Source organism: Deinococcus grandis (genome assembly GCF_001485435.1).
GTDB lineage: Bacteria > Deinococcota > Deinococci > Deinococcales > Deinococcaceae > Deinococcus > Deinococcus grandis.
In genome coordinates this window covers 2,369,625-2,481,711 of the sequence record NZ_BCMS01000001.1, presented here as the reverse complement: position 1 = coordinate 2,481,711, position 112,087 = coordinate 2,369,625, and the positions used below count along the sequence as shown (strand labels likewise).

At 71.4% G+C, this 112,087-nt stretch carries 105 protein-coding genes, 1 tRNA gene and 1 pseudogene (2 of these 107 only partly in view); 64 read left to right on the top strand and 43 right to left on the bottom strand.

The genetic code is table 11. The features are described 5' to 3' along the window. The 5 genes from DEIGR_RS12065 to DEIGR_RS12045 form a co-directional block, all read right to left on the bottom strand. On the bottom strand, positions 1-277 hold the 5' end (the start) of the coding sequence (locus tag DEIGR_RS12065; protein ID WP_058977580.1) for an alpha-amylase family glycosyl hydrolase. It extends 1,178 nt beyond the left edge of the window; 277 of the gene's 1,455 nt are visible here — the first part of the coding sequence; it begins with the start codon at positions 275-277; its stop codon lies beyond the left edge, outside the window. Positions 278-409: 132 nt separating this feature from the next. Then, positions 410-2,905 carry a phosphoenolpyruvate carboxylase gene (locus DEIGR_RS12060; protein ID WP_058977578.1) on the bottom strand — a complete coding sequence of 832 codons (2,496 nt, stop codon included), beginning with the start codon at positions 2,903-2,905 and terminating at the stop codon, positions 410-412. Positions 2,906-3,059: 154 nt separating this feature from the next. Continuing rightward, complete coding sequence (locus DEIGR_RS12055; protein WP_058977576.1) at positions 3,060-3,869, bottom strand: TIGR00282 family metallophosphoesterase; 810 nt, start codon at positions 3,867-3,869, stop codon at positions 3,060-3,062. A 518-nt stretch (positions 3,870-4,387) separates the two neighbouring features. Then, positions 4,388-4,846: a hypothetical protein gene (locus DEIGR_RS12050; protein WP_153013727.1), complete on the bottom strand. Its 459-nt coding sequence runs from the start codon at positions 4,844-4,846 to the stop codon at positions 4,388-4,390. Between the two features lie 2 nt (positions 4,847-4,848). Then, entirely contained in the window at positions 4,849-8,163 is a 3,315-nt protein-coding gene (locus DEIGR_RS12045) for an eCIS core domain-containing protein (protein ID WP_083524042.1), read from the bottom strand. 111 nt (positions 8,164-8,274) lie between these two features. On the opposite strand from DEIGR_RS12045, the gene DEIGR_RS12040 reads away from it, so the two are divergent. The 5 genes from DEIGR_RS12040 (at position 8,275) to DEIGR_RS12020 (ending at position 14,331) form a co-directional block, all read left to right on the top strand. Further along, the gene (locus DEIGR_RS12040) at positions 8,275-8,772 is read left to right on the top strand and encodes a universal stress protein (protein WP_058977572.1); all 498 of its coding nucleotides are present in this window, start codon (positions 8,275-8,277) and stop codon (positions 8,770-8,772) included. 78 nt (positions 8,773-8,850) lie between these two features. Next, positions 8,851-11,424 (top strand): DUF3656 domain-containing U32 family peptidase, encoded by a 2,574-nt coding sequence (locus DEIGR_RS12035; protein ID WP_456151374.1) that lies wholly within the window; start codon positions 8,851-8,853, stop codon positions 11,422-11,424. A 253-nt stretch (positions 11,425-11,677) separates the two neighbouring features. Beyond that, positions 11,678-12,202 (top strand): DUF402 domain-containing protein, encoded by a 525-nt coding sequence (locus DEIGR_RS12030; protein WP_058977570.1) that lies wholly within the window; start codon positions 11,678-11,680, stop codon positions 12,200-12,202. A gap of 43 nt (positions 12,203-12,245) precedes the next feature. Beyond that, a complete protein-coding gene (locus tag DEIGR_RS21325; RefSeq protein WP_236704740.1) occupies positions 12,246-12,965 on the top strand; it encodes a hypothetical protein in 720 nt (239 codons plus the stop codon). A 97-nt stretch (positions 12,966-13,062) separates the two neighbouring features. Continuing rightward, positions 13,063-14,331: a glucose-1-phosphate adenylyltransferase family protein gene (locus DEIGR_RS12020; RefSeq protein ID WP_058977568.1), complete on the top strand. Its 1,269-nt coding sequence runs from the start codon at positions 13,063-13,065 to the stop codon at positions 14,329-14,331. Positions 14,332-14,382: 51 nt separating this feature from the next. On the opposite strand, the gene DEIGR_RS12015 is transcribed toward DEIGR_RS12020, so the two are convergent. Next, a complete protein-coding gene (locus DEIGR_RS12015; protein ID WP_058977563.1) occupies positions 14,383-15,756 on the bottom strand; it encodes an MFS transporter in 1,374 nt (457 codons plus the stop codon). Positions 15,757-16,137: 381 nt separating this feature from the next. Between DEIGR_RS12015 and pqqB the strand changes: the two genes are divergently transcribed. The 6 genes from pqqB to DEIGR_RS11985 are packed head-to-tail and all read left to right on the top strand — an operon-like array spanning position 16,138 to position 20,673. Further along, positions 16,138-17,016, top strand: coding sequence for a pyrroloquinoline quinone biosynthesis protein PqqB (gene pqqB / locus DEIGR_RS12010; RefSeq protein WP_058977561.1), 879 nt, complete (start codon positions 16,138-16,140; stop codon positions 17,014-17,016). After that, positions 17,013-17,756 carry a pyrroloquinoline-quinone synthase PqqC gene (gene pqqC, locus DEIGR_RS12005; RefSeq protein WP_058977558.1) on the top strand — a complete coding sequence of 248 codons (744 nt, stop codon included), beginning with the start codon at positions 17,013-17,015 and terminating at the stop codon, positions 17,754-17,756. Before pqqB ends, pqqC begins: the two co-directional genes overlap by 4 nt. Then, positions 17,753-18,085: a pyrroloquinoline quinone biosynthesis peptide chaperone PqqD gene (gene pqqD / locus DEIGR_RS12000; RefSeq protein WP_058977556.1), complete on the top strand. Its 333-nt coding sequence runs from the start codon at positions 17,753-17,755 to the stop codon at positions 18,083-18,085. The genes pqqC and pqqD overlap by 4 nt, the downstream gene beginning before the upstream one ends. Then, positions 18,082-19,203: a pyrroloquinoline quinone biosynthesis protein PqqE gene (pqqE, locus tag DEIGR_RS11995; protein ID WP_058977554.1), complete on the top strand. Its 1,122-nt coding sequence runs from the start codon at positions 18,082-18,084 to the stop codon at positions 19,201-19,203. The genes pqqD and pqqE overlap by 4 nt, the downstream gene beginning before the upstream one ends. Beyond that, the gene (locus DEIGR_RS11990; RefSeq protein ID WP_236704739.1) at positions 19,200-20,246 is read left to right on the top strand and encodes a dipeptidase; all 1,047 of its coding nucleotides are present in this window, start codon (positions 19,200-19,202) and stop codon (positions 20,244-20,246) included. Before pqqE ends, DEIGR_RS11990 begins: the two co-directional genes overlap by 4 nt. A 16-nt stretch (positions 20,247-20,262) precedes the next feature. Then, complete coding sequence (locus tag DEIGR_RS11985; RefSeq protein ID WP_058977552.1) at positions 20,263-20,673, top strand: GNAT family N-acetyltransferase; 411 nt, start codon at positions 20,263-20,265, stop codon at positions 20,671-20,673. Positions 20,674-20,734: 61 nt separating this feature from the next. Here DEIGR_RS11985 and rnhA read toward each other — a convergent pair whose 3' ends face one another. Beyond that, positions 20,735-21,283, bottom strand: coding sequence for a ribonuclease HI (gene rnhA, locus DEIGR_RS11980; protein WP_058977550.1), 549 nt, complete (start codon positions 21,281-21,283; stop codon positions 20,735-20,737). Positions 21,284-21,322: 39 nt separating this feature from the next. Here rnhA and DEIGR_RS11975 point away from each other — a divergent pair, with 39 nt between their 5' ends. From DEIGR_RS11975 to DEIGR_RS11965, 3 genes are all read left to right on the top strand, one after another. Continuing rightward, on the top strand, positions 21,323-21,784 hold the full coding sequence (locus DEIGR_RS11975; RefSeq protein WP_058977547.1) for a DUF4870 domain-containing protein: 462 nt from the start codon (positions 21,323-21,325) through the stop codon (positions 21,782-21,784). Between the two features lie 163 nt (positions 21,785-21,947). Then, positions 21,948-22,700: a PIG-L deacetylase family protein gene (locus DEIGR_RS11970; protein ID WP_058977545.1), complete on the top strand. Its 753-nt coding sequence runs from the start codon at positions 21,948-21,950 to the stop codon at positions 22,698-22,700. An 84-nt stretch (positions 22,701-22,784) separates the two neighbouring features. Beyond that, positions 22,785-23,336: an SRPBCC family protein gene (locus tag DEIGR_RS11965; protein WP_058977543.1), complete on the top strand. Its 552-nt coding sequence runs from the start codon at positions 22,785-22,787 to the stop codon at positions 23,334-23,336. A gap of 43 nt (positions 23,337-23,379) precedes the next feature. On the opposite strand, the gene DEIGR_RS11960 is transcribed toward DEIGR_RS11965, so the two are convergent. After that, a complete protein-coding gene (locus DEIGR_RS11960; RefSeq protein ID WP_236704738.1) occupies positions 23,380-23,676 on the bottom strand; it encodes a hypothetical protein in 297 nt (98 codons plus the stop codon). Between the two features lie 92 nt (positions 23,677-23,768). On the opposite strand from DEIGR_RS11960, the gene DEIGR_RS11955 reads away from it, so the two are divergent. Then, positions 23,769-24,566, top strand: a complete 798-nt coding sequence (locus tag DEIGR_RS11955; RefSeq protein ID WP_058977539.1) for a serine/threonine-protein kinase — start codon at positions 23,769-23,771, stop codon at positions 24,564-24,566. 4 nt (positions 24,567-24,570) lie between these two features. Here DEIGR_RS11955 and topA read toward each other — a convergent pair whose 3' ends face one another. Then, positions 24,571-27,483: a type I DNA topoisomerase gene (gene topA / locus DEIGR_RS11950; RefSeq protein ID WP_058977537.1), complete on the bottom strand. Its 2,913-nt coding sequence runs from the start codon at positions 27,481-27,483 to the stop codon at positions 24,571-24,573. A gap of 170 nt (positions 27,484-27,653) precedes the next feature. Between topA and DEIGR_RS11945 the strand changes: the two genes are divergently transcribed. Continuing rightward, positions 27,654-28,223, top strand: a complete 570-nt coding sequence (locus tag DEIGR_RS11945; RefSeq protein WP_058977535.1) for a YdcF family protein — start codon at positions 27,654-27,656, stop codon at positions 28,221-28,223. 59 nt (positions 28,224-28,282) lie between these two features. On the opposite strand, the gene murJ is transcribed toward DEIGR_RS11945, so the two are convergent. The 4 genes from murJ to DEIGR_RS21075 all read right to left on the bottom strand — a co-directional run bounded on the left by murJ (position 28,283) and on the right by DEIGR_RS21075 (position 31,004). Further along, positions 28,283-29,851: a murein biosynthesis integral membrane protein MurJ gene (gene murJ, locus DEIGR_RS11940; protein ID WP_058978696.1), complete on the bottom strand. Its 1,569-nt coding sequence runs from the start codon at positions 29,849-29,851 to the stop codon at positions 28,283-28,285. Between the two features lie 91 nt (positions 29,852-29,942). Beyond that, positions 29,943-30,389, bottom strand: a complete 447-nt coding sequence (locus DEIGR_RS11935; RefSeq protein WP_058977533.1) for a hypothetical protein — start codon at positions 30,387-30,389, stop codon at positions 29,943-29,945. Then, on the bottom strand, positions 30,386-30,808 hold the full coding sequence (locus DEIGR_RS11930) for a hypothetical protein (protein ID WP_058977532.1): 423 nt from the start codon (positions 30,806-30,808) through the stop codon (positions 30,386-30,388). Before DEIGR_RS11930 ends, DEIGR_RS11935 begins: the two co-directional genes overlap by 4 nt. A 58-nt stretch (positions 30,809-30,866) precedes the next feature. Continuing rightward, positions 30,867-31,004: a hypothetical protein gene (locus DEIGR_RS21075; RefSeq protein WP_169796854.1), complete on the bottom strand. Its 138-nt coding sequence runs from the start codon at positions 31,002-31,004 to the stop codon at positions 30,867-30,869. A gap of 183 nt (positions 31,005-31,187) precedes the next feature. On the opposite strand from DEIGR_RS21075, the gene tdh reads away from it, so the two are divergent. The 4 genes from tdh (at position 31,188) to DEIGR_RS11910 (ending at position 35,171) form a co-directional block, all read left to right on the top strand. Next, on the top strand, positions 31,188-32,213 hold the full coding sequence (gene tdh / locus DEIGR_RS11925; protein ID WP_058978694.1) for an L-threonine 3-dehydrogenase: 1,026 nt from the start codon (positions 31,188-31,190) through the stop codon (positions 32,211-32,213). A 264-nt stretch (positions 32,214-32,477) separates the two neighbouring features. After that, positions 32,478-33,506 (top strand): tryptophan--tRNA ligase, encoded by a 1,029-nt coding sequence (gene trpS / locus DEIGR_RS11920; RefSeq protein WP_058978692.1) that lies wholly within the window; start codon positions 32,478-32,480, stop codon positions 33,504-33,506. Positions 33,507-33,720: 214 nt separating this feature from the next. Continuing rightward, on the top strand, positions 33,721-34,845 hold the full coding sequence (gene dnaJ, locus DEIGR_RS11915; RefSeq protein WP_058977530.1) for a molecular chaperone DnaJ: 1,125 nt from the start codon (positions 33,721-33,723) through the stop codon (positions 34,843-34,845). Next, positions 34,845-35,171 carry a hypothetical protein gene (locus DEIGR_RS11910; protein WP_058977529.1) on the top strand — a complete coding sequence of 109 codons (327 nt, stop codon included), beginning with the start codon at positions 34,845-34,847 and terminating at the stop codon, positions 35,169-35,171. The genes dnaJ and DEIGR_RS11910 overlap by 1 nt, the downstream gene beginning before the upstream one ends. Positions 35,172-35,376: 205 nt before the next feature. Here DEIGR_RS11910 and DEIGR_RS11905 read toward each other — a convergent pair whose 3' ends face one another. Next, entirely contained in the window at positions 35,377-36,807 is a 1,431-nt protein-coding gene (locus tag DEIGR_RS11905) for a phytoene desaturase family protein (RefSeq protein ID WP_058977527.1), read from the bottom strand. A 194-nt stretch (positions 36,808-37,001) separates the two neighbouring features. On the opposite strand from DEIGR_RS11905, the gene DEIGR_RS11900 reads away from it, so the two are divergent. Further along, a complete protein-coding gene (locus DEIGR_RS11900; RefSeq protein WP_058977524.1) occupies positions 37,002-37,997 on the top strand; it encodes a ribose-phosphate diphosphokinase in 996 nt (331 codons plus the stop codon). Between the two features lie 76 nt (positions 37,998-38,073). Here the strand turns inward: DEIGR_RS11900 and DEIGR_RS11895 are convergent, their stop codons facing one another. Continuing rightward, on the bottom strand, positions 38,074-38,532 hold the full coding sequence (locus DEIGR_RS11895) for a hypothetical protein (protein WP_058977522.1): 459 nt from the start codon (positions 38,530-38,532) through the stop codon (positions 38,074-38,076). An 18-nt stretch (positions 38,533-38,550) separates the two neighbouring features. After that, positions 38,551-40,026 (bottom strand): hypothetical protein, encoded by a 1,476-nt coding sequence (locus tag DEIGR_RS11890; protein ID WP_058977519.1) that lies wholly within the window; start codon positions 40,024-40,026, stop codon positions 38,551-38,553. Between the two features lie 252 nt (positions 40,027-40,278). On the opposite strand from DEIGR_RS11890, the gene DEIGR_RS11885 reads away from it, so the two are divergent. From DEIGR_RS11885 to DEIGR_RS11870, 4 genes are read left to right on the top strand one after another with little or no spacing between them, the layout of a single operon-like run. Beyond that, positions 40,279-41,169 (top strand): fructosamine kinase family protein, encoded by an 891-nt coding sequence (locus tag DEIGR_RS11885; RefSeq protein ID WP_058977517.1) that lies wholly within the window; start codon positions 40,279-40,281, stop codon positions 41,167-41,169. A 53-nt stretch (positions 41,170-41,222) separates the two neighbouring features. Continuing rightward, complete coding sequence (locus DEIGR_RS11880) at positions 41,223-42,083, top strand: VOC family protein (protein WP_058977516.1); 861 nt, start codon at positions 41,223-41,225, stop codon at positions 42,081-42,083. 17 nt (positions 42,084-42,100) lie between these two features. Then, entirely contained in the window at positions 42,101-42,958 is an 858-nt protein-coding gene (locus DEIGR_RS11875; protein WP_058977513.1) for a hypothetical protein, read from the top strand. A gap of 33 nt (positions 42,959-42,991) precedes the next feature. Further along, on the top strand, positions 42,992-43,312 hold the full coding sequence (locus DEIGR_RS11870; protein ID WP_058977511.1) for a non-heme iron oxygenase ferredoxin subunit: 321 nt from the start codon (positions 42,992-42,994) through the stop codon (positions 43,310-43,312). A gap of 58 nt (positions 43,313-43,370) precedes the next feature. On the opposite strand, the gene DEIGR_RS11865 is transcribed toward DEIGR_RS11870, so the two are convergent. The 6 genes from DEIGR_RS11865 to DEIGR_RS11840 form a co-directional block, all read right to left on the bottom strand. Next, positions 43,371-43,883 carry a hypothetical protein gene (locus DEIGR_RS11865; RefSeq protein ID WP_058977509.1) on the bottom strand — a complete coding sequence of 171 codons (513 nt, stop codon included), beginning with the start codon at positions 43,881-43,883 and terminating at the stop codon, positions 43,371-43,373. Between the two features lie 94 nt (positions 43,884-43,977). Further along, positions 43,978-44,670 (bottom strand): ankyrin repeat domain-containing protein, encoded by a 693-nt coding sequence (locus DEIGR_RS11860; RefSeq protein ID WP_058977507.1) that lies wholly within the window; start codon positions 44,668-44,670, stop codon positions 43,978-43,980. Then, the gene (locus DEIGR_RS11855; RefSeq protein ID WP_153013726.1) at positions 44,667-46,094 is read right to left on the bottom strand and encodes a serine hydrolase domain-containing protein; all 1,428 of its coding nucleotides are present in this window, start codon (positions 46,092-46,094) and stop codon (positions 44,667-44,669) included. The genes DEIGR_RS11860 and DEIGR_RS11855 overlap by 4 nt, the downstream gene beginning before the upstream one ends. 51 nt (positions 46,095-46,145) lie before the next feature. Next, positions 46,146-46,592, bottom strand: coding sequence for a hypothetical protein (locus DEIGR_RS11850; protein ID WP_058977503.1), 447 nt, complete (start codon positions 46,590-46,592; stop codon positions 46,146-46,148). A gap of 101 nt (positions 46,593-46,693) precedes the next feature. After that, complete coding sequence (locus tag DEIGR_RS11845; RefSeq protein ID WP_058977502.1) at positions 46,694-47,866, bottom strand: acetyl-CoA C-acetyltransferase; 1,173 nt, start codon at positions 47,864-47,866, stop codon at positions 46,694-46,696. 70 nt (positions 47,867-47,936) lie between these two features. Continuing rightward, positions 47,937-48,527 carry an RNA polymerase sigma factor gene (locus tag DEIGR_RS11840; RefSeq protein WP_058977500.1) on the bottom strand — a complete coding sequence of 197 codons (591 nt, stop codon included), beginning with the start codon at positions 48,525-48,527 and terminating at the stop codon, positions 47,937-47,939. 85 nt (positions 48,528-48,612) lie between these two features. On the opposite strand from DEIGR_RS11840, the gene DEIGR_RS11835 reads away from it, so the two are divergent. After that, complete coding sequence (locus DEIGR_RS11835) at positions 48,613-48,993, top strand: FUN14 domain-containing protein (RefSeq protein WP_407638323.1); 381 nt, start codon at positions 48,613-48,615, stop codon at positions 48,991-48,993. Positions 48,994-49,047: 54 nt separating this feature from the next. Here DEIGR_RS11835 and DEIGR_RS11830 read toward each other — a convergent pair whose 3' ends face one another. Beyond that, on the bottom strand, positions 49,048-50,937 hold the full coding sequence (locus tag DEIGR_RS11830) for a peptidylprolyl isomerase (RefSeq protein ID WP_058977498.1): 1,890 nt from the start codon (positions 50,935-50,937) through the stop codon (positions 49,048-49,050). 40 nt (positions 50,938-50,977) lie between these two features. Between DEIGR_RS11830 and DEIGR_RS11825 the strand changes: the two genes are divergently transcribed. Both DEIGR_RS11825 and DEIGR_RS11820 read left to right on the top strand, forming a co-directional pair. Then, positions 50,978-51,054: transfer RNA gene (locus tag DEIGR_RS11825), tRNA-Arg, on the top strand. Positions 51,055-51,259: 205 nt separating this feature from the next. Further along, complete coding sequence (locus DEIGR_RS11820; protein ID WP_058977496.1) at positions 51,260-52,261, top strand: SIS domain-containing protein; 1,002 nt, start codon at positions 51,260-51,262, stop codon at positions 52,259-52,261. Between the two features lie 158 nt (positions 52,262-52,419). Here DEIGR_RS11820 and DEIGR_RS11815 read toward each other — a convergent pair whose 3' ends face one another. Further along, on the bottom strand, positions 52,420-53,382 hold the full coding sequence (locus DEIGR_RS11815) for a homoserine dehydrogenase (protein WP_058977494.1): 963 nt from the start codon (positions 53,380-53,382) through the stop codon (positions 52,420-52,422). 258 nt (positions 53,383-53,640) lie between these two features. Here DEIGR_RS11815 and prfA point away from each other — a divergent pair, with 258 nt between their 5' ends. Both prfA and DEIGR_RS11805 read left to right on the top strand, forming a co-directional pair. Continuing rightward, entirely contained in the window at positions 53,641-54,735 is a 1,095-nt protein-coding gene (prfA, locus tag DEIGR_RS11810; protein WP_058978689.1) for a peptide chain release factor 1, read from the top strand. Beyond that, positions 54,722-55,216 (top strand): NUDIX hydrolase, encoded by a 495-nt coding sequence (locus DEIGR_RS11805; protein ID WP_046844391.1) that lies wholly within the window; start codon positions 54,722-54,724, stop codon positions 55,214-55,216. The genes prfA and DEIGR_RS11805 overlap by 14 nt, the downstream gene beginning before the upstream one ends. A 72-nt stretch (positions 55,217-55,288) precedes the next feature. On the opposite strand, the gene DEIGR_RS11800 is transcribed toward DEIGR_RS11805, so the two are convergent. After that, positions 55,289-56,605 (bottom strand): sensor histidine kinase, encoded by a 1,317-nt coding sequence (locus DEIGR_RS11800; RefSeq protein ID WP_058977492.1) that lies wholly within the window; start codon positions 56,603-56,605, stop codon positions 55,289-55,291. Further along, the gene (locus DEIGR_RS11795; RefSeq protein ID WP_058977491.1) at positions 56,602-57,285 is read right to left on the bottom strand and encodes a response regulator; all 684 of its coding nucleotides are present in this window, start codon (positions 57,283-57,285) and stop codon (positions 56,602-56,604) included. Before DEIGR_RS11795 ends, DEIGR_RS11800 begins: the two co-directional genes overlap by 4 nt. A gap of 165 nt (positions 57,286-57,450) precedes the next feature. Here DEIGR_RS11795 and DEIGR_RS11790 point away from each other — a divergent pair, with 165 nt between their 5' ends. Genes DEIGR_RS11790 through DEIGR_RS11765 form a run of 6 tightly spaced genes read left to right on the top strand, consistent with a single transcriptional unit; the run spans position 57,451 to position 63,927 of the window. Continuing rightward, positions 57,451-58,818 (top strand): TolC family protein, encoded by a 1,368-nt coding sequence (locus tag DEIGR_RS11790; RefSeq protein ID WP_058977489.1) that lies wholly within the window; start codon positions 57,451-57,453, stop codon positions 58,816-58,818. Next, on the top strand, positions 58,815-59,858 hold the full coding sequence (locus DEIGR_RS11785) for a TolC family protein (RefSeq protein WP_058977486.1): 1,044 nt from the start codon (positions 58,815-58,817) through the stop codon (positions 59,856-59,858). Before DEIGR_RS11790 ends, DEIGR_RS11785 begins: the two co-directional genes overlap by 4 nt. Then, on the top strand, positions 59,855-61,234 hold the full coding sequence (locus DEIGR_RS11780; RefSeq protein ID WP_058977482.1) for an efflux RND transporter periplasmic adaptor subunit: 1,380 nt from the start codon (positions 59,855-59,857) through the stop codon (positions 61,232-61,234). The genes DEIGR_RS11785 and DEIGR_RS11780 overlap by 4 nt, the downstream gene beginning before the upstream one ends. Beyond that, a complete protein-coding gene (locus tag DEIGR_RS11775; protein WP_153013725.1) occupies positions 61,231-61,983 on the top strand; it encodes an ABC transporter ATP-binding protein in 753 nt (250 codons plus the stop codon). The genes DEIGR_RS11780 and DEIGR_RS11775 overlap by 4 nt, the downstream gene beginning before the upstream one ends. After that, a complete protein-coding gene (locus tag DEIGR_RS11770; RefSeq protein WP_083524041.1) occupies positions 61,980-63,308 on the top strand; it encodes an ABC transporter permease in 1,329 nt (442 codons plus the stop codon). Before DEIGR_RS11775 ends, DEIGR_RS11770 begins: the two co-directional genes overlap by 4 nt. 10 nt (positions 63,309-63,318) lie before the next feature. Further along, positions 63,319-63,927, top strand: a complete 609-nt coding sequence (locus DEIGR_RS11765; protein ID WP_058977480.1) for a hypothetical protein — start codon at positions 63,319-63,321, stop codon at positions 63,925-63,927. Positions 63,928-64,115: 188 nt separating this feature from the next. On the opposite strand, the gene DEIGR_RS11760 is transcribed toward DEIGR_RS11765, so the two are convergent. The 3 genes from DEIGR_RS11760 to DEIGR_RS11750 form a co-directional block, all read right to left on the bottom strand. Beyond that, positions 64,116-65,723, bottom strand: coding sequence for an HD domain-containing phosphohydrolase (locus DEIGR_RS11760; RefSeq protein ID WP_058977477.1), 1,608 nt, complete (start codon positions 65,721-65,723; stop codon positions 64,116-64,118). Between the two features lie 191 nt (positions 65,724-65,914). Then, complete coding sequence (guaA, locus tag DEIGR_RS11755) at positions 65,915-67,432, bottom strand: glutamine-hydrolyzing GMP synthase (protein ID WP_058977475.1); 1,518 nt, start codon at positions 67,430-67,432, stop codon at positions 65,915-65,917. Between the two features lie 87 nt (positions 67,433-67,519). After that, complete coding sequence (locus DEIGR_RS11750) at positions 67,520-69,619, bottom strand: PEGA domain-containing protein (protein ID WP_153013724.1); 2,100 nt, start codon at positions 69,617-69,619, stop codon at positions 67,520-67,522. Between the two features lie 110 nt (positions 69,620-69,729). On the opposite strand from DEIGR_RS11750, the gene DEIGR_RS11745 reads away from it, so the two are divergent. From DEIGR_RS11745 to DEIGR_RS11735, 3 genes are read left to right on the top strand one after another with little or no spacing between them, the layout of a single operon-like run. After that, on the top strand, positions 69,730-70,779 hold the full coding sequence (locus DEIGR_RS11745) for an Mrp/NBP35 family ATP-binding protein (RefSeq protein WP_058977471.1): 1,050 nt from the start codon (positions 69,730-69,732) through the stop codon (positions 70,777-70,779). A gap of 34 nt (positions 70,780-70,813) precedes the next feature. Next, positions 70,814-71,458 carry a helix-turn-helix transcriptional regulator gene (locus tag DEIGR_RS11740; RefSeq protein WP_058977468.1) on the top strand — a complete coding sequence of 215 codons (645 nt, stop codon included), beginning with the start codon at positions 70,814-70,816 and terminating at the stop codon, positions 71,456-71,458. A gap of 5 nt (positions 71,459-71,463) precedes the next feature. After that, positions 71,464-72,072, top strand: a complete 609-nt coding sequence (locus tag DEIGR_RS11735) for a 2'-5' RNA ligase family protein (RefSeq protein WP_236704737.1) — start codon at positions 71,464-71,466, stop codon at positions 72,070-72,072. 25 nt (positions 72,073-72,097) lie between these two features. On the opposite strand, the gene DEIGR_RS11730 is transcribed toward DEIGR_RS11735, so the two are convergent. The 5 genes from DEIGR_RS11730 to DEIGR_RS19690 form a co-directional block, all read right to left on the bottom strand. After that, a complete protein-coding gene (locus DEIGR_RS11730) occupies positions 72,098-73,180 on the bottom strand; it encodes a histidine kinase (protein WP_058977466.1) in 1,083 nt (360 codons plus the stop codon). Between the two features lie 33 nt (positions 73,181-73,213). Then, positions 73,214-73,855, bottom strand: a complete 642-nt coding sequence (gene kdpC, locus DEIGR_RS11725) for a potassium-transporting ATPase subunit KdpC (protein WP_083524040.1) — start codon at positions 73,853-73,855, stop codon at positions 73,214-73,216. A gap of 222 nt (positions 73,856-74,077) precedes the next feature. Beyond that, complete coding sequence (gene kdpB, locus DEIGR_RS11720) at positions 74,078-76,111, bottom strand: potassium-transporting ATPase subunit KdpB (protein ID WP_058977464.1); 2,034 nt, start codon at positions 76,109-76,111, stop codon at positions 74,078-74,080. Then, a complete protein-coding gene (kdpA, locus tag DEIGR_RS11715) occupies positions 76,108-77,907 on the bottom strand; it encodes a potassium-transporting ATPase subunit KdpA (protein ID WP_153013723.1) in 1,800 nt (599 codons plus the stop codon). The genes kdpB and kdpA overlap by 4 nt, the downstream gene beginning before the upstream one ends. Next, entirely contained in the window at positions 77,907-78,053 is a 147-nt protein-coding gene (locus tag DEIGR_RS19690) for a potassium-transporting ATPase subunit F (protein ID WP_083524038.1), read from the bottom strand. The genes kdpA and DEIGR_RS19690 overlap by 1 nt, the downstream gene beginning before the upstream one ends. Before the next feature lie 54 nt (positions 78,054-78,107). Here DEIGR_RS19690 and DEIGR_RS11710 point away from each other — a divergent pair, with 54 nt between their 5' ends. Together DEIGR_RS11710 and DEIGR_RS11705 are read left to right on the top strand one after the other, a co-directional pair. Next, positions 78,108-79,619 carry a sensor histidine kinase gene (locus DEIGR_RS11710; protein WP_083524037.1) on the top strand — a complete coding sequence of 504 codons (1,512 nt, stop codon included), beginning with the start codon at positions 78,108-78,110 and terminating at the stop codon, positions 79,617-79,619. 127 nt (positions 79,620-79,746) lie between these two features. Beyond that, the gene (locus DEIGR_RS11705) at positions 79,747-80,385 is read left to right on the top strand and encodes a response regulator (RefSeq protein ID WP_058977462.1); all 639 of its coding nucleotides are present in this window, start codon (positions 79,747-79,749) and stop codon (positions 80,383-80,385) included. Positions 80,386-80,589: 204 nt separating this feature from the next. Here DEIGR_RS11705 and ppsA read toward each other — a convergent pair whose 3' ends face one another. Continuing rightward, positions 80,590-82,953 (bottom strand): phosphoenolpyruvate synthase, encoded by a 2,364-nt coding sequence (gene ppsA, locus DEIGR_RS11700; protein ID WP_058977460.1) that lies wholly within the window; start codon positions 82,951-82,953, stop codon positions 80,590-80,592. A 183-nt stretch (positions 82,954-83,136) separates the two neighbouring features. Between ppsA and DEIGR_RS11695 the strand changes: the two genes are divergently transcribed. After that, on the top strand, positions 83,137-83,949 hold the full coding sequence (locus DEIGR_RS11695; protein ID WP_058977458.1) for a pyruvate, water dikinase regulatory protein: 813 nt from the start codon (positions 83,137-83,139) through the stop codon (positions 83,947-83,949). Between the two features lie 458 nt (positions 83,950-84,407). On the opposite strand, the gene DEIGR_RS11690 is transcribed toward DEIGR_RS11695, so the two are convergent. Both DEIGR_RS11690 and pgi read right to left on the bottom strand, forming a co-directional pair. Further along, positions 84,408-86,738 (bottom strand): hypothetical protein, encoded by a 2,331-nt coding sequence (locus tag DEIGR_RS11690; protein WP_058977456.1) that lies wholly within the window; start codon positions 86,736-86,738, stop codon positions 84,408-84,410. 227 nt (positions 86,739-86,965) lie between these two features. Beyond that, positions 86,966-88,597 (bottom strand): glucose-6-phosphate isomerase, encoded by a 1,632-nt coding sequence (gene pgi / locus DEIGR_RS11685; RefSeq protein ID WP_058977455.1) that lies wholly within the window; start codon positions 88,595-88,597, stop codon positions 86,966-86,968. A gap of 247 nt (positions 88,598-88,844) precedes the next feature. On the opposite strand from pgi, the gene DEIGR_RS11680 reads away from it, so the two are divergent. From DEIGR_RS11680 to DEIGR_RS19685, 3 genes are all read left to right on the top strand, one after another. Further along, positions 88,845-89,060 (top strand): hypothetical protein, encoded by a 216-nt coding sequence (locus DEIGR_RS11680; RefSeq protein ID WP_046844412.1) that lies wholly within the window; start codon positions 88,845-88,847, stop codon positions 89,058-89,060. 210 nt (positions 89,061-89,270) lie between these two features. Beyond that, a complete protein-coding gene (locus DEIGR_RS11675) occupies positions 89,271-90,557 on the top strand; it encodes a thiolase family protein (protein ID WP_305791240.1) in 1,287 nt (428 codons plus the stop codon). Continuing rightward, positions 90,554-91,924: a 3-oxoacid CoA-transferase gene (locus DEIGR_RS19685; RefSeq protein ID WP_153013722.1), complete on the top strand. Its 1,371-nt coding sequence runs from the start codon at positions 90,554-90,556 to the stop codon at positions 91,922-91,924. The genes DEIGR_RS11675 and DEIGR_RS19685 overlap by 4 nt, the downstream gene beginning before the upstream one ends. A 53-nt stretch (positions 91,925-91,977) precedes the next feature. Here DEIGR_RS19685 and DEIGR_RS11660 read toward each other — a convergent pair whose 3' ends face one another. Then, positions 91,978-92,631: a TetR/AcrR family transcriptional regulator gene (locus DEIGR_RS11660; RefSeq protein ID WP_058977450.1), complete on the bottom strand. Its 654-nt coding sequence runs from the start codon at positions 92,629-92,631 to the stop codon at positions 91,978-91,980. Positions 92,632-92,833: 202 nt separating this feature from the next. On the opposite strand from DEIGR_RS11660, the gene hpf reads away from it, so the two are divergent. From hpf to tsaD, 4 genes are all read left to right on the top strand, one after another. Next, positions 92,834-93,397: a ribosome hibernation-promoting factor, HPF/YfiA family gene (hpf, locus tag DEIGR_RS11655; RefSeq protein WP_058978683.1), complete on the top strand. Its 564-nt coding sequence runs from the start codon at positions 92,834-92,836 to the stop codon at positions 93,395-93,397. Positions 93,398-93,523: 126 nt separating this feature from the next. Beyond that, the gene (locus tag DEIGR_RS11650; RefSeq protein ID WP_058977448.1) at positions 93,524-94,603 is read left to right on the top strand and encodes a butyrate kinase; all 1,080 of its coding nucleotides are present in this window, start codon (positions 93,524-93,526) and stop codon (positions 94,601-94,603) included. A gap of 55 nt (positions 94,604-94,658) precedes the next feature. After that, positions 94,659-94,979: a hypothetical protein gene (locus tag DEIGR_RS11645; protein ID WP_110832430.1), complete on the top strand. Its 321-nt coding sequence runs from the start codon at positions 94,659-94,661 to the stop codon at positions 94,977-94,979. Positions 94,980-95,060: 81 nt separating this feature from the next. Further along, positions 95,061-96,068, top strand: coding sequence for a tRNA (adenosine(37)-N6)-threonylcarbamoyltransferase complex transferase subunit TsaD (gene tsaD, locus DEIGR_RS11640; RefSeq protein ID WP_058977444.1), 1,008 nt, complete (start codon positions 95,061-95,063; stop codon positions 96,066-96,068). Positions 96,069-96,178: 110 nt separating this feature from the next. Here tsaD and DEIGR_RS11635 read toward each other — a convergent pair whose 3' ends face one another. Beyond that, positions 96,179-97,888: a long-chain-fatty-acid--CoA ligase gene (locus DEIGR_RS11635; RefSeq protein ID WP_058977443.1), complete on the bottom strand. Its 1,710-nt coding sequence runs from the start codon at positions 97,886-97,888 to the stop codon at positions 96,179-96,181. Between the two features lie 346 nt (positions 97,889-98,234). Here DEIGR_RS11635 and DEIGR_RS11630 point away from each other — a divergent pair, with 346 nt between their 5' ends. The 5 genes from DEIGR_RS11630 to DEIGR_RS11610 all read left to right on the top strand — a co-directional run bounded on the left by DEIGR_RS11630 (position 98,235) and on the right by DEIGR_RS11610 (position 101,114). Further along, a complete protein-coding gene (locus tag DEIGR_RS11630) occupies positions 98,235-98,810 on the top strand; it encodes a nucleoside deaminase (protein WP_058977441.1) in 576 nt (191 codons plus the stop codon). Between the two features lie 125 nt (positions 98,811-98,935). Continuing rightward, a complete protein-coding gene (locus DEIGR_RS11625; RefSeq protein WP_058977433.1) occupies positions 98,936-99,826 on the top strand; it encodes a ribokinase in 891 nt (296 codons plus the stop codon). Positions 99,827-99,960: 134 nt separating this feature from the next. Then, positions 99,961-100,467 (top strand): DUF1999 domain-containing protein, encoded by a 507-nt coding sequence (locus tag DEIGR_RS11620; protein ID WP_058977431.1) that lies wholly within the window; start codon positions 99,961-99,963, stop codon positions 100,465-100,467. Positions 100,468-100,572: 105 nt separating this feature from the next. Further along, the gene (locus DEIGR_RS11615; RefSeq protein WP_058977429.1) at positions 100,573-100,797 is read left to right on the top strand and encodes a heavy-metal-associated domain-containing protein; all 225 of its coding nucleotides are present in this window, start codon (positions 100,573-100,575) and stop codon (positions 100,795-100,797) included. A 2-nt stretch (positions 100,798-100,799) separates the two neighbouring features. Next, positions 100,800-101,114 carry a DUF503 domain-containing protein gene (locus tag DEIGR_RS11610; RefSeq protein WP_058977428.1) on the top strand — a complete coding sequence of 105 codons (315 nt, stop codon included), beginning with the start codon at positions 100,800-100,802 and terminating at the stop codon, positions 101,112-101,114. A gap of 263 nt (positions 101,115-101,377) precedes the next feature. On the opposite strand, the gene lepB is transcribed toward DEIGR_RS11610, so the two are convergent. Then, positions 101,378-102,172 (bottom strand): signal peptidase I, encoded by a 795-nt coding sequence (gene lepB / locus DEIGR_RS11605; protein WP_058977426.1) that lies wholly within the window; start codon positions 102,170-102,172, stop codon positions 101,378-101,380. Between the two features lie 36 nt (positions 102,173-102,208). After that, positions 102,209-103,024 (bottom strand): patatin-like phospholipase family protein, encoded by an 816-nt coding sequence (locus DEIGR_RS11600; RefSeq protein WP_058977423.1) that lies wholly within the window; start codon positions 103,022-103,024, stop codon positions 102,209-102,211. Positions 103,025-103,120: 96 nt separating this feature from the next. Between DEIGR_RS11600 and DEIGR_RS11595 the strand changes: the two genes are divergently transcribed. From DEIGR_RS11595 to DEIGR_RS11555, 10 genes and pseudogenes are all read left to right on the top strand, one after another. Further along, positions 103,121-103,873 (top strand): serine/threonine-protein kinase, encoded by a 753-nt coding sequence (locus tag DEIGR_RS11595; RefSeq protein WP_058977421.1) that lies wholly within the window; start codon positions 103,121-103,123, stop codon positions 103,871-103,873. Between the two features lie 70 nt (positions 103,874-103,943). Continuing rightward, positions 103,944-104,666, top strand: a complete 723-nt coding sequence (locus DEIGR_RS11590) for an endonuclease III domain-containing protein (protein WP_058977419.1) — start codon at positions 103,944-103,946, stop codon at positions 104,664-104,666. 61 nt (positions 104,667-104,727) lie between these two features. Further along, positions 104,728-104,814, top strand: a pseudogene (locus DEIGR_RS21610) (histidine phosphatase family protein); the annotation flags it as partial. A gap of 106 nt (positions 104,815-104,920) precedes the next feature. Next, positions 104,921-105,421, top strand: a complete 501-nt coding sequence (locus tag DEIGR_RS11585; RefSeq protein WP_058977418.1) for a histidine phosphatase family protein — start codon at positions 104,921-104,923, stop codon at positions 105,419-105,421. A gap of 45 nt (positions 105,422-105,466) precedes the next feature. After that, positions 105,467-106,492, top strand: a complete 1,026-nt coding sequence (locus DEIGR_RS11580; protein ID WP_153013720.1) for a 3'(2'),5'-bisphosphate nucleotidase CysQ — start codon at positions 105,467-105,469, stop codon at positions 106,490-106,492. A gap of 5 nt (positions 106,493-106,497) precedes the next feature. Further along, complete coding sequence (locus DEIGR_RS11575; RefSeq protein ID WP_058977410.1) at positions 106,498-107,061, top strand: GNAT family N-acetyltransferase; 564 nt, start codon at positions 106,498-106,500, stop codon at positions 107,059-107,061. 4 nt (positions 107,062-107,065) lie between these two features. Beyond that, positions 107,066-107,989 carry an NAD(P)-dependent oxidoreductase gene (locus DEIGR_RS11570; RefSeq protein ID WP_058977408.1) on the top strand — a complete coding sequence of 308 codons (924 nt, stop codon included), beginning with the start codon at positions 107,066-107,068 and terminating at the stop codon, positions 107,987-107,989. Positions 107,990-108,180: 191 nt separating this feature from the next. Beyond that, complete coding sequence (locus DEIGR_RS11565; protein ID WP_058977405.1) at positions 108,181-108,630, top strand: methyltransferase family protein; 450 nt, start codon at positions 108,181-108,183, stop codon at positions 108,628-108,630. Between the two features lie 46 nt (positions 108,631-108,676). Beyond that, positions 108,677-109,840, top strand: a complete 1,164-nt coding sequence (locus tag DEIGR_RS11560) for an alkaline phosphatase family protein (protein ID WP_058977403.1) — start codon at positions 108,677-108,679, stop codon at positions 109,838-109,840. 2 nt (positions 109,841-109,842) lie between these two features. Further along, entirely contained in the window at positions 109,843-110,562 is a 720-nt protein-coding gene (locus DEIGR_RS11555) for a hypothetical protein (RefSeq protein WP_058977401.1), read from the top strand. Positions 110,563-110,572: 10 nt separating this feature from the next. Here DEIGR_RS11555 and DEIGR_RS11550 read toward each other — a convergent pair whose 3' ends face one another. Together DEIGR_RS11550 and mnmA are read right to left on the bottom strand one after the other, a co-directional pair. Then, positions 110,573-111,019, bottom strand: a complete 447-nt coding sequence (locus DEIGR_RS11550) for a DUF5063 domain-containing protein (RefSeq protein WP_058977399.1) — start codon at positions 111,017-111,019, stop codon at positions 110,573-110,575. A 116-nt stretch (positions 111,020-111,135) separates the two neighbouring features. Beyond that, positions 111,136-112,087: the 3' portion of a tRNA 2-thiouridine(34) synthase MnmA gene (gene mnmA / locus DEIGR_RS11545; protein WP_058977397.1), read on the bottom strand. It continues 227 nt past the right edge of the window; only the last 952 of its 1,179 coding nucleotides appear in the window; its start codon lies off the right edge, out of view; its stop codon occupies positions 111,136-111,138.

The following is a 112,087-nucleotide window of genomic DNA, read 5'->3' as shown; positions in this document are numbered from 1 at the left end:
GCTGCTGGTACACCGGCGTGAGCCACACGGACGTCGCCCCCAGTTTCTGGATGTACGCGAGCTTCTGCGTGAGGCCCGGCAGGTCCCCGCCGTGCCAGGCGCGCGGGTCGTCGCGGTTCACGCCCTGGTTGTTCGCGGGGTTCCCGTCGAAGAAGCGGTCGGGCATGACCTGATAGATCACCTGTCCCTCAAAGGTGGGGATGGGCAGGGCCGTCTGCGCGCCCGAACCGCCCGCCAGGGAGGTCAGCAGCGCGCCCAGCAGGGCGTAATGACGCATGCTGACATGGTATCGCTTCCAGCTGTGGGGAGGATGGTGGCTGGGTGATGGGTGATAGGAGGTGTCCCACCCGGTCTCCACGCACGGGAAAGGGGAGAGGTCGACCCCTCCCCACGTTGCCCGGTCCAGCCGTCAGCCGGTGTTGCGCACGCCCGCCGCGATGCCCTGGATGCTCAGGAGCAGGGGACGCTCGAACTCGTCCAGGCCGCCGTCCTTGCCGCGGCTGCGGCGCAGGAGTTCCACCTGGATGCGGTGAATCGGGTCGATGTACGGGTTGCGCAGACTGATGCTCTCTTTCAGGCGCGGCTCGTTCGCCATGAGGTCCGCGCCCACCACGTCCTGCACCAGCGCCACCGTGCGGGCGTAGGCGTCCTTGAGGTGCGTGGCGAGCGGATGCGCGTCCCCTTCGGGCAGCAGACGCAGGTACTCGTCGAAGATCAGCGGGTCGCTCTTGGCGAGGCTCATCTGCGCGTTGTCCAGCACCGTGCGGAAGAACGGCCACGTGGCATACATCTCGCGGGCGGTCTCCACGCCGATCTCCCGCAGGCCCTCGTGCAGCCCGTACCAGCCGGGGAGGTTGGCGCGGTTCTGCGTCCAGCTCATCACCCACGGAATGGCGCGCAGGTTGCCCAGCGTGGGCGCGCCGGGGCGCCGCACTGGACGGGACGCGATGTTCAGGCGGGCGATCTCGTGGATGGGCGTGACGTGCTCGAAGAACGGCAGGAACGCCGGGTCGTCCACCAGCGCGCGGTACGCGCGGGCGCTGCTCGCGGCGGCGCGGGTCATGGCGTCCGTCCAGGCGGGCTTCAGCTCTCCGGCCGGGCGCGCGGCGGACAGCAGCAGCCCGTACAGCGCCTGCTCCAGATTGCGGCGCGCCAGGACCGGGTGGCTGTACTTGTCCGCCAGCGCCTCGCCCTGCTCGGTGATGCGCAGCCCCGCGTCGATGGTGCCCGCCGGCTGCCCGAGGATCGCGCGGCTGGCCGGGCCGCCCCCCCGGCCGATGCTGGTACCGCGCCCGTGGAAGAAGCGCCAGCGGACCCCGGCGCGGCGGCACACGTCACTGATCTGCCGCTGCGCCTCGTGCAGCGCCCAGTTCGCCGCGAGGAAGCCCGTGTCCTTGTTGCTGTCGCTGTAGCCCAGCATGATCTCCTGCACGTCGTCACCCAGCACCGCGCGGTACTCGGGCAGCGACAGCAGTTCCCACACGACCTGCGGCGCCCGCTGGAGGTCGTCAAGCGTCTCGAACAGCGGCACGGGCAGGATGCGCAGGCCCACCTCGCGCGCCAGGATCAGCGGTTCGAGCACGTCACTGACCGACTCGGCCATGCTGATCACGTACCGGCCGAACGCACGCGGCCCGGCGCGGCGCACCGCGTCCCGCACCTCGCGGATCGGCCCCACTGCCGTCTCCAGGGTGTCCGGCAGCGCCTCCGCGGCAGGCCACAGCGGACGGCGTGAACGCAGCTCGCGGATCAGGAGTTCCTGCTTGGCATGCTCGGGCAGGGCCGCGTAGTCGGCCTCCACGCCCGAGGCGCGCAGCAGTTCCGCGACCGCCGCGCCCGTCTGCGCGCTGTGCTCGCGCACGTCCAGACTCACGAGGTGCTGACCGAACACCCGCGCGACCGTCAGCAGCGGCGAGAGCAGCTGCTCCGCCGTGCGCCGCTGCCCATCCGCGATCAGGCGGGCCTCCAGGGCCTCCAGGCGACCCACCAGATCCAGCGTCTGACCGTCCCTCACCGCGTCGAACAGGCTCTGAAGCTCCTCGCGGTACGCTTCCTCGCCCTCGTCCTCCTGACTGAGGTCCGCGAACGCCTGCCGGATCAGGCCCAGCAGCACCTCGCGCGCCCGCTCGCCGTGCAGTGCCAGCGTCTCCCGCGTCGCCTGCGGCGTCACGAACGGATTCCCGTCCCGGTCCCCGCCCATCCACGACGAGAAGCTCAGCGGCAGCGTCGCCGCCGTGTCCCGCCCGAACACCTCCCGGAACGCCGCGTGCAGATCCCGCTGCAGCGCCGGGAGGGCCTGCGCGATGCTCGACACGTACGTCAGGCCGCCCTTCACCTCGTCCAGCACGGTGGGTTTCAGGCGGCGCAGTTCCGGCGTGCGCCACAGCGCCTCCACGTGCGCGGCGATCCCCGCCGCCTCCGGCCCGTCCACGCCCCCGTCACTGAGGGTCGGCAGCGCCCGCGCCACCTGCTCCAGGTGACGGCGCACCGTGCGGCGCCGCATCTCCGTCGGGTGCGCCGTGAACGTCAGCCCCAGGTCCAGCCTTGCGAGCAGCGCCTCGACCTCCTCGGCCGTGAGGCCCTGCGCGCGGAGTTCCTGCATCGCCTGCGCCAGACTCTGCGGCCGCACCCCGCCCGACGCCGCCAGCACCCGCACCCGCTCATACTCCTCGGCCAGGTTCACCAGCTGGAAGTACCACGTAAAAGCCCGCGCCAGATTCCCCGCGTCCGGCCCGGACAGCCCCGCCAGCATCGCGCGCAGTTCCGCGTCGCTGCCCCCGGCGCGCACCTCACGCACCAGGGCGCGCGTACGCTCCACCAGCTCGAAGAACGCCTCGCCCTCCTGTTCCCTCAGCACCTGACCCAGCGTGCGGCCCAGCAGGTTCACATCACTCCGAATGCTCATGCTCACTCCCTTCAACCGGCAGGGAAGCGATCCCGGCAGCGGTCCCTCCGTTACGTCAGCGGGAGGACAGCACCCCCGCCGACTTCACTCCAGACCGCTGCCAACTCCGGGTACTCGCTCCGCTCGGGTCAGCTCTCTTTCCGGAAGGACACCGTCAAGAGAGCTGACCCCCGCTCTCCTGCCCTTCCACGTAACGGTACCGTTCAATCCCCACGGCCCGGTTGCCCTCTATCTGGACAAAGACGCCATTCAGTTCCGACGGGCCGTCCGCCGCGCCGTACCGGTGCGGACGCTCGGTCACGAAGCGCTCGATCGGCCCGTGCGGATCACTGCCGATGATCGACTCGAACGGCCCCGTGAACCCCGCGTCCGCCTGGAACGCCGTGCCGCCCGGCAGGATCCGCGTGTCCGCCGTGGGCACGTGCGTGTGCGTGCCGATCACGGCCGCCACCCGACCGTCCAGGTACCGCGCCATGCCCTGCTTCTCACTGGTCGCCTCCGCGTGGAAATCCACGAACACGCTCCCCAGATCGTCGCGTTCCAGCAGCGTGTCCATCGCGCGGAACGGATTGTCCACCGCCTCCATGAACACCCGGCCCAGCAGGTTCACGACCGTCAACCGCTCCGTGCCCTGCGCGGTCTTCACGTCGAAGCTGCGCCAGCCGACGCCCGGCGTGCCCGGATCGCTGTAGTTCAGCGGGCGCACGATCGGGTACGTGCCCTCGTCCTGCATCAGCACGTACACGTCCTTGTGATGCCACGCGTGATTCCCCAGCGTCATGCAGTGCGCCCCGGCCTTCAGCGCGCCGTCCGCGCCCTCGCGGTGCAGGCCGAAGCCCCCCGCCGCGTTCTCCATGTTCACCACGATGAAATCCGCCCTGGAGCGCAGGGACGGCAGGTGCGACCCCAGCACCCGCCGCCCCGCCGCCGCGAACACATCCCCCACAAACAACACCCTGATCATTCGGTCAGACTAGCGCGGGGCGCGCTTCTCCTCGCCGCTCTGCCTTGCCCATGGACGGAACCCGTTTCTCTCCTGCTCGCTCCGCTCGGGTTGAAAGGTTTTGCAAACATTTCAACCGGAGTCCGTATGATACGGCATTCGCGTGATTCCTCGTCATGCGGAGTCGCCTGATGGTTCCCTCAGCCTTCCACCTTGTCGCTCCACTGCTTCGCGGCTCTGCGAGTCCCTCAGGGGGAGAGGGCACAACGGAACGCGACCACGTCGGAGGCCGGCCGTCAGGACCTTGCCGTATTGCCAGATGCGGCGCAGGGTCAGGTCTGTGTGGCCTGCAGCGCCGGGAATGCCGCGCAGCTTCCGGGCACCCGTGGCGACCACGGCCGTCCAGTTCGCGGGCACAACTGCGAAGCCGCGGATGGGGGCATCAGGTCATGCCTTGCCTGAAGCTGCACCTCGGAGAACTGCTCCGGAGGGCCCCGTGCAGCGCCGCTCAGGCGGAGCGCTGCGTGATCCTGGGCCGATCAACCCACTTCGAGATTGAACCGCTCGAACACGTCAAGGGCGTTCGCCTCCGTGAGTTCGATACTGTCCGATCCGGTGAAGAAGAACACGTTCCCAGGATGTTTCCTGACGAGTTCGACGGACCACTGGGCGGCCCGGGCGACCGTCATCTGTTCCGAATGCCTGAGGATGTCCTGAACGATCTCGTGCGACGTGTCCCAGTCGTCGAAATAGATGATGTATTCGGCCCGGCCTTCGTCGAATTTCGCCACGGTGAACCCGACGTAGCTGTTCTCGAAGCTGTAGTTGAGTTCCATGATGCTCTCGGGAATCCGCTTCCGGGCCGTCAGTTCCGCGCTGAGCCACAGGTCATGGTTGAACGCGTCCTCATTCTTGAGCTGCCAGCCCTGCGTTGACAGGTGTTGCGCCAGCGTCTGCCTCTGCTGAAGCTGGCTTTCGCTCATGCTTGCTTTATCCACGATTACCTCAGATTGAGTCCGGAAAGAGCCTCGAGTTCCTTGATGATATTCCGCAATTTCGAGCTGATGGACTGCCGCACGCCGGATTCCAGCGGGCCAGCGGAGGCTTCCAGCTGCGCGAGAGCCTGATCGGGCGACCACGTCTCCACACGGATGCCGTGATCCAGCATGCGGCGCAGTCCGTCGCGTGAGAGGGCTTTGCCGCCCTTCACCTTGGGCGAGTAGATGCCCAGCACCTGCACCCGCAGCTTGACCTGATGGCGCTGAGCGAAATCAATCAACGTCGAGGCGCAGTTGTGCAGTTTTTTCTGAAGGTCGGCGTCGCATCCCGGGTCACCGCAGGGGCTGCTGGACAGCTGGACAATCACCTCGGGTGTCTGTCCCGCGAACCGTTGCAGAATCCGCTGGGCGTTGATCACAAAGTTCTCCTCGGCGTGCCTGGGGAGCTCGCCCTTCTTGCCGGGCGTGTTGGCGGTCTGAACTTCGATGCCGTTGATGGACGCGCGCAGCGCCACGCCCCGGCGCAGGGTCATGAGTTCCAGATCATCCGCGTCGAACATGATTTTCGTGTCGGTCAGCCCGACATTCTCGTAGGGCGACGCGCTCGCCTCTATCCCGTACTTTCCTCGGCCCACCTTCCGCGTCCGGAGGGCATTCAGGCCCTGGGGTCTGAACTGATTCATGGTGTGTTCAAGGGTGTTGCGAATGACGGCGGGGGTGGCTGGGCCGCGCAACGTGGCCGCAAGGTAAGTCCGGACCCTGGCTTTCACGGCCACGCTCCGGGATGAGTCCTCACCTGTCCCGGGTTTCTGCCCTGGTGTGGTCTTCCGGCTCAGTTTCGAGATCAGCCCTTTGATTCGCGTCACGGCCCGGTCGAGCAGGGCGTCGAGTTTCCCCCTGACCTTGCCGATGACGGCTTTGATCTTCGTGCCGATGCTGCCCAGGCCCAGGACCTTGCCCAGGAAGCCCAGCGCGACGGGAATGCTGCGCGCCAGGGTGCCCTCGACGCCGCTGATGGCCGCGCCGAGGTTCCCGGCGGCGATGGCGCTGACGCTCTGGATGGCGCTGCCCACGACGCCCATGATCTGCTGGCCCTGCTGCACGACGAACTGCACGCTGCGGAAGGCGCCCAGCAGCGCCTGCACGAAACCCCCGCCGGGAATGAGCATGCTGGCGACCTTCGTGATGCCCGCCGTGACGACGCTCTTCGTCACTTCGCTTTTCAGGCCGCTGACGACCTCGCCGCTGATGGGCGCCTGGTTGGTCTTGAGTTCCTCGGCCCTGTGCAGGCCGCTGCGAAGGGTCTTGAGGGTGTCCAGCGTCCCTTCGGCGGCGCTGACCTGCCGCTCGCCGTTGGGGCCCAGGGCCCGCACGAGGCGCCCGCGCAGCGCCTGATACGTGAGGCCCATGACGCTCAGCGCAGTGAGGAACACGCCCTGCAGGTCCAGCCGGGCGGGGAAGGTGATGCCGCTGGCCCCGGTGAGCCACTGCCCCAGGCCGTTCTGGAGGTGTTTCGGGGCGTTCCCGGCGAAGCGGGAGAAGCCGCCCTTGAGCGCGTTCAGGAGGTTGCGGGCGAACCCGGCGGGGTTCTTCAGGACCTGCATGATCAGGTCCCCGCCCCGGCGCAGCTGCGCGACGACCTGCTGCCCGACCGGGCCGAGACCGGCAGCCAGGGCGGTCAGGCCGATGTCGGCGACCTTGCGGGCGCTGCCGGTGATGAGGGCTTTCAGGCCGCTGATGCGCCGGGTGACGGCGCTTTTCGCGGCGCCCAGGTCGGCCCTGCCGATGGCGGAGGTGATCTCGCCCAGGGCGCCGCTCAGGTCGAGTTTGCCCAGTTCTCCGCTGAACCACGCCCACGCCTTGGGAATGGCGTTCGTTTCCTTCAGGGCTTTCAGGATGTCCTTGAGCGGGCCGGGCACCCAGCCGCTCAGGGTGTCCAGAATGCTGTCGGGGTTGACGCTCATGGCCCTGCCGGTCACGAGGTCCTTCCCGAAGGCCAGGCACAGTTCGCGGTAGCCGGGCAGGGCGGTCAGGGCCCCGGCGATCAGTTCCCTGCCCTTGTCGGCGACGGCGTTGACGCCGTCCTTGACCTTGTCGGCGGCCCAGCTGAACGGGTTGCCCCAGCGCTGTACCGCCTGCGGTTGCAGGTCATGCAGCGGTTTGAGGCTCATGCGCTGGACGGCGACGGTCTGCGCGCGGTGCAGCGCCGCGCCCTGGCTGTACGTGCCTGGGGCGTGCGGACTGGCCGTGAAGAGACTCTTCGGGCTGGGCATGACCCGCGCGAGCTTCGCGCCCATGGTCTGCGCCTCGGTTTCCAGTCCGGCGTCCGGGTCGATGCCCCGCCCGACGCGCCCCTGGCTCTGCTGCACCGTGTGCGTCACCTCGTGTGCCAGAAGTTCCAGCCCGCCCCGCGTGTTCGGGTCGAAGCGTCCCGACTGGAAGAAGATGTCCGTCCCCGTCGTGAACGCCACCGCGTTCACACCTTTGGCCAACTTGTCCGCCTCCGCGTCGTCGTGAATCCGCACGCGGCTCAGGTCGTGATTCAATCCCTGCTCCAGGTGGCGCTGGATCGCTTCCGGGAGGGGGTTCCCCGCGCCCCGTCGCGCCTGAATCCGGTGCAGGACAGGCTGGGTGGCCTCGGCGTCCAGTTCCGCCAGCTGGCGTTGCAGGGAGGCGAGGGTGTCGAAGTTCAGCGCAGCTTGATCCTGCACCTGCATCCGTTGCAAGGCTTCGTCTGTTGCGCGTTGGAGAGGCACTCGCTCGGCGGGAGGCACCATGCCGAGCACCACGCGGGAGACCGGGGCGCTCAGGGCGTGGCGTTGCAGCGTGGCGAGGTGCTCCCCGTACGTGGCGTACCGGGCGGCGGGCTCGCCCCGGTCCATGCGGAAGCCCTGACTCAGGGACTGGGCGACCTGCCGCTGGAGGGTCTGGAACTCCCCGAAGGTGCGGGTATCCAGGCGCTGACCATCAACCGTCTCGGCGCGGTGGCGCATGACGGTGACCCAGTCGGACGGCGTGACGGGCCGCGCGGGGAGAGGCGCCTGGGCATGCCGCTGGACGGGGGGTACGTCACCCAGGGCCGCGACCTGCTGCTGCACACTGGCGCGGGCACCCGACAAGCGGGCCTCCTCCTGCCGCTGGAGCGTCGCGGCGCGCAGGACGGGCCGGGCGGCCTGACCCTGCGCGCGGACGGGCGTGCTCAGGAAACGTTGTAGCGGCGCGGCCGGGGGAAGGGTGGTGGGAACGGGAGCGGCTGGGGTGGGGACGTGGGCGGGACGGACCTTCACGGTGCGCTGAATCGTGAGGGGAGCGCTCATGGGTTGCAGCGTACCGCGCAGCTGGGCGGCGGGTCAGTTTTTCTGACCGGCGCCCGCGCCGTAATGCGGCCGTAACTACCCGGGCGCACCGTGTGGGCAGGAGGTCATGCCATGACACACATTCTGGTCACGACAGACGGCAGTGAACTCGGTCATCTCGCCCTGCCCCACGCGCGGGCGCTGGCGGACGCGCTACACGCACAGTTGACGGTCCTGAGCGTCGTGCCCGACGACACGATGCTGGTGGGGGAGTTCGCGTACATCCCACCGGTGAGCGGTCCGGACGAGGTCGCGCGGGTGCAGGCGACCGAGGCGGACCTCGCCGAGCGGCTGCCGGGCGCGGCGGTGCGGGCCGAACTGGCGCGCGGGCGGCACACCACGCGCGTCATCCTGGACGTCGCCGCGGAACTGACCCCGGACCTGATCGTCATGGGCACGCACGGGCGCAGCGGGCTGGGCCGGGCGCTGCTGGGCAGCGTGGCGGAGGGGGTGGCGCATCACGCGCCCGCGCCGGTGCTGCTGGTGCGCGCCGGGCAGCCCCTGACCGCCTGGGCCGCGCCGGGGGCGCTGGGCGTCCCGGCGGGCCTGCCGAGCGGCCCGGTCGCCTGAACGCTCCGGGTGTGGCCCGCGTGCCGGGGGGACGCGGGTCACCGTCTGCCCCGCGGCGGGCGGGTAGACTGGCGCGTTATGGCGGCGGTCAGGAAACCAGAAGTGATGAGCCCGGTGGGCGGTGAGGCGCAACTGCGCGCCGCAGTGGAGGCCGGCGCGGACGCCGTGTTCTTCGGCGTGAATCCCGCGCGTGGCGAGGGCCGCGCCGACGGGGCGGGCTTCCACGCCCGCGCGAAGGTGGGCTTCGATCTGGAGGCCCTGCCGGACATCATGGGGGGCCTGCACGCGCGCGGCGTGCTGGGCTTCGTGACGTTCAACGTGCTCGTGTTCGACCGGGAACTGCGGCAGGCCGAGCGGCAGCTGATGGCCCTGGCGGAGGCCGGGGTGGACGCGCTGATCGTGCAGGATCACGGCGTGGCGCGACTGGCGCACGAGATCTGCCCGGACCTGCCCATTCACGGCAGCACGCAGATGAGCATCACGTCCGCCGAGGGCGCCGAACTCGCGCGGCGCTTCGGGGCGAGCCGCGTGGTGCTGGGCCGCGAACTGAGCCTGCGCGACATCGAGCGGATCAAGAACGCGACCGACATCGAACTGGAGACGTTCGTGCACGGCGCGCTGTGCGTCAGCTACTCCGGGCAGTGTTTTTCCAGTGAGGCCTGGGGTGGGCGCAGCGCGAACCGCGGGCAGTGCGCGCAGGCCTGCCGCCTCCCGTACGAGCTGTTCGTGGACGGCGAGCACCGCGACCTGGGCGACGCCCGCTACCTGCTGTCGCCCGGGGACCTGTACGCGCTGCATCAGGTGCCCGAGCTCGTGCGGATCGGCGTGGACTGCCTGAAGATCGAGGGCCGCTACAAGGACGCCGAGTTCGTCGCCCTGACGACCGCCGCGTACCGCCGGGCCGTGGACGAGGCGTGGGCGGGCCTCCCGCTGAGCGTCACCGCGCAGGAGGAACGCGACCTGGAACAGGTGTACTCGCGCGGGCTGGGGCCGCACTTCATGGCGGGCACCAACCACCAGACCGTCGTGCGCGGCCGCGCGCCGAGGCACCGCGGCGTGCGCGTCGGCACCGTGCGTGGCGTGACCGAACGCGGCGTGCTCGTCGAACTGAGCGAGGTCGTGAAACCCGGCGACGGACTGGTGTTCGACCCCGCGAACTGGCGCACCCCAGAGGGGCGCGAGGAGGGCGGCTTCCTGTACGGCCTGTGGCAGGACGGCCGCCAGCTGGACGACGCCGCGCTGGACGGCGTGCGCGCGGGTGGCCTGTACGAGCTGCGCTTCGGGCGCGGCGCGGTGGACGGCCGCCGCGTGCGCGAGGGGGACCCGGTGTGGCGCACCCAGGACCCCACCCTGGCCGCCCGCGTGAAGCCGCTGGTGGAGGCCGCCGATCCGCTGCACACCCGCCCGGTGGACGCGCACTTCGTCGGGCACGTGGGTCAGCCGCCCGCGCTGACCCTGACCGACGAGCAGGGCCGCAGCGTGACCGTTACACTGCCCGAACCCCTCTCCGTGGCACGCAACCGCGCGCTGGACGAGGCGGGCCTGCGCGAGCAGCTGGGCAAACTGGGCGGCACGCCGTACCACCTCGGGACCCTCAGCACCGACCTTAATGGGGCGGGCTTCCTGCCGGTCAGCGCCCTGAACGCCCTGCGCCGCGAGGCCGCCGCCGCCCTGACCGACGCCCGCGCCGCCGCGCCCGAGCGCACCGTCACCCCGCGCCTGGACGACGCGCTGGCTGCCCTGACCCGCCCGCAGGCCCCGGCGCCCACCGCGACGCGCCTGCACGCGCTGGTCCGCACGCCCGAACAGCTGGACGCCGCCCTGGACGCCCGGCCGGACTCGGTCACGCTGGACTACCTGGAACTGTACGGCCTGAAACCCAGCGTGGAACGCGTCAGGGCCGCCGGAATCCCCGTGCGGGTCGCCAGCCCCCGCATCCTGAAACCCACCGAGCAGAACCTCCAGAAGTTCCTGCAGTCCCTGGACGCCGGCATCCTGGTCCGCAGCGGCGGCCTGCTCGAAGGCCTGCAAGACGCCGGGACGACCGCGGAACTCACGGGGGATTTCAGCCTGAACGCCGCGAACGTCCTGACCACCCGCGCGCTGCTGGACCTGGGCCTGACCCGCCTGACGCCCACCTTCGACCTGAACGCCCAGCAGATCACCGAACTGGCCTCCCTCGTGGGCGGCGCGGCGCTGGAACCCGTCGCGTACGGGCACCTGCCGGTCTTCCACACCGAACACTGCGTGTTCTGCCGTTTCCTGAGCAGCGGCACCGACTACACGAACTGCGGGCACCCCTGCGAGTCGCACCGCGTGGCGCTGCGGGACGAGCGGGGCCGCGCGCACCCGGTCATGGCGGACGTCGGCTGCCGCAACACCGTCTTCGAGGGCCGCCCCCAGGTGGCCGCCGCGCACCTGCGCGACTGGCACGCGGCGGGCATCCGCGACCTGCGCCTGGAGTTCGTACACGAGACGCCCGAGCAGGTCCGCGAGGTCATCCACGCGCACCGCGCGTACCTGAACGGCGACCTGAGCGCCGCGCAGCTCCAGGCGGCGCTGGACGAGCAGGTGGACCAGGGCACCACCGAGGGCAGCCTGTTCGTCCCGAACGACTTCGGGCTGCTGGACGCCCTGCCCATCCTGAGCTGATGCTGCCTCGGGTTGAACGGTGTGCAGGACCGTTCAACCCGCGCGGATGCGACTCGCAGAGCTGCCCCGCAGAGCATGAGCCGAGCGGATTCCGGGTGGTCCACGGAACAAGAGGAATCTGCGTCACCCGCTCTCTGAGCCGGACAGCGAAACACCGCGTCCCTCCCGCCCGTGGAATGTCCCCCTGCCGGGGGCGTTTTCCTGGGCCGGGTGTTTTCTCACGTACGCGGCGCGGGGCTGTGTACGCTGGGTCATGGCGACCCTGGCGCACCCGGTGAAGGTGGAACGGCATGACGTGCCGGGTCGGCAGCATCACACGAACACCGGGGTGCGCCCGGTGCACACGTATCACCGCACGCCGCACGGCCTGTACGTCGCGCGGACGTTCGCGGGCCACCCGCGCATCCGGCACTGGCAGGCGCACCTGCTGCCGGGGCTGAACCTCGTGGCGTGCCGGTACGACTTCCACGGGCGGCGCGAGCACGACTACTACTTGGACGTGGCGACGATCACGGACGCGGGGGACGTGTGGGAGGTCCGGGACCTGTACCTGGACCTGATCGTGCATGACGGGCTGATGGCCGAGATCGTGGACACGGACGAACTCGTGGCGTCCCGCGCCGAGGGGTTCATTGGGGAGTGCGAGGCGCTGCGGGCCGTGCAGGTCGCGCACGACACGCTGTCCGGACTGGCCCGCGCCCGCTACAGCCTGAACGACTGGCTGGCGACGCGCGGCGTGCGGCTGCACTGGCACGAGTGGAGCCTGCTCAGCCGCTGACCTGCGGCCACCCCACGCCGCGCCGTCCACTACCCTGGCGCGCATGACCGACACCACTGCCGACCCGCAGGCCCGACTGGAGGCCGCCCTGCCCGCCGCCCTGGAGCGTCTGCGGGCCACGCCGGGTGCCTACGCGGCACTGTGGTGCGGCAGTGCCGCGCGCGGCGAGGGGAACGCCCACAGCGACCTGGATTTCCACGTCCTCGTGAGCGGCGACGAGCGGTGGCGCGCGAACTACGTGGTGGACGGCGTGCCGGTCGAGGCGTTCCACAACCCCGTGCGCAAGGTCCGCGCGATGTTCGCGGCGGGGCAGGGCGACACCATCACTATGTACGCCGAGGGCCGCCCCGTGTGGCCGCACCCGGACCTGGACGCCCTGATCGCCGAGGCCCGCGCCCTGCACGCCGCCGGGCCGGACCCGCGCCCCCTGGGCCAGCAGGCCCGCTTCCGGCTGGTCGAGGAGGTCATGGACGCCCGCGCCCTGGCCTCGGCGGGCGACCCGCTGCACGTGCTCGTGGCGTGCAGCGCCGCCGGACTGGCCGTGGAGGCGCTGTTCGGGGCGCGCGGCTGGTGGGCAGTCAAACCGCAGCGCTGGCTGGGCACGCTGGCCGAGCGCGATCCGCAGGCCGCCCACGACCTCCGGGCCGTGCTGACCGCGCCGGACACCTCTGCGCGGCAGGTGGCGCTGGAGGCCCTGACCCTCCGCGTGACCGGCGACCTGACCTACCACGAGGGCGGCAGCGACCCGGTCGCGGTGCCCTGACCCCCAATCCCCTGACCGCCGCCGCCGGGCTGAACCTGAAGGGCGTTCAGGCGCGCCTCAGCCGCCTGTGGTGAGGGCGGGGCAGACTGCGGGGCAGATGGCACGGTTCTCCTCCCGCAGTCTCAGCAGCCTTCCCGCCGGGCGCGGCACCCGCGTGGACGGCCGGAAAGTCCTCGTCCTGATCCTCGCCGGGGGGAAGGGCGAGCGGCTGGGCGTCCTGACGCAGGAGCGCGCCAAGCCCGCCCTGACCTTCGGCGGCACGTACCGCCTGATCGACTTCGCGCTGAGCAACTGCATGCACAGCGGCCTGCCGGACGTGTGGGTGCTGGAGGAATACCAGCTGCACACCCTGAACGACCACCTGACGAACGGCCGCCCCTGGGACCTGGACCGCACGTACGGCGGACTGGAGGTGCTCCCCCCCAGCCCCGACACCCTGACCGGCGCGCTGGAGGACGCCGGGAACGCGGACGCCCTGCACGCCCACCGGCACCTGATCCGGTCGTACGCGCCGGACGTGGTGGTGGTGCTGTCCGCCGATCACGTGTACACCCTGGATTACGCTGCAGTGATCCGCCACCACCTGAAGGTCGGCGCGGCCGTGACGATGGTCACCACCGACCTGCCCGGCGGGGAGGACGCCAGCCGGTTCGGGAACGTGCAGGTCACGAAGGGCGGCCGCGTGAAGCGCTTCGCATACAAACCCGAAGAGCCGCTGGGAGGCCCCATCACCACCGAGGTCTTCGTGTACGACGCCCCGGCGCTGCTGCGCACCCTGGACGACCTGCGCGCCGTCACGCCCGCCGGTCAGGGCCTGGGGGACTTCGGGCACGCGCTGATCCCCGCCTTCGTGAAGGCGAAGTCGGCGCACGCCTACGCCCTGGACGGCTACTGGCTGGACGTGGGCCTGCCCGGCGCGTACTTCCGCGCGCACCAGGACCTCCTCGCGGGCCGCTCGGTGCGCCTCGACACCCCCGAATGGCCGGTCCTGAGCAGCAGCATTCCGCGCATGCCCGCCCGGATCGCGCAGGGGGCGCGGGTGGAGGACAGCCTCGTGTCGTACGGCTGCCACGTGCAGGGCCGCGTGATCCGCTCGGTGCTGTCCCCCGGCGTGACCGTGGAGGCCGGGGCGGTCGTCGAGGACGCCGTGATCCTGCGCGACGCGACCATCCGCGCCGGGGCGCACGTCCGCCGCGCCATCGTGGACGAGGAGGCCGTCATCGCGGCCCGCGTGGATGGCGGCCCGGACGGTCTGGCCGTGATCGGCGCGCGCGCCCATATCGCCGCGCCCGTCAAGGGTGACACGCAGGTCGAACCGGGCCGCCGCTGGCGCAAGGGCTCCCACGAACGCACGACGGAGGAATAGAGCACAACCCCCTCCCACCCATCCGGCCGGAGGGGGCAGGGGAGGGGCCGGTCAGTCCGCCCCGCTGGGCGCGTAGCCGGACAGCGCCGGATCCTCCACCCGCCGCAGCGCCGGGTTCAGGAGTTGCAGGGCTGCCACGACCGCCAGCGTCAGGCCTGCCGCGACCGCCACGCCGCCTGGCGCGTACCGCGCGGCCAGGAGGCCCGCCAGCGCGCTGCTGGCCGGGGACGTGAACTGCGCGATCAGGCGGCGGACACTGAACACCCGGCCCTGCAACTCCGGCGGCACCTGCGACTGCCAGATGCTCTGCGAGTGCGCGTTCATGGCCGGGAACGTCAGCCCCAGGACGAGCAGGGCTGCCGCCGCGCCCAGCACGGTCCCCGCCGCGCCGAACGCCGCGAACCCCAGTCCCGACACGATCATGGGGACCAGCACGCCCAGTACCCGGTTCCGTTTCAGGCCGCCCCAGGTGCTGATCAGGACGCCTCCCAGCACGCCGCCGACGCTCTGCACGACGGCCAGGGTCGCCAGCGTGCCCTGGAGCGTCCCGCCGCGCGCCTCCCAGTCGCCGTTCAGGCCGAACTTCACGATCAGGGGCTCCAGCACGCCCAGGTTGCTCGTACACAGGTTCGCCACGGCGAACGTCAGCAGCAGGGCCAGCAGGGGCCGCCGCTGCCCGATGAACACCCACCCGAAGCGCATGTCCGCCAGCAGACTGCCGCGCGCCACCCCCTCCCGCCGCACCGGGGACGGCACCCGCAATCGCGACAGGATCAGCACCGCCACCAGGAACGTCACCGCGTCCACCGCGTACGCGAACGCCACGCCGTCCCGCAGGCCCGAGAGCCACGCCGGACCACTCCCGCTCTGGCGCAGCAGCGCGGGCACGCCGATCAGCAGCGCCGCCGCCGCCGGACCCACCAGCCCCGCCAGACTCCACACCGTCTGCATCATGCCGTTCGCGCGCGGCAGCCGCTCGCGCGGCACCAGACTCGTGTAACTCGCGTCGAACGCCGACCCGTGGAAGGTGGACACCGCGCCCATCAGGGCCGTGAGGACCACCAGCGCCCACAGCGGCGTCGCGGCCGAACCCACCAGCAGCAGCGTCCCCAGCGTCAGCGCCACCCCCGCCACGTCGCACGCCAGCATGATCCGCCGCCGGTCGTGCCGGTCCGTCCACGCGCCCGCCAGCGGGGCCAGCAGCGTCGCCGTGAGTGCCCACGCCAGCGCGGTCAGCGACAGCGCCGCCGCCAGCTGCGGCTTCTGCTCCGCCAGCGGAAAGCGCGTCTGCGTCAGGTAGATGTTGAACGCGAACCCCGCCACCGCCGACCCGATCACGCTCAGCGCCTGCGACCCCCACAGCCACAGGAACGTCCGCCACCCATCCGGCGGCGACAGGGATTCAGGGGCAGCAGGGGAGGTCATGCGCCCAGCGTAGGCCCGCCCCCGCGCGCCGCACATGCGCCAGAATGCCTGTCCCAACCTTCCCTGAACCGTCCGGCCCGTACAGTGCAGGCGTCCACCACGATCAGTTCCGCCCCCCACAGGGCGGGAGCCGCACCCCGTCACGCGCCCTGTGGGGGGCGGCGCGGCCCGGTTCCCGGAACCCCCCCCCCGCTTCTCGCCCACCCGCAGAGGAGGTGACCTTCATGTGGATCAAGCCCCAGGCCAAGCCCCGACTCGTGTGCTGTGAAGTGACCGCGTACGCCCACCGCCGCTGAACGCGGCCCCACCCCGACGCGGCCCGCCCCTCCCTGGCTCCTCTGCAGGTGGGCGGGCCGGTGCGCTCCCCGCAGGCAGGTGCCCATGACCGCTCCTCAACCCTCGTTTCAGCTGCTCGGCACGGCCGCCGGGGGCGGCGTCCCGCAGTGGAACTGCGGCTGTCGCAACTGCGCGCAGGTCCGCGACGGCGTCCTGCCGCCCAGAACGCAGTCCAGCGCGGCCTTCACGCCCGACGGGCACCACTGGTTCCTGATCGACGCGTCCCCGGACGTGTCCTGGCACATGACCCTGCTGAGTCCCCCACGCGGCCGTCAGACGCCCCTGTCGGGCGTGCTGCTCACCGACGCGGAACTGGACCACACCCTGGGGTTGCTGCAACTGCGTGAGGGCAGCGCCTGGACGCTGTACGCCACGCCCGGCGTGCACGCCATCCTGGACGATCAGTTCCCGGTACGCCGCCTGCTGGGCCGCTACGCGCAGGTCACGCCACAGGTCGCCACGCCCGGCGCGGCCCTGCACTTCGGGAACGTGGAGGTCACCTGGGTGCCGCTGGATGACCACACGCCCCGCTACCACCACGGCCGCCGCCCCGAGCAGGCCGCGACCTGCGCGCTGCGCCTGCGCGGTCCGACCCGCACGCTGGTGTACGCGCCCAGTCTCAGCACCCTCAGTGGCCCGGTGCTGGACCTGCTGCGCGAGGCCGACGTGCTGCTGCTCGACGGGACCTTCTACCACCCGGACGAACTGCCCCGCCTGGGCCTGGGGGGCGGCGACGCGGCGTCCATGGGCCACCTGCCCATCTGCCACACCGCCCGCGCCCTGGCGCACCTCCCGGCACGCACCAAGCTGTACACCCACCTGAACAACACCAACCCCGCCCTGGATCCGCACAGCCCAGAACGCGCCTGGATCCGCGAGCACGGCCTGGACGTCGCCGACGACGGCTGGAGCGTGGCCCTGTGACCGCCGACCTGTGGACGGACGCGGAACTCGAACGCCGCCTGGAGGCCCTGCTGGCCCGCCGCTACCACCACCTGCACCCCTTCAACGCCCGCATGCATGCCGGGCAGCTGAGCCCCGACGAGCTGCGCGAGTGGGTCGCCAGCCGCTACTACTACCAGCAGTGCATTCCGGTCAAGGACAGCCTGCTGATGGCCAAACTGCCCGAGGACGCCCGCCGCGAGTGGCTGACCCGCGTGCAGTACCACGACGGTCCCGCCCCCGGCCAGGGCGGGCTGGAGGCGTGGCGGGCGCTGGGCCGCGCCGTCGGCCTGGGCCGCGACACGCTCGACACGCACGCGCTGCTGCGCCCCGGCGCGCGCTTCGCGACCGACGCGTACGTGAACTTCGTGCGGGACCGGCCGTGGTTCGACGGGGTGGCGTCCTCCCTGACGGAACTGTACGCGCACCGGATCATGCCCGTGCGGACCGTCGCCTTCGAGACGCACTACCCCTGGGTGGAACCCGCGGGACTGGCGTACTTCCGCAGCCGCGCCACGCAGGCCGGCGTGGAGGCCAGCGGCGCCCTGGCCCTGCTGCGCGCTCACACCCGCACCCACGAGGACCAGCGGCGGATCGTGCGGGCCGTGCAGTTCAAGTGCGAGGTCCTCTGGAGTCTGCTCGACAGTCTGGACGCCGCGCGGCCCCCGGCGGCCGCCCGGCCGCTCACGGGCCAGCACCTCGCGGCAGAGGTGGGTGCGTGAGCGGCCTGAACCTCGCGCGGGGCGCGCGGCTGCGCGCCGACCACGCCCGCGGCGGCTTCGTGCTGCTGCGCGCCGAGGAGGTCACGGAACTGAACGGCACCGCGCACGAGATCCTGAGCCTGTGCGACGGCCGCAGCCTGGACGACCTGACCGGTGAACTGCTCGCCCGCTACCCGCAGGCCGACCCGCACGAACTGCGTGCCGACGTGCGCGACTTCCTGACCGAGGCCCTCGCGGCCGGGTGGATCCACCCGGCCGCGAGGGCCGACCCCGACCCGCCCGGCGCCGACCTGCCGCAGGCCGACCCGACCCAGGGCGGCGCGCCATGACCGGACTGCTGGACACCCCACGCGCCGCCTCTGCCCGGCCCCGGCCCGCGCCCCCCCTGGCGCTCATCGCGGAACTCACGCACCGCTGCCCGCTGCAGTGCGTGTACTGTTCGAACCCCGTGCAGCTGCTCGGCGCGGCCCGCGAACTGGGCACCGAGGACTGGCGGCGCGTCCTGCGCGAGGCCGAGGCCATGGGCGTCCTGCAGGTCCTGCACACCGGCGGCGAACCGCTGCTGCGCCCGGACCTGAGCGTCCTGCTGCGCGCCGGACGCGCCCTGGACCTGTACCAGACGCTGATCACCAGCGGCGTCGGCCTGAGCGAACGCCGACTGCACGACCTGCTCGGCGCGGGCCTGGACGCCGTGCAACTCAGCCTGCAGTCCCTGGACGACGCGACCGCCCGGCGCATCTGCGGCGGGGACTTCCTGAAGCGCAAGCACGAGGCCGCCGCGCTGATCCGCGCCAGCGGCACGCCCCTGGTCCTGAACGCCGTCCTGCACCGCCTGAACCTCGGCGAGGTCGGGAACATCCTGCAGTTCGCGCTGGACGCCGGGGCCGAACGCCTGGAACTCGCCAACAGTCAGTACTACGGCTGGGCACTGGAAAACCGCGCGCACCTCCTGCCGGACGCCGCTGCGCTGAGGGACGCCGAGGCGCAGGTCACCGCCTTCCGCGCCGCGCACCCGCAGCTGAGCGTGCAGTGGGTCGTCCCCGACTACCACGACACCGCGCCCAAGCCCTGTATGGGCGGCTGGGCCCAGACGCACCTGATCGTCGGACCGGACGGCCGCGCCCTGCCGTGCCCCGCCGCGTACGTCCTGCCGGACCACGTGCCACCCAACGTCAGCGCCACCTCTCTGGAACAGGTGTGGTACGACTCCGCGCTGTTCCAGGCGTACCGGGGCACCGACTGGATGCGCGAACCGTGCCGCACCTGCCCGCAACGCGAGGTGGACCACGGCGGCTGCCGCTGCCAGGCGTTCCTGCTCACCGGGGACGCCCGCAACGCCGACCCGGTCTGCACCCTGTCCCCGCACCGGGACGTGATCGACGCCGCACTGGACGACCTCCGCCGCCCCGCGCCCGGCGACCTGCGCCACCGCCCCCGCACCGCGTGACCCTCCCGGACCTGCCCGCCCGCGTCGCCGCCGCCGGACTGGTCATCGACGGGCACCTGGACCTCGCGTACAACGCGGTCCTCGCCGGACGCGACCTGACCCTCCCGCTGGACGACCTGCGCCGCCGCGAGGGGCCCGGCGCGCGCGACGTCGCCACCGTCACCCTGCCCGAACTGCGCGCCGGACGGGTCGCGCTGGTGCTCGGCACGCTGTTCTGCCTGCCCCGCGGCGACGCCGCGCCCGGCGGGTACACCACACCGGCCGAGGCCCGCGCCCAGGCACTCACGCAGCTGGACACCTACCGCCGCTGGCAGGACGCCGGACTCGTGCGCCTCCTGACCCCCGGCCCGGACGTCGCCGCGCACCTGCACGCCGCGGCCCTCGACCCGCACGGCACGCCCACCGGCGTCGTGCTGCTCATGGAGGGCGCCGACGCGCTGCGCACCCCGGACGACCTCCCGTTCTGGGTGGACGCCGGCGTGCACATCATCGGCCCCGCCTGGAAACGCACCCGCTACGCCGCCGGAACCGGCACGCCCGGCGGCCTCACCGACGCGGGCCGCGACCTCATACGCGCCATGCACGAGCAGCGCGTCACGCTCGACGCCTCCCACCTCGCCGAACAGGCCTTCTGGGAAGCCCTGGACCTGACCGGGGACGTCATCGCCAGCCACAGCAACGCCCGCGCCCGCGTCCCCACCGACCGCCACCTGAGCGACGACATGCTCCGCGCCGTCGCCGCGCGCGGCGGCATGATCGGCGCCGTGCTGTACAGCGGCTTCCTGCGCCCCGGCTGGCAGCGCGGCCACCCGCCCGCCACCCGCGACGACACCCGCGCCATGCTCGCGCACCTCGGCGCGGTCGCCGGGTGGGACCATATCGGGCTCGGCAGTGATCTCGACGGCGGCTTCGGCCAGCACGAATTCCCCGACGGCCTCGACCGCGCCGCCGACCTCACCCACGTCGCCGATCTCGCCCCACCCGGGTGGCGCGCCGCCCTGCGCGCCGGGAACTGGGCCAGATGGCTGACCCGCCCCCGCTGACCCCTACCCTGACCCCATGCTGCGCCTGCACGCCACGCCCACCCCCGACACGGACGCCCTCCTGACCCGCGCCATGTCCCCCGACCCGGCCCGCATCCAGGCCGCGCTGCACCGCGCCCGCACAGACCCCGACTGGCACCTGCACACCTGGGAGGTCGCCGGGCAGGTCGTCTGCGCCGCCACACTCACCGTCCACGGGGCACACGGCACCGTCCGGCACATCGGCACGCACCCCGACCACGCCCGGCAGGGATACGCCCGCGCCCTCCTGCACGCCCTGATGGGCACCCTGGACCTGCACACCCTGACCGCCGAGACGGACGATGACGCCGCCGACTTCTACCGCCGCAGCGGCTTCCACGTCCAGGAAATCCCCAGCCCCTGGGACCGCCGCCGCTCCCGCTGCACCCTCACGCGCGAGGCGTGATCAGGCCGAAAGCATGTGCCCGCAGTGGCTCAGGCCAGAGGTGCAGGCGGTCCATCCCGATTTACTTCCGCCGGAGTTTCTTCCGTTCCTGCACGGCGAGTTCGTCCACGCGTTCGTTCTCGCCGTGCCCGGCGTGTCCCTTGACCCACACGAACGTCAGGGCGTGCGTGCGGGCCTGCGCGATGAGTTCCTCCCACAGGTCCTGGTTCTTCACGGGGTCGCCCCCGGCGGTCTTCCAGCCGTTGCGCTGCCACTTCAGGATCCAGCCGTCCGTGAAGGCCTTGCGCAGGTACTGGCTGTCGGTCACGACCCGCACCTGACAGGGGCGTTTGAGGACCTTCAGGCCCTCGAGGAGGCCGCGCAGTTCCATGCGGTTGTTGGTGGTGCCTTCCTCGTGGCCGCTCAGGACGAGTTCCTTGCCTTTGTAATTCAGGATGGTGGCCCAGCCGCCGTGTCCGGCCTGGGTGTCGCACGCGCCGTCGCTGTACAGTTCGACGTTCTCCCCGGTGATGGGTTCGCCTGGCTGGATGCCGGCCTTGATGGGCAGGCGGTCGCGCGCGGCGGCCTGCGCTTTCTGCGCGGCGGTCTGGGGGCGGTGCGGGCGCGACATTCTGGGAACTGTAGGGAGGGGCGGCCCGTACTGTCAAGCATGATCCGCTCGCCGCTGACCATTCCCGAACCGGACCGCACGCCCGCGATCGTCACGCACCTGTCGCCGCTGGCGGGGTTCCTGATCCCGACGGTGGGGAACCTGCTGGGGCCGCTGGTGGCGTGGCTGGCGTACCGGGACCGCAGCCGCGCGCTGGACGAGCAGGGCAAGGAGGCGCTGAACTTCCAGCTGAGCTGGTGGCTGTACTCGCTGATGCTGGGGGTGCTGGCGTTCGTGCTGTTCAGCCTGGGTCTGCTGGGCGGCGCGGTGGGGGCCGCGGCGGGCGCGCCGGACGTGGGGGCGTTCGCGTTCCTGGGGTCGTTCGGGGCGTTCTTCCTGATGTTCCTGCCGGTGCTGTTGATCGTCAGCGTGGTGCCGTTCGTGTTCATGATCCTGGCGGTGGTGCGGGTCAGCGCGGGGCAGGCGTACCACTATCCCCTCAGCATCCGCTTTCTGAAGTAAGGCTGCCGGGTGACCGGGTCACCCCGAACGGAGTGAGCAGGCACCGGGCAGCTGTCCGTGAAGGTGGAGTCCGTCCCGGTGCGGTGTCCGGGAGGGACGCAGCCGGAACGGGGAGCTGCCGCCCCCCACTGTCGAGGGGGCAGCCGGGGGGTATGCTGCCCGCATGCGGATCATGGCTGTGTTTGCGCACCCGGACGACGAGATCGGGTGCATCGGGACGCTGGCGAAGCACGCGGCGCGCGGGGACGAGGTGCTGCTGGTCTGGACGACGCTGGGTGAACTGGCCAGTCAGTTCGGGGACACCTCGCACGAGGAGGTGACCCGCGTGCGGCGCGAGCATGGCGCGTGGGTCGCCGAGCGGATCGGGGCGCGGTATCACTTCTTCGACATGGGGGACAGCCGCATGACGGGCGGGCGCGCCGAGGCGCTGCAACTGGCGCGGCTGTACGCGCAGTTCCGGCCGAACGCGGTGATCACCTGGAGTGACGATCACCCGCACCCGGATCACCGGATGACGGCGAAGATCGCGTTCGATGCGATCACGCTGGCGCGCATCCCGAAGATCATCAACGAGGCGGGGGGCGTGGCGATGCCGCCCGCGCCGGACCTGAGCGGGGACGCCGCGCCCGAGAGTGGCGAGGACGTGCGCCGCCTGGACGCGTGGCGGGAGCCGGTGCGCTTCTACCAGTACTTCGCGCCCGCCAGTCCGTACCCGGAGGTGTTAGTGAACACGGCGGACACCCTGGACGTGGGGGCCGAGGTGATGGGCTTCTATCAGGCGTTCTACAAGTGGCAGTGGACGGCGGAACAGTACCGGGCGGCGCGGGTGGACCTGGGGCGTCTGGCGGGTGTGGGCGCCGCCGAGCGGTTCAACCTGCGGGTCACGCATCTGCCCGCGCGGGACTATCTGCACTGACCGGGGCTGCCCTGACCGGCGAAGCGTAAGCGGTGTGGAGGGCGGGACGCGCGCCTGACCGGGAACGCGCTACAGTGTCGGGGCATGTCGGAGTCCATTCACATCAAGCAGACGATCGTGGTCCGTGCCCGCCCGGACGTCCTGTACCGCCTCGCGCTGGAGCCGAAACGCCGCGCGAAATGGGACCCGAACCTCGCCAAGGCCGAGTACGAGGGCGAGGGCGGCCGCCTCGCGAACAACGCCCTGGTGCGCTTCAAGTTCACGCGCCGCCTGCTGGGCCTGAGCTTCACCGCGAAGTACGGGCAGCTTCAGGCCCCCCAGCGCGGCGGCTGGGAAAGCGTCCGGCACGTGGGCCCGCTGGAGAAGCTCACGCAGGGCTGGATCTTCAAACCCATGCCCGGCGGGACCGAGGTGACCCTGACCGTGAACGGCAAGGTCCGCTACAAGTGGGTGCGGGTGCCCGTCGAGCGCGTCCTGCACAACATGGTCGCCACGACCCTGCTGGAGCTCCAGCGCACGGTGGACGCCCAGGGCGCGCAGCTCATGGAGGACATGGGCCGCGAACTGGCCGAGAAGCAGAAGGCCGACCAGAAGGCCGCGAAGGAAGCCGCGAAGGCCGCCAAACGCAAGAAGTAAGGTCGACGCAGACGCGCCCCGGTTCAGCTGGGGCGCGTTCTGCTTACTCGTCCGGCGTGAGGATCAGCACCGTGCCGTCCTTCGTCCCGAACGTCGTCCAGGGTTCCTCCGCGCGGACGCGGTACCCCTCGGCGGGACGCAGACGCACGAAGTTGCTCCGTGGCAGGTCCACGACCGCCTCGCCACTCAGGCACACCAGCCAGCCGGTCTCGGCCGGCCCCGTCAGGGTGCCGGACAGGTTCACGACGCGCACGCGCCCGCCGGGCAGCCGCACCCACTCGCCGGGGCTGCCCTGCGCCAGCCGCGCCAGATGCAGGGATTGAGGAACGTCAGGTTTCACGGGCGTCACAGTGCCGCACGTCATATCACGCCCCGGCCCGCGCGGGGGCAGAAGGCCAGGAAACGACCAATGCCTGCGACTACACTCGTCGGATGTCGGATCACCTCACCACCGCGGAGTTGCTGTCATCGCTGGGTACGGTCTTTCAGGTGTTCGGTGAGCGCACGCAGGATTCCGGGCACGTCTCGTACGGGGTGCAGACGCCGGGAGGCGAGCGGCTGTTCGTGAAGACCGCCGGAGCGGCGCACCCCAGTCCGGGCGGTACGACCTTCGCGGCGCGCGTGGCGGCCCTGCGCCGCGCTGCCACGGTGCAGCTGGAGGTCTCGCACCCCGCCCTGATTCCCGTGCAGCGCGTCCACGAGGGCGCGGACGGCATCGCAGTCATCCAGCCGTGGTTTCCCGGCGACCTGCTGCGCGCCCCGGCCGGGCGGCGGGATCACCCGCAGGAGGCCCACGCCCGCTTCCGCGCGCTGCCCCTGTCGGAGATCCTGGCCGCCCTGGGGCAGATCATCGACCTGCACGTCCTGCTGGCGCGGCACGGCTGGGTGGCGGGGGACTTCTATGACGGGTGCCTGATGTACGACTTCGCCGCGCGGGAGATCCGCTTCATGGACCTGGAATGCTACCGGCGCGGTCCGTACCGCAACGAGGTGGGTCGCCTGCCCGGCTCGACCCGCTTCATGGCCCCCGAGGAGTTCACGCGTGGCGCGCTCATTGACGGTCGGACGACCGTGTTCAACCTGGGCCGCATGCTGGCGATCTGCACCGACCGGCATGCGCTTCCCGGTGGCCTCGCGGCACTCATCGCTCAGGCGACTGCTCCTGATCCGGCCGCCCGGATACAGAGTCCCGCCGACCTCCTGATGAGGTGGCGGGACGTGGTCGGGTGAAGGTCTACTTGCCGCGCGCGGCCTGATTGAGTTTCTTGCTGGCCTGGAGGGCCATGCCCTTGGCTTTCTTGACGTCCAGGCCGAGTTCCGGGGCGACGTCCTCGACCTTGCGACCCTCGCCGCGCGTGGCGGTCACGAGGCGGCGTTCGGGGTCGCTCAGGACGCCCAGGTGGGATTGCAGGTCCGCCCAGGTGAACGTGGCTTTGGCGGGCGCGGCTTTCGCGGCTGGCTTCTTCACGGCCGGTTTCTTGGTGGTTGTCTTGCTGGCGGCGGGTTTCTTCGCCCCGGCCTTCGCGGTGGTCTTGCTCGTGCCGGTCCTGGGCGCGGCCTTCTTCGTCGCCCCGGTCTTGCCGGGTTTCTTCTTGGGTTCCTTGCCGCGTTCCTCCAGAATTTCCAGGGCGCGTTCGGCGGTCAGGTTTTCCGGTGTTTCACCCTTGCGCAGCGTGGCGTTGCGCTCGCCGTCGGTCAGGTACGGTCCGAAGCGGCCGTCCTTGAGCTGGATGGCGGCGCGGCCCGGGAACTCGAAGGTGCGCAGCGGTCCGGCGGCGGCGGCACGTGCCCGGAAGCGCGGTTGCAGGAACAGCGCCTCCGCCTCGGGGAGCGTCACGGTGAACAGCTGCTCGTGCGTGGCAAGGCTACGGCTGTCGTTCCCGCGTTTCAGGTATGGGCCGTACTTGCCGTTGAACGCCCAGACTTCCTCGCCCTCGCTGCTGCCCACCAGTCGGGGCAGGGTCAGGAGTTGCAGGGCGCGCTCCAGGCTCAGGGTGCCCAGGTCGTCGCCGGGGAAGAGGCTGGCGCTGCGTGCCGGCGGGTTCGTGTCGCCCAGCGTCACGTAAGGCCCGTACCTCCCGGCGCGGGCCATGACGGGCAGGCCGGTGTCCGGGTCGGTGCCCAGGGGCCGGTCGCCGCTGGGCCGCGCGAGGATCTCCTCGGCCTTCTCGGCAGTCAGTTCGTCCGGCGCGAGGTCCTCGGGCAGGTTCGCCTTCTGCTCGCCGCGTTCCATGTAGGGCCCGAAGCGGCCCACGCGGACCTCCACGCCGCTCCCCTCCAGTTTCGGCACGCGGATGGTGGCGATGCCGCGCGCGTCGATCTCACCCATCTGCCGCTCGATGGTGGGTTTCAGCGCCATGCCCTGCCCCTGATCCCCCAGGTAGAAACGTTTCAGGTAGGGCACGCGGCTCTCGCGGCCCCCGGCGATCTCGTCGAGGTCCTCTTCCATCTTCGCGGTGAAGTCGTAGTCCACCAGCGTCCCGAAGTGGTGTTCCAGCAGCGCGCTCGTGGCGAACGCCGTCCAAGAGGGCACCAACGCCTGCCCTTTCTTCGTGGCGTACCCGCGGTCCTGGATGGTGCCCAGGATGCTCGCGTACGTGCTGGGACGCCCGATCCCGGCGGCCTCCAGCGACTGCACCAGACTGGCCTCCGTGAAGCGGGCGGGCGGCTGCGTCTCGTGCCCCTCGGGTTTCGCACCGTCGGCCGTCACGCGCTGTCCCTCGCTCAGGGGGGGCAGGGGCGTCTCGCGGTCCTCCAGCGCGGCGCTGGGGTCGTCGCTGCCCTCCACGTACGCGCGCAGGAAGCCGGGGAAGTCGATGGTGCGGCCCGACGCGCTCAGGGCCACGTCCTCGCCCCCCTGCGCTTTCCCGCCCAGGCGGACGCGCAGTCCGCGGCCACGCGCGTCGGCCATCTGACAGGCGACCGTGCGCTTCCAGATCAGGTCGTACAGGCGCCACTCGTCGCCGGACAGTTCGGTCTTCAGGCTGTCGGGCGTGCGGAAGCTGCTCCCGGCCGGACGGATCGCCTCGTGGGCCTCCTGCGCGTTCTTCGCCTTCTTCGTGTACACGCGCGGCTGCGGGGACAGGTAGTTCGCGCCGTACATCTGCGCCACCTGCGAGCGCGCCGCCTTCACGGCCTCCTCGGAGAGGTTCGTGGAGTCCGTGCGCATATAGGTGATGTAGCCCTGCTCGTACAGGCGCTGCGCGGCGCGCATCGTGCGGGTCGCGGCGAAGCCCAGCTTGCGGCTGCCCTCCTGCTGCAGCGTGGACGTGATGAACGGCGGGTAGGGCCGCTGCGTGAAGGGTTTTTCCTCCGCGCTCGTCACGGTCAGCGGCTGCCCGGCCAGCCCGTCGGCCAGGGCGCGCGCCTCGGCCTCGGTGAGCAGGCGGGCGGCCACGCCGTCCTTCAGTCGCCCGGTCAGCGGGTCGAAATCACGGCCCAGCGCCAGCTTCTGCCCCGCGAGATCCGTCAGGCGGGCCGGGAAGCTCTGCCCGGCCGCCGTCTTCGCCGTGACCAGCAGGTCCCACCACGTCGCGCTGACGAACCGCATGCGCTCGCGTTCACGCTGCACCAGCATGCGCGTCGCCACCGACTGCACCCGCCCCGCCGACAGTTTCGGCGCGACCTTCTTCCACAGCACCGGGCTGACCTCGTACCCGTACAGGCGGTCCAGGGCACGGCGGGCCTCCTGCGCCTCCACGAGGTTCGTGTCGATCTGACGCGGCGCGGCAATCGCGGCCTGGATGGCCTCCTTCGTGATCTCGTGGAACACCATGCGCCGCACCGGCACCTTCGGCTTCAACTCCTGGAACAGGTGCCATGCGATGCTCTCGCCCTCACGGTCATCGTCGGTCGCCAGGATGATCTCGTCGGCGTCCTGGGCCAGCTTGCGCAGCTTCGCCACGTGCGCCTTCTTCTCCGGCGACACCACGTACAGCGGCTGGAAGTCATTCTCGATATCCAGCCCCAGGCGCGCCCAGGCCTTGCCCTTGTACTTCTCGGGAATGTCCGAGGCGCTCTTCGGCAGGTCACGGATGTGCCCGATGGACGACTCCACCGTGTACCCCTTTCCGAGGTACTTCTCGATGGTGCGGGCCTTGGCAGGCGACTCGACGATAACCAGCGTGTGGGCAGAGGATCTGGGCATAGGCAGTGGTGCTCCCCGAAAGAAGTCAGGGGTGAGCGTAGCACGCCCCCGCAGAAGCTTCCGGAAGAAGAGGAGCAATACCCCCTTATGAACGGACCCCGTCCCGGACGCCCCGGCCCCACGCGAGAAAGTCCTCAGGATTCAGATTTTCTTCATGCTACGCTGCCCGCATGCGAGCCCGGGGCGCCACGCTCTCCATCATTCCCCTCGCGGTCACCGCCCTCCTCCTGACGGGCTTCCTGACCGCGCCCCCCCTCCAGCTTCCCGCCGCTGCCCCCAACGCCACCCTGATCGTCCTGGGGGCCGCGCAGTACGACGGACGGCCCAGCCCCGCCTTCCAGCGCCGCCTCGACCACGCCCTCAGCCTCTACCAGCAGGGCCACGTCCGGCAGGTCGTCGTGACCGGCGGCCGCCAGCCCGGCGACCGCTACACCGAAGGCCGCGTCGGCACTACCTACCTGCACCAGCACGGCGTTCCCAGCGGCGCCCTGATCGCCGAGGAACGCAGCCGCACCACCGTCCAGAACCTCGAGAACGCCCGCGCCCAGCTGCCCGGCGGCACCCCCGTCACCCTCGTCACCGACGCCGCCCACGCCCCCCGCGCCCTCGCCCTGGCCCGCGCCCTGAACATGAACGCCAACGTCAGCGCCAGCCCCCTGAGCCCCCACACCAGCCGCCAGTACATCCTGCGGGAGAAACTCGCCCTGCTCGGCTACGCGCTGCTCGGCATCCGACTGTAGGGGGTTGTAGGACGTGGGGTGTGGGTTGTAGGGATGTTCTCCCACAGCCCACAACCCGATTACCGCTTGAGTCGCCGTGTGACGGCAGCCACCTCCGGCATCCGCAGGGCGAGCGCGCCGCCCAGGTACACGGCGAGGCCCGTCCCGCCCGCCAGGGCCAGCACGGGAATGCTGGTCAGGATGAAGCCCGGCTGAATCGGCAGCGCGCGGGCGATCAGCCACGCCGCGCCTCCCGAGACGGCTGCCAGGGGCACGACGCGCAGCAGGTGCCCCGTGACCTCGCGCGTGGGGAAGCCCACCGCGCGGCGGTACAGATAGATCAGGGCCGCCGTCATCAGCAGCCCGCTGATGGTGGTGCTCAGCCCGAAGCCGATCAATCCCAGCGGTGGCACCAGCAGGCGGTACAGGGCGACCTCCAGCACGAAGCCGATGGCGCTGATCGTCACGGCCTCCCGCGTGCGTTCCCGCGCGTAGAAGGTGCGGAGCAGCACCGTCACCAGCGCCCACGGTACCAGGGCCAGCGCCCAGCCGAACAGGATGCCGCTGCCCGCCGCGAACTTGTCCAGTTCCTGTACGCCCCTCGGTGGGGTCAGGTTGATCATGCTGACCGCGAAGGGTGCCAGCGCGATCAGCAGCGCACTCATGGGGGCGGCCAGGAAGGTCGTGGTGCGGATGGTGCTGGCGGTCAGCGCGCGGAACTGCGCCCAGTCCTTCTCGGCGGCCGCCTGCGAGAAGCGCGGGAAGACCGCCAGGACGGGCGACACGACGAACAGGCCGTTGACCATCGTGAACAGCGCCTCGGCGTTGCTGTACCCGGTCTGCGTGCCCTTCGGGAACTGCTGCGCGTTCGACAGCAGACTCGTCACGTACACGTTCAGGATCTGCCGCGCCCCGGCGGTCAGCGTGAACGGCGCCATCTGCTTCAGCACGCGCCCCACCGCCGGGTGTCCCTTCAGGCTGGGCGTGGGCAGCAGCCCGAAGCGGTTCAGAGCGGGCAGCTGCACGACCAGCTGCGCGACCCCGCCGAGCAGCCAGCCGAAGGCCAGCCACGTCGCGCTGTGCGGCAGCAGGATCAGCGCGATGATGCTGGCGATGTTGAACGCCACGGGCGCGAAACTGCTCTCGCGGAAGTGCTCGTCGGCGTTCAGCAACCCCATGGCGATGGCCGACAGGCTGATCAGCATCAGGAACGGCATGAGCATGCGCGTCATGAACAGCGTCAGGTCCCGGTCCACGTTGGAATTGCTGGCCAGCAGCAGGTCCACGATCCACGGCGCGGCGAAGATCCCGGCGGCCATCAGCAGCAGGTTCACGGCGATCAGCACGCCACTGAACGCCTGCGCCAGCTCCCGGCGGCCCTGTGGGTCCAGGGTCTTGTACACCGGGATGAACGAGTTCACCAGCGCGCCCTCGGCCAGCAGTTCCCGCAGCAGGTTCGGGACCTTCACGGCCACCGTGAACGCGTCGGTCAGGGCGGGCGCGAAGGTGTTGATGATCTGCTGCCGGACGATGCCGCTCAGGCGGGAGCCGAGCGTGCCGAGCATGACGATGATCGTGTTCGCCCGCAGGGACTTCTTCGGGCTGGCGGGTGGGGGCGCGTCGGGCGGCCCGGCGTCCTCGAAGGTCATGTTCAGTTCGGGTGGGGCGGGCGGCTGGCCCAGCGGGGACTTGCTCACCGGGCCACTGTAGCGCCGCCCACGCTCCGGGGGGTGGGGCGGGTCAGTCCGTCAGGGCCTGGGCGTGGCCGTCCGGACCGATGAACAGCCGCGCGGCCCCGAACGCCACCGGAAGCCGCAGCGTGCCCAGATACGCCTGGAGGTGCGTAGGGAGGGCATCCAGCGTGACCGGCATGCGGGGCGCGGCCACCAGCCGGTACACGCCGGTCTCTCCGGGCACGTGGTCGTACACGAACGCCCCCCGCCGCTGCGGGGCACACAGGTGCTCGTCGAAGCCCCCGGCGGGCGCGTTGGTGTCCTCCGTCTCAGGGCGGGTATCCAGCCAGACGTGCGTGGCCTCCAGCAGCTCCTCGGAGGCCAGCGCGGCCGCGGGCACGGTGTCGTCCCCCGCGGCCAGGAACTGAGCCAGACGCCCGTTCGGGTCGGTGGCGAACCAGTCGAACTCCACCCCGGCGATCTCCTCGCGGGTCAGGGGGGTGTGGGCCGTCACTGGTTCAGCAGGGTCTGAATGGGGGACGGGGCCGTGGGGAACTGCACCGCCACATTCACGGTCGTCCCGGCGGGCGTGGCGGGATCCACGTTGATCCAGTGGCTGGCGAGCACCGGCGGGTTCGGCTGCGGGTCGATGGCGCGCACGAGCACGCGGCCCTGCGGCGGCACGAACGCGCACCAGCCCTCGCTGGCGGCGCTGAAGGCCCGCACCGGCAGGACACTCTGAAGCGTCAGGTCGTCCGGCGTCGCCCAGTACTCGATCAGCAGGCTGGCCTGCGCGCGGTTCAGGTCGGCTGCGGCGACATCCAGCTGGATCTCGACCCCGTCCGCCTTGCCGGGCACGAGATTCATCCAGCCCGGGACGACCAGGCGACCACTCTGGGCACTCTTGAACTGCTGCGGGGCGGGCTGTGTCATGGCGCACAGCGTAGCGCACCCCCGCCCGTCCCTGAGGGCCGTCAGGTCCGGGACGGGTTCAGCTGCGTTTGACGGTGCGGATCAGCGCGCGCACCGCGACGAAACCCACGGCGAAGAACAGCAGTGGCGTGAGGTTCACGGTCACCTCGGCGTCCTTCTCGGGTTCCAGGGGATTCTGCTTGCGGTACTTGATCATGCGTCCCAGCCTACGCCGGGGCGCGCGCGGAGGCGCACACGTTTCATTAAGCCTGCCCGAGGCCCGCGCGGCGTCCAGTCCACGCGGCCCGGACCGTTGCACCCCGGGCCGCGCAGGGGTAGAACTGCCCCCGTGACCCACGACCCCGCCACCCCGACCCCCGGCGCGACCCTGCCGGACACCATGCGCGCCCTGAGCAAGCAGCACGCCCAGGAGGGCATCTGGATGACCGAGGCGCCGGTGCCCACGCCCGGCCCGAACGACATCCTGATCAAGGTCCGCAGGGGCAGCATCTGCGGCACGGACGTGCACATCTACAAGTGGGACACCTGGGCGCAGAAGACCATCCCCGTCCCCATGATCGTCGGGCACGAGTACGTGGGCACCGTCGCCGCGATCGGCAGCGAGGTCCGCGGCTTCCAGATCGGTGACCGCGTCAGCGGCGAGGGCCACGTCACCTGCGGGCACTGCCGCAACTGCCGCGCCGGACGCCGCCACCTGTGCCGCAACACCCTGGGCGTCGGCGTGAACCGCCCCGGCTCCTTCGCCGAGTACCTCGTGCTGCCCGCCTTCAACGCCTTCAAACTCCCCGACGACATCCCCGACGACATCGCCGCGATCTTCGACCCCTTCGGGAACGCCGTGCACACCGCCCTGAGCTTCGACCTCGTCGGCGAGGACGTCCTGATCACCGGCGCCGGACCCATCGGCGTGATGGCCGCCGCCGTCGCCCGGCACGTCGGCGCGCGCAACGTCGTCATCACCGACATCAACGACTACCGCCTGGACCTCGCCCGGAAGATGGGCGTCACCCGCGCCGTGAACGTCGCCCACGAGGACCTCCGCACCGTCATGACCGAACTCGGCATGACCGAAGGTTTCGACGTCGGCCTGGAAATGAGCGGGTCCGGCCCCGCCTTCGCGCAGATGGTGGACGTCATGAACAACGGCGGCAAGATCGCCCTGCTCGGCATCCCCGCCGGACGCGTGGACATCGACTGGAACGGCGTGATCTTCAAGATGCTGACCATCAAGGGCATCTACGGCCGCGAGATGTTCGAAACCTGGTACAAGATGGCCGCCCTCATCCAGTCCGGCCTGGACCTGACCCCCATCATCACCCACCACTACCCCATTCAAGAATACCAGCAGGGCTTCGACGCCATGCTCGGCGGCCAGAGCGGCAAAGTCATCCTGAACTGGGAATAAACGGGGTGTGGACGTGGGTTGTGGGTTGTGGGGCGTGGATGCTGTGCCCACAACCGACAGCCCACAACCCACTTTCCCCCCTCGCCATCTGGCGGATGTTTCCCAGTCCCCTCGTGCGGCATGCTGCGGCGCATGAGCGTTGTCGTGCAGGTGTGGTGGCCCGGTGATCCGGGTGCCTTCGCCTGTTGACGTTCATCGTCGCGCCGCGCCCGGATTCAGTGTCCGGGCGCGGCTTTTTTCATGTCTCTCGTGGAGGAGTGGAGCATGTCGAATACAGGTAATGGAAGAGGGGAGAGGCCGCGCGTGCTGACCGGGGACCGCCCGACGGGCCGGTTGCACCTGGGACACCTGGCGGGATCGTTGCGTTCGCGGGTGGCGCTGCAGGACTCGCATGAGGTGTTCGTGCTCGTCGCGGACGTGCAGGGCCTGACCGATCACTTCGACCGGCCGGAGGTGCTGCGCCGGAACGTCCCGGAGGTGATGCTGGACTACCTGGGCGTGGGACTGGACCCGGCGCGGGTGACGTTCGTGCGGCAGTCGGGTGTGCCGGAACTGACCGAGCTGACCGTGTACCTGCTGAACCTCGTGACGGTGTCGAAGTTGCGGCAGAACCCCACCGTGAAGACCGAGATCGCGCAGAAAGGATTCGGGGAGGCGGTCCCGGCGGGGTTCTTCATCTACCCGGCGGCGCAGGTGGCCGACATCACGGCGTTCGGCGCGCAGGTCGTCCCGGTCGGGGAGGATCAGCTGCCCATGCTGGAACTGACGCGCGAGGTGGTCCGGCGCTTCAACGGGCTGTACGGGCCAGCCGCCGACGGCACGGACGTGCTGGTGGAGCCGCAGGCGCTCCTGTCCGCGTCGCCGCGCCTGCCGGGCCTGGACGGGCACGCGAAGATGGGCAAGAGCCTCGGCAACGCCGCGTACCTGAGCGACCCGCCGGACGAACTGCGGCGCAAGGTGATGGGCATGTTCACCGACCCCGCCCACCTGCGCGCGGCGGACCCCGGGCAGGTCGAGGGGAACCCAGTGTTCACGTACCTCGACGCCTTCGACCCGGACGCCGCCCGCGTGCAGGCCCTGAAGGACCACTACCGCGCCGGAGGGCTGGGCGACGTGACCGTCAAACGGCACCTGCTGGACGTGCTGGACGCTGAGTTGGCTCCCATCCGCGAGCGGCGCGCCGCGTACGCCAGGGACCCGCAGGCCGTCGTGGACCTCCTCCGAGGCGGCACGCAGCGGGGCCGCGAGGTCGCCGCGCAGACGCTGGCACAGGTGCGGGCCGCGCTGTTCTGAACGGGGGGTGTGGGGAGTGGGCTGTGGGATGTGGGTCGGTTGCAGCGGGCGGGACCGTCGCGGCTCTGCCACAGTGGCGCGGCCTCTGCTGTTCCCACTCCCTACTTCCCACAACCCACTCCCCGTAACCCACACCCCCTCTGCCCACTTTTCCTGAGTGTGGTCGTGTTAACCTGTGGCCGGAGGTCGGGCCTCGCCCGGCGAGACACGACATATGGATTACTACGAACTGCTGGGCGTCGCGAAGACCGCGAGTGCCGATGAAATCAAGTCCGCTTACCGTAAACTCGCGCTGAAGTACCACCCGGACCGGAACAAGGAAGAGGGTGCGGCCGAGAAGTTCACGCAGATCAACGAGGCGTACGCCGTCCTCAGCGACGCGGAAAAACGCGCGCATTACGACCGCTTCGGCAGCGCGCCGGGCGCGGGCATGCCCGGCGGCGATCCGTTCGGTGGGATGGGCGGTGCGGGCTTCGACCCGATGGACATCTTCGAGCAGCTGTTCGGCGGCGCGATGGGTGGCCGTGGTGGGCGGCGCGGTCCGGCGCGCGGGGACGATCTGGAAACCGAGGCGTTCGTGACGCTCGCGCAGGCCCGCGCGGGCGAGGAGATCGAGGTCACGGTGGACCGCCTGACCACCTGCGAACACTGCGACGGCTCGAAGACCGAACCCGGCGGCAAACCGCCCAAGACCTGCACGACCTGCGGCGGGGCGGGCGCGGTGCGCGCGCAGGCCCGCACGATCTTCGGCGTGGTGGAAACGCAGCAGGCCTGCCCCACCTGCCGCGGCGAGGGGCAGATCGTGCAGGACCCCTGCGTGGTGTGCAAGGGCCGGGGCCGCACCCTGAAGGCCGAGACCGTGAAGGTCAAGCTGCCCAAGGGGATTGACGAGGGCTACCGCATCCGCGTCAGTGGCGCGGGCAACGAGGGACCCGGCGGGAACGGCGACCTGTACGTGCACATCGAGATGGAGAAGCACCCCGAGCTGCGCCGCGAGCAGGAGCACCTGATCCACACGGCGAAGATCGGCTTCGCGAAGGCCGCGCTGGGCGGGCAGATCACGGTCCCCACCCTGGACGGCCCACACACGGTCGAGGTGAAGGCCGGCACGCAGCACGGCGAACTGCACCGCCTGCGCGGGCAGGGCATGCCGCGCCTCCAGGGGTCCGGGAACGGTGACCTGATCGTCGAGTACGACGTCATCGTGCCCAAGCCGGGCCAGCTGAACCCCGAGGCGCGCGAGGCGCTGCTCGCCTACGCCCGCGCCATGGGCGACGAGGTGAACGAGAAGCACGAGGGGTTCTTCGACCGGGTCGGCAAGATCTTCCGGGGCGAGTGATGCGCCGCCTGAGACTGTGGATGGGTGCGGCCCTGCTGGGCGTCACGCTGACCGCGTGCGCCGCCGATCAGATCGTCACCCCGGACGAGTACACGCGCCTGACGCCCGGCATGACGTTGGTGCAGGCGCAGCAGGTCGTGGGGGACCAGGGTCAGCCGGTGCAGGCGCTGGCGGGTCAGGCGCACCGCTGGGAGAACGCGGACGGCAGCTTCGCGCAGGGCACGTTCCTGGCGGGCCGCGCCGTGGACTTCGATCAGGAAGGCCTGCTGGCCGAGGCAGGCAGCAAGAGCAAGCTGAAGAAGCTGCGTAAATCCAACCGCCGCTGACCGCTGGATAGGGTGGGCCGCGCTGCCTCTGATACGGGATTAAATTGACTTGCTTGAACCGTGATCGCGTTCCGTTGTCCCCTCTCCCCCTGTGGGAGAGGGAGGGAGGCGCGAAGCGACGGAAGGGTGAGGGGGCCACCGGGCGACTCCGAATGATGTGGAATCACTTGAATCCCGTATGAATGGAGGCCGGGCGGCCCTTCTCCTATGGGGCGCGCAGCCTGAATTCGTCGTGCAGGGCGGCCTGCGCGGCGTGGTAGCCGCTCATGCCGTGAATGCCGCCGCCGGGCGGGGTGGCGCTGGAGCAGAGGTACACCCCTTTCACCGGGGTGCGGTACGGGGTGGGTGTGGGTAGCGGCCGGGCCAGCAGGCCCCACAGGTCGCCGCGCCCGCCATTCACGTCCCCACCCTGGAAGACCGGGCTGAACGCTTGCAGCTCGGGGGCTGTGGTGCGCCGCCGGGCCAGGATCAGGTCACGCCAGCCGGGCGCGAAGCGTTCGATCTGCGCCTCCATCGGCCCGCTGGCGTCGCCCGCGAAGCCGGACGGGACGTGCGAGTACGCCCAGAAGGTGTGCGCCCCGGCGGGTGCGCGGCTGGGGTCGAACAGGCTGTGCTGCGCGGCGAGCACGTAGGGCCGCGCGGGCACCTGCCGCCCCGCCACCCGTTCGGACTCGGCGAGGTCGGGTGCGAGGCCGCCCAGGTGCACGGTCGCGGCGCGCGCCACGCGCGGATCCGCCCACGGCATGGGGCCGGACAGGGCGTAATCGAGTTTCTGGAGGCCCGGGCCGTAGCGGTAACCCTCCAGCGCGGCGCGGTACCAGCCCGGGGCGCGGTCGCCCAGCAGTTCCAGCAGCACGCGGGGGCTGCTGTCCACCAGGGTCACGCGGGCGGGCGGCAGGTCCCGCGCGGACCGCACCGTCACGCCGGTCAGGACCTCGCCGCCCAGGAATTCCAGGTATGCGCGCAGGGCGTCCGCCAGCGCCTGCGCCCCCCCGCGCGGGAACGGCCAGCCGACCGCGTGCGCCAGCAGCGCCAGCACCAGCGTCATGGCGGCCGTGCCGGGCGTGGTCAGCGGCAGGTTGCTGTGGGCCGCCAGCCCCGCCCACAGCGCCTTCCCCTCCGGCGTGCGGAACAGCGTATCGCCCACCAGCTGCGCGCTCGGCAGGCCCCGCAGCCCGAAGCGCACCAGGGACAGCGGGTGACGGGGCAGGCGCGGCAGGGGCCGCAGGAGGTCGTCCAGCAGCCCCTCCCAGTCGTGCAGGAGCGGCCCCATCAGGCGCATCCAGGCGGGACCATCCCGCCCCAGGGCCTCGGCGGTCGCGTGCAGGTCCCGTTCCAGCGTCACGCTCCGCCCGCCCGGCAGCGGATGAGCGACCGGTGCCTCCGGCTGCACCCAGTCCAGCCCGAACGCGTGCAGCGGCCACTCCCGGAATGCCGGGCTGGCCACTGCCAGAGGATGAATCGCCGAGCCCACGTCATGCGTGAAGCCCGGCAGCGTCAGGGGCGCGCTGCTCAGGCCACCCCCCACCCGGCCGTGCGCCTCGAGCACCTGCACGCGCAGCCCGGCTCGGGCCAGCGTCACCGCCGCCGACAGTCCGTTCGGCCCGGCCCCCACCACCACGGCGTCCAGCGTCATGCCTCCCACCCTAACGCCCCCACCCCCGCGTCCCCCTTGAGCGGACATTCACCGCCCGTGTTCCCCGCCCGGGCACGCCTCCCGGGTATGACAGTCCCATCACGGGGCAGGTATGCTGCTGAGCGGTCAACAGTCGCGCCCCACGCAGGCGCGTATCAACCCCCGCCCCACCCTCACCTCCCGGAGGATTCCCCGTGTCCGTCCCCCACCGCGCCCCCGCCGAACTGCTCAACAGCCGCCGCTCACCCCTGCTGGTGTTCGCCGGGCAGAGCAACCGCCCCCTCGCCCAGGCCATCTGCGACCACCTGGGGGTGCCGCTGGGCCGCAGCAAGACCGAGAAGTTCACGAACGACAACATCATCGTGCACTACGAGGAATCCCTGCGCGAAGGGGACGTGTTCATCGTCCAGACCTTCAGCAACCCCGTCAGCGACTCGATCATGGAACTCATGCTCATGATCGACGCCGCCAAGAGCGCCAGCGCCGGACGCGTCACCGCCGTCATCCCCTACTACTCCTACGCCCGCAGCGACAAGAAGGACAGCCCACGCATCAGCATCGCCGGGCGCCTCATCGCCGACCTGCTGCAGGAAGCCGGGGCCGACCGCATCCTGACCATGACCCTGCACGCCCCGCAGGTGCACGGCTTCTTCAAGGTGCCCGTCGATCACCTCTCCGCGGACCTCGTGCTCAGCGAGCACTTCCGGCAGTGCGTGCCCGACGCGCACAACGGCGTCGTCCTGGCCCCCGACGCGGGCAGCATCAAACGCGCCTCGCAGATCGCGCGCCGCCTCGACAGCGGCCTCGCCATGATCGACAAGGAACGCCTCTCCGACACCGAGGTGCGCCCCCGCGCCCTGATCGGCGACGTGGACGGCAAGACCGTGTTCATCGTCGACGACGAGATCAGCACCGCCGGGAGCCTCGTCGAGACCGTCAACATCGCCCGCAGCATGGGCGCCAAGGACGTGTACGTCGCCGTCACGCACGGCGTGTACTCCGGCCCCGCCATCCAGCGCATCGCGGGCCTGGACGTCACCCAGGTCGCCAGCACGAACACCGTGCTCGTGCCCGACTCGAAGGTCGAAGCGTCCAACGGCAAGCTGGCCGTGCTGGACGTCGCGCCGCTGTTCGCGAACGCCATCACGAACATCCACACCGGCGCCAGCGTCAGCACCCTGTTCACCTGAGCAGCGGACAAGAAGGGCGGGGAGGTGATCGCGAGATCCCTCCCCGCTCTGTCTTCCTGTGTGGGCTGAGCCGGTCTTACTGGGGTTTCCGGGACACCCGGTACCTCCACGAAATCTGCTCCACCGGGGCCGGGCGCGTCTCGATCAGGTGTGCCGTTCCGAAGGGCCGGGCAATGCCGAGGCGTCCAGACCCGGTGTCTCCAACGAACAGATCGTAGGTGTGCAGCGCGTCCTGAGCCGGATTCAGGGTCAGCCGGAAGTAGACGGGGGTCAGGCCAGGGTCGATCAGGAGAATGGCCCAGCCATAGAGTTCTGCCGCGTTCGCCGCCAGCTTGCGGACGCTGGTGAGCAGGGTGCCGTCCAGGTATTCCCCTGCCCACTCCGGGTACGTTTCGCGCAGCAGCTGCGGAATGTAGTACGTCAGGTCGTCCTGGAGGGTGATGGACAGTTCCGGGTCAACTTCTGAACCGGTCTGGGTTTGGCCGAGCAGTTCACGCAGGTGGGCTGCGAGCCGTGATTCGAGTGTCTGGGACATTGGACGCTCCGGGCGCCATTATGCCGTGGCCGGGGCGAGCCAGCGGGCGCGGGGCAGGAGCAGGAGCAGCAGCGTGGCGGCCAGGACGGTGAGGATCAGGCCCGCGTGGCCGCCGGTCAGGAACGCCAGGGGCAGCGCGGCGCTGGCGAGCAGGGGCAGCAGGGGCGTGCGGGCCTGTCTGGGTCCGCCGAGGATCACCCAGGCGAGGGCCGCGCCTGCGAGGCTGCCGAGGATCTCGGCGGGCAGGAGGGGCAGGTAGGCGGTCAGGACGCCGCCGAGGGTGAAGCCCAGCGCGAGGCCGAGCAGCGCGCCGCCGAGCGTGAGGGGCGCGAGGGGCGTGCGGCGCGTGACGGCCCACAGCGGGATCAGGAGCGCAGCGAGCACGACGGCGAGGCCCTGCGTGAGGTGCACCTTGGTGAGGGTCTCGCGGACGCTGCCCTGCGTGAAGACCACGGCGACGTCCTGTGCGGTGACGGCGTTCTTCAGCTGCCAGCGCAGGGTTGATGGCCCACCCAGTGCGGGGCGGGTCTGGCTGGTGGGGAACAGCGAGTACCGCTGGAACTTGGCGGGGCGGTCGGCGGTGACGGTCACGTCGAGGTCCCGGATGGCCTCGCGGCGGCTGAGCTGGTAACTCCAGGCGCGTGAGCCCTGGTGCGCGTATGCGACCTGCACGTCCACGCTGCCCCCGGCGGGCACCTGCCCCTCCCAGACGCTGCCGTTCAGGAGGTCGCTGGCGCTGAGGGCCTGTCCGTTCACGGTCAGGGTGAAGCCGCTGAGGGTGCCGCTCCCGCCAGGCAGCGGGAACGCGAAGCGCAGCGTGGCAGTCGTGTTCAGCGGGTTGCGGAAGCGGTAGCTGGCCTGGAAGGCGGCGGTGTAGTACGTGCCGCGCCCCCCGGCGGGGTCCACGAAGCGCAGGTCGGCGCGGACGACGCTGCGGTCGAAGTCCAGTGGCCGTTCGGACTGCATGACGACCTCTCGCGTGTAGCGCAGCCCCGCCGGGGTGCGGGTGAAGTTCTCGCGGAGATCCTGCACGGTCTCGCCGGGGTTGCCCAGGTACGGCAGCAGGCCGTCCAGGCTGTTGTCCACGCGGATGCGGGTGGCGACGTCGTTGGGCAGCAGGAGGCTGCGGGTGTACGTGCGGCTTTCCAGGAGGGCGGCGCTGGGCGCGACCTGCACGGTCTGTCCGCCGTCGGGGTCAGCGGCGTTGGCGTAGCGGGCGCTCTGCTGCGCGGCGATCCGGGCGTCCACGGCGTGGCGCGACACGTTCAGCACGACCAGCGCCCCGCCCAGCAGTATCGCGGCCAGGCCCCAGGCGCCGATCTGGGGGGCGCGGGCAACCACCCAGCCGAGGGTGCGGCGGGCGCGGTCCCGGTCGATCAGGGCAAGGCCCCCGAGGGCCAGCGTCAGCGCGGCCAGCACGAGGGCGGCGGGCAGGGCGAGGTCGAGCAGGGCGCGCAGCGCGCCGAGCAGGGCGGTCAGGGCAGTCTGAACCATGGGGCCTCCGGGCGTCCGGTGGACGGGTCCTGACGGGACCGGTTCACCCGAGCAGAGCGAGAAGGAGCGGAGAGGGTTCCGGGCGTGGAGCTGGATGACCGGTGTGATTCCGGGTATTCAGCGCAACAGACGGAAGCCGACTGGGGATGGGGGAGAGGTTGTGGTGGGTGTTGCTCTCCGGAGTACACCACTCACGGTCTTCGTGAAGCGTCCCTCTTTGGTTGCAGGGATCGGGTCGGGGCACGATGGAGCATGACGCTCCTCGACCTGCCTGTCCGGCCCCTGACCCCGCTGCTGGAGATGCACCTGGGCGCGGGTATCCGCGCGGCGCAGCGGCTACATGGCGGGGACATCAGCGACACGTTCCGGCTGGACACTACGCGCGGCCCCTTCGTGCTGAAGACCTCGCCGCAGAAGGCAGGTGGCCGCCTGCCCGACGGGTTCTACGCCGCCGAGGCGCACGGCCTGGGCCTGCTGCGCGCCGCGCCACTGGTCACCCCGGATGTCATCGCGCACGGCAGCGGCCCCGCCGGGCAGCCGTACCTGCTGCTGTCGTGGCTGCCGCCCGGCGAGGACACCCCCGCCGCGCAGGACGCCCTGGGGCGGGGCCTCGCGGCGCTGCACGCCCGGCCCGCGCCAGGGTTCGGGGGGCTGCCGGATAACTACTTCGCGTCGCTGGCGCAGCGCAACCCGTCCGCCGCGGGTGCCGCCGAGTTCTTCTGGTCGGCGCGGCTGGAGCCGCTGCTGACCCGCGAGCGGCTGCACCTGACGCCCCGCGACCGCTCGGGCTTCGACACGCTGCGGGATCGGCTGCCGGACCTGATCCCACCAGAGCCACCCGCCCTGGTCCACGGGGATCTGTGGCACGGGAACGTGCACTACACGCCGCGCGGCCCGGCCCTGATCGACCCGGCAGTGGGGTTCAGTCACCGCGAGGTGGACGTGGCGGCCCTGCGGCTGTTCGGCGGCGTGCCCCGGCGGGTGTTCCAGGCGTACCACGAGGCGTACCCGCTGGCGGACGGCTGGGAGGCACGAGTGCCCCTGTGGAACCTGTACCCGCTGCTGGCGCACCTGCTGCTGTTCGGCGAGGGGTACCTGGGCCGCACGCGCGAGGCGCTGCAAGCGGCCCTCGACCCCCGATAGGTTGGTTTTGCAAACCGGTTGATTTATCAAAGTAGAAGGGGCACACTGGAGGCATGACCACCACCTCCGTCCTGCCAGCCAGCACCCACGTCGGCACCGTGCACCTGAACGTCCGCGACCTGAACGGCACCGCCGCGTTCTACGCCACCCTGCTGGGCCTGCAAGATGCGACCCAGACCGACACCGACGTAATCCTGGCCGCGCAGGGCACGCCGCTGCTGCACCTGCACGCCGCGCCGGACCTGCCCCGCGCGCCCGTCAGCCGACCCGGCCTGTACCACACCGCCTTCCTGCTCCCCACCCGCGCCGACCTGGGCCGCTGGCTGGCGCACGCCGCGCGGCTGGGCCTGCGGATCGGCAGCGGCGACCACCTCGTCAGCGAGGCCTTCTACCTCAGTGACCCCGAAGGGAACGGCATCGAGGTCTACGCCGACCGCCCGCGCGACACCTGGACGTGGCGCGGCGGGCAGGTGCAGATGGACACGAAAGCCGTGGACGCCGCCGCCGTCCTCGCGTCCGCCGGGATCGACCCCACCACGCTGGACGGCGCTGTCGCCTTCACCGCGCCGCAGGGCACCACCGTCGGGCACGTGCACCTGAAGGTGGGCAGCGCCGCGCAGGCCGCCCGCTGGTACGCCGACACGCTGGGCCTGGACGTCGTCGCGGACCTGGGCAGCGCCGCATTCCTCTCGTGGGGCGGGTACCACCACCACGTCGGCCTGAACGAATGGCACAGCGCCGGGCAGCCCGTCCCCACCACGCCCGCCGCCGGACTGGCGGGCGTGACCTTCCACACCCCCGACCTGGGCACCCTGCGCACGCACCTTGCGGGCCGCGCGGACGTGCAGGATGCGGGTGACCACCTGACCCTGCACGACCCCTGGGGCAACCGCGTGACCGTCGCCCAGAACTGAACCGGGTACGCTGGGGCATGCGCGCCCACCACCGAACCCTGCTCCTGGCTGGCCTGCTGACCCTGATCCCCGGCACGGCGCGGGCCGCCGCCGCCCCCGCCGGACTGCACCCCGTCCTGGCCACGCTGCCCGGCAACGGCGGCACGTACCTACTGGGCGGCTGGCAGGACGGACGCTGGCTGACGGACGCCCAGACGCGCACCCGCATGACCACCGGGGCGACCTACACCCGCCTCGCCCCCGGTGCGGCCCCCACGCGCGTGCAGGGAGGCCGCCCCGCCTCGCTGGGCGAACCGTGCGAGGCGACCTTCGAGGTGAAGGTCACGCCCGCCCGCGCGGGACTGGCGGTCCTCACCTCGGCCCGGCTGAATCCCCAGCCGCGCCCCGTCACCGCGCTGCCCACCCGCAACGCCACCTACGAGGCCGCCGTCCGCGCCGAACTGCAGCGGTTGGGCCTGCCGAATCCGCAGGTGAACCTCACCCGCGTCATCCGCACTGATCTGGACGGCAACGGCACGCAGGAAGTCATCATCGAGGCCAGCCGCTTTCAGGAACGCAGCGGGGACTTCCCGCCGCCCACCGGGCAGCCCGGCGACTACAGCCTCCTGCTGCTGCGCGCCGTGGTGAACGGCAAGGTCGTGACCACCGTCCTCGGCGAACACATCGCACCCCAGACCCCCTGGGACCCCGGCAGCAGCGACCCCATGCCCATGGCGACGTGGCACCGACTGGCAGGCGTGGCCGACCTGAACGGCGACGGCCGCATGGAACTCGTCCTGTACGGCGCGTACTATGAAGGCTCGGGCTTCAGCGTGCAGCAGTGGACGCCCGCCGGACTGAAGGGCACGCCGCTGGAAAGTGGCTGCGGCGTCTGACCCACTCGCAAACAGGCGCTACACTCGCGCCTGATGAGCGACACGCCCGCCCGCACCCTCGTCGGCCCCACCGCCTCCCTGCCCGACGGCCAGCAGACCGCCGTGGACATCGGTGGGATCAGCGTGGTCGTCGTGAACTTCGAGGGGCAGTACTACGCCCTGCGCAACAACTGCACCCACAAGGACTTCCCCCTGCTGGGCGGGGACGTCAGCATGGGCCGCATCACATGCGAGAAACACGGCGCGAAATTCGAACTCGCGACCGGCAAGGCCAAGACGCTCCCCGCCGTGAAGCCCGTCAAGCTCTACCGGACGCAGGTCGAGGACGGCCAGCTGTACGTCTCCGAGCTGTAACCACACAGCAAAAGGAGAACGCCGTGACCGTCACGGCGTCCCCCTCTTGCTCTTCAGTTCAGAACCCGCGTTCCGTGTCGCCGTGCACCTGACTCTGCAGTTCCGGCGTTTCACCCTCGGGCAGATCACCGGGGCGCTGGCTCACACGGGGGGGACCCTGCTCGCTGGGTGGCGTGTAACCGGGGTTCGGGTCGACGGCCCGCTGCTGGGATTCCAGGGCCATCGTCGTGGACGCGTTGATACCCACGCCCGCCGTCGGGATGATCGTGTCGAGGTTCTCGCCGCCCAGCCCGGCGACCGTCTGCGCCCCGGCGAACTCGGCGTCCTGCGCCTGATGTTCCATGGCGGCCACGTCGCGCGTGGCGAGGTGGTCGAACTGCCCGGTCACCTCTTTGGCGCTGGTGGGATCGACCGGCTCGTACTTGCCCTGATCGGCGCTGCCCACACGGTCCTCGGCGGGCGTCGTCGTGTACGCCTCCTGGTGATCGTCCTTCGGGTCGGGCGTGTCGAAGCCCGTCTGCGCGCCGTGCTCGCCCGTCCGCTGCGGGTTGCGGTCATCGTGATTGGTCATGCGCCCAGTCTGACCCGCACGTTCCGCAGCTGCCTTCGGGCTTTCTTCAGACGCCCGAACGGAACCGTTCAGGAAGACTGAACCGTAGCGCCCATCACGCCGGAAGGGGCCCCTCCAGCGAGTCGGCCAGCGCGGCGTGCCCCTCCTCGCGCGCGAAGTCCGCGGCGCGGCGACCGTCCGCCGTGCGGGCGTCCGCGTCCGCGCCGCGCTGACGCAGGAACAGCGCGAGCCCCGAGTCGCCGTTCTGCGCGGCGGCCATCAGCGGCGTGAACTCGCCCTGCTGCGTGGCGTTCACGTCCGCGCCCGCCATGACCAGCGCCCGTGCCAGCGCCCCGTGCCCGCCCGCCACCGCCGAGTGCAGCGGCTGCACCCGCATCGCGTTGCGGCTCACCGCGTTCACGTCCGCACCGCGCGACAGGAGTGTCTCCGCGACCCCGGCGTGCCCGAAGAACGCCGCGAGGCCCAGCGGACTGAACCCGTCCCCACTCACGCCATGCACCAGCGCCGGGTCGGCATCCAGTTCGCGCGTCAGGGCTGCCTCGTCCCCCAGCGCCGACGCCTCGAATACGTTCAGGGGCGCGCCCAGCTCCACGAGCACACGCGCCATGTCCGGACGGCCGTAGTACACCGCGAACAGCACCGGACTCACCCCCATCGGGCTGGGCAGGCCCAGCAGCCCCGCGTCCCCGTCCACCAGGGCGCGCAGCAGCGCCTCGTCCCGCGTCTTGATCGCCAGGAAGAACGCCGCCTCGCGGTCCCCCACCACCTCACCCGCTCCGTCAGTCATGCGCCCAGGGTAGAGGCTCGGGCGCTCAGCGTGTGGCCCTCGCCGTAATGCGGGGCGCACAACCGCACGGTCAGGGGCGCGTCGGGGGCGGGCCAGCGCACCTCCCAGCGCGCGCCGTCCTCGATCAGCAGCAGCGTCAGGGCCAGTGTCCCGTCCGCCTGCCAGCCCGCCCGGACGGTCAGGGCGACGGTGGTGCCCCAGGTGTCCAGTGTCTGCTCCTCCCAGGCGTTCAGCGTGAACCGGACCGTGTTCGGCGCCTGCCCCTCGAGGACCAGCGCCCCGCGTTCCCCCGTGACGGTCAGGGTCGCGGCCTCCCACCCCTCGTCGTTCGGGTCGAACGTGAAGTGCGCCTGCACGTCCCGCAGTGGCGGCGACGTCAGGATCTCCGGGACGGGCAGCGTCAGGCCCGCGCAGCGCACCCACAGCACCTCCGTAGCTGCGCTGGGCGGCAGGGGAGACTCCTGCGCGTTCCCCAGCAGGTGCGTCCAGGTGTGATCCAGCACCCGCCCCATGTCCGCCACGCCCGCCGTGACGGCCAGCACCATGTTCTGCGCCGGCATCATCACGCAGAACTGCCCAAACGCGCCGTCCGCCCGGTACGCGCCGTGACGGCAGCGCCACAGCCCATACCCGTACCCCTGCGCCCAGTCACTGAGCTCGTCGCCAGTGTTCGTGCCGGGCGGGGTATGCGCGCGACTCATCGCGTCCACCCAGTCTGGGGCCAGCAGCGTCTGCCCCTGCCACGTGCCCCGGTTCAGCAGCAGCTGCCCGAAGCGCGCCACGTCCCCGGTGCGCAGGTGCAGCCCCCACCCGCCCAGGTTCACGCCCCGCGCGTTGCTCACCCAGCGTGCCCCCCGGACCCCCAGCGGCTCCAGCAGGCGCGGCGTCAGGAACTCCAGCAGCGTCCCACCGGTCACGCGCTGCACCAGCGCCGACAGCAGGAACGACGCGCCGCTGTTGTACACGAAGTGCGTGCCGGGCCTGAACTCGACCGGCTGCGCCAGGAACGCCGCCGCCCAGTCCCTGTCCCCCGCCGCGACCAGCGCGTCCGTCACGTCCGCCGCGTGCCCGGTGCGCATGGTCAGCAGATCCTCGACCCGCATGGCCCGCAGGTGCCCGCCTACCACCGGCGGCAAGGCGTCCGGGAAGAGGTCCACCACCCGGTCGGTCACGCGCAGGCGACCCTCCTGCACGAGCAGGCCCACCCCCGCCGCCGCGAACGCCTTGCTCATCGAGTACACGTGCTGCACCCGCTCCGGCCCGTACGGGAACCAGTGCCCCCCGGCGATCACCCGACCCGAGCGCCGCAGCGTGAAGCCATGCACCTCCAGCCCGTCCGCCGCCAGGGCGTTCAGCCACGCCAGCACCGCCCCGGACGGCAGACCCAGCGACTCCGGCGACACCTGAACCATAGAAAGAGGCACGCCCCACGCTACGGGAGGTGCCACTGCGGCGGCATCCGCCAGGTGGCGCACCTACCGGTGATCCACGACAGTCAGTGGCTGCGCGGGCGTCAGCGTGATCTGCCCGGGCACTGCCTCGAACGTGAACGGCAGGCCGCCGAGCCGCACGGCCCCCAGGTGCCGCGGGTCGAGGGACGCAGCGAGCGCCCGCAGAGGCCCAGCGTCCCCGGAGAGGGTGATGCGCTGCACGGCGCGGTCCGGGCCGACGAGGAGGTTGACGAATCCGAAACTGCTGGCCGGTGCAGTGACGCAGGTGTTCCTGAACTCCCGGGTGTACACGTAGATTCTGGGCTGGCCCTGACTGCCGGTTTTCCGCAGAGTCGTCACGTCCAGCGGCGCGTGCAGGGAGGACTGAAGCCAATCCGCGAAGGCGTAGCAGTCGGGTGCAGGGGCTGCGCTGGAAGTCGGCGGACTCCACATCAGAACGCCCAGCAGGGGCAGGAACGCGCGGCGTGGCATACCGGCACCTTACGACGCGCGTGATCTGCGGTTGTGCTCATCCGCCCACGAAGAGGGGCGGGAGCCTTCCTGTCGCCATCCGCCCCCTGATTGTTGCTGTGTTACGCCCGCGCGCGGACGACGACGGCGATGCCCATGCCGCCGCCGATGCACAGGCTGGCGACGCCGGTTTCCTTGCCCAGACGGCGCAACTGGTGGATCAGCGTGACGAGCACGCGCGCCCCGGAAGCGCCGATGGGGTGCCCGAGTGCGACCGCGCCGCCCGTGACGTTCACGCGGGCGGGGTCGGCGTTCAGGTCGCGCATGACGGCCAGGGACTGCGCGGCGAAGGCCTCGTTCAGTTCGAACAGGTCCACGTCGGCGACGCTCATTCCGGCGCGGGTCAGGGCGACGGGGACGGCCTTGGCGGGGCCGATGCCCATGATGGCGGGGTCCACGCCGATGGCGGCGTAGCTGGCGATCTCGGCCAGGATGGGCAGGCCGTGCGCCTGGGCGTACTCCTCGCTGGCGACGAGGAGCATGGCGGCGCCGTCGTTGATGCCGCTGGCGTTCCCGGCGGTGACGGTGCCGTCCTTCCTGAAGGCGGGTTTCAGTTTGGCGAGGGCCTCGGCGGTGGTGGCGCGGGGGTACTCGTCGGCGCTGAAGGTGGTGGGGCCCTTGCGGCCGGGCACCTCGACGCTGACGAGTTCATCCGCGAAGAAGTTCCCTTCCAGCGCGGCGGCGGCGCGGGTCTGGCTTTCCAGCGCGAAGGCGTCCTGTTCCTCGCGCGTCAGGTTCCACGCTGCGGCGATGTTCTCGGCGGTGATGCCCATGTGGTAGTTCCCGAACACGTCGGTCAGGCCGTCCGAGAGGATGCTGTCCAGCGCCTGCGCGTGCCCCAGTCGGTACCCTTCGCGGGCGCGGGGGAGGAGGTACGGGGCGCGGCTCATGCTCTCGGTGCCGCCCGCGAGGTACAGCTGCCCGTCCCCGGCGCGGATGCCCTGCGCGGCGCTGATGACGGCCTGGAGGCCGCTGCCGCACACGCGGTTCACGGTCAGGCCCGGGACGTCCTGCGGGAGGCCCGCGCCGATGCCGACCTGACGGCCCACGTTCATGCCGCTTCCGGCCTGCAGGACGTTCCCCACGATCACGTCCGCCACGTCCGCGCCGTTGACACCGTCCAGCACGGCTTTCGCCGCCGTGACACCCAGATCGGCCGCCGAGACGTCCTTGAGGCTGCCCATGAAGCTTCCGATCGGCGTGCGCTTCGCCGCCACGATCACCAGTTTGCTCATGCCCGGAGAATAACGGGCGTTCGTTCCAGCCGCGGGTCACCGGGGTGGGAACGCCCACTCCGAGTTGAGGTCAGTGGACGTCGGCGACGCTCTCCAGCAGGTCGGCGAGCTGCTCCTTGGCGCGGAACACGCGGCTCTTGGCCGTACCGACCGCCACGCCCTGAATCTGCGCGATCTCGTCGTAACTGAGGTCCTCGACGAAGCGCAGCACGACCGCCTCGCGGTACTCGTGCGGCAGCTGCGACAGGGCGCGTTGCACGCGGTCCTGCGCGTCTGCACTCTCGGCGGCCTGCACGGGTGAGCGGCGTTCGCTGGTCACCTCGAAGCCCACGTCCTCGCGGGCCTGTTCCAGCGAGAAGCGCTGCAACTGCTTACGGCGGTGCGATTCGATCTGCGTGTTGCGCGCCACCTGATACAGCCACGGCAGCACCCGCTCCCCGGCGCGGAACGTGCGGATGCTGCGCCACGCGCGGTAGAAGACCTCCTGCGTCAGGTCCAGCGCGTCCTCGCTGTTGCCTTCCAGGCGGTACAGGTAGCCGTACATGCGGCCCTCGTACTCCTGCACGAACTCGAACCAGGCCTGCTCCTCACCCGCGCACAGGCGCCCATACAGCTCTGGGGAGATCACGTCGGGAAGGGAGGGCTCGGTCGGGAGGGTCACGGTGCCCTACACCATACCGCGCCTCGCCCCGGCGCGCCCTCCGCCTTTCGGCGCAGCCGTCCCGGCGCGCTAGGATGCGCGCACCTTGAGCGCCACCGGTTCCACCATCCTCCTTCATGTCAGCGCGGCCGCGCCCGCCCCGGCGGGGTTCGCGGACGCCCTGAAGCCCCTGCTGCCCGACCTGAGCGTCGGCGCGCTGCTGGGCTTCGCGACGGGCGTCGCCCTGAAACACATCGGCCGCTGGGCGCTGGTGGGGCTGGGCGTGCTGTTCATCACGGTGCAGGTCCTGGCGTACTTCGATCTGGTCAGCGTGAACTGGTTGCGCGTGCAGGCTCTGGCCGAGCCGTGGCTGGCGCAGGGCCGCGAGAACGGCGGCGCGTGGCTGGCCCGCCTGCTCACCGCGAACCTGCCCTTTGCCGGGGCGTTCACGGCGGGCCTGCTGCTGGGCCTGCGCGCCCGCGTGTAGACACGAACAACCGCCCCGGACCATGACGGACCGGGGCGGCGCTGCGTGAGGGCTTTACTTGTCGCTGGTGGGCGGCGTGGCGCTGCCGTCCGTCTTGGGAGTGGTCGCCGCGCCGTCCGTCTGGCCGTCGGTGCTGTCCTTGGCGGGCGTGGCGGGCGTCTTGGGCGCCGCGGCGGCCACGCGCTTCTCCTGCGCGGCCAGCACGGTCTTCAGGTTGTCGGTGGGCTTGAGGGTCTTCACCTGGGCGTCCAGGAAGGTCTGGCCCTCGCTGCTCTTCTTCTGGCCCAGCACGACCGGCTCGATCTGGTCGCGCACCTCGGCGAAGCTCTTGGTCTCGGCGGGCTTCAGGTCGGTGACGTACAGCACCGAGTAGCGGTCGCCGACCTTCACGACGTCGCTCAGGCTGCCGTCGGCGGCGTCCTTGAGGGACTTGGCGGCGAACACGGCGGCGTTCAGTTCCTCACTCAGCTTGCCGTCCCCGGCGGTGACGGTGCCGCGCTCGCTGACGGTGCCCCCGGCCTTGCTGGCCGCCGAGACGAAGTCGCCACGGGTGTAGCTGCCCCGGAAGGCCACGGCCTTGGCCTGGTCCTTGAAGCTGGCCTCGCTGACCGCCGCGCTGGCGGGCGATTCGAACTGGGCCTTGTTCTCGGTGTAGTACGCCTGCAGGTCCGCGTCGGTGACCTTCGCGTTCCGCGCGCCGTACGCGGCGACGCCCTGCGCGATCTCCTGGCGGGTGCCGACGAGGTTCAGCTTCAGGCGCTCGGCGATGGTGGGCGCGCCGTACCCCTGGATGATCTGCTGCACGACCTGCGGTTTCAGGATGCCGTTCACGAGCTGCGAGGCCTGCTCGGCAGGCACCTGCTGCAGCAGGCTGGCGAACTGCTGGTTCTGCACGACCTGTTCGATCACCTGCGAGTAGCGGACGTTCTGCCCGGCGACGGTGGCGACGGTGGGGTCCTCGACCTTCCAGTTCAGGTCCTTGAACTCGATCCTGGCGTCCTTGCGCAGACCCTCGACCCAGGCTTCCACGGCGGCGTTCTGCTTGCTGGCGTTCACGGCGGTGGCCACGTCGCTCTTGGCCTCGGCGAAGGGCTTGGCGCTGGGGGCGAGATACTTCTCGACCTTCACGATGTAGAACTTCCCGCCGCTCTCGACGACGTCGGTCAGGCCGCCATCCTTCAGGGCGAAGGCGGCCGCGCCGACCTCGCTGGGCAGCGCCACCTGCGCCACGGGGCGCGGCGCGCCGTTCTCGATGGGGCCCAGGGCGCCGCCCCGGTCCTTGAACTCGGTGCTGTTGGCGCCCGCGAGCTGCGCGAAGTCCGCGCCGCCCCGGAGCTGCTTCAGGAGGTCCGCGGCCTTGGCCTTGTCCGCCACGACGATCTGACGGCCCTGGATGCGCGCGTCCGTCTGGTACTTCTCCTGGTTCAGGTCGTAGTACGCCTGGAGTTCCGCGTCGGTCGCGGCGGGCACGCCCTTCTTGATCTCGTCGACCCGGCGTTCGATGGCGAGGCTCTGGCGCACCTGCTTGCGGTAGTCGCTGTCGGTCAGGCCCACGCCCTGCAGCGCGTCCGTCCAGGCCTTGTTATCGGTCAGGTTGTTCTGCGCGCGGACTTCCTTCACCTTGGCGTCCACGTCGCTGCGGCTGACCTTGATGTCCTTCACGGCGTTCGACACGAGCGTCTGATCGACCTGCTGCGCGACCACGTACGTCTTGAAGTCGTCGCCGAGAACGCCGGTATCGGTGCTGCTCAGGACCGGATTCTGCCGCTTGGCGGCCTCGAGCTGCTCGACGGTGACGGTCGTGCCGTTCACGGTCAGGGCAGGCGTGCCGGTCTGCTTGTTGAACAGGTCGCCCAGGTTCGGGGTGAACTGGTAGGCCATGCCGACCACGAGCAGCAGGGCCAGGACGCCCATCAGGACGTTCACGAGTTTCTTCTTGTTCACTTGATCTCCTTCATGCGAGGTGCTAGGGTACCGGAGCTCTGCACTCGTAGCTCAGGTGGATAGAGCGTTGGCCTCCGGAGCCAAAGGCCACTGGTTCGAGTCCAGTCGAGTGCACCACCCACTGAACGCCACCCCTCGGGGTGGTGTTTTTCGTTCAGGACGCAGGCGTCCCCGGCGGTTGTCTTGAAGCGCACGGGCCGGATTCTAGCACGCAGAATTAAGCGGACGTGAAGAAAAAGAATGCGTGCCTGACGCACTTTTCGCCCCATCCGGTCGCCGCGCGTCACCCCGCCCCCCGCCCGGAGCCTGTACCCTGAAGCGCATGAGCACCCACCTCCTGACCCTGCTTGAAACGCTGCCCGGCAGCTACAGCGGCCCCACCCGCCCCGAGGACGCCCCCTACGGCCTCGTCGGCAGCGGCGAGGGCACCCTGGCGGCGCACCTCGCGCAGACGCTCGTGGCGAGCAGCCTCACCCGCAGCGGCACGCAGTTCGTGCTGAGCAGCCCCGACGCCGCCGCGCTGGCCACCGACTACGCCGACCTCGCCAGCGTCGCCGGCGCGCAGGTGCGCCGCGTTGCCACCGGCGGCACCCCCGAGGAGATCGACACCCTGGTCCCCGGCGGGCCGCTCGCCACGTACCACTTCGCGCAGTTCGTCGCCCACGCCACCGGGCACAGCGAGGACGCCCAGGCCGCCGACGCCCTGCTGGCCGACCTCGCCGCCCGCTGCGCCCCGCACGTCACGGAGAACAACCCCGCCCGCGACCTCGCCTGGAGCCTGTGGGGCCGCACGCCGCTGCTGCTCGCCGCGCCCGACGCGGACGCCCTGCCGCACGCGTGGCAGCAGCTGCTGGCCCGCACCGGCAAGACCCTCAGCGTGCCCCTGATCGGCGACCCCCTACCCCTGGTGACCGGCGCGTTCGAGGCGCAGCACGAGAAGGGCGACGCCAAGGTCGCCGTGATCCTCGGGGACGCCGACGACACCCTCCTGCTCGCGCGCGAGGTCCTCGAATCCCGCATCGACGAGATCATCCACGTGCCCTCCCCGGACGGCGCCGTCGGGTACCCGGCTCAGCTGGCCCTGTGGTACTTCGGCGCGTGGGTCGCCGCGTACCTCGCGGAACGCTACGGCGCGTCCGCCGCCGACCAGCCCGTCCTGGGCCGCGCGCAGGGCGTCATGAGCGGCGAGGACCGCGAACAGGCCCGCCTCGCCGCGCCCCGCGACGACCTGCGCCGCACGAACGTCGTCAAGGACTGGGCCGACGACCAGGACCTGGACGACGTGGAACTCGACGAGGACGGGGACGACCGCGACGAGCAGTGAACGGGGGCAGTGGGGTGTGGGAAGTGGGGAGTGGGTCGCGCGCCTGACCCGCCCCCGCTGAAGCCACCAGACAGAAAAACAGGGAGCGAAGGCGAGTGCCGACGCTCCCTGCTTCTGCTGTTCCCACTCCCTACTGCCCACTCCCCACACCCCAGAATTCAGTGCAGAGGCACGTGCCCGGGGAAGCCGATCACCCAGTCGAGCAGGTCGCCGACCATGGCGCTCGCGGTGACCATGCCGCCCGCGCCGCCCCCGGCGAAGATCAGGGTGCCGCATTCCTCGCCCTCGTACACCATGGCGTTGCGGCTGGCCCCGGCGTTGCACAGCGGGTGGTCCTCCGGGAGGGACTGCGGGGAGACGCGGGCCTGCCACTCTCCATTCACGCGTTCCAGTTCCGCGACGAGTTTGATGCGTTCACCGCGCGCGCGGGCGCCCTGCACGTCCGCGAGGGTCAGCCCCTCAATGCCCTGCACCTGCACCCGGTCGAACGGGAAGTTGCCGTCCGCGCAGAAGCGCGCCAGGACCGTCAGTTTGTGGGCCGTGTCGAACCCGCCGACGTCCAGGGTGGGCGGGTCCTCCGCGTACCCCAGCGCCTGCGCTTCCGCGAGCGCCTGGGCGTACTCCTTGCCCTGTTCCATCTGCGTGATGATGTACAGGCACGTGCCGTTCAGGACCGCCTGGAGGCGCCCGAAGGTGCTGGCGCGCAGCACGGTGCTCATCGGGCCGATCACGGGCGTCCCGGCCATCACGGACGCCTCGTAGTACAGCTTGCCGTCCAGCGCGTAGTCACGCAGTTCGTCCCATTTCTCGGCCAGCAGCGCCTTGTTCGCCGTGATCACCGGGCGGCCCGAGCGCAGGTACGGACGCAGGAGGTCCATGGGGCGCTCCACGCCGCCCATCGCCTCGATCACCACGCCGCACTCCTGCAGGAATGCCGGGTCGGTCGTCAGGGGCGTGCCGGGCGGGCAGGCGCGCGGGCGGGAGGTGTCCCGCACGAGCACGCCCGCCACCTCGATCCGCACGCCCAGATCCGCGAAGATCGCCTCGCGTTTCTGGATCAGGTTCAGGACGTCCTGCCCCACGGTCCCACAGCCCAGCACGCCGACGGTCACGGTTCTCATGCGCCCGACTGTAGCGCCCCCGCCCCCCACGTCCGGACCCCTGGATTAGACGCATTCCCGGTGGGGGAGAGGCTGCCGGGTGTCAGGTAGGATCGCATGGGCACCTGACACCCGGCAGGCCCACTGTGAGCGTCGCGTCAGGGGAACGTGTCCACAGGCGCTCACAGGCGGGCGCTAGACTGCGCTCATGATGCCCGTGTCCACCCTGTCTGCCCACAGCCGTCCGCCGTGCCGAGCACGCGGGCGCTCCCCCGCCCCGTGAGCCGCCTCGATGAACTCGCGGCGGAATTCGGCAAGGTCGAGCGTGCCCTGGGCGACCCGGCCGCGCTGGCCGACCCGCGCGAGTACGCCCGCCTGACCCGCCGCCACCGCGAACTCCTGCCGCTCGTGACCCTGCTGCGCGAACGCGACGGGCTGCAGGGCGACCTGACCGGCGCCCGCGAACTCCTGACCGATCCCGACATGCGTGAACTGGCCGCCGGGGAGGTGCAGGCCCTGGAGGCGCGACTGGCCGAGATCGAATCGGACCTCGTCGTGCTGCTGCTCCCCACCGACCCGGACGACACGAAGGACGTGATCCTGGAACTGCGCGCCGGGGCGGGTGGCGCCGAGGCCGGGCTGTTCGTGATGGACCTGCTGCGCATGTACACCCGCTACGCCGACGGGTTGGGCCTGAAGGTGACCGTCCTGGACGCCAGCGAGAGCGACCTGGGCGGCGCGAGCAAGGTCGTCGCCGAGATCACGGGCGACGGCGCGTTCCGCGCCTTCAAATGGGAACGCGGCGTGCACCGCGTGCAGCGCGTTCCCGCTACCGAGAGCCAGGGCCGCATCCACACCAGCACCGTCACTGTCGCCGTGTTGCCCGAGGCGGACACCGAGGAGATCCAGCTGGACCTGTCCGAGGTCCGCATCGACGTGTTCCGCTCGCAGGGCGCGGGCGGGCAGGGCGTGAACACCACCGACTCCGCCGTGCGCGCCGTGTACCGCGCGGGCACCCCCGACGAGATCATGGTCGTGTGCCAGGACGGCCGCTCGCAGATCAAGAACCGCGAGAAGGCCCTGCAGGTCCTCGCCGCGCGCCTCGCCGAGCGGGAACGTGTCGCGCGCGAGGAACGCGAACGCAGCGACCGCGCCGCGCAGGTCGGCAGCGGCGACCGCAGCGAGAAGATCCGCACGTACAACTACCCCCAGAACCGCGTGACCGACCACCGCCTGGAGGGCGAGGGCAAGAACCACCCCCTCGACAGCGTCATCGCGGGCGCACTGGGGCCGGTCGTGGCGAACCTCGCCCGCGCGCAGCGCGAACTGCAACTCCTCCAGATGGGCGAGGAGGGCCAGCATGGCGCGGCGTGACCTCCTCGTCGCCGCCGGGATCCTCCGCGACCGCTTCGGCCGGGTGCTGCTCGTCGGGAACGACTGGCAGGGCCACGGCCGCGTGCGCCACACCCTGCCCGGCGGCGTGGTCGAACCCGGCGAGACCCTCCCCGAGGCGCTGTACCGCGAGATCTACGAGGAAACAGGCCTGAAACTGACGGGTATCAGGCACATGGCATACACCGTCCACATCGAGGACGAGCGCCGCGGCGAACGCGCCATCGCCGTGGCGTTCGAGGCCACCTGGGACGGCCTCCTGAACCCCGCCGACCCCGACGGGTTCATCGTCGAAGCCCGCTTCTGCACCGTCGAGGAGGCGCTGGAGAAGATCGAGGCGCCCCCCATGCGCGAGCCCCTGAGCGACTACCTGCTCACCGGGGAACCGGGGCGCTTCTATGCCTTCAAGGGCTGGGACGGCCGCGGCGGCCTGCGCATCCCCGCGCTGAAACCCCGCACCTGACGCAGATCAGCAGGGAAGAGGCCCCGGGAACCTGAACTCCTGGGGCCTCTTCCCTGTGGTGGGGACGCCGGGTCAGTCCGTCCCGCCCGGCAGGGTCACCGTGAAGTGCGCGCCGCCCAGTCCCTTGGAGGCCGCCAGCGCCGCCTGCCCCCCGTGCGCGGCGGCCAGGGCCCGCACGATGGCGAGGCCCAGGCCGCTGCCGCCGGTGTCGCGGGAGCGGCTGGCGTCCAGGCGGGTGAAGCGCGTGAAGACCGCCTCGCGGCTGCCCTCGGGGATGCCGGGGCCGTCGTCCTCGACGTGCAGGACGACCTGTTCGCCGCGCGCCTCGACGCGGACCTGCACGCGGCTGCGGGCGTGCCTCAGGGCGTTGTCCACGAGGTTCGTGGTGATCTGCCGCACGCGGTCCCGGTCGGCGTGCGTGAGGGCCGGTTCGGCCTGCACACCCAGCGTCAGGCCCAGCGCGGCGGCGCGGTCCTGGAGCGCCTGCACGACCTCGCGCCCCAGCGCGCCCAGGTCCAGCGGGCGCGGGTCCAGCGCCAGCCGTCCGGCGTCCGCCAGCGTCAGGGTGCGCAGGTCGCCCACCAGCCGCGTGAGGAGTTGCGTTTGCGTGCTGAGCAGCGTGATCTGCTCGGTGTTCAGCGGGTACACGCCGTCCTCCATGGCGTCCAGGCGCGCCTGCATGACCGCGATCGGGGTGCGTAGCTCGTGCGCGATGTCTGCCACCGCCTGCTGCCGCTCGCGTTCGAGCGCCTGGAGGTTCTCGGCCATGTCGTTGAAGGAGTGCGCCAGCGCCGCGATCTCCCGCTCGCCGCCCAGCACGGGCGCGCGGGCACTCAGGTCGCCGCTGGCCAGCCGCGCCGCTGCGCCCGACACCGCCGAGACGGGGCGCGCCACCCGCCGCGAGATCAGGAACGCCAGCAGCGCCGACACCGCCGCCGCCACCAGGCCCACCTGCAGGAGGCTGCTCTGAACGTCCCGCAGGAAGTCCTGCGCGCGGTTGCGGGGCGGCGGCTTGCCGTCACTGACGCGCAGGTTGCGGGGCCGTTTGCCGTTCGTGACGACCGCGTCCTCCCCGCTGGCCTGCTTCACCACGCCGCCCACGTCCGGGCTGCTGTCGAAGGGGTCCAGATATGCGTCGGCGGACGTGCCGGTCCGCACGACCGGCAGCGGAGGCGTGGGGGTCAGCACCTCACCGCGCAGGGTTGCCGCCTGCTGCTCGCGGATCATCTCGCGCACGCCGCTCGGCAGCCGCTCGAATTCGCGTTTGACGACCAGATTCGAGAAGTAGAAGGTGCTGCCCACCGCCACGCCCACCACCAGCAGCATGGCCAGCAGCAGCGTCACCGCCAGCGGCTGCGTGCGCTGCGGTTTCCCGGCGGGCGGGGTCATCCGGCGGCCTCCAGGCGGTACCCGACGCCCCGCACGGTGTGCAGCAGCCCCCCGGCGCGCGCGGCGTCCAGCTTACGGCGCACGCTGGCCAGATGCGCGTCCACCACGCGTTCCAGCGCGTCGCTGTCCGGCAGGGCCGCCGCGAGGAGTTCCTCGCGGGTGTACGCGCGGCCCGGCGCCTCCGCCAGCTGCGACAGCAGGCGGAACTCGGCCGGCGTGAGGCTCAGGGTCTCGCCGTGCACGCGCGCCACGACCGCGCGGCGGTCCACCTCCAGCGGCCCGACCCGCAGCGGCCGGTCCGCGTCGTCGAGCAGGGCGGTCGCGCGGCGCAGAACGGCCTTCACGCGGGCCATCACCTCGCGCGGGCGGAAGGGCTTGACCACGTAGTCGTCCGCGCCGAGTTCCAGCCCCACGATCTGGTCGGTCTCCTCGGCGCGGGCGGTCACGAGGATCACGGGCGTGCCGCCCTCGGCGCGGACGGTCTTCAGGACGTCCAGGCCGCTGCGGCCGGGCAGCATCACGTCCAGCAGGATCAGGTCCGGACTGGCGGCGCGGTAGGCGGTCAGGGCGGCGTTCCCGTCGGCGGCGCGTTCGGTGCGGTAGCCCTCCTGGCGGGCGTAGGCTTCCAGCACCTCCGCCAGTTGCGGTTCGTCCTCGACGATCAGGATCAGGGCACTCATGCCATGAGCGTACGTGAACGGCGTGAAGGTCGCGCGAAGGGCCCCAGATACCCCTGCCCCCTGCCAGATGGGGGAAACAGCCTCCTGGCGGGAGGCGGGGCGCCTTCGACAAATCTTCACGGAGGTTGCGCGGAGTCTTGACCCCCGCCCCGCACGCTGGGCGACATGACCCGTCCCCCACCGCCCCGCCTGCTCACGCTGGCCCTGCTGCTCGGCGCCGCGCACGCGCAGACCACCGCGCCGTCCGCCGCGCCCCCCGACCTCACCCTGGAGCAGGCGTACGCGCAGCTGGCGCAGGCCCCCAGCGTCACCCGCGCCGCGCTGAGCGTGCAGGTCGCGCAGCAGAACCTCCAGGCGGCGCGCGCCGCGCTGGGCCTGACCGTCAGCGTGAGCGGCAGCGCCAGTTACGCCGGGCCGACCAGCACCGCCAGCGACGGCACGAGCGCCGCTGTGAGCAGCAGCCTGTCCGGCACGGCGGGCGCGAACGTCAGCCTGGGCCTGCTGCCCTGGTCCAGTTCACAGGGCAGCCTGCGGGCATCTGAGCGCAGCCTCGCGCTGGCGCAGGCGAACCTGCGCGACGCGAACCTGAGCACCCGGCTGAACGTGGCGCAGGCGTACTTCTCGGCCGCGCTCGCCACGCAGGACATCACGCTGGCGGGCCGCACCCTGGAGCTGCGGCAGCGGCAGCTGACGGTCGCGCAGGCACAGCAGGTCGCCGGGAACGCCACCGCCGAGACCGTCCTGAATGCGCAGAGCGCCGTGCAGACCGCGACCAGCAGCCTGACGCAGGCGCAATCCAGCCTGGACAGCGCCCGCCGCACCCTGGACGCCACGCTGGGTACCACCCTGGGCGGCGTGACCTTCAGCACCCGGCCGGACGACACCCTGACCCTCCCGGACCTGAGCGCACTGGTCGCCCGCGCCCGCACGGGCAGCAGCGAAGTGATCAGCGCGCAGAACGCCCTGGCGAGTGCGCAGGAGGCCCTGGAGGACGATCAGCGCGACGCCCGCCTGCCGGACCTGACCGCCAGCGTCGGCTACGGCGGCGGGACCGCCGGAACGGTCAGCGCCACGCTGAACGTCAAGCAGGGCACCCTGGGCAGCAGCTACAGCCTCCCGCTGGGCGACCGCGCGAGCACCGGCGGCAACCGCCTGACCGCCAGCGTCAGCGGGTCGTACGTCGTGTACTCACCCGCCCAGCAGGCCGCGCTGAGCGCCGCGCAGGCGGGCGTCACCCAGGCGGGGCTGTCCCTGACCGTCGCGCAGCAGAACGCCGAACTGGACGTCCGCAGCCGGTACGTGACCGTGCAGACCAACCTGAACGCCGTGCAGACCCGCGCCGCGCAGGTGCAGGCCGCGCAATTGGCCGTGCAGACCGCCCAGGCCCGCCTGGACGCCGGGACCGGCACCGCCGACGACCTCGCCGCCGCCACGCTCAGCCTCGCGCAGGCCGAGCGGGACCTGCTGTCCGCCCGCATCACCGCCCAGCTGAGCCTGACCCAGCTTCTCAACGCCGCCGGAGGCCCCCAATGACCCACGCCCGCCGACTGTTCACCCTCAGCCTGGGCCTCGCCCTGGCCGCGCCCGCCGCACACGCCCAGACCGCCCTGAGTGCCGGAAGTGCCGTCAGCGCCGCGCTGACCACCAGCAGCGACGTCAAGACCTCCCAGGCGAACCTCGACAAGGCCCAGGCCGCCAGCCGAGCCGCGCAGGCCGACCCCAGCACCCTGGTCGCCGCGAAACTGAATGCCGCGAACGCCGAGAAACTCGCGCAGGCGCAGGTCCGCGCCGCGAAACTCAGCGCGCTGCAGAGCACCGTCGGCGCGTACACGGCGCTGCTCGAAGCGCAGGAGAACGTCGAACTCCAGACCCTGCAGGTGCAGGTGGACACCAGGGGCGTGCAGGTCACGCAGGTGAAACTCGGCATCGGGAACGCCACCACCCTGGACGTCACGAACGCGCAGAACACCCTGGCCGCCAGCACCCAGACCCTCGCGGACGCCCGCGCGCAGCTGAACCTCGCCGCCGCGAAACTCGGCACCCTGACCGGCCTGGGGAACAGCGTCCGCGCCGGGAGTGCGGTCACCGCGCCCAAACTGAGCGTCACGCTCGCCAGCCTCCAGGGCGGACTGGACCGGCTGACCAGCCTGGTCGGCGCCGCGAACGACGTCGCCAGCGCCACGCTGAACGTGAAACTCGCCGACAACGACTTCACGCCCGCCCGGACCCTCCAGGACGCGAAAACGGCCCTGGCGAACGCGCAGCGCAGCCAGGACAGCGCCCAGAAGGCGGCCGGGCAGACCCTGGCCAGCGCGTACCAGGCCGCGCAGAACGCCTACGAACTCCAGCAGGTCGCGCTGAGCCGCGAGGCCGCCGCGCAGAAGACCTACACCCAGGACAGCGCCCGCCTGAAAAGTGGCACGATCAGCGCCGTCGAACTCCAGAGCACCCAGCTGACCCTCAAGAAAGCCCAGTACAGCCGCCTGCAGGCGCAGAACAACGTCACCGAGGCCCTCGCGGCGCTGTCGGTCGCCGCCGGGCAGAACCTCACCGGCATCGGGGGCGCGCTGTGACCACCACCAGCCCCGCCCGGCCCGCCGCGCCGCGCCGCCGTTGGCCGTGGGTGGTGAGCGGCCTGCTGCTCGTCGCCGCCGTGACCGGCGGGATCGTGTACACCCGCACCCGCAGCGCCGACACGGCTGCCGCCCCCACGACCACCACCAGCCGCGCGCAGCCGGGCGTGGTGCGCGTGTCGGTCAGCGGTCCCGGCACGCTGGAGGCCGCGCAGACCCGCACGGTCGGGGCCGACCTGACCGCCACGGTGGGCGCGGTGCCCGCCGTGGGCGAACGGGTCACGAAAGGGCAGCTGATCACCACCCTGAGCAGCGACACCGTCGAGCAGAACGTCCAGTCGGCCCAGCTGAACCTCGACAAGGCCCGCGCCAGCCTGGACGCGGCGCGCGCCAGTCAGGCCAGCAGCGCCGCGCAGCGCGCCAGCAGCGTCGTCAGCGCGCGGGGCAGCGTGACGCAGGCCGAGCAGACCCTCGCCGACGCGCAGCGCACCCTCAGCGGCCAGCGGCAGCTCGCGGGCATCGGGGCCCTGAGCGCCTCCGCGCTGGCCGACGCGCAGTCCGCCGTCACGAAAGCCCAGCAGAGCGTGGACAGCGCCCGCGCTGGCCTGAGCAGCGCCCTGACCCAGCAGCAGACCGGCGCGAGCACCGACGCGCAGAACCTCCGCAGTCAGGCACTCGCCGTGCAGCAGGCGCAGGACAGCCTGGACGCCGCCGCGCAGGACCGCGCCGACCTGAAGGTGTACGCCCCGATGAGCGGCGTGGTCAGCACCGTCACCGCCACCGAGGGCGCCGTCGTCACCAGCGGCGCGAGCATCCTGACCCTGATCGACGACACCACCCTGAACCTCCCGGTGCAGATCGACGAGACCGAGATCGCGGGCGTGAAGGTCGGGCAGCGCGCCGACGTGACCCTCGACGCCTTCGACGGGCAGACCTTCAGCGGGAAGGTCGTGCGCGTCTCGCCCGGCGCGACCCAGAGCAGCGGCATCAGCGTCTTCACCGCCACTGTCCAGTTGAGCAACCCGGACGGGCAGCTGCGCGCTGGCATGACCGCCGAGGCGGAGATCATCCAGAGCGAGGCCCAGGGTCTCCTCGTGCCCAGCAAGGCCGTGCAGACCGTGCGGGGCCGCAGCTACGTGCAGACCCCCGGCGCCGTGGCGGGCGCCGAGCCCGAACGGGTCCGCGTGGAGACCGGCGCGACCGACGGCACGAACACCATCGTCGAAGGCGGCCTGACCCCCGGCCAGGACGTCGTCGTGCCCGGCACAGCCCGCCGCGCGGGTACCTCCGGCACCGGCAGCCAGGGGGACGGCCAGAACAGCCGACAGGGCGGCTTCGGCGGCCCCCCCGGCGGCTTCCCCGGAGGCGCGCCGTGACCACGCCGCAGGTCACCCCGGTCGTCCCCGCCCCCACGGCGGCGGTGGTGGACCTGCGCGGCATCCGCAAGGTGTACGCGCAGGGCGACGTGATCTTCGAGGCGCTCCGGGGCGTGGATGTGCAGATCCTGCCGGGCGAGATGGTCGCCCTGATGGGCCCGTCGGGCAGCGGCAAGACCACCCTGATGCAGATCATCGGCCTGCTCGACCGGCCCAGCGAGGGCGGGTACCGGCTGGGCGGCCGCAACGTCACCACCCTCAGCGAGAACGAACGCGCCGCGGCCCGCAACACCGAGATCGGGTTCGTGTTCCAGGCGTTCCACCTGCTGCCCCGACTGAACCTCGTCGAGAACGTCGAGGTGCCCCTCACGTACGCCGGGGTGCCCCCCCGCGAGCGGCGCGACCGGGCCATGCAGGTCCTGGACCGCGTCGGGCTGGCCGACAAGGCCCGCAACCTGCCCAGCCAGATCAGCGGCGGGCAGAAACAACGCGTGGCGGTCGCCCGCGCCCTGGCCGGACGCCCCCGCCTTCTGCTGGCCGACGAACCCACCGGGAACCTCGACACCCGCACCAGCGAGGAGGTCATGGGCCTGTTCAGCGACCTACACGCCGAGGGCACCACCGTCGTCCTGGTCACCCACGAGGACGACATCGGCGCGTACGCCGGGCGGGTCATCCGCGTCCGCGACGGCCTGATCGAGAGTGACCGCCGCCAGACGCCCCGGCGTGGCCTGGGGGGCCACCCGTGACCGCAGGCCCCCTCCCGCAGACCGGCGCGGCCGCCCCGACCCCCGCCGCCGTCCCCCGCCGGGGCGGAATCGGCCTGGGCGGCGCGTTCACCATCGCGTGGCGCGCCATCGTCGGCACGCCCCTGCGCTCGGTCCTGACCGCGCTGGGCGTCATCATCGGCGTGGCCGCCGTCGTCGCCCTGACCGCCATCGGGCAGGGCAGCACCGCCGGCGTCACGAAGAACCTCGAGAGCCTCGGCACGAACCTCCTGACCGTGCAGAGCGCCCGGGGCGGGGGCGGCGGGAGCCTCGTGCGTGCCGGACCCCGCCAGACCATCACCGTCGAGGACGCCGAGGCCCTGGCCGCCGCGTTCCCGGACCGCGTGGCGGGCGTCGCGCCCAGCGTGAACAGCAACCTGCAGGCCAAGGTCGGCACGAACAACGCCCAGGTGAGCGTGGTGGGCACCTGGCCCGCCTTTGAAACCGTCCGCAACAGCCCCGTCGAGACCGGCGCGTACTTCACGGACGCGGACGTCAGCGGCAGGAAACGCGTCGCCGTGATCGGCCACCAGACCCTGCTCGACCTGTTCGGCGACGGCACCGAGGGCAGCGCTGCGCCGGAGCAGGCCGCCGGGCAGAAGATCCGGCTGGGCAGCGTCACCTTCACCGTCAGCGGCGTCCTGCCCGACAAGGGCAACAGCGGCTTCGGGAACGCCAACAGTCAGGTCCTCATTCCCCTCAGCACCTACCTGCAACGCTTCGCTCGCACGAACAGCGCCGGGGGGCAACCCACCGTCAGCAACGTCTACCTGCAGGCTACCGACGCCAAAGACCTCACGGGGCTTCAGAGCGACGTGACCGACCTGCTCATGACCCGTCACGACCTCACCGACCCGGACAACCTGGACTTCCAGGTGCAGAACCAGGCGGACAGCCTCGCCAGCCTGAACTCCATCACGAACACCCTGACCCTGTTCGTCGGCGCCATCGCGGGCATCAGCCTGCTCGTCGGCGGCATCGGGATCATGAACATCATGCTCGTCTCGGTCACCGAACGCACCCGCGAGATCGGCGTGCGCAAGGCCCTCGGCGCGCGCCCACGCGACATCCTCACGCAGTTCCTCGTGGAAGCCAGCCTGCTGTCCATCGGCGGCGGCGTGATCGGCATGCTGCTCGGCGTCGCCCTCGCCTTCGCCGGGAAGGCCCTGAACATCACGCCCGTCTTCAGCCTCCCGCCCATGCTGATCGCCTTCGCGTTCAGCGCCCTCGTCGGCGTGTTCTTCGGGTACTACCCCGCCGCCCGCGCCGCGAAACTCGACCCCGTCGATTCCCTCCGGTACGAATAGGAGCACCCCCATGCCCAAGACCACCCGCACCACCCTGACCCTCACCGCTCTCGCCTTCACCACTCCCGCCCTCGGCGCCGCCAGCGCCCAGACCGGCACGCAGCGCCAGATGACGCCCGAGATGCAGGCCCGCATGAAAGCCATGCAGCCCGTCAACGACCTCGCGCAGACCGTCCGCCTCCTGCCCGACCTGGAACAGAACAAGGTGACCGCCCTGACCAGGGCGCAGGCCAAACTCCTGCTCCCGCTCCTGACCAGCATCCAGAAAGCCACCAGCGTGCAGCCCAACGACGCCAAGAAGTACCTCACGCAGATCGAGGACAGGATCCTGACCGCCAGGCAACTCACGGCCCTCGACAGCCTGATGCTGAAAGCCGAACAGGACCGCGAAGCCCGCCGCACCCAGGCGCAGCGCAGCGGCCAGACCCAGGGCCAGCGCGTGCCCGGCCTGCCCGGCGGCCTCGGCATCCTGATGGGCGGCCAGCGCCCCGCCGGACAGACCGGGCAGGGACAGGGTGGGCAGGGGCAGGGAGGCCAGCCCGGCCAGTTCAACCCCTTCAAGCAGGGCCGCATGGCCGACCAGCTGGGCGCCTACATCAAGGTCCTGCAGAAGAAGTAATACGGACTCCGATTGAATGGCTGATACAGCCGTTCAATCCGAGCGGATGCGAGGAGGAGAGAAACGGATTCCGGACGTGGAGTTGGCAGATCGGTGGCGTTCCGATCTGTCAACGAAATAAACGGAATCCGTATAACGGACAGGGGAGAGGCGCGCCGGGGTTCATTCACCCGGCGCGCCCCTGCCGCTCAGCCGTCCAGCAGGCCGTCCTCGCGCAGCACGTTCAGGAACGCCACCACGACCGCCGGGTCGAACTGCCGCCCCGACTGTTCCCGCAGCGCGTCCGCGGCCGCCTGCACCGACCACGCCAGTTTGTACGGCCTGGGGCTGACCAGCGCGTCGAACACGTCCGCGACACTGAAGATCCGCGCCAGCAGCGGAATGTCCGGCCCGGCGAGCTGGTCCGGGTACCCGCCGCCGTCCCAGCGTTCATGGTGGTGCCGCACGACCTCGCGGACCTCGCGCGGGACGAACACCTCCTCGCGCAGCAGCTGATCCCCGACCTCCACGTGCCACTGCATCGCCTCGCGTTCGACCGGGGTCAGCGGTCCGGCCTTGCGCAGCAGCCGGTCGTCCACCGCGACCTTGCCGATGTCGTGCAGGTACGCGCCCCAGCGCAGGTGCTGACGCTGCGTGTCGCTCAGGCCCAGCCGCCCGGCCAGCCGCAGCGCCAGCGTCGTCACGCGGTCCGTGTGCCCGAACGTGTCCCCGTCGCGGCTCTCGAGCATGCGGCCCAGGGTGCGCAGCGCCGCCTCCCGCGTGGCGTGCAGGTGCTCGATGCTGTCGGCCCGGTCCAGCGCCTGACTGATCCGCAGCGCGACCGTGTCGAGCAGCGTGACCAGACTGGCGGGTACCGGCACGCGCCGCACGAGGTGCAGCAGCGTGACCACGCCCACCACGCGGCCATCCACGCGCAGCGGCGTGGCCAGCCCGGTGAACACGTGCGTCGCGTCCGCCCGGCGGGCCGACCAGGACTGGTAATCCGGGGCGACCTGCGTGCGGCCGGTGCGCAGCGCCTCGCCGATCAGGCCGGTCGGTGACGGACGGGCCGACAGGACCGCCCGCATGGCCGCCTGCCCCAGCGGGTGACCCTCCAGGACCGACAGGCGCACCTCGCGCGCGCCGTCCAGCATGACCACCGCGCCCACCGTGAACCCCGAGAGGTCCACCAGGGTCCGCAGGGCCCGCTGCCCGATCTCCTCGGGACTGCTGAGGTCCGCGAGTTCCGCCGACAGCTGCGCCAGCTGTTCGAACTGCCGCGCGGCCCGCTGCGCGTCCTCCAGCGCCCGCATGCGCGAGTACGCGACGCTGGCCGCCTGCCCCAGCAGTGTCAGCGCCTGCGCCTCGCCACTGCCGAACTGGGTGTCGTGTGCCAGCCGGTCCACCGACAGCACGCCCAGCAGCTGACCGTCCGGATCCAGCAGCGGCACGCCCAGGTACGTGTGCGGCACCGGCGTGCCGGTCACGTACACCGCCTGCGCGTCCTGATCCGTGTGTGTGATCAGGGTCGCGCGGCCCGACTGCACCACCCGCCACGACAGGCCGCGCCCCCGGGGCAGGCGGATGTGCATGGCCTCCGGGCCGCGCGACCCGGCGGCGGCCACGACCTCCAGGTCATCGGTGTCCGGCCGGTAGAGCAGCACCAGGGCGGTGCTGGCCCCCGTGATCTCCAGTGCCTGCTGCGCGCAGCGGTCGAACATGTCGCGGCTGGACTGCGCGAGCAGCACCAGCGCCTGCGCCTCCAGCGCGGGCCGCAGCGTCTCGGGCAGATCGGGCCGCAGCGGATCACCGGTCAAGTGAACCGCCGCGGGGGGATCAATCGCCGGGTCGGGCTCCGGCGACGCAGTTGAGACATGCCCCACGCTAGCGCGACTGACCCGCCGCGCACCACTCCCCCCCGGCAGACGCACACCCGGCAGACGCACACCCGGCAGAGGTACCCCCGGCGCGGTGGCCGGGGGCAGAGGGGGTGTTCAGCGCAGCAGGGTCATTCCCACTCGATGGTGGCCGGCGGCTTGCCCGTGATGTCGTACACCACGCGGTTGATCTCGTGCACCTGGTTCACGATGCGGTTGCTCATGGTCGCCAGGAACTCGTACGGGAGGCGGGCCCACTCGGCGGTCATGAAGTCGTCCGTGGTCACGGCCCGCAGCGCCGCCGTGTACGAGTACGTGCGCTCGTCGCCCATCACGCCGACCGACTGGATGGGCGTGAGGATCGCCAGCGCCTGCGAGCAGCCGTCGTACAGCCCGAACTCGCGCAGGCCACTGATGAAGATGTCGTCCACGCGGCGCAGGATGTCCAGCTTCTCCTCGCTGATCGCGCCCAGGCAGCGGATCGCCAGGCCCGGGCCGGGGAAGGGGTGGCGCATGCGGATGTGGTCCGGCAGGCCCAGCAGGCGCGCGATTTCACGGACCTCGTCCTTGAACAGCGTCCGGAACGGCTCGACCAGCTTGAAGGCGAGGTCGTCCGGCAGGCCGCCCACGTTGTGGTGGCTCTTGATGTTCGCGGCGCCCTCGCCCCCGGCGGACTCGATCACGTCCGGGTACAGGGTGCCCTGCGCGAGGAAGTCGAAGGGACCGTACGCGCGGGCTTCACGCTCGAAGGCGCGGATGAACTCCCGCCCGATGATCTTGCGCTTCTGCTCGGGGTCGGACACGCCGTCCAGCGCCGCCATGAATTCCGCGCGGGCGTCCACCGTCACGAGGTTCACGCCCAGCGGTTTCAGGGCCGCCTCGACCTGCTCGCGCTCGCCGAGGCGCAGCAGGCCGTGGTCGATGAACACCGCCGTCAGCTTCTCGCCGACCGCCCTGGCCAGCAGCAGGCCCAGCGTGCTGGAATCCACGCCGCCGCTGATCGCCAGCAGCACCCGGCCGTCCCCGACCTGTGTGCGCACGTCCGACACCAGCTCGTCGATGATGTGCTCGGCGGTCCAGTCGCGCGTCACGCCGCAGATGCCCAGGAAGTTCGCCAGCAGCTGCCCGCCCTTGGGCGTGTGCACGACCTCCGGGTGGAACTGCACGCCGTAGCGGCGCGTCTCGCGGTTCTCGATCGCGGTGACCGGCGTGTCCTCGGTCTGCGCGACGACCTCGTAGCCCTCGGGCAGCTGCGTGACGGAATCGCTGTGGCTCATCCAGGCGACGAACTCACCCTGGATGCCCTCGAACAGCTGACCGCCGTACTGCGTCAGGTCGGCCTTGCCGTACTCGCGCTTCCCGGCGCGCTTCACGTCCCCGCCCGCCTGCTGCGCGAGGTACTGCATGCCGTAACACACGCCCAGCACCGGAATATCCAGATCCAGCACGCCCGGCGCGGGCTTCGGGGCCGCCTCGTCGTAGACGCTGCTGGGCCCGCCCGACAGCACGATCCCCTGCGGGTTCTCCCGCAGGATGCGGTCCAGGGGCGCGCTGCCGGGCAGGATCACGCTGTACGCCCCGAGTTCACGGAACCGCCGCGCGATCAGACGCGTGAACTGACTGCCAAAATCCAGAATAACGACGCTCATCACTCCCGATTCTGTCACGCGCCCGGGCCGCGGGCGTCCCGGCGGGACAGACGAGCGCCCGGCCCGGCGCGTGACACGGGGACCGGATCAGCGGTCCAGGTCGATGGTCACCGGCTGCGAACGCGGCACCGTGACCGTCATGCTGCCCGGCGCGAAGCCGTCCACGACCACCCGCAGGCGGTACGTGCCCGGCGCGGGGAACGTCACGCGGCCCGGCGCGGTCCCCAGCGACGCCCCCGGCGCGAGGTTCGCCTCCTTCGGGGACTGCTCGACGGACAGGCGTGCCGTCGCCCCGGCCACGCCCCGCACCGTGAACTGCACCGTCTGCGGCTGGGGCCGGGCGGGCACCTCAGGCGCGGCCGCTGCCCGGCCGGACGCCGCGCCCGTCCCGGACACCTGCGGCACGCTGGCGGGCGTCACCGGACCCGCCCCACGCGCCTGCACGACCCGCGCGAGGAGCAGCGCCATGCCCACGAACGCGGCGGCCAGCACCACCCAGAACAGCACCCGCCACACCAGCGGACGGCGCGTCCGCACCGGCGCCGGGGCCTCCCGCACCACCCGCCAGGAATCGTCCTCGTCCCAGCCGATCCGGATCGGTTCACCCGCCCGCCGCCGCGCGGGCAGCGCCCCGACCGGCACCTCCGCGGCCGGATCCTGATCCTCCCCGGCCGCCGGGTCGCCGGGCAGCGGCGCGCGGCGCAGCGATTCCGGCAGGCGCGGCACCTCGCTGATCTGCACCCCTCGGTGCGGTGCGGGCGCGTCGGGCTGCCATTCGGGCAGGTCGTCGAAACCGATCTGGATCGGGGCGGGCGCCACGGGCGGTTCCTGCGCGCCCTGCTCCTGCCGCCGCTGCTCCAGTCGCTGCGCCCGGCGTTCGGCGGCCGCCTGCGCGTCCCGCTGCGCGTGCTCCTGCCGCGCCTCGTGCTCGCGGCGGCGGCGTTCCTGCGGCGACAGGCGCCCCCCGGTCCAGCCCGGTTGCGGCGTGTCCGGCAGGACGGGCGGCGCTTGCGGCGTGCCGGACACCCCGGTCCCGGCGGGCGCGGGGCTGGCCCCGTCACCCAGCACGATCGGCGTGCCGTCATGCGCGGGTGCGTCCGGCTGCACCGGCGCGTCAGCCGTGAGGTCCGTGGCCCCGTCGTCCGGCCGGATCGCCGCAGCGGGCGGGGGCGTGAGCGCGCTCGCCGGAACGACCGGAGCGGGGGAGGGGACCACCTCCGCACGGACCGGAGCAGGTGCCGGAACAGGCGCGGCAGGCGCCGTGGGGACGGGGACCGTCGGCTCGTCCGGTGCGGCCGCCTCGCGCGCGGCGCCCAGGCCCGGCAGGCGGAAGCGGCTGCCCCGCCCGCGCCGCCCACGCGCCTCCGGGGCGTCCCCGGCGGGAGGCGAGTCCGGGTCGGGGTCGACCGGGGCCAGGGCGGCCTGCACTGGGTTTGCCTGCACTGGGGCGACCTGCACGGCGCTTGCCTGGACCGGGGTGGCCTGCGCCGCTGCTCCCTGGACCTCTGCCACCTGCGCGGCGGGAACCGGAGAAGACACCGTGGGGTCCGCCGGGGTGGGGTCCGTCAGGGCCGGGTTGGGGGTGACCGGCGCGGCGGGAGCCGACTCCGTGTGCCCTGGGGTGTCCGGCGCGGCCCGCAGGCGCGCGGGGGCGGGGGCGCGCAGCAGGCGCAGCGCCGCCCGGGCGTCCAGGGTGCCCGGCGCGTCCAGCAGGGGCCGCAGGGCGCCCGGCACGCCGCCCATCTCGTGCAGGATGACCGCCAGGGCGTACAGGTCGTCGGCGGGCCGCGCCTCGCCACCCCAGGGCAGGCCCGACCCGGCCAGGCGGACCTCGCCGTCCACGCTCCACAGCTGCGAGGCGCTCAGGCCGCCGTGGACCACCCCCCGCTCGTGGAGCGCCGCGAGGGCCGCGAGCGCGCCGCGCGCCGTGAGGTCCGGGTCCTGTGCGGGCCGCGCCTGCAACGGCAGTTCGGTCACCATGAACGCCTCCCCGGCGACCAGCACGCACTCCGCGAAGGGCAGCACGCCCGGATGGCCGGGCAGGTCAGGCAGGGGCAGCGGGCCGGGCAGGCCGTGCAGCAGGACCGGCATACCGGTCAGGCGGTCCGTGGCACGCAGCGTCCGCACCGGACTGTTCATCCGGCCCGGCAGGTCACGCGCGGCCACATAGGGGCCAAGGGGCTTCACGGCCCGCAGTATAGGCTGGCGTCCGCCCGGTCCGGCGCGCACGCCCGGCGCGGCGCAGTGTGACCGCGTGGCTTGCCGCGCCCCGCGATCTGCGCTACTAATTGCGGGATATGCGTGACGCCCTGATGGCCGCCCTGAGCACCGTGAACGACCCGGAACTCCACCGGGATCTCGTCTCGCTGGGCATGATCGAGCACGCCAGCGTGGACGCGGGTGTGGCGCACGTGAAGGTGAACCTCACGACGCCCGCCTGCCCCCTGAAAGGCCAGATCGAACACGACGTGCGCGCCGCCGCGCTGACCGTCCCCGGCGTGCAAGGCGCCGTGATCACCTTCGGCGCGATGGTCCGCGCCGCCGCGCAGCCCGCCCTGCCCGGCGTGAAGCACGTCCTGCTGGTCGGCAGCGGCAAGGGCGGCGTGGGCAAGAGCAGCGTCGCCGTGAACCTCGCCGCGAGCCTCGCGCTGGACGGCGCGCGGGTCGGGCTGCTCGACGCGGACGTGTACGGCCCCAGCGTGGCGCACATGCTCGGCCAGAGCGGCGCAAAGGTCACCGCGAACGAGGAGCGCAAGATGCGCCCCCTGGACGCCCACGGCGTGCGCTTTATCTCCATGGCGAACCTGTCCCCGGCCGGGCAGGCGCTCGTGTGGCGCGGACCGATGCTGCACTCCGCCATCCAGCAGTTCCTCAAGGACGCCGCGTGGGGCGAACTCGACTACCTGATCGTGGACCTGCCCCCGGGCACCGGCGACGTGCAGCTGTCCCTGACGCAGACCGTGCAGGTCACGGGCGCCGTGATCGTCACCACCCCGCAGGACGTCGCGCTGATCGACGCGACCCGCGCCGTGGACATGTTCCGCAAGGCCAGCGTGCCCGTGCTGGGCGTCATCGAGAACATGAGCTACTTCGTGGCGCCCGACACCGGCGTCACGTACGACCTGTTCGGGCGGGGCGGCAGCCGCAAGCTGGGCGACCACACGCCCCTGGGTGAGATCCCGCTGGAGGTCAGTGTCCGCCAGGACGCCGACGCGGGCACCCCGGCCGTCATCGCCCACCCGGACAGCCCGGCCGCGCTGGCTCTGCGGCAGGCGGCCCGCGCGCTGGCAGGGCAGGTCAGCGTCCGGACCCTCGCGCACCTCCCGGACCAGCTGACCGTCGTATGACCGCCGCGCCTCTCCACGGTGCGGGGGGCAGGCCGTGAGCGCCGCGACCCTCGCCCCGGCCGGTGCCGAACGCACGAAGACCCGCCTGCTGGAACTCGTCAAGCGGCACGGCGCGCAGACCGCGCAGGACCTCGCGCAGCGGCTGGACGTCAGCGTGCCCGCCGCGCGGCGCCACCTGAGCGACCTGCAGGAGCAGGGCCTGCTGGAAGTCCGCACCGAACGGCCCGGCGGGCGCGGGCGGCCCCAGCACGTGTTCGTCCTGACCGACCGGGGCGAGGCGGCCTTCCCCAAGACCTACTCCAGCCTGTGCGTGGACGTCCTGCGCCACATCGAGGGCCTGTTCGGCGAGGACGCCCTGCTGCAGGTCCTCGACGCGCGCAACGCCGAGATCGCCGGGCGGCTGCGCGCCGACCTGCCCGCCGACCGGCCGCTGGGCGAGCGGGTGCAGGCCCTGGTGGGCCGCCTGAACGAGCACGGCTTCGACGCCACCGCCGAGCAGGACGAGCAGGGCGGGTGGGTGTTCACGCAGCGCAACTGCCCGAACCTGACGGTCGCGCGGCAGTACGCGCAGCTGTGCAGCGCCGAGATCACCCTGTACACCGACCTGCTGGGCGTGCCCGTCGCCCGCGACACCCGCATCGCCTGCGGGCAGGCCTGCTGCCGCTACCGGGTCGGGTAAGGACCGTGACCGAGTTCCTGCCCGCGCAGGACGCGCCCAGCCCGCTGTACTCCATCGTGGCGTGGCCGCCCGAGGCGCTCGACAGCTGGCTGCGCCGCCTGCAGGACCGCCTGAACGTGCGCGGTTTCGGCCTGCCGCACCTGAACGTCCGCGCGCCGTTCCAGACCAGCCTGCGCAGCGCGGAACTGGTCGGCGTCTGCCGCGACGTGCTGCGCGGCCAGGCGGCGCTGGACGTGCAGGTGCGCGGCTGGAAGCAGGTGCCGGGCGTGATCTTCCTGGAGTGCGAACTGAGCCCGCAGCTGCGCGCCCTGCACGACCGCAGCCTGATGATCGGCCCGAGCAGCCGCGCCCGCTACGACGGCGCGGAGTACCGCCCGCACCTGACGCTGGCGCTGGGGGTCCTGAAGTGGGCCGAGCCGGTCCTGTGGGAGGAGATCCGCGACCTGACGCCGCCCGTCACGCACTTCCGGGTCGAGGCCCTGAGTCTCACGAAGGAACACCGGGGCGAGGTGCAGGAACTGCACACCTTCCCGCTGCTGGACCTGCCGCCCGCCGACCCGCCCGGCGGGACCGAACCGGGCATGGAGCACGGGATCGAGGTGGCCCCCAGCTGACGGGCACGCCCCCCCGCGGGCGCAGTCACTCGCGGGTGATGACGTACACGTCCACGTTGCGGGTCTGCCGCAGCACCGAGCGGATGATGTCCCCCCGCAGGAATTCCTCCCAGCGGGAGCGGCTGCTCTCGCCCAGCACGACGTGCGTGGCCTGCGCGGCCTGCACGTGCCGGATCAGGGTGGCCGCCACGCCGCCCGCCGGGTCGAGCACGATGAATTCCCCGCCCAGCGCGACCGTGACCGCGCGGAAGGTGTCGAGCAGCCGCGCACGCTCGGCACTGATCCGCTCGGACCGCACGGTCACGACCTGCAGGTCGGCGTGCAGGCGCTGCGCGAGCTGCCCGCCGCGGCGGATCAGGCGCGCGCCGGACTCCTCGGCGGCCACGGCGACCACCACGCGTTCCTGCACGCCCATGCCTGGACTCTGGCCTGACCCCAGTCCGGCCGCGCCCTGCTCGACGACGTGCGCCACCTGCCGCAGCGCCAGTTCCCGCAGCGCCGTCAGGTTCGGCAGCGTGAAGAAGTTCGACAGGGCGTGCTCGGCCCGCTCCGCGCCGTACACCGCGCCGGACCGCACCCGCTCGCGCAGGTCGGCGGGCGTCAGGTCAACGAGCACCAGTTCGTCCGCGCCGCCCAGCACGGCGTCCGGGATGCGCTCGCGGACGCGCACGCCGGTCAGGCGCGCCACCGTGTCGTGCAGGGACTCCAGATGCTGCACGTTCACGGTGGACAGCACGTTCACGCCCGCGTCCAGCAGCGCCTCGACGTCCATCCAGCGTTTCTCCCGCGCGCTGCCCGGCGCGTTCGAATGCGCCAGTTCATCCACGAGCACCACGTCCGGACGGCGCGCGATCAGGCCCGCCACGTCCAGTTCACCCAGCGTCACGCCGCCCCGCACGACCTCCAGCCGCGGGAAGACCGGCAGACCCTCGGCAGCGGCCTGCGTGAACGCCCGCCCGTGCGTTTCCAGCACGCCGATCAGGGCGTCCTCGCCGCGCTCTAGGCGGTCGCGCAGTTCACTGAGCGCGCGGGTGGTCTTCCCGACCCCCGCCGCCATGCCCACGAACACCCGGTGCCGACCCCGCACGGGGCGGGGAGCACCGGGCATCGCCAGCCGCTCGGGTTCAGGCGGCGTGACCGCTCACCGTCCCAGCCGGTCCAGGGCGAGGTTCAGTTCCAGCACGTTCACGCCCGGCTGACCCAGGCCCAGCACGCCCCGCTCGGTGTGGTCCCGCACCAGCGCCTGCACCTGCGTGTCCGTCAGGCCACGCGCGCGCGCCACCCGCGCCACCTGCACCGCTGCCCCCGCCGGGGACACGTGCGGGTCGAGGCCGCTGCCGCTCGCGGTGAGCAGATCCACCGGAATCTGCGTGACGGGGATGTTCTCCCGCGCCGCGATCGCCTGCGCCTGGGCCTGCACGCGTTCCCGCAGCGCCGGGTTGCTCACGGCGAGGTTGCTGCCCGACGCGTTCACCGGGTCGTACCCGCTCCCGGCGGCGCTGGGCCGCCCGATGAAGTACCGGTCGCCCGTGAAGGGCTGCCCGATGAGCGCCGAGCCGACCACCCGACCCCCGTCGCGGATCAGGGAACCGGTCGCCTGCGCGGGAAACAGCGCGCCGCCCAGCGCGGTCGTCACCGCCGGGTACGCGAGGCCGCCCAGCACCAGCCACAGCGCCGAGAAGCGCAGCCACGCACTCCACCCCGGCTGGGGCGCGTCAGAAAAGTCAGGTTCAGGAAGGGCCGATGGAGGAAGGGCAGGGGAGGGCATGTCGTTCAGGGTCATGATGAAACCTCTTTGTGGGGGCGAGGTGGGGGCCAGTCCCCCGGACCTCGCCGGGAAAGTGTGGTGTCCTGATCCGGATTCCGTCTGTTCCGCTGACCACGCGGGAAAGCGCCGTGTGGTCAGCTCCACGCCCGGAACCCGGTCTGCTCCTACTCTGCTTCGCAGCTCTGCGAGTCGCGTCCGCTCGGGTTGAAGGGTGAGGAACCCCTTCAACCGGAGGCGTTAAGCGCCGACCAGTCCGAGCAGCACGTCGATGAGCTTGATGCCCACGAACGGCACGAGCACGCCGCCCAGCCCGTAGATGAGCAGGTTGCGGGCCAGCAGCGCGTCGGCACTGCCGGGCGAGTAGCGCACGCCGCGCAGCGCCACCGGAATCAGCGCCGGGATGACCAGCGCGTTGAAGATCACGGCGGACAGGATCGCGCTCTGCGGGCTGCGCAGGTCCATCACGTTCAGCGGGGCCAGCGCGGGAATCTGCGTGGCGAACAGCGCGGGGAGGATCGCGAAGTACTTCGCGACGTCGTTCGCAATCGAGAAGGTCGTCAGCGCGCCGCGCGTCATCAGCAGGCCCTTGCCGATCTCCACGACCTCGATCAGCTTGGTGGGGTCGGAGTCCAGGTCGATCATGTTCGCCGCTTCCTTGGCCGCCTGCGTGCCGCTCTGCATGGCGAGGCCCACGTCCGCCTGCGCCAGGGCCGGGGCGTCGTTCGTGCCGTCGCCCATCATGGCGACCAGCTTCCCGCCGCGCTGCTCCTCGCGGATCATGGCGAGCTTGTCCTCGGGCGTCGCCTCGGCCAGGAAGCCGTCCACGCCGGCCTCGCGGGCGATCGCCTCGGCGGTCAGGGGGTTGTCCCCGGTGATCATCACGGTGCGCAGGCCCATGCGGCGCAGCTGCTCGAAGCGTTCGCGCATGCCGGGCTTCACCACGTCCGACAGGGCCACCACGCCCAGAACGCGTTCGTCACGGAGAACCACGAGGGGCGTGCCGCCCGCGCGGGCCACCTCGTCCACCAGCGGGGACAGTTCGGTGGGCACGTTGCCGCCCCGCTCGCGGGCCAGGCGGGTGATGCGGTCGGCGGCGCCCTTGCGGATGCTCACGCCGCCCGCGTCCACGCCGCTCATGCGGGTCTGCGCGGTGAACTCGATGAACGCCGCGTCCGCCGGGGTGGCGGGCGTCACGCCCTGCGCGCGGGCCAGCGTCACGATGCTCTTGCCTTCGGGCGTGGGATCCGCCGCCGAGGCCAGCGCCGCCGCGCCCGCCAGGTCCTCAGCGCTCACGCCGGGCAGCGGCAGGAAGCGCGTCGCCTGCCGGTCCCCGACGGTGATCGTGCCGGTCTTGTCCAGCAGCAGGATGTCCACGTCCCCGGCCACCTCGACCGCCTTGCCGCTCTTGGCGATCACGTTCGCCTGCAGCGCCCGGTCCATGCCCGCGATGCCGATGGCGGGCAGCAGACCGCCGATCGTCGTGGGAATCAGGCACACGAGCAGCGCCACGAGCGTCACCACGTCCACCGTCGCCCCCGCGAAGCGCGACAGGGGCAGCAGGGTCGCCACGACGATCAGGAACACCAGCGTCAGCGCCGCCAGCAGGATCGACAGGGCCAGCTCGTTCGGGGTCTTCTGGCGGCTGGCGCCCTCGACGAGCGCGATCATGCGGTCGAGGAAGCTCTCGCCGGGCTGCGACGTCACCCGCACCACGATCCGGTCGGACAGCACGCGCGTCCCGCCCGTCACGCCGCTGTGGTCGGTGCCCGCCTCGCGGATCACCGGGGCGCTCTCGCCCGTGATGGCACTCTCGTCCACCGCCGCCAGCCCCTCGATGACCTCACCGTCGCCGGGAATCATCTCGCCCGCCTGCACCACGATCACGTCCCCGCGCCGCAGCTGGGTGCTCGGAACGACCTCCTCGCGGCCGTCCAGCACCCGGCGGGCCGGGGTGTCCTCACGCGCCGAGCGGAGTGTTGCGGCCTGCGCCTTCCCGCGCGCCTCGGCCAGCCCCTCGGCGAAGTTCGCGAACACCACCGTGAACAGCAGCAAGACCGTCACGCCCGCCGGGTAGCCCCACGCCTGCCCGCTCGCGGCGGCCTGCACGGTCAGCAGCAGCGTCAGCACGCCGCCCAGCAGCACCACGAACATCACCGGGCTGCGCACCATGAAGCGCGGATCGAGTTTCACGAAGGCGGCCCTCAGCGCGGCGCGCATCAACGCCGGGGCGAACACACCCCCCTTCGGGGTTTTCTGCGGCACAGCGGTCATTTCGTCACGTCCTTCACGAGGGTCAGGGGGGCCGGACTCCACTGTGGGCCAGTCAGGGACAGCACCTGACCGTCCCTCCGCTCAGTCCGTCCCGTCGGTTGCTGCTCGCTCCGCTCGGGGTCACATCCGGGACGTGACCCGCAAAGCGTCATCTGCTCCGCGACCGGCCCTAACACCAGCGCCGGGGCGAAGTTCAGGAGTTGCAGCAGCAGCATCACGCTCAGGAGCATCCCGGCGAACACCGGCGTGTCCACCCGCAGCGTCCCGCTGCCTTCGGGCGCGGCGCGCTTGGCGGCCAGCAGGCCCGCGATCGCCAGCGGCCCCACGATCGGCAGGAAGCGGGCCAGCAGCAGCACCAGCGCGCAGCTGAGGTTCCACCAGGGCGTGTTGTCCCCCAGGCCCTCGAAGCCGCTGCCGTTGTTCGCGAACGCCGAGTTGTACTCGTACAGCACCTGCGATAGCCCGTGGAAGCCGGGGTTCGAGTTCGCCGTGACCGCCGGGTTCGCCAGGGCCAGCGCCGTGAAGCCCAGCACCAGCAGCGGCTGCAGCAGCAGGATCAGCGACGCCAGCTTGATCTCGGGGGCCTCGATCTTCCGGCCGAACAGTTCCGGCGTGCGGCCCACCATCAGGCCCGCCACGAACACCGTCAGGATCACGAACACCAGCATGTTGATCACACCGACGCCGATCCCGCCGTACACGTCGTTCAGGAACATACCCAGCTGCGGCACCAGCCCGCCCAGCGGCGTGAACGAATCCAGCATGCCGTTCACGCTGCCGTTACTCGTCTGCGTCGTCAGCGCGGCCCACAGCGCCGTGGCGTCCGCGCCCAGGCGCACCTCCTTGCCTTCCATGTTCGGGCCCAGCGCCGACAGGCCGGCCAGGGCGGCGTTCGGCATCCGCTCGGCCAGCACGGCGCCCAGCGTCAGCGCCGCCGACAGGACGCTCATGACGCCCATCAGCACCAGACCGAAGCGCGGGCGGCGCAGGAACCGGCCGGTCGCCACGACCAGCGCCAGCGGGAACAGGATGATGCTGACTGTCTCCAGCAGGTTCGACAGCGGCGTGGGGTTCTCCAGCGGCACCGTCGAGTTCGGCCCGTACCAGCCGCCGCCGTTCGTGCCCAGCTGCTTGATCGCCACCATCGGCGCGACCGGCCCCACCGGGATCGTCTGCGTGGTCACCGCCTGCCCCTCCACGGTCTGAGGCTGCACCAGCGTCGCCGTACGTGCGCCCGCGAAGGTGCTCGGCACGCCCTGCCACGTCAGCAGCAGCGCCAGCACCACCGACGAGGCGGTCAGCAGCGCCGCGCCGCGCGTCACGTCCAGGAAGTAGTTCCCCAGGTGCGCGTCCCCACGCAGGCCGCGCAGCACCGCGAACAGCGCCGCGAACCCCACCGCCGGGGTGAAGATCTGCAGCGCCGTGATGCCCAGCATCTGCGACAGGTACGACAGGCCACTCTGCCCGCTGTAATGCTGCTGGTTCGTGTTCGTGATGAACGACGCCATCGTGTGAACCGCCGTGTCCCAGCGCAGGTTCGCGATGCCGTCCGGGTTCAGCGGCAGGCCACCCTGCAACAGGTACGTCGCCAGCGCCACCAGCCCCACGATCACGTTCGTGCCCAGCAGCGCTCCCACGTACGCGCGCCACGACATGCCCCGCGCGGCATCCACGCCACACGCGCGCAGCAAACCCGCCGTCATCCGCGACGCCGGAGCCTCCATCAGCCGGGCCATGAACAGCCCCAGGGGAAGGGCCAGCGCCAGCGCCAGCCCGTAGGTGAGCAGGATATCCATCAGAACCGTTCCGCCTTCACCAGGGCGTACAGCAGATACGCGCCCAGCGCCAGCACCAGAATCAGAAGCAGTGCGTCCATGCCGACCAGCCTGCGCCGCCCCCCCACCCGGGCGGTATGCTCCGACCGGCCCACCCCCCTGGCCATGTGGCCAGTCCCCACCCCCACCCGGCGCGCCCTACCCTGAACCCCACACGCCCCATGACCCCCACCTCCGCCACCCCCACCCCGGAACGCAGCGAACGCCGCCTGCTGGCCGCCAGCGTCGCCCTGATCGTCGCGACCACCCTGACCGACGTCCTGACCCCCGCGTCCCTGGTGATCGGCACCCTGGTCAGCGCGCCCCTGGCCCTGGCCGCGCTGGGCGCCAGCCGCCGCGCCACCGTGAACCTCACCGCGCTCGCCATCGCCGGGAACATCCTCGCGGGTGCCGTCAACGCCGCGCGGGACGGCGCGACCCCCACCGACCTCGGTAACCGCGCCGTCAGCATCCTGGCGGCCATCCTGGTCGGCTTCCTCAGCCTGCGCGCCCGCGAGGCCGCCACCCGCGCCGCCCGCCTGCACGAGGAGGAACGCCGACTCCAGCGCGAACGCGCCCTGCGCACCCTGATCGAGGCCGTCAGCGGACCCCTCACGCAGGCGCAGTTCGTCACCCGCGCCGCACACGCCCTGAAAGACTTCACCGGCGCGGCCACCGTCGAGATCGGCAGCGTCGACCGCGCCGTGCTGCGCGAACCCCACGCCCACACCGGCCCCGGCGAGGGCCGACTGGGCCGCCGACTGCCCCTGGACCTGCTGGCCCGGCCCGCCACCCGCGACGCCGGAGCGCCCAGAGACCGTCAGGTGTGGGCGGTCGGCGGCGGCGACACCTTTGTGGCCCGCCTCACCCGCCCCAGCGACCCGGAACTCCTGATCCTCCTCACCCGCCCCGCCGCCCCCCCGGACCAGCTCTCGGAAGCCGTGCAGACCCTCCAGCCGCTGCTGGAACGCACCGCGCTGCTCGACGACCTGCACGCCCGGCAGGCCCAGCTCCAGGAACGCGGGGAACTCCTCCAGGACCTCATCTACTCCTTCAGTCACGACCTGCGCACCCCCCTCATGGCGAACGCCGTGAACATGCGCTCCGCCCTCAAAGGCGCGTACGGCCCCCTCCCGGACGACTACGCCGCCACGCTCCGCAACGGCCTGGACGCCAACGCCACCCTCCTGGCCCTCGCCGACCAGCTGCTGCTCGTCGCCAAGTACGAGAGCGGCCAGGAAGACGACGAACTCCAGAGCGTCCCCCTGCGCGACCTCGTCCTGAACGTCACCGAGCAGCTGCGGCCCGCCGCCGCCACGCGCGGCGTCACCCTGGAAACCACCCTGGACGGCGCCCGCACCCGCGGCCGCAAACACGACCTGCGCCGCGCCGTGCAGAACCTCCTCGACAACGCCGTCCGCTACGCCCCCCCCGGCAGCGCCGTCCACGTCACCCTGGCCCGGGCAGACGACGAGGCGATCCTCAGCGTCCTCGACAGCGGCCCCGGCGTCAGCGCCCCACGCGTCCCCACCCTCTTCCAGCGCTTCCGCTCCGGCGGCGCCGGCGGCGGCACCGGCCTCGGCCTGTACCTCACCCGCCGCATCGCCGAACGCCACGGCGGCACCGTCACGTACGCCCGCACCGCCCGCGCCCAGAGCGTCTTCACTCTCACCCTGCCCCTGGAGGACACATGACCGTGTCACCCCCTCCCAGCCGCTCGCCTGCGAGCTGTTCCAGTCCCCTTCAAGGGGGAGGAGACAGGGCAGACCACACGCCCATCATCCCGCAGTCCCAGCAACCGCCTGCACACCCGAGGCCCACATGACCACCCACGTCCTGCTCGTCGAGGATCACGCCTTCACCCGCGACGGCCTGCGCGCCGCCATCAACCTGGAAAGCGACCTGCGCGTCACCGCCGAGGCCCGCAGCGGCGAGGAAGCCCTTGACGTCCTCGCCCACACCCAGGCCAGCCCGCAGCCCGTGCAGGTCGCCGTGCTCGACATCGGCCTGCCCGGCATGGACGGCATCCAGACTGCCGCCGAGATCGGCCGCCGCTACCCGCAGGTGCGCATGGTCATGCTCACCGCGCACGATCTGCGGGACGAGGTGCTGGCGGCCCTCGCCTCCGGCGCGCACGCCTACTGCCTCAAGAGCGCCGACCCGGACCTCCTGCTGCTCGGCATCCGCGCCGCCGCGTCCGGCAGCGCGTACCTCGACCCGCAGATCGCCCATCACGTGCTGGGCAGCATCCGCACGCCCCACGCCACCTCACCCCTCACCCCCCGTGAGACCGAGGTGCTGCGCCTCATTGCCGACGGGCAGGGTAACCGCGACATCGCCGCCAGCCTGGGCATCAGCGTCAGCACCGTGAAACTCCACGTGCAGGAGATCCTCGTGAAACTCCACGCCGCCGACCGCACCCAGGCCGCCGTCCAGGCACTGAGGCAGGGGCTGCTGTAACGGCAGAGCGGTGGGCTACGAGCCGGGGGAGGGTCCCCCAGAGCTCACAGCCCACCGCTCATACCGACTCCGATTGAATGGCTTGCAAAGTCATTCAATCCGAGCGGATGCGAGGAGGAGAAAAACGGGTTCCGGTCGTGGAGCTGGCAGATCGGTGGTGTTCCGATCTGTCAGCGAAACAAACGGAATCCGTATCAGAGCCTCTTACGCCGGGACGGTCTCTCCGGCGAGGTGCAGCCACGTGCCCAGGACGCTGTCGGGGTTGAGGCTGACGGAGTCGATGCCCTGTTCCATGAGCCACTGGGCGAGGGCGGGGTGGTCGCTGGGGCCCTGGCCGCAGATGCCGACGTACTTCCCGGCGCGTTTGGCGGCCTGGATGGCCTGACTCATGAGGGCCAGGACGGCTTCGTTCTGCTCGTCGAACAGGTCGGCGACGAGGCCGCTGTCGCGGTCCAGCGCCAGGGTCAGCTGCGTGAGGTCGTTGCTGCCGATGCTGAAGCCGTCGAAGTGTTCGAGGAACTGGTCGGCGAGGATGGCGTTGCTGGGGATCTCGCACATCATGATGATCTTGAGACCGTTCTCGCCTCGCTTGAGGCCGTTGCGGCCGAGGATCTCGATGATCTGCGCGGCCTCGCCGACGGTGCGGACGAAGGGGATCATGACCTGCACGTTCGTGAGGCCCATGTCGTCCCGCACGGACTTGATCGCCTCGCATTCCAGTGCGAACGCGGCGGCGAAGTCGCGGGAGCGGTAGCGGCTCGCGCCCCGGAAGCCGATCATGGGGTTTTCCTCGGTGGGTTCGTAGGCGGGTCCGCCGATCAGGTGGGCGTACTCGTTGCTCTTGAAGTCGCTCAGGCGCACGATCACGGGTTTCGGGGCGAACGCGGCGGCGATGCTGGCGACGCCCTCGGCGAGTTTCTCGCGGAAGAAGTCGCGGGGGCTGGCGTACCCGGCCGTTTTCTCGTCGATCTGCGCCCGGACGTCGCCCGGCACGTTCGGGTAGTCCAGCAGTGCGCGGGGGTGGATGCCGATCACGTTCGAGCAGATGAACTCCACGCGGGCCAGCCCGACGCCCTCGTGGGGCAGCGCGGCGAAGGAGAACGCGCGGTCGGGCGAGGCGACGTTCATCATGATCTTCATGCCGACCTCGGGCATGTTGCCCAGCTCGACGCGGTTCACGCGGTACGCGAGGCGGCCCTCGTACACGAAGCCGGTGTCGCCCTCGGCGCAGGACACCGTGACCTCCTGCCCGCTCTGCAGTTCACGGGTGGCGTTCCCGCTGCCGACCACGGCCGGAATGCCGAGTTCGCGGGCGATGATCGCCGCGTGGCAGGTGCGCCCGCCGCGGTTCGTGACGATCGCCGAGGCGCGTTTCATGACGGGTTCCCAGTCCGGGTCGGTCATGTCCGCGACGAGCACGTCGCCGTCCTGCACGCTGTCCATCTGCGAGACGTCCCGCACGACGCGCACGACGCCCGCCCCGATGCGGTTCCCGACCGCGCGACCCTCGACGAGCACGGGGCCCTTCCCGGTCAGTTCGAAGCGTTCCAGGGTCTTCCCGGTGCGGCTCTGCACGGTCTCCGGGCGCGCCTGCAGGATGTAGATCAGGCCGTCGCGGCCGTCCTTGCCCCACTCGATGTCCATGGGGCGGCCGTAGTGGTTCTCGATGGTCACGCACTGCCGCGCGAGTTCGGTCAGGTCCTCGTCGGACAGGCTGAACGCTCGCTGCTGATCCTGCGGGACGTCCACGGTCTGCACGCCGCCCTGCGGGGCGTACTCCATGCGCTTCTGCTTGCTGCCCAGCGTGCGGCGCAGGATCGCCTTGCGCCCGGCGTTCAGGGCGGGTTTGTACACGAAGAACTCGTCGGGGTTCACGGCGCCCTGCACGACCATCTCGCCCAGCCCGTACGAACTGGTCACGAGCACTGCGTCGCGGTAGCCGCTCTCGGTGTCCAGCGTGAACGCCACGCCCGACGCGCCCAGGTCGCTGCGGACCATGCGCTGCACGCCCGCCGACAGGGCCACCTCGCTGTGCGCGAAGCCGTGGTGCACGCGGTAGCTGATGGCGCGGTCGTTGTACAGGCTGGCGAACACCAGCCGCACGTGACGCAGCACGTCGTCGATGCCGCGCACGTTCAGGAACGTCTCCTGCTGCCCGGCGAAACTCGCCTCCGGCAGATCCTCGGCCGTGGCGCTGGACCGCACGGCGACGTCCGGTTCGGTGCCGCCAGACTCGGCGGTCATCGCGGCGTACGCGTCGCGGATCGCCCCTTCCAGCGCGGCGGGGAGGGTGGCGGCCTCGACCTGCGCGCGGATCTCCCGGCCCGCCTGCGCCAGGGCCACCACGTCGTTCACGTCCAGCGCCCGCAGGCGGGCATTGATGCTCTCCTCGATGCCGTTCTCCTGCAGGAACAGCCGGAACGCGTCGGCGGTCGTGGCAAACCCCCCAGGGACCCGCACACCGGCCCCGGCAAGGCCCTGGATGAGTTCACCCAGCGACGCGTTCTTCCCGCCGACGAGCTCCACGTCGGTCATCCTTAGTGTACCCAGCACGCGAATCATATCCATTGGTTTTCACCGTTCCTGCGAGGTTCCAGCAAGCTGGAAATGGGCGAATTAGTGTTGCCTTACGCCCACACCTTACCCGAAGCCACCCCCCACGCCCGTCACCCGCCCGGTCACACCACCCCACCCGTCCAGACAGCCCGAACCCCCACCCGCCACCCCGCCCGCGCATGTCACCCTGACCCCATGCCCCACCCCCGCACCGTCCTGATCGTCAGCGACCACACCGGCCTCACCGCCGAGAACATGGCCCGCGCCCTCCTCGCCCACTTCCCGGGAGAGTCCCTGCGCTACCTGCGCCGCCCCTTCACCGCCGACCCCCAGGCCGCCCGCGCCGTCTGCCGCGAAGTCACCGCCCTGCACGAGCGCGGCGAAGCACCCATCATCTTCACCACCGTCACCCACCCCGACGTCCTGCGCGAACTCCAGACCGCCCCCGCCGAAGTCTTCGACCTCCTCGGCCCCGGCCTCAGCACCCTGGAAACACAGTTCGGCACGCCCGCCGTCCGCCAGATCGGCCGCCACCACGACATGCACGACAGCGAAGCGTACCTGTCGCGCATGGATGCCCTCGACTTCGCCCTCGCCACCGACGACGGCATCGGCGACAAACAGTACGCCCACAGCGACGTCATATTGGTGGGCGTCTCCCGCGCCGGTAAGACCCCCACCAGCCTCTTCCTCGCCCTCCAGCACGGCGTCCGCGCCAGCAACTACCCCCTCGCCGAGGACGACTTCGACCGCACCGGCCTCCCCATCCCCCTCGAAGCCCACCGGCACAAACTCCACGCCCTCACCATCGACCCCCGCCGCCTCCACGCCATCCGCACCCAGCGCAAACCCGGCAGCCGCTACGCCAGCCTCGAACAGTGCGAACACGAAGTCCGCCGCGCCGAACGCCTCTTCCAGCGCGCCGGCCTCCCCGTCCGCGACACCACCAGCGCCAGCGTCGAGGAGATCGCCGCCGCCATCCTCAGCGCCCTGCGCGCCAGCCAGTAACCAGCAAGGGCCAGTCACGTCCCCACAGGCACGACCAGCCCCGACAAGCGGCCGGGGGTTCCGGCTGCGCGCACGGAACCCCCAGAGTCAACACAAGACGCAGGAAGACGCAAAAGAAGACGGAGACAACGAAAACGAAAGCGAAACGAAATCAGGAAGACGCTGGAGAAGACGGACGACTCTGAAACCGCAGACGAAGAAGGTAAGGGTTATCGGACGGTCTTAACGGCCGCAGGCTCGTGGCCAGTGATGCAGCAGTCAGGCGTGTTGTGGGAGTCGGGTGCTGCACTGACCGGGGTGAGCAGGAAAGACACGAGAATCAGGCAACGACCAAGAACACTCTTCATATTCAGCAACCTCCACAGCGGCTTGACTGAATGCAGTCTGCTCGCAGGTCGGTTAATTGACGGATAATCAAAAATGAAGTGTGATCGTGACACTCTCTTTGCCAACTCGCATCAAGAGAATTCCTCGTCCAGGAGGTGTCGCAGCGTCAATCTGGCCTGCTGTGCCAGATGCGGAAGTCCGGCCTGATCGTAGGCAATCGCGGCAGCGTCCCATGCAGGTTCAAAGGTGGGGTTGATCTGGGTTGCTCGCAGGTAAATCTGCGCGGCCTCCTCCGGCTGGGTCGCCTGTTTTTCCTGGCCGATACCCATGATGAGCGTGAGTAACTGGCGCTGAAGCTGGTCGCGCAGGACACTGGCCCACTCGCTGTCGGTATCCGGCAGGAAGGTCCCGGTCTGAGAGGTCACCACCTCATCTGGTTCTTGAACGGAGTGGAGGCTCTGGGCCAGCCGACTCGCATCACACGAGACGTTCAATTTTTCTGACAATCGGTAGTGACCGCCCATGAGTGGGACCGGGTCAGTGCCCACCGGGAGATAGGGCCGCAGGGCCTCCCGGAGCGCATGCAGCCCCTGCTTCAGGTATGACCCCAGTTCACGCCGGGCAGAGCCATCCCACAGCGCCGTGATCAGCTGATCCCGAGTGGCGGGACCATGCATGACCAGAAAGGCAAGCAGCTCCCGGGCCTTCCGGAGTCGGATCTGAACTTCCTCCTCGTTGATGCGGGCCTTCCAGGTTCCCAGCAGGCGCAGATGCAGCACTGGGCGGGCTCGCTGCGACAGTCGACGGGCAGCACCCGCCCCCAGGTTCTGATCCGCACAGGCGCTGTAGAGCGAGGCCAGTCGGTCCGCGTCAATCGCCAGTGCCAGTTCGCCACCGACCTGATTCATCACGTCCAGCAGGTCAGCGGAGGCGTCAGCCAGCTCCTGGCCCTGTGCCCAGCGGCAGTAGGCCAGGAACGCATGGGACCTGAGGCGAAAGCCGTCCATCAGGGCCACCCCGCTGATGACCTTCTCGAATTCGCGCTGCGCCGTGGTCAGGTCCTCCATCTCGAAGGCCATCAGGCCAAGGTAGAACGCGCGGGTCACATGATCGAATTCCTGGGTGGGGCGTAGGGCCTCAATCTGCCGCTCAAAGCCACTCCAGTCCATCTGGCCCATCCGCCACAAGCATTCGGCACGGAAGGCCCGTGCGGGCGCTTCCAGACGGTCGCTTCCGTGTCTCTGCTGCACGGCGAGCATCTGATCGAAGTGCTCCAGCGCAGCGTCGAACCGTTCGCTCAACAGCAGCATCTCGCCCGTGACCAGATGAGCGGCGGCCAGACGGGGTCCGTTGAGATGGGAGGCATGCCGGAAAACTTCGTCAATCATGTTGAACGCTTCGTCGGGACGGCCCTCGAAGAACGTCCGGTACGCCAGATCCAGCCGCAGCGACAGGCCCTCGCTGAAAATGCCCAGCAGATCGAAGAGGCGTAGCGCCTCGCGCGCGTAGCGGTCCTGACCCTCAAAATCGTCCAGGGCGGCGCAAACCCCCTGGGCAAAGTAGAGGGCTCGAGCCCGGGAGCGGATCTCCGAGACTGGAATTTCGGCCAGGACACGGGCAATCACGTCTCGACCTTCGACAGGTCGGCCAAGTTCGACCAGTGCGCGCCCCTGCGAGCAGCTCAGCCACCAGCGAGTGAAGTCGTCCGGACTGGCGGCAAGTCCCCGCAGCGCGAAATCCAGTCGATTGGCCGGACCGTTCCGGGTGGCTGCCAGGATGCTGAACCCGAGAAAGATCCGTGCGTCCGGTTGTGGACGATCAACCGCTCGGAGCAGCCGCAGTTCCCCCGCGTCCGTCTCGCTCGTTTCCAGCAGCGCGATGGCCAGCTGGCCGTCCTGCTTGGGAGTTAAGGTCCGGCCACGCAGCAGGCGGACGATCTGGGCGAAATTCCCTTCGCGTTCCAGCTGGTCGATGCGGGTGGCGAGTGGGTCGCGTCTGGGTGTGGTGGGGGTGGTGGCGGGGGTGTCGAGCTGCACGTTGACGTACCAGTCGCCGTTTCTGGCCTGGGTGACGCGGCCGCCCTGGACGCGTCCGGTGGTGAGGAGGTGGCGCTGGTAGTTGCCGAGTCGGGTGGGGATGGTGCAGCGGCCCTGGAGGGTCCAGAGGGTGACGTGGCCGGTGCCGGGGTTGATGCGGAGGCTGCGGGCGTCGAGCCAGTAGCTTTCGCCTTTCAGGCCGCCTCTGGTGTTGTGGCGGGCGTCCTGCGCGGCCTGCGCGGCGGCGCGGCGGGTGGCGTGGGGGAGGGCGGGGGCGTCGGGGTGGGCGCTGAGGAGGTCGTCGGTGGGGGTGTCGGGCTGGCGGCGGGCCTGCACGAGGAGGCTGTTCATCAGGCGGCTGACATGGGCGCGCGTGTCGCTCAGGGCGCTGGCCTGTTCGGGCGTGGGTTGCAGCGTGAGTCGCACGGGCCTCTCCTGTGGGGGGTTTCGAACGGGGGGTTGAGGGGGGATCTGCGTGCAGGTATAGCAGGTTGCGGGGCCTGGGAACTGTGGGCTCTGCGGGATATGGGGTGGGCGCTGTTGGCCGGGTCCGTTCAGGCCCGAACGCTTCCCCGTGGGGTGCTGCGGTGCGCGCGGACGACGGGACGCCGGAGGCTCTGGTGGGAGCCTCCGGCGGTGGGGGTGGGTGCAGGTCAGCGGTGGGCGCGGTAGCGGCGGATCAGGGCGTTGGTGCTGCTGTCGTGGTGCAGCTCCGGCTCGGCGGGGGCGTGCAGTTCGGGGACGATCTTCCCGGCGAGGACCTTGCCGAGTTCCACGCCCCACTGGTCGAAGGAGTTGATGTTCCACACGGCGCCCTGCACGAAGACCTTGTGCTCGTACAGCGCGATCAGCGCGCCCAGCGTGTGGGGCGTGAGGCGGTCGGCGAGGATGGTGTTGGTGGGGCGGTTCCCGTCGAACACGCGGTGCGGGGCGAGGTCCGCTGGGACGCCCTCGTCCAGTACCTGATCCAGGGTCTTGCCGAAGGCGAGCGCCTCGGTCTGCGCGAACACGTTGGCCATCAGGAGGTCGTGGTGGGGGGCGCCGCCTTCCAGGGGCAGGGGGTTGAGGGTCTGGCAGAAGCCGATGAAGTCGCAGGGGATGAGTTTGGTGCCCTGGTGGATCAACTGGTAGAAGGCGTGCTGGCCGTTCGTGCCGGGCTGCCCCCAGATGACCGGGCCGGTCTGGTAATCCACAGTCTGGCCGTCCAGGGTGATGTGCTTGCCGTTGCTCTCCATGTCGAGCTGTTGCAGGTACGCGGGGAAGTACGCGAGGTACTGGTCGTACGGCAGCACGGCGTGGCTCTGCGCGCCGAAGAAGTTGTTGTACCAGATGCCCAGCAGGCCCAGCAGGACGGGCAGGTTCCCCTCCAGCGGGGCGGTGCGGAAGTGCTCGTCCATGGCGTGGAAGCCCGCGAGCAGCTCGCGGAACCCGTCCGGGCCGACGGCGAGCATCAGGCTCAGGCCGATGGCGCTGTCCATGGAGTAGCGGCCGCCCACCCAGTCCCAGAAGCCGAACATGTTGGCAGTGTCGATCCCGAACTTCTGCACGGCCTCGGCGTTGGTGGACACGGCCACGAAGTGCCGCGCGACGGCCGACTCGTCGCCCAGCGCCGCGAGGAGCCACGTGCGGGCGCTGCGGGCGTTCGCCATGGTCTCCTGCGTGGTGAAGGTCTTGCTCGACACGATGACCAGCGTCTCGGCCGGGTCGAGGTCACGGGTCTTCTCGGTCAGGTCGGTGCCGTCCACGTTCGACACGAAGCGCAGCGTCAGGTCCCGCTGCGCGTAGTGCTTCAGGGCCTCGTAGGCCATGACGGGGCCCAGGTCGCTGCCGCCGATGCCGATGTTCACGATGTTCTTCAGGGGTTTGCCGGTGTGGCCCAGCCACGTCCCGGCGCGCACCTGATCCGCGAAGGCCGCCATGCGGCCCAGCACCTCGTGCACGTCGGGGACGACGTCATGGCCGTCCACCAGGACGGTCGCGCCTGCCGGGGCGCGCAGCGCGGTGTGCAGCACGGCGCGGCCCTCGGTGACGTTGATCTTCTCGCCCGCGAACATGGCGTCGCGCTTGGCGGTCACGCCGGTCTCCCGCGCGAGGTCCAGCAGCAGGGTCAGGGTCTCGTCGGTCACGCGGTTCTTGCTGTAGTCGAGGTACAGGCCCGCGCCCTCGGCGGTCAGGCGTTCGCCGCGCGCGGCGTCCTGCGCGAACAGGTCCCGCAGGTGGGTGCCCTCCAGGGCGCGGTGGTGGTCGAGCAGGGCGCTCCAGGCGGCCGTTTGCGTGATGGTCATGCGCGTCTCCCTTCGGCCGGCGCCCGTGCGTGGGTCGCCAGCCTGTCCGCCCGCGAGGATACTCCGGCCCCGGCCTCCTGGGCGGCGGGGTGTGTAGGGAGGCGATCTTCAGGTGCCACTCATGTGGCTGGCGGGCTGCCGCCTCTCCAGTCCGGTGCGTTCCGGACGGTCTGCACGCCGGGACGACCGAGGTGGCCCGTCAGCTTCCGTCAGAGAATTGTGTGAGTTGCATGACTAGTCTGGGCGCATGACCAGGAAGGTGAGGGACATGGACGCGACATGGGGCCGCTGGGGCACCCCCTACCTGGAGGAACAGAAGGAACCGGAGGCGCCCGCCGTGGTGAGCAGCGCCGCCGACCTGAAACCCCTGTCGCCCGAGGCGATCCGCCGCGCCATCCACGCCGAGGAGCAGCGGCAGGTGTTCGCCCTGCTGGGCCGCCTGCGCCGCAGCCGCCTGGGCTGACGCGCCCGCCAGGCCCCCCTCTTTACAATCGCGTTCCGCACGCCGCCCCGCGCACCTCTGGTGTCAGGGGCGGCGTTCCGTTTGACAGGCCGGCGGCCCTTCCCATCCGGGGGCGCGGCGCGCTTGAATGCAGGCGTCAACTGCGTTCATTCCGGGCCTCCCTCTGAACCACGGATGCCCTCCCGCCTGCTTTCCCGGAGGTTTCCCACCGTGTCCCAGCTTCCTACTGTCAGTTCTCTGCACGACCGTGACGTGGTGATCGTCGCGGCCGTCCGCACGCCCATCGGCGCGATCCGGGGCGCCCTGTCCACCATCCGGCCCGACGATCTCGCCGCGCACGCCATCCGTGAGGCGGTCGCGCGCAGCGGCGTGCCCGCCGACCAGATCGAGGAGGTGATCCTGGGCTGCGCGAACCAAGCGGGCGAGGACAACCGCAACGTGGCCCGCATGGCCGCCCTGCTCGCGGGCCTGCCCGACAGCGTGGCGGGCCTGACCGTGAACCGCCTGTGCGCTTCTGGCCTGTCGGCCATCAACACGGCGGCCCGCGCCATCCGCAACGGCGACGGGGAGGTGTACGTGGCGGGCGGCGTGGAGAGCATGACCCGCGCGCCTCTCGTGATGCCCAAGGGTGCGCAGGCCTTCGCGAACGGGAACGTCACCGCGTATGACACCACGCTGGGCTGGCGCTTCCCGAACCCCGCGATGGAGGCGCTGTTCCCGCTGGAGGCGATGGGGGAGACCGCCGAGAACATCGTGGGGCGCTCCCGCGAGGGCGCCTACGCTGGCGGCGAGATCACCCGCGAGGACCAGGACGCCTTCGCGCTCGACAGTCAGCGCAAGACGATGGACGCCCTGAACGCCGGACGCTTCAAAGACGAGATCGTGCCCGTGCAGGTCAAGGGCCGCAAGGGTGTCACCGTGTTCGACACCGATGAGCATCCCCGCGTGACCCGCGCGGCTGACGGCTTCACCCTCGCGACCGACGAGGCGACCCTGGCGGGCCTGAAACCCGCCTTCCGCAAGGGGGGCAGCGTGACCGCCGGGAATGCCAGCGGCCTGAACGACGGCGCGGCCGCGCTGGTCCTGATGAGCGCCGCGAAGGCCCGCGAACTGGGCGTCACGCCGCTGGCCCGCTGGGTGGGCGCGGCGGCGGCGGGCGTCGAGGCCCGCGTGATGGGCCTGGGCCCGATTCCCGCCACCCGCAAGCTGCTCTCTCGCACCGGCCTGAGCGTGCAGGACCTGGACCTGATCGAACTGAACGAGGCCTTCGCCGCGCAGGCGCTGGCCTGCATCCGCGAACTGGACCTGCCGCAGGAGCGCGTGAACGTGAACGGCGGCGCGATCGCGCTGGGCCACCCGCTGGGCATGAGCGGCGCGCGGCTGATCGTGGCGCTGACCCACGAACTGGCGCGCCGCGAGGGCCGTTACGGACTGGCGACGCTGTGCGTGGGCGTCGGGCAGGGCGAGGCCGCCATCATTGAGCGGGTGGAGGCATGACCGCGACGGCAATCCCGATGGGCCTGAAGCACGTGCCGGTCATTACCGCGCCGGAAGCCGCTGCGCTCGTGAAATCCGGCCAGACGCTGCTGGTGGGCGGCTTCGGCATGACCGGGAATCCGGTGCATCTGGTGCACGCGCTGGCCGAGACGGACGTGCGTGACCTGACGTACGTGGCGAACAACGTGGGCGAGGCGGGCCTGAGTGGCGGGCGCCTGCTGCGGAACGGTCAGCTGAGGAAGGCCATCGGGTCGTTCTTCACGAGCAACCGCGAGGCGGTGGCCGCCGCTCAGGAGGGGCGTCTGGAGGTGCAGCTCATCCCTCAAGGGTCGCTGGCCGAGGCGCTCCGGGCCGGGGGGGCAGGCATCGGGGGCTTCTACACGCCCACCGCTGCCGGGACCGTCATCGCCGGGGACGCGGACGTGCGCGTCCTGAACGGCCGGGAGATGATCTTCGTGCCCGCCCTGCGCGGTGACGTGGCCTTCGTGCGGGCGTGGCGGGCGGATGAGGCCGGGAACCTCCAGTACCGTCTGACGGAGCAGAACTTCAACCGCGCCATGGCCACTGCCGCCGACCTCGTCGTGGCGGAGGTCGAGGAGATCGTCCCGGTGGGCACCATTCCCCCGGAGCAGGTACACACGCCGGGGCTGTACGTGGACTACCTCGTGCAGGCGACCCTGACCGCCGAGGCACTCGGCAGCAGCGCCGACGTCAGGGGCAGCAGCAAGAAGGTGGACGAGGCGCGCATGCACATGGCCCGCCGCGCCCTGGCGGAACTGCGGCGCGGGGACGTGGTGAACCTCGGTATCGGGATTCCCACGCTGGTCGCGGACCTGATCACGCCCGAGCACGGCGTGAACCTGCACACCGAGAACGGCATGCTGGGCGTCGGCCCCGCGCCCGAGCAGGGCGGCGCGCTGGACTACCCGGTGAACGCCGGAAAGATCCCGGTCACGGCCCTGCCCGGCGCGAGCTACTTCGACAGCGCCGACAGTTTCGGCATGATCCGGGGCGGGCACGTGGACGTCGCGGTCATGGGCGGCCTGCAGGTGGACGCCCAGGCGAATCTGGCGAACTGGGCGGTGCCCGGCAAGCCGCTGCTGGGCGTGGGCGGCGCGATGGACCTCGCCAGCGGCGCGCGGCGACTGATCGTCCTGATGACCCACACCGATCCGGACGGCACGCCCAAGGTCGTCCCCGAGTGCACGCTGCCGCTGACCTCGCGCGGCGCGGTGAGCATGATCATCACCGACCGGGCCGTCTTCGAGTTCCGGGAGGGGACGCTCACCCTGACCGAACTGATGCCCGGCGCCACCCTGGACGAGGTGCGCGCGGGCACGGGTGCGGCGTTCACGGAAGCGCTGTAACCCGAACGGCAGCGGGCCGCCCTGATCCTGTGGGCGGCCCGCTACCGTTCGGGTCAGTCTTTCAGTTCGCCCCGGGCGGTGCTCTCGGGGGCCAGCGCGCCGTACATCAGCAGGCTGAAGCGGTCCTGCCAGTCGCGCAGCACCTCGCGCTGGTCGCGGTGCCCGCCGTGCAGCAGCGCCAGGATGAATGCGTCCACGAGCAGCACGCTCAGCATCTGCACGTTCGCCTCGGGGCGCAGGCGGCCCTGGGCCTGCATGGCCAGCAGCACCGGCTGCACCAGGGCTGCCAGGGTCAGCGCGGTGCGCAGCCCGTCGCCCGGGGCGCGCTCGGGGGCGCCGGGCCGCCCGGTCTCGGGGGGGGCGCCCAGCACCGCCTGTCCCACCGCGCCCACCAGGTGCCGGTAGCGCACGCCCAGGTCGGCCATGCGGGACGTGACCTTGTCCCACACCTGCTGCGGGTTCGCGCCGGCGTGCAGGCGTTCCAGGGCGTCGTCGCGGCTGGCCTGCACGGCCTTCTCGAAGTGCGCCAGCAGCATGTGCACCTTGCTGGGGAAGTAGCGGTACAGGTTCGTGCGGCTCACATAGGCCGCCTGCGCGATGTCCTGCGCGCTGATGGCATCCAGGCCGCTGCGGGCGAACAGCTCGAAGGCGGCGCGGGCAATCCGTTCGCGCCGCGCGTCATCCTGTTCCTGCCGGTCTACCTTCACGCCCCCATGCTAGCGCGCGCGGCTCACGCGGGGCAGCCCCCGCCACCTTCATGCAGTTGGGGGGAGCGCTCTACCCCGGAGCATACCGCGAAACAAGGGGGGGCCGCTGTGAACTGCTCGCATGACAGGCTCATGACCTTGCGACTAGAGTGAATCACCGGAGCCCGACCCACTCCTCCGGGAAAAGGAAGAGGTGAAAGCCGTGCACATCTACAAGCTGTCTGGCCGTAACGTTGAAGTCACCGATGCCATGCGTGATTACGTCGAGGAGAAACTCACGCGCCTGGATCGTTTCAATGACCAGATCACCGATGCACGCGTGACCCTGACCGTCCGCGACGTCCGCGACGCCGACCGGCGCAACCGCGTCGAGGTGCAGCTCAATGTCCCCAGCGGCATCATCCGCGCCGAGGAACACCACTCGGACATGTACGCCGCGATCGACCGGGCCAGCGATGTCCTGGAACGCCAGCTGCGCAAGTTCAAGACCCGGTACCTCAAGCACCGCCACGATGCCACGCCCCAGCCCGAGCCCGGCCCCGCCGAGGCCGACGTGAACGCCGGGGTGGACGACGTGACCGAGTTCGCGCCGGAGATCGTGCGGCAGAAGCGCTTCGACCTGCGCCCCATGAGCCCCGAAGACGCCGTGGCGCAGATGGAGGCGCTGGGGCACGACTTCTACGTGTTCATGAACATGCGCACGAACGCCTGCGGGGTCGTGTACCGCCGCAAGGACGGCCACTACGGCCTGATCGAACCCAGCTGACCTGACGCCGGGACGGGCGGGAGCCTCCGGGAACGGGGCGCTCCCGCCCGCCGCTGCTGCCTGTGCCGGTGAGGCGGGCAGCCTGTCCCGGTCTGATCACCGCCTGATCTGGTACGCTGCGGCGTTGTGATCGCCCACGTGATCAATCCCGGAACCAGCGGCGTGAAACTCGCCTGCGCCCAGATCGAGCCCAGCGAGAACCCCGCCCTGCCGGGACAGCTGCGCCTGACGCTGACGCGCGCCGAACTGTCGCTGGACGCCCCCCCCACCGCCGGGGACCTGCCCGACCTCACCGGGCAGGTGCTGGCCCTGACTGCCGACTGGCCCGCGCCGGACGCCGTGGTGGGGCGCGGCGGGTTCATCGGGCGGGTCACGACCGGCACGTACCGCGTGACCGAGGAACTCGCGGCGTTCGCGCTGGCCTGCGACGCCGGGCAGGACCCCCCGAACCTGGGCGGCCCGCTGGCGCTGGCCGTGGCGAAGGCGCGCGGCGTGCCCGCCTTCATCGTGGACCCGCAGAGTGCGGACGAACTGCTGCCCGAGGCGCGCCCCACGGGCCTGCGGGGCGTGAACCGCCGCGCGGAATTCCACGCGCTGAACGCCCGCGCCGTCGCCCGCCGCGCCGCGTACGAGGTCGGCAAGCGCTTCCAGGACGCCCGCGTGGTCGTCGCGCACCTGGGCGCCACGACCAGTGTCACCGCCTTCGAGGCCGGACGCGCCATCGACACCACGGGCAGCGGCGCCAACGGCGGCCCGATGGGCGCGCGCCAGAGCGGCCCCGTCCCCGCGCGGGACCTGCTGCGCCTGCACGCGCAGCTGGGCGAGCAGACCCTGCATCACCTCGCCGCCGAGAGCGGCTTCCTGGCCCTGACCGGCAGCGCGAACCTGCGCGAACTGGAGGGCCGCAGCCTGGGCGACCCGGACGTCAGCATCGTCGCCGCCGCGTTCGTGCATCAGGCCGCCAAGGCCATCGGCGAGCAGACCGGCGCGCTCAGCGCCCGCCCGGACGCCATCGTCCTGACCGGCGGCATCGCCCGCTGGGACGAACTGATCGACCGGATCGAGCGGCGCGTCGCGTGGATCGCCCCGGTGTTCGTGATTCCCGGCGAACTGGAACTCGAGGCGCTGGCCGAGGGCGCCGGGCGCGTCCTGCTGGGCCAGGAGGCGCTGCGCGAGTGGACGCCGCCCGCCGGGCCGGGGTGCTGACGTGGCCCGCCGCCGCACCCCCCAGCGCGCCCCGGACCCCATCCGCGCGACCAGCATGTGGCGCGTGGACCAGGTATTCCTGGCCCGGCGCGGCCCGCGCATCGAGGTGACCTGCTCGCTGGTGAACGACCAGGGCGGCCTGCGCAACCTGTCCGTCACGGCGCCCACCGAGGACCCGGTGCAGGCCGTGCGGCACGCCGCGCGTTTCATCGCCGGGAAGGGCAACGTGAGCGGCGCGCGGCAGGCGCGGCTGCGCTGGACGCGCGAGCAGGCCACCACCGAGCAGGACGCCCTGATCCGCGACCGCCTGCTGGAAGACGAGTTCCTCGACGAGTTCGAGGAGACCCTGGCCGCCGTACGCGACCAGCAGCGCTGACCGGCCCTGCCTGTTCACCCGCCCAGCGTTCTGCCGCCAGCGTCCATTTGCCCCGCCTGCCCCCTGCTACACTCCCCGGCGATGACTGATCGCCCCCGTCCGCTGCGCATCCTGGGAATCGACACGTCCTGCGACGACACGGGCGTCGGGATCGTGGAACTCGAAGAGGGCCGCGTGACGGTCCTGGCGAACCGCGTGTGGTCGCAGGCGGTGCACGCGCAGTACGGGGGCGTCATGCCGGAACTCGCCAGCCGCGAGCACGTCGAGCGGATCGACCAGATCATGGGAGACGCCCTGCACGAGGCGGGCCTGAGCGTCACCGACATCGGCGCGGTCGCCGCGACCTCCGGGCCCGGACTGGTGGGCGCGCTGCTGGTGGGCCTGATGTACGGCAAGGGCCTCGCGCAGGCGCTGAACGTGCCCTTCCACGCCGCGCACCACCTGGAGGGCCACATCTTTGCGGCGGCCAGCGAGGCCGAGCTGCGCGCCCCGTTCCTCGCGCTGGTCGTCAGCGGCGGGCACACCCACCTGTTCGACGTGCCCCGGGGCGGCGAGTACGTGCTGGTCGGCGCGACCCGTGACGACGCGGCGGGTGAGGCCTTCGACAAGGTCGCCCGCCTCGCCGGGCTGGGCTACCCCGGCGGCCCGGCCATCAGCGAGGCCGCCACGCGCGGCGACCCGAATGCCGTGCCGTTCAAGGAACCCCTGAAGGGCCAGAGCGGCTTCGACTTCAGCTTCAGCGGCCTGAAGACGGCGGCGCTCCTCGCGCACCGGGCGGGCGCCACCCCGGAGAACCTCGCGGCGAGCTTTCAGCGGGCCGCCGTGCAGACCCTCGTGAACACCACCGTCCGCGCCGCGCAGGCCACCGGGCGCCGCACGGTCGTCGTGTCCGGCGGTGTGGCCGCCAACCGCGCCCTGCGCGACGCGTTCGCCGCCACCGGCCTGCACGTCGTGTTCCCCGGCAAGGGCCTGAACACCGACAACGGCGCCATGATCGCCCTCGCCGGAGCTGCCGCCATCCAGGCCGGACGCCCCGCCAGTGCCCTGGACGGCGGCGCGACCGCGTACGCGCCCCTGGCGAACGCCTGAAGAGGGGAGTGGGTTGTAGGGAGTAGGAAGTGGGAAAAGAGAGGGGCGGCCTCAGCGGGCCGCCTCTGCTCTGTTCCTACATCCCACAACCCACTGCCTACAACCCCGCGTCAGGCGCTCTTGGCTTTCTGAGCGTCGCGGGCTTCCTGGGCCAGCTGGCGGCGCAGGATCTTCATGGCGGCCGTCTTGGGGAGTTCCGCGCGGAATTCGACGCTGCGGGGGACCTTGTAGGGGCTGAGGAGTTCACGGCAGTGCGCGATGATCTCCGCGTCCGTGGCGGTCGCGCCGGGCTTCAGCGCGACGACCGCGTGCACGCTCTCGCCGCGGTAGGTGTCGGGCACGCCGACGGCGGCGGCTTCCAGCACGGCCGGGTGGCTCATCAGGGCCTCCTCGACCTCGCGGGGGTAGATGTTGTACCCGCCCGCGATGATCAGGTCCTTCTTGCGGTCCACGATCCGGAAGTAGCCGCGCTCGTCCATGGTGGCCATGTCGCCGGTCATGAGCCACGTGCGGCCGTGGGCCTGCACGAGGGTCTTGGCGGTCTCGTCGGGGCGCTGCCAGTAGCCCTTCATGATCTGCGGCCCGGCCACCCACAGCTCGCCGACCTCGCCCTGCGCGACGCTCTGGCCGTCGTCCCCGGCGACGATGGCGTCCACGCCGGGCACGGGCAGGCCGATGCTGCCCTCCTGCTGCTCGCCGTAGATGGGGTTGACGTGCGTGATGGGGCTGGCCTCGGTCAGGCCGTACCCCTCGACGAGGTTCGCGCCGTTCGTGATCTCCCGGAATTTCCGGGCGGTCTCGAGCAGCAGGGGCGCGCTGCCGCTGATGCACGCGCGGATGCTGGTCAGGTCGAATTTGGGCGTATCCGGGTGGTTGTTGATCGCGTTGTACAGCGTGGGCACGGCCGGGAAGAGGGTCGCGCGGGTCTGCTGCACGGCCTTGAGGGTCATGTTCAGGTCGCGGGGGTTGGGAATCAGGACGATGGTCGCGCCGATCAGCACGCTGAGGTTCATGGCGACCGTCATGCCGTACACGTGGAAGAACGGAATGGCGGCCAGCGTGACCTCCTGGCCCTCGCGCAGGTCGGTCATCCAGGAGCGCGCCTGCTCGCAGTTGGCGACCAGGTTCCCGTGCGTGAGCATGGCGCCCTTGGGCACGCCGGTGGTGCCGCCGGTGTACTGCAGCAGCGCCACGTCGTCCGGGCTGACCGTCACGGGTTGCGGGGTGGGGGTCTGCGACGCGATGACCTTGGGCATGGACAGCACCCGCTCGCCGAACGGGACGTTCACCCAGGTGCCTTCCCGTTTGGCCTTCACGGGGTACAGCAGGTTCTTGGGGAAGCTCAGGGCGTCCTGCACGCCGGTCACGAGCACGCGCCTGACGTTCACGCGGCCCTGGATCTCGGCGTAGCGGGGGTAGAAGCTGTCGAAGATGACCAGCGTCTCGCTGCCGCTGTCCTGCAGCTGGTGCTCGAGTTCGCTGGGCGTGTACATCGGGCTGGTGTTCACGGCGACCGCGCCCGCGAGCAGCGTGCCGTAGAAGGCCACCACGAACTGCGGGGTGTTCGGCAGCATGATGGACACGCGGTCGCCGGGTTGCACGCCCATCTTCTGCAGGGCGGACGCGAAGCGCTGCACCTGCTGCCACAGGTCGCGGTAGCTGGTGGTGGCGCCCACGAAGCTCAGGGCCACGCGGTCCGGGTACTTCTGTGCGGTGCGTTCGAGCAGCTGCGGGAGGGTCAGGCCGCTGGGGCGGAAGGTGCGGGGCACGCCAGCTTCGTAGTGGGCGAGCCAGGGCTGGGGGAGGGCAGGTTGCGTCATGTCACTCCTCGGGGTGGGGGGTGGGTGCCCTGGGGGCGGCTCCCGGTCTCCGCGCGGCACGTGGGCGGGAGGGGCGGGTGATCTCGGCCGATCGGGTGGCCTTCTTGGGCCGGGTCTGAAATTAAACCAAGTATAAACATTGGCGCGGTGTCTTCAAGGGTGACCACCCGGCCCGCCTGACGGGTGGACCGCCCCGCCACGCGCGCGGGGCGCCGTCCAGCAGCCCTCCGGAGGACTGCCGCCCACCGGCTGTGCCCGCCAGGGGAACAACACCTCCCGCCGGGCATGAAGGCCCCCTCACCCACCCCGCACCCGGCCCCACCGCCCCGCCCGCCACGCTGAACCCATGAGCGACGACCGGCCCACCCCCCGCCTCCCGGACCTCGACCACGCCCCCTACCTGCGCGCGGCCCTCGACCTCGCCCGGGAGGGACAGGCGGCCGGCAGTTCCCCCGTCGGGGCCGTGCTCGTGAACCACGAGGGCCGGATCATCGCGCGGGGCCGCAACCGCGTCGGCGAAGCCCAGACCCCGGAGCACGTCGGGGACGCCAGCGTCGCCCACGCCGAGATGGACCTGTACTTCCAGGTCGGCAAGCTGGAAGACCCCCACACCCTGACGCTGTACACCAGCCTGGAACCCTGCCTGATGTGCGGCGGCGCCAGCGCCCTGCTGGGCATCGGCCGGGTCGTGTGGGCCACCGACGACGCCTGGGGCGGCTCCGGGCGCCTGATCCGCTGGACCGACCACCCCGCCATGCAGGACACCGTGGTCGTCCCCACCCCCCACCCCGAACTGGAACGCGAGGGCGCGCTGCTGTTCGCCCCTGAAGCGAAACGCGCCTTTCCCGACGAGGGCTGGCAGCTGTGGCGCACCCGCTACCCCCAGGAGACCCAGGCCGCCGACCGGACCGACACGCCGTAACCCGCCCGACCACCCGCCCGGCAGGCCCCCGCCGCACAGAGCCGCACAGAGGGGTGCGGTCCACCGGCCTCACCCACGCGGCGGGTCACGGCACCCGGAGCCCGTCCAGGCATCACAATAGGCCAATGACTGTCCTCGTCGTCGGCAGCGTCAACGCGGACCTCACCGTCCGGACCCCCCGCATTCCCGCCCCGGGTGAAACCGTCCTGGGCGGGGATGCCGTCACCTCCCCCGGCGGGAAGGGCGCCAACCAGGCCGTCGCCGCCGCGCGGGCCGGCGCCGACGTGGCCCTGACCGGCGCGGTCGGCCAGGACGCCTTCCGGGACGTCGCCCTGCGCGGCCTGAACGCGGCCGGCGTGAATCTGGACGGCCTGCACACCCTGGACGCCCCCACCGGACTGGCGCTGATCACCGTGTCCGCGCACGGCGAGAACGCCATCACGGTCGCCAGCGGCGCCAACGCGCACCTGACCCCCACCCACCTGCCCGCGCGGCTGGACGGCGTCACGCACCTCCTGCTGCAACAGGAACTCCCGCCCGAGGTGACCCTGCACGCCGCCCGGGCCGCCCACGCCGCCGGGATTCCCGTCCTGCTGAACGCCGCCCCCACCCGCGACCTGCCCGCCGACCTGCTGCGCTGCGTCACGCACCTGATCGTGAACGAACACGAACTCGCCGCGCTGCGCGCCGAGGGCACCAACCTCGAACGGCAGGCCCACAGCGTCCTCGAACGCGGCCTGCAGGCCGTGACCGTCACGCTGGGCGCGCAGGGCAGCGTCACCGTCACCCCCGGCGGCACCCACCGCCTGCCCGCCCACCCCGTGCAGCCCGTGGACACCACGGGCGCCGGGGACACCTTCTGCGGCGTGCTCGCCGCGCGACTCGCGCAGGGCGACCCGCTGTCCGGCGCGCTGCGGGCCGCCGGGATCGCCGCTGCGCTGGCCTGCACCCGCCCCGGCGCGCAGGACGCCATGCCGGACTGGGCAGAGGTGCAGGCCATCCTCACCCCCGCCTGACCGCAGCGCCGCAGGGTGAGGAGCCGGGCCCAGCCAGCGCCTCACGGCGTCCGCCCACGGCTGGGCAATCGGCCTGATTGACCCCGGCCCGATTGACCCTGGCCCTGGCTGCCGGGGTGGGCTACGCTCGGCGCATGCGCTACCGCACCTTCACCGAACACGATTACGACGCCCTCCAGGCCCTCGATCTGGACGTGCAGCGCGCCCACACCCCCACCTTCGACACGCTGGCCGAACGGGAACGCGCCGGGCGGCTCCACACCAGCCTCCCGGCCCTGAAATTCTACGAACGCAGCGAACACTCCTTCGTGGCCGAGGAGGACGGCACCCTGCACGGCTTCATCTTCGCGCAGTCGGTCTGGCAGGGCGACCGGCCCATCGTGCTCGTCCGCACCCTCAGCGTCCACCCCGACGCGCCCACCGGGGTCAGCGAGGCGCTGCTGCACGCCACCGTGAAAAGCGCCTACGACACCGCCGTGTACGAGGTCCACTACCCCGTCACGCCCGAACTGCGCGCCGCCGCCGCCGCCGAGAGCGCCGTCCTGACCGGCGCGTACGCCGTCACGCACCTGGGCACCCGCGCGCAGACCGCGCCCGGCGAACGACTGGCCGACCAGAACCCACTGGGCGAAACGGACTGACCGGGCCACTGAGCAGACTGGGTGACTGCACTGACCCGGTGGCCGCACTGACCCTGTGGCTGCACTGACCCGGTGACTGGGTACCCCGCCCGCCCGGGGCGCATAATGACAGGCATGACCAACACCGCCACCCGCGTGCTGCTGGGCGTGCGCGGCATGAGCCGCGACGCCGGAACCACCGTCGCCCAGGCCCTGAGCGCCATGCCCGGCGTCGTGAAAGCCACCCCCGACGAGGGCCAGCTGGAAGTCCACTACGACCCCTCGCAACTGACCGTCATGGACATCGTGCGCGCCATCCGCCGACAGGGTTTCCTGGCCGGCATGATCTGAACGTGGCCCTGGGGTACGTGGGCGTCCTGACCATCCGCGTCGAGATGCCCTGGGTCGCCAGTCTGAAAGAGAAACGCGCCCTGGTGCGCCCCGTCGTCGAGCGGCTCAAGGTCCGCTTCCCCCTGACCGTCGCCCGCCTGGACGGCCTGGACGCCCACGACTGGGAGGTCATCGGCGTCGCCACCCTCAGCAACGACTACGGCTGGGTGGAGGAGACCCTGCGCATGGCCGCCGACTACATCGCCAAGGAAGGCCCGTACCGCGTGACCAGCGAGCAGATCGAGATCACCCCACTGGGCTCCGACGAGGACGAGTAGTACGGGATTCAAGTGATTCCACATCATTCGGAGTCGCCCGGTGGCCCCCTCACCCTTCCGTCGCTTCGCGCCTCCCTCCCTCTCTGCTGAGCAGCTCTATGAGTCCCACAGGGGGAGAGGGGAAAACGGAACGTGTTCAAGTTGGAGGCAAGTCAATTTCATCCCGTATAACCCGCTCCACGGGGGGAACAGGGCAGCGCGCCGGATCTGGGAACTCCCGATCCGGCGCGCTGCTCTGTACCCGTGTGACTTCAGCTGCCCGGTTACTTCAGCTGTCCGAAGCCCGCGGGCGGCGTCAGCAGGCGCCAGTTCAGGACGTTGTCCCCGCTGAACTCCTCGACGCTGCTCGTCAGGCAGTTGTACCGGACGTTCGCCTTGCGCATGATCGGCCACACGACGGCCGCCGCGCGCCCCGCCACGTCCCGGCGCGGAATGGCGCCCATGATGCGCGAGTCCTCACTGCCGGTCGCGGTGCGGTTGTCCCCCATCACGAAGTACTGCCCGTCAGGCACCGTGAACTCCTGCCGGTCCGGCACGACGTTCACGGTCCCGCCCGCGATGCTCGCGGACGTGATGTTGTTCGCTACCTCGCTCTGCGTGTCCCAGCAGCCCTGCTCCTGCCAGTAGGCGGTCGTCCAGGTCGAATCCAGCGGCTGGCCGTTCACGCTGACCTCACCCGCCGTGATGCTGACCCGGTCGCCCGGCAGGCCGATCAGGCGCTTGATCAGGAACGGCCGGTAGGTGTACAGCCCGAACGCGCTCTTGTTCAGGTTGTCGATCTTCGCGCTGGCCTCGCGGGGCGGCTTGAAGATCAGGATGTCGCCGCGCTTGAAGTCCCCGACGCCCGCCTTGTGCAGCCACGTCTCGTACTTCGGCACGAACACACGCTCACCGTTGCGGAGGTTCGGCATCATGCTCACGCCGTCCACGCCCACGAGCGTCGCCACGAACTGCGTGATCACCACCGCGAACACGATGGGTTCCAGGATCTCCTTCCACAGTTTCTGCAGCGCGGTCTGCTTGGGCTTGATCGGGGCGGGCGTCTGGGGGACTGTCATGCACCGCGCAGAATACCGGATGCCGGGCCGCTGCGGTCAGCCGGGCAGGGTCAGCAGTCGCGGCAGCTGCGCCTGCGCGGCCTCCACGCCCGCCTGGATGGCGGCGTCCGCCCGGTTGAAGTTCAGCAGGTCCACGTCCCGCAGCGTGGGGCGCAGCAGCACGTCCGGACGGTACAGGCCCACCCGGGCGTCGGTCAGCTGCGCCTGCATGATCTCCACCGCGCGGCGCAGGGTCTGCACCGTCCCCAGGTGCGGCTGCGTCCCGCCCGCACCGGCGTCGCGCCGCCACAGCCGCCCGCGCCGCTCGGTCAGGGTCAGCGGGACGGGCGCCGTGACGTCCACCGCCAGCACCCGCCGCGCCCCCAGGAACAGCGCGGCGTCCACCGGCACCTGATTCAGGATCCCCCCGTCGGACAGCAGCAGGTCCCCCTGCGCGACCGGTTCCACCGCGCCCGGGTACGCGGTCGTGGCGCGCAGCGCGTCGTGCAGGTTCCCGCGCGACAGGTACACGGCGCGGCCCGAACGCAGGTCCGTGGCCGTCACCGCCAGCGGCAGGCGCAACTCCTCGAACGTGGCGGGCAGGTGATCGGCCAGCCACGCGCTCACCACGCCCGGGCGGACCAGCCCGGGACCGGGCCGCAGGTCCAGCAGGCGCCGCCAGGACACGCCGCGCGACAGGCGCTCCATCTCGTCGGCGCTGTACCCGGCGGCGATGAACGCCCCGACCAGCCCGCCCATGCTCGTCCCGGCCAGCACGCCGGGCGTCAACCCGTGTTCCTCCAGCACGCGCCACACCCCGACGTGCGCCAGCCCGCGCGCGCCGCCACCTCCCAGGACCAGTCCGTACGTCATTCTGGAAGGCACTCTACGACTCTTCTGCACCCGGTTCAGTCGGTGGGGGTGGCGCGCGCTACCCGCAGCGGCGGCCGGTGGGGTAGGTTGTGGGAGATGCCTCTTGCAGGACAGGTCGTGGGAAACGGCGTCCGGCTGGTCCGACCGGTCGGACGCGGCTCGCACAGCCTGGTGTACTTCGCGGTCGCCCGCGACGGCCAGCCCTGCGCCGTGAAGATATTCCCCGCGCACCTGGGCGGCTACGCCGAACGCGAATACGACCACGCGCACGACCTGCACCACCCCCGGCTGGTCCGCGTGATCGAACGGACCGTCGTGGACGACCAGCCGGCCCTGGTCAGCACCCTGGCGCGCGGCGAGGTGCTGTTCCGCCGCTACGCGCAGCGGCCCGCCGTGCAGCAGGAACGCCGCGCCTTCCTGCTGACCCTCGTGCACCTGCTCGACGCGCTGGGCTACCTGCACGAGCGCGGACTCGTGCACCGCGACATCAAACCCGAGAACATCATCGTCGAGGAGGACGGCAGCGCGAAACTGGTGGACTTCGACCTGTCCGGCCCCGCCTTCGAGACCTTCGACGCGCCGCTGCGCATGGGCACCGCCGCCTTCCAGAGCCCCGAAGCGGCGCGCGGCGAACCACTGGGCCCCGAGAGCGACCTGTACGGCGTGGGCGTCCTGCTCGGCTGGGGCATCCACGGCTCGCTGCCCGACCCGGACGACCCGCACCCGCACACCCTGGACCCGCTGCAACCCCTGTACCTGGGCCTGACCCGACCCGACCGCGCCGAGCGGTCCAACGACGCCGCGCGCGTCCGCGCCGAACTGCTGCGGCTGGCGGGCCTGCCGTACTGACCACGCCGGACCCGCCGGGATCGCGCCCCCAGGCACGGTTCCCGCCCACCCCGCCCGCTAGCCTGCCGGGATGCCCCGCCCCGCCCCCACGTTCACGGCGCCCGCCACCCTGCCGGAGGTCACGCGCCGCCTGACCGGCCAGTACCTCCCGGACGGGGAACTGCCCTTCCCCCGCACCCGCCCGGCGGACCTGCTGAGCAGCCTGATCCGCACCATCCTGGGCCAGCAGAACACCCGCGCCGCCGCCGACCGGCAGTACCGCGCGCTGCGCGAGGCCTACCCGCAGTGGGAGGCCGCGCTGCTGGACGGCCCGGACGGCATCGAGGACACCCTGCGCGGCGCCGGCGGCGGCCTGCACCGCAGCAAGGCCGCCAGCGTGCACGGCATCCTGACCGCCCTGGCCGGACCGGACGAGAACGGCCCCCTCACCCTGGAGCACCTGAGCGGCCTGACCGACGAGGCGGCCCGCGCGACCCTGGAAGCCCTGCCCGGCGTGGGCCGCCACACCGCCGCACTCATGCTCCTGTTCGACCTGCACCGTCCCGCCATGCCCGTCGAGGGGAACCTGGACCGGCTGGCCCGGCGACTGGAATGGGTCCCGGACGCCTGGACGGGCGCGCGGGTCGAACGCTGGTTCGACGCCGCCGTGCCCCGCACCACCCCGGACCGCCTGCGCCTGCACGTCGCGGGCGTCCGGCACGGGCGCGAGGTGTGCCTCAGCCGCCACCCGCGCTGCGACGCCTGCGTGCTGGCCGACCTGTGTCCCTCGGCCGCGCTGCTCGGACCGGGCTGAGAGACCCGGCAGCGCAGACAGCGCCAAGCCGACCGCGCCGGACCTCCCTACACTCGGCGGCGTGCAGCTCCTCCTGATCCGCCACGCGCAGTCGGCGAACAACCTCCTGTACCAGCAGACCGGCGCGAAGGCCGGACGCCACCCCGACCCGCCCCTGACCCCGCTGGGGCACCGGCAGGCGCAGGCCCTGGCCGACCACCTCCGGAGGACCGCTCGCGCTGACGCACCTGCACGCCAGCCTGACCGTCCGCGCCGTGCAGACCGCCGCGCCCCTGGCCCGCGCGCTGGGCCTCCCGGTACACGCCCACCCCGACGCGCACGAGGTCGGAGGGCTGTACTGGGGCGCGTGGGACGGCGAGCGCGGCCCCACCCCCGGCGAGACCCCTGCGGGCCTGCGGGCGCACTGCCCCGACCTCCGCTGGCCTGGCGACCTGTCCCCCGACGCCCCCTGGGACGGGGGGTTCGAAACGGACGACCCGGTCGTGCATGCGGACCGGGCGCGCCGACTGCTCGGTGACCTGCGCGCCCGCCACGGACCGGACGACCGGGTGGGGCTGGTCACGCACCAGCTCTTCGCGCAGTTCCTGATCGCGGCGCTGCTGGGCAGCGACCTGCCCAGCCTGCCCGCCACGCTGCGCGTGAACAACACCGCCACCTGCGCCTTCGACCTGCGCGGCGACACTGTCCGGGTCGGGTGGATCAACCGGCACGACCATCTGGGGGGGCACCTGGGTGGGGCGCTCGTCACGGCCTGACCGCCGCCGGAACGCGGTGGGGGCGTGCGGGCTATGCTCGGGGGCATGACCGCTCCCACCTTCTCGCATGAACTCTCGGTCGCGTCGGCGCTGGCGCGCGAGGCCGGGGCGCTGCTGCTCGCGCACCTGCGCGCCGGGTTCACCGTGGAACACAAGACGAGTGCCGACGACCCCGTGACCGTCGCCGACCGCGAGGCGTCCACCCTGATCATGACCGCCCTGGCCGCCGCGTTCCCCGCCGACGGCCTGTTGTCCGAGGAGGAAACCGACGACCGCGCCCGCCTGGGCCATGACCGCGTGTGGATCGTGGACCCCATCGACGGTACGAAGGAGTACTCGACGGGCCTGCCGGACTACTGCGTGAGCATCGGTCTGGCGGTGGGCGGCGAGCCGGTGCTGGGCGTCGTGTACGCCCCGGAGACGGACGAACTGTTCAGCGGCGTGGTGGGGCAGGGCGTCACCCTGAACGGCCAGCCGGTGCCCGCGCCCGGCAGTGGGCCGGACTGGCGCATTGCCGTGTCCGACACCGAACACGGGCGGGAACTGCACGCCGTGCTCCTGAGCGGCATGAAACCCAGCGGGAGCATCGCCCTGAAACTCGCGCGGATCGCCGCCGCGCAGGTCGACGCGACCTTCACCATGTCCCCCCGCAGCGAGTGGGACATCGCCGCCGGGCACGCCCTGCTGCGCGCCGCCGGAGGAGACCTGCGCCGCCGCGACGGCCGCCCCGTCCGCTACAACCGGCCGCGCCCGCACATCGAACAGGGCCTGATCGGCGGCACGCCCGCCGCGCTGGACTGGCTGGAAGGGCAGCTGCGCGGGCACCGCCTGCCCGTCGCGCACCTGGGCCTGACCCGGGCCGACCCCGCCTGGACGCTGCTGCCCGAATCCGACCGCGCCGCGCTGGACGGCCATCCCGGCGTGAACGTTCGCCATGCCAGCGGCGAGGTGCTGGCCCTGCTCGTCGTGAACCCCGGCACCCGGCAGGTCGAGCGGGCCGAGGGCGACGCCTTCCACCTCGACCGCCTGACGCGGGACGTGACCCGCGCGCTGGGCACCCTCCAGAGCTGAGCGCCATGCCAGACGCTCTCACGCCCCGCGTCACCCTGAAACCCCTGCTGGACTTCACGCCGCACGAGTGGCGCGTTCTGCACGGCTTCTTCCGCGACCGGGAACTGGCCGACTGGAACGACGCCAAACCCATCCGCCTGCCCGGCTTCCTGTTCCGCCGCATCATGCAGGACGAGGAACGCACCGGCGAACGCCACGGGTTCGGCGTCATGGACGAGCACGGCACCCTGATCGGCAGCGCCGAACTGTACGACCTGCGGCCCTCCCCGCCCCTCACGCCGACCACCGCCACGCTGGGCGTCATGATCGGCGTGCCCAGCCTGTGGGGCCAGGGCTACGGCCGCGAGGCCGTGCAGGCCCTCCTGCAGTGGGCGTTCACGCGCCGCGACCCCACCCTGAACCGCATCCGCCTGACCACCTTCGGCCACAACCGCCGCGCCCAGCGGGCCTTCCTCGCCTGCGGGTTCCGCGAGGTGCACCGCACCGAACGCGAGGGCCGCACCGACGTGCACATGGAACTCACCCGCCCCGAATGGCTGGCCGCGCACCCGCCCGGCGGGTCAGAATAGACCCATGCGCGTCCTGCTGCCCGACCTGCCCGAATTCCGCGCCCTCAGCCAGCACGACGAACACGGCGTGCCCGGCGTCACCTTCGACCACTACCGCCGCGGCCACCTCCCCGACGGCGAGGCCGACGGCGTCGTCCTGTGGCTCACCGACGCCGCCACCCGCACCGCGCTCCTCGCCACGCCCGGTGTCAAATGGGTGCTCACCCTGACCGCCGGGATCGAACACGTCCAGGCGCACCTGCCACCCGGCGCCGCCCTGTTCAACGCCAGCCGCCTGCACGACCGCGCCGTCGCCGTGCACGCCCTGAGCGGCATGCTCGCCGCGGCACGCGGCCTGCACCGCTTCCGGGACGCGCAGCGCCGACACCACTGGGACGCCCCCGCCCTGCCCGGCGACTCCGGCCTGACCACCCTGGACGGCGCACACGTCGTCCTGTGGGGCCACGGGCACATCGGCCGGAACCTCGAAGAACTCCTCGCCCCACACGGCGCGCACGTGCACGGCATCCGCAGCACCACCCCCACGGACGAACGCGACGAGCTGCTCGCCCAGGCCGACTGGGTCGTGCTGCTGCTGCCCAGCACCCCCGACACGCGCGGCATCGTGAACGCCGCCACCCTGCGCGGCCTGAAACGCGGCGCGTGGCTCGTGAACGTCGGCCGCGGGAACCTCGTCGTCACCGACGACCTCCTGAACGCCCTGAACAGCGGGCAGCTGGGCGGCGCGATCCTCGACGTCACCGACCCCGAACCCCTCCCAGACGGGCACCCGCTGTGGGACCAGCCGAACGTGATCCTCACGCCGCACATCGCCAGCACCACCACCGACCTCGTCGCGCGCGGCGCGCACCTCACCCGCGACTTCCTGATCGACCTGCAACAGGGCCACGAACCCGACGGACGCGTCACCGCCGGACGCACGTACTGAAGATTAACTCCGGTGAACAGGGGCGCAGAACCTGTTCACCCGAGCGGATGCGACTCGCAGAGCTGCGCCAGCAGAGAAGGAGCGAAGCGGGTTCCGGGCGTGGAGCTGGCAGGGGCGGTGATGTTCCGGGTTGTCGGCGAAACAGACGGAATCCGCAGGAGGTGTGAGCTGTGAGCACTGCGGCAGGAGTCATGAACCGCGACCGTGCACTGGTCGCCGCGCAGTTCGCGCTGTTGGCGGTCATCCTGGCCGGGGGGCGGCGGGGGAGAGGTCGGCCCCGATCCGTCCGGGCGGCGGGCTCGGTGCTGGATGCGGGTGGGCTGGGCCTGCTCGTCTGGAGCGGGCGCACCCTGGGGCGGAACCTCACGCCGCTGCCCACCCCGGTCGCGGGGAGCACGCTGGTGCAACGCGGGCCCTACCGGTTCGTGCGGCACCCGATCTACACGGCGCTGCTCGTGCTGGCGGGCGGCTGGTCGGTCGCGCGGGGTGGGTGGACGAGCGCTGCGGGTACCCTCCTGCTCGCGGGATTGCTGCGCCACAAGGCTGGAATCGAGGACGCTGCGCTGGCTGCGCGTCACCCGGAACACGCCGCATACCGGGCGCGCACTGGGGCGTTCCTGCCGCGTATCGGCAGGCGCTGAACGAACCCTCAAGATGGCCCCCTGGCGCTGGCGGCTATCTTCACCCATGCACCTGCCCCCGCACGCGGTCCGGCCCGACTACGCGGGCGGCAGCGTCCTGAACCTCGCCGCCACCCTGGGCGCGCATCACGGCGTGCCCACCCACCACGCCGCGTACCGCCACCCGTTGCCCCTGCACGGCGCGCGGCACGTCGTCCTGATCGTCGTGGATGCCCTGGGCGCCGGGCAGCTGCGGGACGCCATCACGCGCGGGGACGCGCCCACCCTGGCCTCCCTGACGCCCACCCCTGGCCCCGTCACCAGCGTGTTCCCCAGCACCACCATGGCCGCCCTGACCACCCTCCACACCGCCCGCGCGCCCGCCGAACACGGCTACCTGGGCCTGACCGTGTGGCTGGACGAGGCGCAGGCGGTCGTGAACCTCATCCGCCTGTACGACGTCTACACCCACACGCCCCTGGCGGACGCGGGGTTCCTGGCGGCCGTGCCGTCCCTGTACCGCCAGATGCGCGACCGGGGTGTGGCCGCGCACGTCGTCATGCCCGCCGCGTACCAGCACAGCGTCCTGACCCGCTGGGCCTGCGACGGCGCCGAGTACCACCCCTACGCCCAGCCCGAAGAGACGCCCGCCCTGACCGCCGCGACCCTCCAGCCGGGGCAGCCGTCGTACACGCTCGTGTACTTCCCCGACTACGACCTGATCTGCCACGGCTCCGGCCCCGACAGCCCCGAGGCGCACGCCGAACTGCGCCGCACCGACCGCATCGTCGCGGACCTCCTGGCCGCGCTGCCCACCAATGGCGACACGCTGGTTGTCCTCACCGCCGACCACGGCCAGAGCGCCCAGCTCCCAGACGGCTACGTGGACGCCATCACGAAGAAGGTCATGAAAACCGCACTGCGCGGCCCCGTCGCCGGGGAGGAACGCGCCGCGTACCTGCGCCCCCAGCCCGGGCACCACGCCGAGATCGCGGCGCTGCTGGCCCCACACGCCACCCTCCTGACCGCCGACGACGCCTGGACCGGCGGCCTGTTCGGCCCACCCGCCCACGCCGACCCCCGCCTGCGCCCGCGCGTGGGCGACCTGATCGCCGTCCCGCACCCCGGACACGCCATCCGCCGCCCCACCAGCCCCGCCCCCATGCCCGGCCTGCACGGCGGCTGGACCGCCGAGGAGATGCTCGTCCCCGTGCTGAGTGCGAGGATCTGACCATGAACCTGCCCCGCGCCCTCGCGCTGATGTCCCTGACCGGCCTGAGCCTGGCCGGAGCAGCCCCGGCTCCCGTCACCCTTCACGGTCCGAAGGTCACCGTGCAGGCCCGCCCCGGGGGGCGCATCCTCCTCACGCTGCCTGCCCGGCCCGACCAGACCGTGCAGGCCGAACAGCTGGGACAGGCGGTCCTCGTCACGATCAGCCAGCAGCGCCCGGCCCACCTGACGCTCATTGCGCTGAACACCGCGGGCCGCCGCCTGTGGAAGCAGGAGGTCGCCGCCAACCTGAACCGCACCATCACCCATTCCGGGCAGTTCCTCGTCGAGTACGTCACCAGCGGCGCGCAGTTGAACATCCACACCCTGATCTGGAACGGCCGCGCCGAAACCACCCAGGAAATTCCCGGCCGACTCCTGGCCCGCAATAAGGACGCGCTGCTGTTCAACACCGAGAACGAGCTGAATCCCTACGAGGCCGCGCAGCTGACCTTCACCCGGTTCACGCCCGCGACCGCCACCCGCACCGGACTGACCTACCGCGTGCCCGCCCGACCCCGCTGCGGCGACCCGCAACTGGACGTGACGGACGGCGATCCCCTGCGGCTGACGGGACGGTACGTGTACGCCCTGCGCCAGGACCGCTGCGGCCCCTTCGTCGCCCGTTTCGACTGGACGGGGGCGAACGACGCGGCACTGGTGTACCCCAGACCACGACCGTAGATTCAAGGGTCTAACCCAGCCAGCGCAGGTGCCGCGTGACGTCCTGCACGTGGTCGCCCCAGTGGGCGTCGTGAGAGAAGCGCAGCCACGCCAGCGCATCGGCCTCGTCCGTGTCGGCCAGCGCGAGGGCAGTGCCCAGGTCGAGGGTGAGGTCCGTGAGGTCGTCCAGGGCGTCGCCGATCTCGGCGGGGAGGTCGCAGTGGCCGAGGGCACGTCCAGTCGCCGGGTCATAGAAGCCGGGTTCCGGCCATGCCCGGGCGATGCGGGCGCGCAGGTCGCGGTACGCCTCGCGCGGCAGGTCATCAGCGTCTGGGACGCCGAAGGGCAGTCCCTGAACCTCCTGCCGCAGGTCAACCAGCAGGTCGGCCAGCGCGCCGGCCGTGAGGTCTCCCCGGTCCAGCAGGGCCGCGTGCACCCGGCGCACGCGCGCCAGCATCACAGCGGTTTCCAGTTTCATGGATGGGCCAACATCACGCCTATCCATTCCACTTTCAACCGCTGTCTTCATCAGGTGCTCGCTTCGCTCGGTTCAGCCACATGGAGATAGGCCATCCATGCGCCTGAACGCTGTGTTCAGGACAGCAGCACAGCCGGGCGTTTCTTCGGCGGGGCTTTCGGTTCGGGCAGGGTGGGGACGTGGTCCTCGATCAGGCCGCCGCCCAGCAGGCGCGGTCCGGCGTACAGCACGGCGCTCTGGCCGGGCGCGACCGCGAACTGCGGGTCCTGGAAGGCCAGTTCGAAGCCGTTCTCGTCGGCGCGGACCACGCGGGCCTTGACGGGCGCGGTGCGGTAGCGGACCTGCACCTCCAGTTCCTCGGGCAGGTCGGTCAGGTCGATCAGGTAGTTGGCACTCTGCGCTTTCAGGCCGGTCCACAGGCAGTCGTCGTAGTCGCCCACCCAGACGGTGTTCGTGTCGGGCGCCAGGTGCACGACGTGCCGCACGCGGTGCGACTGGTACAGGCCCAGGCCCTTCTTCTGGCCCAGCGTGTAGAACTGCGTGCCCAGGTGCTCCCCGACGACCTCGCCGCTGCTGATCTCGCGGATGAAGCCCTGCGCCTGGGGGATGTGCTCGGCGACGAAGTCCTGCACCTTGCCGGGCACGAAGCAGATGTTCTGACTCTCGGGTTTCTGCGCGGTCAGCAGGCCGCGTTCCGCCGCGATCTCGCGCACGCGGGGTTTCTCCAGTTCCCCGACCGGGAAGAGGATGTACGGCAGCGCGTCGCGCGGCGTGCCCCACAGGAAGTACGTCTGGTCCTTGCGCGGATCGTCACCCCGATGGAATTCCACCTCGCCCCGCGCGCTTTCCACGCGCTTGACGTAGTGCCCGGTGGCGACGTAGCGGCAGCCGAGCATCTTGGCTTTCTTCACCAGTTCGTCGAACTTCACCTTGGTGTTGCAGTTCACGCAGGGGTTCGGCGTGCGGCCCTTGCTGTACTCGTCGATGAACGGCCCGACGATGTGCCGCTGGAACTGCTCGCGGTAGTCCAGCAGGTAGAACGGCACGCCCACCTGCTCGGCCACGCGC

What these genes read in the sequence shown, in the direction of transcription:
- DEIGR_RS12060 (WP_058977578.1), bottom strand. Translation starts at nt 2,905, where the DNA reads ATGAGCATTCGGAGTGATGTGAACCTGCTGGGCCGCACGCTGGGTCAG.
- DEIGR_RS12055 (WP_058977576.1), bottom strand. Translation starts at nt 3,869, where the DNA reads ATGATCAGGGTGTTGTTTGTGGGGGATGTGTTCGCGGCGGCGGGGCGG.
- DEIGR_RS12045 (WP_083524042.1), bottom strand. Translation starts at nt 8,163, where the DNA reads ATGAGCGCTCCCCTCACGATTCAGCGCACCGTGAAGGTCCGTCCCGCC.
- DEIGR_RS12040 (WP_058977572.1), top strand. Translation starts at nt 8,275, where the DNA reads ATGACACACATTCTGGTCACGACAGACGGCAGTGAACTCGGTCATCTC.
- DEIGR_RS12035 (WP_456151374.1), top strand. Translation starts at nt 8,851, where the DNA reads ATGGCGGCGGTCAGGAAACCAGAAGTGATGAGCCCGGTGGGCGGTGAG.
- DEIGR_RS12030 (WP_058977570.1), top strand. Translation starts at nt 11,678, where the DNA reads ATGGCGACCCTGGCGCACCCGGTGAAGGTGGAACGGCATGACGTGCCG.
- DEIGR_RS21325 (WP_236704740.1), top strand. Translation starts at nt 12,246, where the DNA reads ATGACCGACACCACTGCCGACCCGCAGGCCCGACTGGAGGCCGCCCTG.
- DEIGR_RS12020 (WP_058977568.1), top strand. Translation starts at nt 13,063, where the DNA reads ATGGCACGGTTCTCCTCCCGCAGTCTCAGCAGCCTTCCCGCCGGGCGC.
- DEIGR_RS12015 (WP_058977563.1), bottom strand. Translation starts at nt 15,756, where the DNA reads ATGACCTCCCCTGCTGCCCCTGAATCCCTGTCGCCGCCGGATGGGTGG.
- pqqB (WP_058977561.1), top strand. Translation starts at nt 16,138, where the DNA reads ATGACCGCTCCTCAACCCTCGTTTCAGCTGCTCGGCACGGCCGCCGGG.
- pqqE (WP_058977554.1), top strand. Translation starts at nt 18,082, where the DNA reads ATGACCGGACTGCTGGACACCCCACGCGCCGCCTCTGCCCGGCCCCGG.
- DEIGR_RS11985 (WP_058977552.1), top strand. Translation starts at nt 20,263, where the DNA reads ATGCTGCGCCTGCACGCCACGCCCACCCCCGACACGGACGCCCTCCTG.
- rnhA (WP_058977550.1), bottom strand. Translation starts at nt 21,283, where the DNA reads ATGTCGCGCCCGCACCGCCCCCAGACCGCCGCGCAGAAAGCGCAGGCC.
- DEIGR_RS11975 (WP_058977547.1), top strand. Translation starts at nt 21,323, where the DNA reads ATGATCCGCTCGCCGCTGACCATTCCCGAACCGGACCGCACGCCCGCG.
- DEIGR_RS11970 (WP_058977545.1), top strand. Translation starts at nt 21,948, where the DNA reads ATGCGGATCATGGCTGTGTTTGCGCACCCGGACGACGAGATCGGGTGC.
- DEIGR_RS11965 (WP_058977543.1), top strand. Translation starts at nt 22,785, where the DNA reads ATGTCGGAGTCCATTCACATCAAGCAGACGATCGTGGTCCGTGCCCGC.
- DEIGR_RS11955 (WP_058977539.1), top strand. Translation starts at nt 23,769, where the DNA reads ATGTCGGATCACCTCACCACCGCGGAGTTGCTGTCATCGCTGGGTACG.
- topA (WP_058977537.1), bottom strand. Translation starts at nt 27,483, where the DNA reads ATGCCCAGATCCTCTGCCCACACGCTGGTTATCGTCGAGTCGCCTGCC.
- DEIGR_RS11945 (WP_058977535.1), top strand. Translation starts at nt 27,654, where the DNA reads ATGCGAGCCCGGGGCGCCACGCTCTCCATCATTCCCCTCGCGGTCACC.
- murJ (WP_058978696.1), bottom strand. Translation starts at nt 29,851, where the DNA reads ATGACCTTCGAGGACGCCGGGCCGCCCGACGCGCCCCCACCCGCCAGC.
- DEIGR_RS11930 (WP_058977532.1), bottom strand. Translation starts at nt 30,808, where the DNA reads ATGACACAGCCCGCCCCGCAGCAGTTCAAGAGTGCCCAGAGTGGTCGC.
- DEIGR_RS21075 (WP_169796854.1), bottom strand. Translation starts at nt 31,004, where the DNA reads ATGATCAAGTACCGCAAGCAGAATCCCCTGGAACCCGAGAAGGACGCC.
- tdh (WP_058978694.1), top strand. Translation starts at nt 31,188, where the DNA reads ATGCGCGCCCTGAGCAAGCAGCACGCCCAGGAGGGCATCTGGATGACC.
- trpS (WP_058978692.1), top strand. Translation starts at nt 32,478, where the DNA reads ATGTCGAATACAGGTAATGGAAGAGGGGAGAGGCCGCGCGTGCTGACC.
- dnaJ (WP_058977530.1), top strand. Translation starts at nt 33,721, where the DNA reads ATGGATTACTACGAACTGCTGGGCGTCGCGAAGACCGCGAGTGCCGAT.
- DEIGR_RS11910 (WP_058977529.1), top strand. Translation starts at nt 34,845, where the DNA reads ATGCGCCGCCTGAGACTGTGGATGGGTGCGGCCCTGCTGGGCGTCACG.
- DEIGR_RS11905 (WP_058977527.1), bottom strand. Translation starts at nt 36,807, where the DNA reads ATGACGCTGGACGCCGTGGTGGTGGGGGCCGGGCCGAACGGACTGTCG.
- DEIGR_RS11895 (WP_058977522.1), bottom strand. Translation starts at nt 38,532, where the DNA reads ATGTCCCAGACACTCGAATCACGGCTCGCAGCCCACCTGCGTGAACTG.
- DEIGR_RS11890 (WP_058977519.1), bottom strand. Translation starts at nt 40,026, where the DNA reads ATGGTTCAGACTGCCCTGACCGCCCTGCTCGGCGCGCTGCGCGCCCTG.
- DEIGR_RS11885 (WP_058977517.1), top strand. Translation starts at nt 40,279, where the DNA reads ATGACGCTCCTCGACCTGCCTGTCCGGCCCCTGACCCCGCTGCTGGAG.
- DEIGR_RS11880 (WP_058977516.1), top strand. Translation starts at nt 41,223, where the DNA reads ATGACCACCACCTCCGTCCTGCCAGCCAGCACCCACGTCGGCACCGTG.
- DEIGR_RS11875 (WP_058977513.1), top strand. Translation starts at nt 42,101, where the DNA reads ATGCGCGCCCACCACCGAACCCTGCTCCTGGCTGGCCTGCTGACCCTG.
- DEIGR_RS11870 (WP_058977511.1), top strand. Translation starts at nt 42,992, where the DNA reads ATGAGCGACACGCCCGCCCGCACCCTCGTCGGCCCCACCGCCTCCCTG.
- DEIGR_RS11865 (WP_058977509.1), bottom strand. Translation starts at nt 43,883, where the DNA reads ATGACCAATCACGATGACCGCAACCCGCAGCGGACGGGCGAGCACGGC.
- DEIGR_RS11860 (WP_058977507.1), bottom strand. Translation starts at nt 44,670, where the DNA reads ATGACTGACGGAGCGGGTGAGGTGGTGGGGGACCGCGAGGCGGCGTTC.
- DEIGR_RS11850 (WP_058977503.1), bottom strand. Translation starts at nt 46,592, where the DNA reads ATGCCACGCCGCGCGTTCCTGCCCCTGCTGGGCGTTCTGATGTGGAGT.
- DEIGR_RS11845 (WP_058977502.1), bottom strand. Translation starts at nt 47,866, where the DNA reads ATGAGCAAACTGGTGATCGTGGCGGCGAAGCGCACGCCGATCGGAAGC.
- DEIGR_RS11820 (WP_058977496.1), top strand. Translation starts at nt 51,260, where the DNA reads ATGAGCACCCACCTCCTGACCCTGCTTGAAACGCTGCCCGGCAGCTAC.
- DEIGR_RS11815 (WP_058977494.1), bottom strand. Translation starts at nt 53,382, where the DNA reads ATGAGAACCGTGACCGTCGGCGTGCTGGGCTGTGGGACCGTGGGGCAG.
- DEIGR_RS11805 (WP_046844391.1), top strand. Translation starts at nt 54,722, where the DNA reads ATGGCGCGGCGTGACCTCCTCGTCGCCGCCGGGATCCTCCGCGACCGC.
- DEIGR_RS11800 (WP_058977492.1), bottom strand. Translation starts at nt 56,605, where the DNA reads ATGACCCCGCCCGCCGGGAAACCGCAGCGCACGCAGCCGCTGGCGGTG.
- DEIGR_RS11795 (WP_058977491.1), bottom strand. Translation starts at nt 57,285, where the DNA reads ATGAGTGCCCTGATCCTGATCGTCGAGGACGAACCGCAACTGGCGGAG.
- DEIGR_RS11790 (WP_058977489.1), top strand. Translation starts at nt 57,451, where the DNA reads ATGACCCGTCCCCCACCGCCCCGCCTGCTCACGCTGGCCCTGCTGCTC.
- DEIGR_RS11785 (WP_058977486.1), top strand. Translation starts at nt 58,815, where the DNA reads ATGACCCACGCCCGCCGACTGTTCACCCTCAGCCTGGGCCTCGCCCTG.
- DEIGR_RS11765 (WP_058977480.1), top strand. Translation starts at nt 63,319, where the DNA reads ATGCCCAAGACCACCCGCACCACCCTGACCCTCACCGCTCTCGCCTTC.
- guaA (WP_058977475.1), bottom strand. Translation starts at nt 67,432, where the DNA reads ATGAGCGTCGTTATTCTGGATTTTGGCAGTCAGTTCACGCGTCTGATC.
- DEIGR_RS11745 (WP_058977471.1), top strand. Translation starts at nt 69,730, where the DNA reads ATGCGTGACGCCCTGATGGCCGCCCTGAGCACCGTGAACGACCCGGAA.
- DEIGR_RS11730 (WP_058977466.1), bottom strand. Translation starts at nt 73,180, where the DNA reads ATGCCCGGTGCTCCCCGCCCCGTGCGGGGTCGGCACCGGGTGTTCGTG.
- kdpC (WP_083524040.1), bottom strand. Translation starts at nt 73,855, where the DNA reads ATGACCCTGAACGACATGCCCTCCCCTGCCCTTCCTCCATCGGCCCTT.
- kdpB (WP_058977464.1), bottom strand. Translation starts at nt 76,111, where the DNA reads ATGACCGCTGTGCCGCAGAAAACCCCGAAGGGGGGTGTGTTCGCCCCG.
- kdpA (WP_153013723.1), bottom strand. Translation starts at nt 77,907, where the DNA reads ATGGATATCCTGCTCACCTACGGGCTGGCGCTGGCGCTGGCCCTTCCC.
- DEIGR_RS19690 (WP_083524038.1), bottom strand. Translation starts at nt 78,053, where the DNA reads ATGGCCAGGGGGGTGGGCCGGTCGGAGCATACCGCCCGGGTGGGGGGG.
- DEIGR_RS11710 (WP_083524037.1), top strand. Translation starts at nt 78,108, where the DNA reads ATGACCCCCACCTCCGCCACCCCCACCCCGGAACGCAGCGAACGCCGC.
- DEIGR_RS11705 (WP_058977462.1), top strand. Translation starts at nt 79,747, where the DNA reads ATGACCACCCACGTCCTGCTCGTCGAGGATCACGCCTTCACCCGCGAC.
- ppsA (WP_058977460.1), bottom strand. Translation starts at nt 82,953, where the DNA reads ATGGATATGATTCGCGTGCTGGGTACACTAAGGATGACCGACGTGGAG.
- DEIGR_RS11695 (WP_058977458.1), top strand. Translation starts at nt 83,137, where the DNA reads ATGCCCCACCCCCGCACCGTCCTGATCGTCAGCGACCACACCGGCCTC.
- pgi (WP_058977455.1), bottom strand. Translation starts at nt 88,597, where the DNA reads ATGACCATCACGCAAACGGCCGCCTGGAGCGCCCTGCTCGACCACCAC.
- DEIGR_RS11680 (WP_046844412.1), top strand. Translation starts at nt 88,845, where the DNA reads ATGACCAGGAAGGTGAGGGACATGGACGCGACATGGGGCCGCTGGGGC.
- DEIGR_RS19685 (WP_153013722.1), top strand. Translation starts at nt 90,554, where the DNA reads ATGACCGCGACGGCAATCCCGATGGGCCTGAAGCACGTGCCGGTCATT.
- DEIGR_RS11645 (WP_110832430.1), top strand. Translation starts at nt 94,659, where the DNA reads ATGTGGCGCGTGGACCAGGTATTCCTGGCCCGGCGCGGCCCGCGCATC.
- tsaD (WP_058977444.1), top strand. Translation starts at nt 95,061, where the DNA reads ATGACTGATCGCCCCCGTCCGCTGCGCATCCTGGGAATCGACACGTCC.
- DEIGR_RS11635 (WP_058977443.1), bottom strand. Translation starts at nt 97,888, where the DNA reads ATGACGCAACCTGCCCTCCCCCAGCCCTGGCTCGCCCACTACGAAGCT.
- DEIGR_RS11630 (WP_058977441.1), top strand. Translation starts at nt 98,235, where the DNA reads ATGAGCGACGACCGGCCCACCCCCCGCCTCCCGGACCTCGACCACGCC.
- DEIGR_RS11625 (WP_058977433.1), top strand. Translation starts at nt 98,936, where the DNA reads ATGACTGTCCTCGTCGTCGGCAGCGTCAACGCGGACCTCACCGTCCGG.
- DEIGR_RS11620 (WP_058977431.1), top strand. Translation starts at nt 99,961, where the DNA reads ATGCGCTACCGCACCTTCACCGAACACGATTACGACGCCCTCCAGGCC.
- DEIGR_RS11615 (WP_058977429.1), top strand. Translation starts at nt 100,573, where the DNA reads ATGACAGGCATGACCAACACCGCCACCCGCGTGCTGCTGGGCGTGCGC.
- lepB (WP_058977426.1), bottom strand. Translation starts at nt 102,172, where the DNA reads ATGACAGTCCCCCAGACGCCCGCCCCGATCAAGCCCAAGCAGACCGCG.
- DEIGR_RS11600 (WP_058977423.1), bottom strand. Translation starts at nt 103,024, where the DNA reads ATGACGTACGGACTGGTCCTGGGAGGTGGCGGCGCGCGCGGGCTGGCG.
- DEIGR_RS11595 (WP_058977421.1), top strand. Translation starts at nt 103,121, where the DNA reads ATGCCTCTTGCAGGACAGGTCGTGGGAAACGGCGTCCGGCTGGTCCGA.
- DEIGR_RS11590 (WP_058977419.1), top strand. Translation starts at nt 103,944, where the DNA reads ATGCCCCGCCCCGCCCCCACGTTCACGGCGCCCGCCACCCTGCCGGAG.
- DEIGR_RS11580 (WP_153013720.1), top strand. Translation starts at nt 105,467, where the DNA reads ATGACCGCTCCCACCTTCTCGCATGAACTCTCGGTCGCGTCGGCGCTG.
- DEIGR_RS11575 (WP_058977410.1), top strand. Translation starts at nt 106,498, where the DNA reads ATGCCAGACGCTCTCACGCCCCGCGTCACCCTGAAACCCCTGCTGGAC.
- DEIGR_RS11570 (WP_058977408.1), top strand. Translation starts at nt 107,066, where the DNA reads ATGCGCGTCCTGCTGCCCGACCTGCCCGAATTCCGCGCCCTCAGCCAG.
- DEIGR_RS11565 (WP_058977405.1), top strand. Translation starts at nt 108,181, where the DNA reads ATGAACCGCGACCGTGCACTGGTCGCCGCGCAGTTCGCGCTGTTGGCG.
- DEIGR_RS11560 (WP_058977403.1), top strand. Translation starts at nt 108,677, where the DNA reads ATGCACCTGCCCCCGCACGCGGTCCGGCCCGACTACGCGGGCGGCAGC.
- DEIGR_RS11555 (WP_058977401.1), top strand. Translation starts at nt 109,843, where the DNA reads ATGAACCTGCCCCGCGCCCTCGCGCTGATGTCCCTGACCGGCCTGAGC.
- DEIGR_RS11550 (WP_058977399.1), bottom strand. Translation starts at nt 111,019, where the DNA reads ATGAAACTGGAAACCGCTGTGATGCTGGCGCGCGTGCGCCGGGTGCAC.